Source organism: Flavobacterium sp. B167r, from assembly GCF_056824315.1.
In genome coordinates, this window is the sequence record NZ_CP124859.1 from 4,347,122 (window position 1) to 4,462,464 (window position 115,343).

Annotated in this window: 86 protein-coding genes (1 of these 86 cut by a window edge); 39 read left to right on the forward strand and 47 right to left on the reverse strand. The window is 34.8% G+C overall.

Going from position 1 to position 115,343, the window contains the following annotated elements:
- On the reverse strand, positions 1–811 hold the 5' portion of the coding sequence (locus QLQ96_RS19130) for a Gfo/Idh/MocA family protein (protein ID WP_482492555.1). Its footprint begins 254 nt before the window's first position; the window shows 811 of its 1,065 coding nt (coding positions 1–811); its start codon is at positions 809–811; its stop codon lies beyond the left edge, outside the window.
- Positions 812–968: 157 nt separating this feature from the next.
- Complete coding sequence (locus QLQ96_RS19135; RefSeq protein WP_482492557.1) at positions 969–3,488, reverse strand: right-handed parallel beta-helix repeat-containing protein; 2,520 nt, start codon at positions 3,486–3,488, stop codon at positions 969–971.
- A gap of 440 nt (positions 3,489–3,928) precedes the next feature.
- On the opposite strand from QLQ96_RS19135, the gene QLQ96_RS19140 reads away from it, so the two are divergent.
- On the forward strand, positions 3,929–5,599 hold the full coding sequence (locus QLQ96_RS19140; protein WP_482492559.1) for a glycoside hydrolase family 28 protein: 1,671 nt from the start codon (positions 3,929–3,931) through the stop codon (positions 5,597–5,599).
- 166 nt (positions 5,600–5,765) lie between these two features.
- On the opposite strand, the gene QLQ96_RS19145 is transcribed toward QLQ96_RS19140, so the two are convergent.
- The 4 genes from QLQ96_RS19145 to QLQ96_RS19160 form a co-directional block, all read right to left on the reverse strand.
- Positions 5,766–6,596 (reverse strand): amidohydrolase family protein, encoded by an 831-nt coding sequence (locus QLQ96_RS19145; protein WP_482492560.1) that lies wholly within the window; start codon positions 6,594–6,596, stop codon positions 5,766–5,768.
- A gap of 6 nt (positions 6,597–6,602) precedes the next feature.
- Entirely contained in the window at positions 6,603–7,400 is a 798-nt protein-coding gene (locus QLQ96_RS19150; protein ID WP_482492561.1) for an SDR family oxidoreductase, read from the reverse strand.
- A 172-nt stretch (positions 7,401–7,572) separates the two neighbouring features.
- A complete protein-coding gene (locus QLQ96_RS19155; protein ID WP_482492562.1) occupies positions 7,573–8,586 on the reverse strand; it encodes a zinc-binding alcohol dehydrogenase family protein in 1,014 nt (337 codons plus the stop codon).
- Between the two features lie 18 nt (positions 8,587–8,604).
- The gene (locus QLQ96_RS19160; protein ID WP_482492564.1) at positions 8,605–9,459 is read right to left on the reverse strand and encodes a fumarylacetoacetate hydrolase family protein; all 855 of its coding nucleotides are present in this window, start codon (positions 9,457–9,459) and stop codon (positions 8,605–8,607) included.
- Positions 9,460–9,857: 398 nt separating this feature from the next.
- Here QLQ96_RS19160 and QLQ96_RS19165 point away from each other — a divergent pair, with 398 nt between their 5' ends.
- The 7 genes from QLQ96_RS19165 (at position 9,858) to fucP (ending at position 17,901) form a co-directional block, all read left to right on the forward strand.
- Positions 9,858–11,006 (forward strand): ABC transporter substrate-binding protein, encoded by a 1,149-nt coding sequence (locus QLQ96_RS19165; protein ID WP_482492565.1) that lies wholly within the window; start codon positions 9,858–9,860, stop codon positions 11,004–11,006.
- On the forward strand, positions 11,003–12,145 hold the full coding sequence (locus tag QLQ96_RS19170) for a CaiB/BaiF CoA transferase family protein (RefSeq protein ID WP_482492566.1): 1,143 nt from the start codon (positions 11,003–11,005) through the stop codon (positions 12,143–12,145). The genes QLQ96_RS19165 and QLQ96_RS19170 overlap by 4 nt, the downstream gene beginning before the upstream one ends.
- A 201-nt stretch (positions 12,146–12,346) precedes the next feature.
- Complete coding sequence (locus QLQ96_RS19175; protein ID WP_482492568.1) at positions 12,347–13,486, forward strand: CaiB/BaiF CoA transferase family protein; 1,140 nt, start codon at positions 12,347–12,349, stop codon at positions 13,484–13,486.
- Positions 13,487–13,488: 2 nt separating this feature from the next.
- On the forward strand, positions 13,489–14,712 hold the full coding sequence (locus QLQ96_RS19180) for an extracellular solute-binding protein (RefSeq protein WP_482492569.1): 1,224 nt from the start codon (positions 13,489–13,491) through the stop codon (positions 14,710–14,712).
- Positions 14,713–14,714: 2 nt separating this feature from the next.
- The gene (locus QLQ96_RS19185) at positions 14,715–15,788 is read left to right on the forward strand and encodes a Gfo/Idh/MocA family oxidoreductase (RefSeq protein ID WP_482492570.1); all 1,074 of its coding nucleotides are present in this window, start codon (positions 14,715–14,717) and stop codon (positions 15,786–15,788) included.
- Between the two features lie 110 nt (positions 15,789–15,898).
- Positions 15,899–16,339: a MaoC/PaaZ C-terminal domain-containing protein gene (locus tag QLQ96_RS19190; RefSeq protein ID WP_482492572.1), complete on the forward strand. Its 441-nt coding sequence runs from the start codon at positions 15,899–15,901 to the stop codon at positions 16,337–16,339.
- Between the two features lie 257 nt (positions 16,340–16,596).
- Entirely contained in the window at positions 16,597–17,901 is a 1,305-nt protein-coding gene (gene fucP, locus QLQ96_RS19195; RefSeq protein WP_482492574.1) for an L-fucose:H+ symporter permease, read from the forward strand.
- A 333-nt stretch (positions 17,902–18,234) separates the two neighbouring features.
- On the opposite strand, the gene QLQ96_RS19200 is transcribed toward fucP, so the two are convergent.
- The 4 genes from QLQ96_RS19200 to QLQ96_RS19215 form a co-directional block, all read right to left on the reverse strand.
- Complete coding sequence (locus QLQ96_RS19200) at positions 18,235–18,729, reverse strand: hypothetical protein (protein WP_482492575.1); 495 nt, start codon at positions 18,727–18,729, stop codon at positions 18,235–18,237.
- 453 nt (positions 18,730–19,182) lie between these two features.
- Positions 19,183–20,589 (reverse strand): efflux transporter outer membrane subunit, encoded by a 1,407-nt coding sequence (locus QLQ96_RS19205; protein WP_482492576.1) that lies wholly within the window; start codon positions 20,587–20,589, stop codon positions 19,183–19,185.
- A gap of 18 nt (positions 20,590–20,607) precedes the next feature.
- Positions 20,608–23,778, reverse strand: a complete 3,171-nt coding sequence (locus QLQ96_RS19210) for an efflux RND transporter permease subunit (protein ID WP_482492578.1) — start codon at positions 23,776–23,778, stop codon at positions 20,608–20,610.
- 5 nt (positions 23,779–23,783) lie between these two features.
- Positions 23,784–24,944: an efflux RND transporter periplasmic adaptor subunit gene (locus QLQ96_RS19215; RefSeq protein WP_482492579.1), complete on the reverse strand. Its 1,161-nt coding sequence runs from the start codon at positions 24,942–24,944 to the stop codon at positions 23,784–23,786.
- 265 nt (positions 24,945–25,209) lie between these two features.
- On the opposite strand from QLQ96_RS19215, the gene QLQ96_RS19220 reads away from it, so the two are divergent.
- The 4 genes from QLQ96_RS19220 to QLQ96_RS19235 all read left to right on the forward strand — a co-directional run bounded on the left by QLQ96_RS19220 (position 25,210) and on the right by QLQ96_RS19235 (position 28,876).
- The gene (locus QLQ96_RS19220; RefSeq protein ID WP_482492580.1) at positions 25,210–26,256 is read left to right on the forward strand and encodes a sensor histidine kinase; all 1,047 of its coding nucleotides are present in this window, start codon (positions 25,210–25,212) and stop codon (positions 26,254–26,256) included.
- Positions 26,253–26,984 carry a LytR/AlgR family response regulator transcription factor gene (locus QLQ96_RS19225; protein WP_482492581.1) on the forward strand — a complete coding sequence of 244 codons (732 nt, stop codon included), beginning with the start codon at positions 26,253–26,255 and terminating at the stop codon, positions 26,982–26,984. Before QLQ96_RS19220 ends, QLQ96_RS19225 begins: the two co-directional genes overlap by 4 nt.
- Before the next feature lie 19 nt (positions 26,985–27,003).
- Complete coding sequence (locus QLQ96_RS19230) at positions 27,004–27,297, forward strand: DUF3861 domain-containing protein (RefSeq protein WP_482492583.1); 294 nt, start codon at positions 27,004–27,006, stop codon at positions 27,295–27,297.
- Positions 27,298–27,646: 349 nt separating this feature from the next.
- A complete protein-coding gene (locus QLQ96_RS19235; protein WP_482492584.1) occupies positions 27,647–28,876 on the forward strand; it encodes a PQQ-dependent sugar dehydrogenase in 1,230 nt (409 codons plus the stop codon).
- Positions 28,877–29,001: 125 nt separating this feature from the next.
- On the opposite strand, the gene QLQ96_RS19240 is transcribed toward QLQ96_RS19235, so the two are convergent.
- The 9 genes from QLQ96_RS19240 to tnpA all read right to left on the reverse strand — a co-directional run bounded on the left by QLQ96_RS19240 (position 29,002) and on the right by tnpA (position 35,450).
- On the reverse strand, positions 29,002–29,616 hold the full coding sequence (locus QLQ96_RS19240; RefSeq protein ID WP_482492585.1) for a thioredoxin family protein: 615 nt from the start codon (positions 29,614–29,616) through the stop codon (positions 29,002–29,004).
- A 6-nt stretch (positions 29,617–29,622) separates the two neighbouring features.
- Positions 29,623–30,102 (reverse strand): TlpA disulfide reductase family protein, encoded by a 480-nt coding sequence (locus QLQ96_RS19245; RefSeq protein WP_482492587.1) that lies wholly within the window; start codon positions 30,100–30,102, stop codon positions 29,623–29,625.
- 186 nt (positions 30,103–30,288) lie between these two features.
- Entirely contained in the window at positions 30,289–30,936 is a 648-nt protein-coding gene (locus tag QLQ96_RS19250) for an Imm19 family immunity protein (RefSeq protein ID WP_482492588.1), read from the reverse strand.
- Between the two features lie 2 nt (positions 30,937–30,938).
- Entirely contained in the window at positions 30,939–31,256 is a 318-nt protein-coding gene (locus tag QLQ96_RS19255) for a hypothetical protein (RefSeq protein ID WP_379700598.1), read from the reverse strand.
- Positions 31,257–31,388: 132 nt separating this feature from the next.
- Positions 31,389–32,138, reverse strand: coding sequence for a DKNYY domain-containing protein (locus QLQ96_RS19260; RefSeq protein ID WP_482492590.1), 750 nt, complete (start codon positions 32,136–32,138; stop codon positions 31,389–31,391).
- A gap of 54 nt (positions 32,139–32,192) precedes the next feature.
- The gene (locus QLQ96_RS19265) at positions 32,193–32,567 is read right to left on the reverse strand and encodes a hypothetical protein (RefSeq protein ID WP_482492591.1); all 375 of its coding nucleotides are present in this window, start codon (positions 32,565–32,567) and stop codon (positions 32,193–32,195) included.
- Between the two features lie 45 nt (positions 32,568–32,612).
- Complete coding sequence (locus QLQ96_RS19270) at positions 32,613–33,983, reverse strand: DUF6138 family protein (RefSeq protein ID WP_482492593.1); 1,371 nt, start codon at positions 33,981–33,983, stop codon at positions 32,613–32,615.
- 28 nt (positions 33,984–34,011) lie between these two features.
- On the reverse strand, positions 34,012–34,710 hold the full coding sequence (locus QLQ96_RS19275) for an SMI1/KNR4 family protein (protein WP_482492595.1): 699 nt from the start codon (positions 34,708–34,710) through the stop codon (positions 34,012–34,014).
- A gap of 278 nt (positions 34,711–34,988) precedes the next feature.
- Positions 34,989–35,450, reverse strand: coding sequence for an IS200/IS605 family transposase (gene tnpA / locus QLQ96_RS19280; protein WP_482492597.1), 462 nt, complete (start codon positions 35,448–35,450; stop codon positions 34,989–34,991).
- Positions 35,451–35,767: 317 nt separating this feature from the next.
- Between tnpA and QLQ96_RS19285 the strand changes: the two genes are divergently transcribed.
- Positions 35,768–36,685 carry a DsbA family protein gene (locus QLQ96_RS19285; protein WP_482492599.1) on the forward strand — a complete coding sequence of 306 codons (918 nt, stop codon included), beginning with the start codon at positions 35,768–35,770 and terminating at the stop codon, positions 36,683–36,685.
- Positions 36,686–36,688: 3 nt separating this feature from the next.
- Here the strand turns inward: QLQ96_RS19285 and QLQ96_RS19290 are convergent, their stop codons facing one another.
- Positions 36,689–37,117 carry an NUDIX domain-containing protein gene (locus QLQ96_RS19290; RefSeq protein ID WP_482492600.1) on the reverse strand — a complete coding sequence of 143 codons (429 nt, stop codon included), beginning with the start codon at positions 37,115–37,117 and terminating at the stop codon, positions 36,689–36,691.
- Between the two features lie 97 nt (positions 37,118–37,214).
- A complete protein-coding gene (locus QLQ96_RS19295; RefSeq protein ID WP_482492602.1) occupies positions 37,215–37,688 on the reverse strand; it encodes a CinA family protein in 474 nt (157 codons plus the stop codon).
- Positions 37,689–38,042: 354 nt separating this feature from the next.
- Here QLQ96_RS19295 and QLQ96_RS19300 point away from each other — a divergent pair, with 354 nt between their 5' ends.
- Genes QLQ96_RS19300 through QLQ96_RS19310 form a run of 3 tightly spaced genes read left to right on the forward strand, consistent with a single transcriptional unit; the run spans position 38,043 to position 39,278 of the window.
- Positions 38,043–38,528, forward strand: coding sequence for a hypothetical protein (locus QLQ96_RS19300; protein ID WP_482492603.1), 486 nt, complete (start codon positions 38,043–38,045; stop codon positions 38,526–38,528).
- A gap of 36 nt (positions 38,529–38,564) precedes the next feature.
- A complete protein-coding gene (locus QLQ96_RS19305; RefSeq protein ID WP_482492604.1) occupies positions 38,565–38,963 on the forward strand; it encodes a hypothetical protein in 399 nt (132 codons plus the stop codon).
- Between the two features lie 42 nt (positions 38,964–39,005).
- Entirely contained in the window at positions 39,006–39,278 is a 273-nt protein-coding gene (locus QLQ96_RS19310; RefSeq protein ID WP_482492606.1) for a PrgI family protein, read from the forward strand.
- A 67-nt stretch (positions 39,279–39,345) separates the two neighbouring features.
- On the opposite strand, the gene QLQ96_RS19315 is transcribed toward QLQ96_RS19310, so the two are convergent.
- The 5 genes from QLQ96_RS19315 to QLQ96_RS19335 form a co-directional block, all read right to left on the reverse strand.
- On the reverse strand, positions 39,346–39,714 hold the full coding sequence (locus QLQ96_RS19315; protein WP_482492608.1) for a SpoIIAA family protein: 369 nt from the start codon (positions 39,712–39,714) through the stop codon (positions 39,346–39,348).
- 473 nt (positions 39,715–40,187) lie between these two features.
- Positions 40,188–41,957 carry a RagB/SusD family nutrient uptake outer membrane protein gene (locus QLQ96_RS19320; RefSeq protein WP_482492609.1) on the reverse strand — a complete coding sequence of 590 codons (1,770 nt, stop codon included), beginning with the start codon at positions 41,955–41,957 and terminating at the stop codon, positions 40,188–40,190.
- Between the two features lie 5 nt (positions 41,958–41,962).
- Positions 41,963–45,247: a SusC/RagA family TonB-linked outer membrane protein gene (locus tag QLQ96_RS19325; RefSeq protein WP_482492611.1), complete on the reverse strand. Its 3,285-nt coding sequence runs from the start codon at positions 45,245–45,247 to the stop codon at positions 41,963–41,965.
- A 70-nt stretch (positions 45,248–45,317) separates the two neighbouring features.
- A complete protein-coding gene (locus QLQ96_RS19330; RefSeq protein WP_482492613.1) occupies positions 45,318–46,241 on the reverse strand; it encodes a FecR family protein in 924 nt (307 codons plus the stop codon).
- Between the two features lie 83 nt (positions 46,242–46,324).
- The gene (locus QLQ96_RS19335) at positions 46,325–46,849 is read right to left on the reverse strand and encodes an RNA polymerase sigma-70 factor (RefSeq protein WP_482492614.1); all 525 of its coding nucleotides are present in this window, start codon (positions 46,847–46,849) and stop codon (positions 46,325–46,327) included.
- A gap of 265 nt (positions 46,850–47,114) precedes the next feature.
- On the opposite strand from QLQ96_RS19335, the gene QLQ96_RS19340 reads away from it, so the two are divergent.
- The 6 genes from QLQ96_RS19340 (at position 47,115) to QLQ96_RS19365 (ending at position 54,523) form a co-directional block, all read left to right on the forward strand.
- Positions 47,115–48,179 (forward strand): phosphatidylinositol-specific phospholipase C1-like protein, encoded by a 1,065-nt coding sequence (locus tag QLQ96_RS19340; protein ID WP_482492615.1) that lies wholly within the window; start codon positions 47,115–47,117, stop codon positions 48,177–48,179.
- 103 nt (positions 48,180–48,282) lie between these two features.
- The gene (locus tag QLQ96_RS19345; protein WP_482492616.1) at positions 48,283–50,211 is read left to right on the forward strand and encodes a metallophosphoesterase family protein; all 1,929 of its coding nucleotides are present in this window, start codon (positions 48,283–48,285) and stop codon (positions 50,209–50,211) included.
- 318 nt (positions 50,212–50,529) lie between these two features.
- Complete coding sequence (locus QLQ96_RS19350) at positions 50,530–52,251, forward strand: type VI secretion system Vgr family protein (protein ID WP_482492617.1); 1,722 nt, start codon at positions 50,530–50,532, stop codon at positions 52,249–52,251.
- 6 nt (positions 52,252–52,257) lie between these two features.
- Positions 52,258–53,313: a peptidoglycan recognition protein family protein gene (locus QLQ96_RS19355; protein WP_482492619.1), complete on the forward strand. Its 1,056-nt coding sequence runs from the start codon at positions 52,258–52,260 to the stop codon at positions 53,311–53,313.
- A gap of 26 nt (positions 53,314–53,339) precedes the next feature.
- On the forward strand, positions 53,340–53,828 hold the full coding sequence (locus tag QLQ96_RS19360) for a hypothetical protein (protein WP_482492621.1): 489 nt from the start codon (positions 53,340–53,342) through the stop codon (positions 53,826–53,828).
- A 176-nt stretch (positions 53,829–54,004) separates the two neighbouring features.
- Entirely contained in the window at positions 54,005–54,523 is a 519-nt protein-coding gene (locus QLQ96_RS19365) for a hypothetical protein (RefSeq protein ID WP_482492623.1), read from the forward strand.
- A gap of 140 nt (positions 54,524–54,663) precedes the next feature.
- Here the strand turns inward: QLQ96_RS19365 and QLQ96_RS19370 are convergent, their stop codons facing one another.
- The 6 genes from QLQ96_RS19370 to QLQ96_RS19395 all read right to left on the reverse strand — a co-directional run bounded on the left by QLQ96_RS19370 (position 54,664) and on the right by QLQ96_RS19395 (position 69,680).
- Positions 54,664–57,534: a carbohydrate-binding protein gene (locus tag QLQ96_RS19370; RefSeq protein WP_482492624.1), complete on the reverse strand. Its 2,871-nt coding sequence runs from the start codon at positions 57,532–57,534 to the stop codon at positions 54,664–54,666.
- 140 nt (positions 57,535–57,674) lie between these two features.
- Positions 57,675–59,300, reverse strand: a complete 1,626-nt coding sequence (locus QLQ96_RS19375; protein WP_482492626.1) for a glycosyl hydrolase family 18 protein — start codon at positions 59,298–59,300, stop codon at positions 57,675–57,677.
- 100 nt (positions 59,301–59,400) lie between these two features.
- The gene (locus tag QLQ96_RS19380; protein ID WP_482492628.1) at positions 59,401–62,049 is read right to left on the reverse strand and encodes a beta-1,3-glucanase family protein; all 2,649 of its coding nucleotides are present in this window, start codon (positions 62,047–62,049) and stop codon (positions 59,401–59,403) included.
- Between the two features lie 127 nt (positions 62,050–62,176).
- On the reverse strand, positions 62,177–65,569 hold the full coding sequence (locus tag QLQ96_RS19385; protein WP_482492630.1) for a family 16 glycosylhydrolase: 3,393 nt from the start codon (positions 65,567–65,569) through the stop codon (positions 62,177–62,179).
- Positions 65,570–65,786: 217 nt separating this feature from the next.
- Positions 65,787–68,714, reverse strand: coding sequence for a triple tyrosine motif-containing protein (locus tag QLQ96_RS19390; protein WP_482492632.1), 2,928 nt, complete (start codon positions 68,712–68,714; stop codon positions 65,787–65,789).
- A gap of 318 nt (positions 68,715–69,032) precedes the next feature.
- Positions 69,033–69,680, reverse strand: a complete 648-nt coding sequence (locus QLQ96_RS19395; protein ID WP_482492634.1) for an HAD family hydrolase — start codon at positions 69,678–69,680, stop codon at positions 69,033–69,035.
- A 210-nt stretch (positions 69,681–69,890) separates the two neighbouring features.
- Here QLQ96_RS19395 and QLQ96_RS19400 point away from each other — a divergent pair, with 210 nt between their 5' ends.
- A complete protein-coding gene (locus QLQ96_RS19400; protein ID WP_482492636.1) occupies positions 69,891–71,054 on the forward strand; it encodes a DUF4861 family protein in 1,164 nt (387 codons plus the stop codon).
- Positions 71,055–71,258: 204 nt separating this feature from the next.
- On the opposite strand, the gene QLQ96_RS19405 is transcribed toward QLQ96_RS19400, so the two are convergent.
- A complete protein-coding gene (locus tag QLQ96_RS19405; RefSeq protein WP_482496984.1) occupies positions 71,259–72,329 on the reverse strand; it encodes a LacI family DNA-binding transcriptional regulator in 1,071 nt (356 codons plus the stop codon).
- Positions 72,330–72,449: 120 nt separating this feature from the next.
- Here QLQ96_RS19405 and QLQ96_RS19410 point away from each other — a divergent pair, with 120 nt between their 5' ends.
- The 12 genes from QLQ96_RS19410 to QLQ96_RS19465 all read left to right on the forward strand — a co-directional run bounded on the left by QLQ96_RS19410 (position 72,450) and on the right by QLQ96_RS19465 (position 93,228).
- Positions 72,450–72,899: a NanQ anomerase/TabA/YiaL family protein gene (locus QLQ96_RS19410; protein ID WP_482492638.1), complete on the forward strand. Its 450-nt coding sequence runs from the start codon at positions 72,450–72,452 to the stop codon at positions 72,897–72,899.
- Between the two features lie 3 nt (positions 72,900–72,902).
- Positions 72,903–73,565 carry a bifunctional 4-hydroxy-2-oxoglutarate aldolase/2-dehydro-3-deoxy-phosphogluconate aldolase gene (locus QLQ96_RS19415; RefSeq protein WP_482492639.1) on the forward strand — a complete coding sequence of 221 codons (663 nt, stop codon included), beginning with the start codon at positions 72,903–72,905 and terminating at the stop codon, positions 73,563–73,565.
- A gap of 21 nt (positions 73,566–73,586) precedes the next feature.
- Positions 73,587–74,399, forward strand: coding sequence for an SDR family oxidoreductase (locus QLQ96_RS19420; RefSeq protein ID WP_482492641.1), 813 nt, complete (start codon positions 73,587–73,589; stop codon positions 74,397–74,399).
- A gap of 117 nt (positions 74,400–74,516) precedes the next feature.
- Positions 74,517–75,701: a mannonate dehydratase gene (gene uxuA / locus QLQ96_RS19425; RefSeq protein ID WP_482492643.1), complete on the forward strand. Its 1,185-nt coding sequence runs from the start codon at positions 74,517–74,519 to the stop codon at positions 75,699–75,701.
- 192 nt (positions 75,702–75,893) lie between these two features.
- Positions 75,894–77,522: a hypothetical protein gene (locus tag QLQ96_RS19430; protein WP_482492644.1), complete on the forward strand. Its 1,629-nt coding sequence runs from the start codon at positions 75,894–75,896 to the stop codon at positions 77,520–77,522.
- Positions 77,523–77,693: 171 nt separating this feature from the next.
- Complete coding sequence (locus tag QLQ96_RS19435; protein ID WP_482492646.1) at positions 77,694–81,782, forward strand: two-component regulator propeller domain-containing protein; 4,089 nt, start codon at positions 77,694–77,696, stop codon at positions 81,780–81,782.
- A gap of 289 nt (positions 81,783–82,071) precedes the next feature.
- Positions 82,072–85,074 (forward strand): SusC/RagA family TonB-linked outer membrane protein, encoded by a 3,003-nt coding sequence (locus QLQ96_RS19440; RefSeq protein ID WP_482492648.1) that lies wholly within the window; start codon positions 82,072–82,074, stop codon positions 85,072–85,074.
- A gap of 12 nt (positions 85,075–85,086) precedes the next feature.
- Entirely contained in the window at positions 85,087–86,607 is a 1,521-nt protein-coding gene (locus QLQ96_RS19445) for a RagB/SusD family nutrient uptake outer membrane protein (RefSeq protein WP_482492650.1), read from the forward strand.
- 266 nt (positions 86,608–86,873) lie between these two features.
- Entirely contained in the window at positions 86,874–88,067 is a 1,194-nt protein-coding gene (locus QLQ96_RS19450; protein WP_482492651.1) for a glycoside hydrolase family 88 protein, read from the forward strand.
- A gap of 72 nt (positions 88,068–88,139) precedes the next feature.
- Positions 88,140–90,542: a glycoside hydrolase family 2 protein gene (locus QLQ96_RS19455; RefSeq protein WP_482492652.1), complete on the forward strand. Its 2,403-nt coding sequence runs from the start codon at positions 88,140–88,142 to the stop codon at positions 90,540–90,542.
- Between the two features lie 228 nt (positions 90,543–90,770).
- Positions 90,771–92,567, forward strand: a complete 1,797-nt coding sequence (locus tag QLQ96_RS19460; protein ID WP_482492654.1) for a glycoside hydrolase family 2 protein — start codon at positions 90,771–90,773, stop codon at positions 92,565–92,567.
- A 97-nt stretch (positions 92,568–92,664) separates the two neighbouring features.
- Complete coding sequence (locus QLQ96_RS19465; protein ID WP_482492656.1) at positions 92,665–93,228, forward strand: DUF2911 domain-containing protein; 564 nt, start codon at positions 92,665–92,667, stop codon at positions 93,226–93,228.
- Positions 93,229–93,445: 217 nt separating this feature from the next.
- Here the strand turns inward: QLQ96_RS19465 and QLQ96_RS19470 are convergent, their stop codons facing one another.
- The 3 genes from QLQ96_RS19470 to QLQ96_RS19480 are packed head-to-tail and all read right to left on the reverse strand — an operon-like array spanning position 93,446 to position 97,273.
- Positions 93,446–95,650: a xanthine dehydrogenase family protein molybdopterin-binding subunit gene (locus QLQ96_RS19470; RefSeq protein ID WP_482492657.1), complete on the reverse strand. Its 2,205-nt coding sequence runs from the start codon at positions 95,648–95,650 to the stop codon at positions 93,446–93,448.
- Between the two features lie 7 nt (positions 95,651–95,657).
- A complete protein-coding gene (locus QLQ96_RS19475; RefSeq protein ID WP_482492659.1) occupies positions 95,658–96,638 on the reverse strand; it encodes an FAD binding domain-containing protein in 981 nt (326 codons plus the stop codon).
- Positions 96,635–97,273 carry a (2Fe-2S)-binding protein gene (locus tag QLQ96_RS19480; RefSeq protein WP_482492661.1) on the reverse strand — a complete coding sequence of 213 codons (639 nt, stop codon included), beginning with the start codon at positions 97,271–97,273 and terminating at the stop codon, positions 96,635–96,637. Before QLQ96_RS19480 ends, QLQ96_RS19475 begins: the two co-directional genes overlap by 4 nt.
- Positions 97,274–97,574: 301 nt before the next feature.
- On the opposite strand from QLQ96_RS19480, the gene QLQ96_RS19485 reads away from it, so the two are divergent.
- Positions 97,575–98,711, forward strand: a complete 1,137-nt coding sequence (locus QLQ96_RS19485; RefSeq protein ID WP_482492663.1) for a cysteine desulfurase family protein — start codon at positions 97,575–97,577, stop codon at positions 98,709–98,711.
- A 267-nt stretch (positions 98,712–98,978) separates the two neighbouring features.
- Here the strand turns inward: QLQ96_RS19485 and QLQ96_RS19490 are convergent, their stop codons facing one another.
- Genes QLQ96_RS19490 through QLQ96_RS19500 form a run of 3 tightly spaced genes read right to left on the reverse strand, consistent with a single transcriptional unit; the run spans position 98,979 to position 101,510 of the window.
- Positions 98,979–99,584 (reverse strand): nucleotidyltransferase family protein, encoded by a 606-nt coding sequence (locus QLQ96_RS19490; RefSeq protein ID WP_482492665.1) that lies wholly within the window; start codon positions 99,582–99,584, stop codon positions 98,979–98,981.
- Complete coding sequence (locus QLQ96_RS19495; protein ID WP_482492667.1) at positions 99,574–100,698, reverse strand: XdhC family protein; 1,125 nt, start codon at positions 100,696–100,698, stop codon at positions 99,574–99,576. The genes QLQ96_RS19490 and QLQ96_RS19495 overlap by 11 nt, the downstream gene beginning before the upstream one ends.
- A 35-nt stretch (positions 100,699–100,733) precedes the next feature.
- On the reverse strand, positions 100,734–101,510 hold the full coding sequence (locus QLQ96_RS19500) for a response regulator transcription factor (protein ID WP_482492669.1): 777 nt from the start codon (positions 101,508–101,510) through the stop codon (positions 100,734–100,736).
- A 101-nt stretch (positions 101,511–101,611) separates the two neighbouring features.
- Here QLQ96_RS19500 and QLQ96_RS19505 point away from each other — a divergent pair, with 101 nt between their 5' ends.
- Both QLQ96_RS19505 and QLQ96_RS19510 read left to right on the forward strand, forming a co-directional pair.
- A complete protein-coding gene (locus QLQ96_RS19505; RefSeq protein WP_482492671.1) occupies positions 101,612–102,361 on the forward strand; it encodes a DUF1349 domain-containing protein in 750 nt (249 codons plus the stop codon).
- 113 nt (positions 102,362–102,474) lie between these two features.
- Complete coding sequence (locus QLQ96_RS19510) at positions 102,475–102,807, forward strand: YegP family protein (RefSeq protein ID WP_482492673.1); 333 nt, start codon at positions 102,475–102,477, stop codon at positions 102,805–102,807.
- 60 nt (positions 102,808–102,867) lie between these two features.
- On the opposite strand, the gene QLQ96_RS19515 is transcribed toward QLQ96_RS19510, so the two are convergent.
- From QLQ96_RS19515 to rhaT, 8 genes are all read right to left on the reverse strand, one after another.
- A complete protein-coding gene (locus QLQ96_RS19515; protein ID WP_482492674.1) occupies positions 102,868–104,238 on the reverse strand; it encodes a glycoside hydrolase family 27 protein in 1,371 nt (456 codons plus the stop codon).
- Positions 104,239–104,402: 164 nt separating this feature from the next.
- A complete protein-coding gene (locus QLQ96_RS19520; protein ID WP_482492675.1) occupies positions 104,403–104,990 on the reverse strand; it encodes a LutC/YkgG family protein in 588 nt (195 codons plus the stop codon).
- On the reverse strand, positions 104,983–106,383 hold the full coding sequence (locus tag QLQ96_RS19525; protein ID WP_482492676.1) for a lactate utilization protein B: 1,401 nt from the start codon (positions 106,381–106,383) through the stop codon (positions 104,983–104,985). The genes QLQ96_RS19520 and QLQ96_RS19525 overlap by 8 nt, the downstream gene beginning before the upstream one ends.
- 163 nt (positions 106,384–106,546) lie before the next feature.
- Positions 106,547–107,287, reverse strand: coding sequence for a (Fe-S)-binding protein (locus QLQ96_RS19530; protein WP_482492678.1), 741 nt, complete (start codon positions 107,285–107,287; stop codon positions 106,547–106,549).
- A gap of 94 nt (positions 107,288–107,381) precedes the next feature.
- Complete coding sequence (locus QLQ96_RS19535) at positions 107,382–108,743, reverse strand: FGGY-family carbohydrate kinase (protein WP_482492679.1); 1,362 nt, start codon at positions 108,741–108,743, stop codon at positions 107,382–107,384.
- Positions 108,744–108,826: 83 nt separating this feature from the next.
- Positions 108,827–110,101, reverse strand: coding sequence for a sugar isomerase (locus QLQ96_RS19540; protein WP_482492680.1), 1,275 nt, complete (start codon positions 110,099–110,101; stop codon positions 108,827–108,829).
- A 511-nt stretch (positions 110,102–110,612) separates the two neighbouring features.
- Positions 110,613–112,757, reverse strand: a complete 2,145-nt coding sequence (locus tag QLQ96_RS19545) for a bifunctional aldolase/short-chain dehydrogenase (RefSeq protein WP_482492681.1) — start codon at positions 112,755–112,757, stop codon at positions 110,613–110,615.
- 28 nt (positions 112,758–112,785) lie between these two features.
- Entirely contained in the window at positions 112,786–113,835 is a 1,050-nt protein-coding gene (gene rhaT, locus QLQ96_RS19550) for an L-rhamnose/proton symporter RhaT (protein WP_482492682.1), read from the reverse strand.
- 387 nt (positions 113,836–114,222) lie between these two features.
- Between rhaT and QLQ96_RS19555 the strand changes: the two genes are divergently transcribed.
- On the forward strand, positions 114,223–115,263 hold the full coding sequence (locus QLQ96_RS19555; RefSeq protein ID WP_482496985.1) for a GntR family transcriptional regulator: 1,041 nt from the start codon (positions 114,223–114,225) through the stop codon (positions 115,261–115,263).
- Positions 115,264–115,343: the final 80 nt, after the last annotated feature.

Genomic DNA, 115,343 nt, shown 5'->3' on the forward strand with positions numbered 1-115,343 from the left:
CTGTTTTATCCGTAACTGCATAACGCAATTCGTGATAATCGGCTTGGCTTGCGCCTTCTGTTGCTCTCAAAATGGTACTCATTCCGCTGTCACGTTGCGCAGGCTGAGTTGGTGACGTATAAACACCGCTTACACGTGCAATTCTGCCGTCAGTCGCTTTGAAAATAAAGTGCATCGTATCTTCATTTTTCAATCCTGCCGATTGTCCGTTAGCGCTAATCATTCCGTAGCCCATTACTTCTTGAATGTTTGGCAAATACCATCTGATGAAATCTACAGGATGACTCAAACCTCCATAAAGCCATTTAAACGACTGTAATAAAGACCATTCTTTCTTTAAAAACCATCTATGATCAGCGTGATATTGTGCTTCAATGGTGATTAAATCACCAATTAATCCTGCTTCGTAATCGGCTCTTTGTCTTTTGGCTGGTTCGAAGAAACGCGAACTTTGTCCAATGAAAACCTTTTTTCCTGTTGATTTACTTAATTCTAAAAGTTCTTTTGCATCCGAAAGATCATCGATAAACGGTTTTGTACAAACTACATGTTTTCCACTTAATAACGCTTGTTTTACGTGTTGTGCGTGCAAATGATCGGGCGTATAAATCGCGATAATATCAATCGATTCATCGTTTAACAAATCATCATAATTGGTTGTGTAGGAATGAAAATCAAATTCTTTTGCTCTCAGCTTGCAGATTTCTTCACTTCTGTCACACACTTTTACAAGTTCTAATTTTGAACTTTCTAAAGCCGCCGACATTGTGCTTCGTCCTTCTCCAAGTCCCAGAATGGCTATTTTTAACATTGGTTGTGGTTATTTTAGATTGTTGATTTTAGATTTTAGATTTTTTCGAAATCTTCTTTGAGGTTAGTTTTATTTTTCACGCAGATTAAGCAGATCCAGCAGATTTTCTTTTTTCTTGAATCTCCACTACGATCTTTCTTCTTGCTTCTTTCCTCTTTTATTTCTTCTCCTCTACATTCACTTTATTCAAGAAAATCCAAGTTTCGTCTGGTTTTGTGCCATCGATTCCGCTTTGGTATTTTTTCATTAAAGTATTCCAATCGTCTACGCGAGGATTATTTTGTGTTGTTTTCGGATTTAATTTATCCAAATTTTCACCTTTCGGAATACTGATTACCAAGATTAATTGTCTGTCTTTTTTGAAAACCTGTAATTGCTGGAAATCGGCATTACAGAAACCTTTTGCTACTTCTGGCCATTTCTCGAATTGCGTTTTATGATACTCTACATATTCTTTCTGTAGTTTTTCATCGGCAGGAAGATTGGCTGTTAAAACTACATTTTCCCAATCTGATGCTGGTTTTGAATCTTTACATCTTTCGAAGTTTTGGAAATCGTAAACCAAATCTTCATAGATTTTAATTTCTAAAGAAGGAAAAGCTCCCGCTAGTTTTCGTTTTGTTCTTTCTGGCTGATTCATTTTTCCGTAAATCACCAAATGATTTTTCCATTGGTACAATTCCTGACCCACAATTCTAAAACCTGTCAAAGTCGATTTGATTTTTTCGATATCAAAATCAGAACCAATCAATTCGATTGCGTATGGTTTTGGCATTTCCTGCAATCCCCATTTTTCGTCGATTACGACTTCTTTTTCTAAATCTTTGTAAGGCGCTCTAATTCCCGCAGCATCTTTAATTTTTGTGCTTACATACGGATCATTATGTTCCCAAATATTTCCTTTTGGACCGTTATGATTTTTTAAGATTTTCTTTTCGGCAATCCAGTTGTTTTTAATTGTAAAACCTTCAGAACCTTCATCCGTATACAAATACAACCACAAAAACGGATCGTGAGCATACGGACTGTTGTAAACTTTGTCAATATAATTTTCTTCAATTCGACTTCCTGGCTGTGCAGAAAGCGTGTAGATTCCCGCTACATCATGTAAATGTTTGGCGTAATGATGAATTTTATTTCCTAAAATTTTGTTGTTCTGCATCACGTTTGGTGTGTGTGTCCAACCCCAACCCATTGCCATTCCAGAGTACGATACATCTGAAATTTCGTTGTGTTCAATCGTAATATTTCTAACGAAACCTGCACTGATTCCTAAAGTTCCCCAATCTTCATTGGTTACGTTTGTAATTAAGTTATCGGCAATAACTTCATCAGAGCACATTTCTCTTTCATCTTTTATGATTAAAGGCAAATGGGCTTCAAAAGCTTCCTCCGAGAAAATCCCAACATTGATCGCACTTCCGCCAATATCTTTAAATAAATTTCCTTTTACCGTATTGTGATTCGTTCCTTTATTTAAATCCAAACCAGTCGAAGCCAAATGCTCAAAACGGCAAGATTCAAACTGAATATTATTCGAATAATTGACTTCAACCGCTGCGCGAGGTCTTCCAACCCAAGCCTGATTTTCTAAATTCGCCTGATTTGGAGTTCCAGGCTGTTTCAATTTGTAAGCGTCTAACAAATACAACCCTGACTGTAACGGAACGTGACCTTGCTGCGAAGGACGAAGCCAGTTGCTGTATTGAAATGAAATTCCTTTAAATCTAAAATGATGCACAGGAGAATCGATTGTTCCTTTTACTTCAACCAAATTTTCTAAAACTGGCGCTGTAACTGTAACCGAATTAATTTCTTCTCCAGTTCTTGGAATATAATAGATTTTAGCATTTTTCTTATCTAAATACCATTCTCCAGGTTCGTTTAAAAGTGAAAAAGCATTGTTTAAGAAGTAAGCCGAATTTCCGTTGTTTTTAGAAATCCACGGTGCTGGCCACGGGTGCTCGCTTTGAATACGACTTTCTGGTTCTTCAAACGAAAGTTTTGCACTGTCTTTTTGCACTTCAATGTTTTTTATACGCAAGTTGGCATTCGACCACCATTGCACAATAAACATTTCCATTCCAGGTTCGTATTTAACTGACTTATCTTTAAACGGAATCCAACAAGTTTGTTCTTCGTGATTCCATGATAGAATACGCTCCATTGTTGTTCCCGCAGTATTTTTCGCTCTTACAGCTTTTTTACCATTTACCCATAATTGTCTGTAATCGATAAGAGTTCCCGCTTTTTTTGGAGCATCAGCCACCCAAACAGCACCTTTTTTAAGTCCGTTGATAACTGTTGTCGATTTTGTCCAGTTTTTGATTTCGATTCCACCGCTAATTATTGGTTTTGAATTTGCATCCGCTTCAATTGTTGTCGGACTTTCAGCGGTTCCAGAATCTTCAGGTCTTACGAATAAAGGTTCATTTAAATAATATGTTCCATTCATGACAATGATACGAATACCGTCTTTTACAGAGGAATCTTTTAAACGACGAAGCTCTCTGGCTTTTCGCATTGCCATGTGAACAGTTGCCAACGGACTTTCTTTTGTCCCTGAATTTTTGTCGCTCCCTTTCGGGGAAACCCAAATTTCAGCCGCGCTCATAGAAAACGAAATGCAGAGGATTAAAAAGAAGCTCAGGATTTTAGTAAATGAATTTAAACGCATTATTTAATATTTTGATTTTTTTTCTGGGTAAAAATTATAAGGCAGTCAATTTTAAGCATATATAATTTACAAATAAATGTATTTTTAACACTTTTACCAAATAATTCGTCCAATTTACTTGAACATAAAGTTATATGTATCCTGTACCCTCCTGCTGTTGTCTTTTTTGAACCATATAAGTAATATAAGTTAATTTGAAGTTTTGCTTTTTAATAATCTCGCGAAGTTGCAAAGACGTAAAAGTTTTCTTAGCGACTTTGCGAGCAACACCACCAACTAAAATGAACTTATATTACTTATATGGTTCAAAACTTTCTCCACAATTCTGTTTTTTAAACTTTTTTTAATAGATTTGTGTAATCGATTACATTTAAATATTATTATTTATGTGAGAAGTAATTTTTCACATCTATAAAAATAACACCAAAAAATTACTAACAATGAAAACCAACCGATTAAATCTTTTTTCTCTCGCAATGGCAATAATGCTTTGTTTGGGATCTAAAAATGCAAATGCTCAAAGCACATCTTACGATACTTATGCCAATGTCGAATTCAAAATGCCAAAAGTTAATGAGCCTGTAATTCCAGCTAATTCAGTAAATCTAAAAGATTTCGGGGCTGTAAATGGCGGTTACGTTTTAAACACAAAAGCTTTTGCAGATGCTATTGAGGCGCTTTCTAAAAAAGGAGGAGGAAAACTAATTATTCCACCAGGAATTTGGCTTACGGGTCCGGTCATTTTGAAAAGCAATATCGAACTTCACGCAGAAACAGGTGCTTTAATCAAATTTTCTACAGACAAAACTTTATATCCAATTATCGAAACTAGTTTTGAAGGTTTAAATACTTGGCGTTGCATCTCTCCTATTTATGGTAAAAACCTTGAAAACGTAGCTTTTACTGGAAACGGCGTTTGGGATGGTTCTGGCGAAGCTTGGAGACAAGTTAAAAAGAGCAAATTGACAGACGAGCAATGGAAGAAATTTGTAGCTTCTGGCGGAGTTTTAAACGAAAAGAAAGACAGCTGGTATCCTTCTGAACAATATTTGAAAGGTGCAAAAGGCGCGGATCAAAACGTTCGTCCTGACTTGAAAACTAAAGAAGATTTTGAAGCGATTCACGATTTTCTTCGTCCGGTTTTAGTGAGCATTCAAAACAGTAAAAGAGTTATGTTTGACGGACCAGTTTTTCAAAATTCTCCAGCTTGGAATATTCATCCTTTATTAATTGAAGATTTAATTGTGAGAAATGTAACAGTTAGAAATCCATGGTTTTCTCAAAACGGTGATGGATTGGATGTTGAATCTTGTAAAAACGTAATCATTGAAAATTCAAGTTTTGATGTCGGCGACGATGCAATTTGTATTAAATCTGGAAAAGACAAAGACGGACGCGACAGAGGTGTTCCTTGCGAAAATATCATCGTAAAAAACAATATTGTTTATCACGGTCACGGAGGTGTTACAGTTGGAAGCGAAATGTCTGGAGGTGTAAAAAATCTGCACGTTTCAAACTGTACTTTTATGGGAACAGATGTCGGACTGCGTTTCAAAAGCACACGCGGACGCGGCGGTGTTGTAGAAAACATCTTTATTTCTGATGTTTTTATGACTGATATTCCGTCTCAAGCGATTTCTTTTGATTTGTATTATGGAGGAAAATCAATTGCTGAAACCTTAGCTGAAGGAGGAAATACGGTAACTACAAAATTGGTTCCTGTAAACGAAGAAACACCTCAATTTAAAAACATTTCAATCAAAAACATTACGATTAGAGGCGCTCAACAAGCAGTGTTTTTACAAGGTCTTCCTGAAATGAATTTGGAAAATATTGAGATTTCAAACTTGATCGCAAAAGCACAAAAAGGCTTTTCTATAATTGATGCAAACGGAATTAAAATCAACAATATAAAATTAGATATCGAATCTAAAAATGCCTTTGAGGTGTACAATGTTCAAAACCTTTCTTTGAAGAATGTAGAATTTAATACTAGTTCATCAAACACTATTACTATTGATGGTCAAGCAACTAAAAATATCGATTTGAGTGGTTTATCGAAAACTACTACAATCGGAAAAGATGTTCCTAAGAAAGCAGTTAAGTTTTAATTTTTGAACGATATAAGTGATATAAGTTCATTTAAAATTAAATGCAAAAAATCTCGCAAAGACGCCAAGTCGCTTAGAAAATAAAACTTTGCAACTTGGCGTCTTTACGAGAAATAATTAAGAACCAGCTAAATTGAACTTATATCACTTATATGGTTCAAAAAAATTATATTTTATAAAATGTTTCAGCATTCTCAAACCAAATCTTATTCTGATCTTCAATTGAAAATTTAGCAATATAATCTTCTAAAGTTTTTACCACTTCATTATAATCAGAAGCAACGTTTAAAACAGGCCAATCCGATCCGTACATTAATTTATCGATAGAGAAGTTTTCAAAGATTACATCTAAATATGGTTTTAAATCTTCTGATTTCCAATTTTTCCAGTCGGCTTCTGTAACCATTCCTGAGATTTTGCAGTAAACGTTGTCGTATTTAGCGATTTCTTCGATACCCTTTTTCCAAGAATCAATGCTTCCTGATTTGATATCTGGTTTTGCGATATGATCAATTACAAATCGCTGATTTGAAAAGTCTTTTACCAAACTGATTGCAGCTGGCAATTGACGTTCGAAAATTAAAATATCATACGTATAATCGAATGATTTTAATGCTTGGATTCCGTTTCTGAATTCCGCTCCAAACATAAAATCATCTGGTTCGCCTTGAACAACATGTCTAAAACCTTTCAGTTTTTCTTCGTTCGAAAAGAATTGTAAACGTTCTTCGATATTTTCATTTCTCAAATCTATCCAGCCGACAACACCTTTTATGAAATCATTTTTTGAAGCTAAATCCAATAAAAAATGAGTTTCTTCTTCAGTCTGGCTTGCTTGAACTGCAACACAACCTTCAAACTGATTTTCTTTTAATATTGGCTGTAAATCTTCAGGAAGAAAATCTCTCTGAATATTTTTCATCGTTTCATCAATCCAACTGTCTCTAACGGGATCAAACTTCCAAAAATGCTGATGGGAATCAATTCTTTTACTCATAATTTCTTAGTTAACATCGCTGATTAATGCGCGGTCTAAATGTACGTAACCTCCATCCACAAAAACAAATTGTCCTGTAGTATGCGATGATTTTTCTGAAATGATGAAAAGCGCTGTATCTGCAATTTCTTCTGTTTTCGTCATTCTGCTTTCTAGCGGAATACTTTTGTTGATTTTATTCAAAACCGTTTCGCCATCTGGCAATGTTTTAATCCAATCTTCGTAAGCTGGCGTATAACTTTCTGCAATGATAATCGCGTTAGAACGAATTCCAAACTGAATCAAATCGACTGCCCATTCTCTTGTCAAGCCCAAAACTCCACCTTTCGCAGCAGCGTAACCCGAAGTTCCACCTTGTCCAGTTAAAGCGACTTTTGAACCAATATTTAAAATATTCCCTTTTGATTCTTTTAAATATGGAAGTGAATATTTAGCCAAAAGAAAATAACTTGCCACATTCAATTTCAATGAATTCATAAAATCTTCGTAGCTAGAATCTAATCCTGCTCCGTCATTCACACCTACATTATTGATTATCGCGTCGATTCTGCCGTATTTTGCTCCGATTACTTTTACAGCATTTTCTATGGCAACAGGATCAGTCACATCGGCTTGCACAAATAAAGAATTCACCCCTCTTGTTTGAAGTCTTTCTACGTATTCGAAACCTCTTGCGTTTCTGTCAATCAAAACCGGAATCGCGCCTTCATCAGCCAATCTGTTAATGATTGTTTCTCCTATACTGCCTTCTTTTCCAGCCGAACCAGAAACGACAACAATTTTATTTTTTAAGTTTAAATCCATTCTTTTTTTATTAAAGTTTGAAATAATTTAAACACATAGAAACATAGTTTATAGGAATCTAAAAAGGCGTTTCACTAATTTCCATTCACATATAACTATGTGTTAGAAACTAGTTTCTTTCCATTCTCTTTCGCAAAACAAAAAATTCTATGCTTCTATGTGTTAAAAAAAATTATTCTATTTCAATCAACGCCTTGATCACATTATTTTTAGGATCAATTAGATTTTTGAAATCATTAATCATTTCAGAGAAACTCGTTCTATGCGTAATGTATTTTTTCGGATCGATTTTTCCTTCTTTCAAACATTTCATTACGTATTCGAAATCTTCGATAGTTGCATTTCTACTGCTCATTAAAGTTGACTCTCTTTTGTGGAAATCAGGATGACTAAAACTTAGTTCCCCTTTTTGAAGTCCGACCAAAACGAATCTTCCGCCATGCGAAATATAATTGAAAGCGCTGTTCATTACTTTCTGATTTCCAGTTGCATCAATTACCACATTTGCCATATCACCGTTTGTCAATTCAGCCAATTTTGCAGCGACGTCATCATTTAAAGGATTAATCGTTTCGTCTGCTTGCAATTGCTCTTTACAGAAATTCAATCTGTAATCGTTGATATCCATTACAATAACTTTTGCACCAGCGATTTTAGCAAACTGAATCAAACCAATTCCGATTGGTCCTGCACCCATTACCAAAACCGTATCTGTAGCTTTTACAGACGCTCTTCTAACGCCGTGCGCTGCAATTGCCAAAGGTTCAACCAAAGCCAATTCATCATAATCTAAACCTTGACCGTGAAGCAAATATTGTTCTGGAATTGAAACATATTCAGCCATTCCACCATCAATATGAACGCCGAAAACTTTAATATTTACACAACAGTTTGTCAAACCATTTCTACACGCAACACATTTTCCGCAATTGAAATACGGAATAAAAGTTACTTTATCTCCAGGTTTAAAACCTTCAGCATTTCCTTTTACATATTCGGCAGCCAATTCGTGACCTAAAATTCTAGGATATTCAAAATAAGGCTGAGTTCCGCCAAAAGCATGAATATCAGTTCCGCAGATCCCGATTCTTTTAATTTTCAATAAAACTTCACCTTCTTTTGGTTCTGGAATATTCGTTTCTTTTAATAGAAATTCCTGCGGTTTTTCGCAAACAATATATTTCATTTTATACTTTCTTAATTTTTATTTTTGATACGCTACAGCTTTCTGTTTGCTTGTTCCCAAACCTTCAATTCCTAATTCTACCACATCTCCCGCTTTAATGTAAATCGGATCTGGTTTAATTCCTAAACCAACTCCTGGAGGTGTTCCTGTGCTGATAATATCGCCAGGAAGCAAAGTCATAAACTGACTTAAATAATGCACCAAATATGGAATTTTGAAAACTAAATTTAGCGTGTTACTGTCCTGGTATTTTTTACCGTTTACAGTCAGCCACATTTTTAAATTGTCAACATCTGCGATTTCATCTTTAGTCGCCAAAAATGGTCCAAGAGGCGCAAAAGTATCGCTTCCTTTTCCTTTTGCCCATTGTCCGCCACGCTCCAACTGAAAAGCTCTTTCGCTATAATCATTCAATAAAGCATATCCTGCGACATAGTCTAAAGCTTCAGCTTCTTCCACATAACTCGCTTTTTTTCCTACGATGAAAGCCAATTCAACTTCCCAATCTGTTTTTTCACTGTTTTTTGGAATAATCAAATCGTCGTCTGGACCGCACAATGAGGTTGTAGATTTAAAAAAGATAATAGGTTCTGTCGGAATCGGAGCGTTTGTTTCTTTACAATGATCAACATAATTTAAACCAATGCAGATAATTTTTGAAGGTCTTGCCACAGGCGAACCCAAACGTACCGAAGCATCAACTTCTGGTAAAGTCGGATTGCTCTCTAATGCTTTTTGTAATTTTTCTAATCCATTTTCTTCGAAGAAATTCTCATTGAAATCAGTTACAATTGAAGAAACATCATATCTTTTTTCTCCAATTATAACACCTGGTTTTTCTTTTCCGATTTCTCCAAAACGTATTAATTTCATAATCGTATATTTTTATTATTAGTTTATTTTTTTCTGATGAATGAACTTCATCAACATTGGTTGCTTCTACAATATTCCAGCATTTATAAATTCATAATTTCTCAAAAAAGTAAATCAAAAATAATAAATGTAAAAAATACAATTACAAAAATACTTTTTAAAAATTAATATCCGAGATATATTTTATTTTCCTCATCTAAAAGTGGTCAAACTTTAAATTTTTATAACATTTTTTAGATGGTTTGTAAAAATAATATCATTAAATGCCAATTTATGCAAAAAGATTCTTGAATAAAGTTTGTATTTCTTGCGCATTTGAATCTTATTCCTACTTTTGTAATTGTATTTTTTACATTTATTATTTCAATCGATTTCACTACCCAAAATTACTATATAAAATGATAAAATTAAAAGGCATAACTTGGAACCACACAAGAGGTTTGCTTCCAATGGTTGCTACATCTCAGCGTTTTACAGAACTACATCCAGAAGTTGAAATTTCTTGGGAAAAGAGAAGTTTACAAGAATTTGCCGATGCTTCGATTGAAGACTTAGCCAAAAGATTTGATTTATTGGTAATCGATCATCCTTGGACTGGTTTTGGAGCGCAGACAAAAGCAATTCTTCCTTTATCTGATTATTTATCAAAAGAATATATTAAAGATCAAGAAATTAATACCGTTGGAAAATCATACGGAAGTTATGTTTTTCACAACAAATTATGGGCGCTTCCTATCGATGCGGCAACTCCGGTTGCTTCTGCCCGCTTGGATGTTTTAGAAAAAAATAACTTAGAAATTCCTAAAACCTACGATGATTTATTAGCCTTAGCGAAAAAAGGTTTGGTGGCTTTCGCCGGAATTCCAGTAGATGTTTTAATGAGTTTTTATATGTTTTGCTGCAGTTTAGGAGAAGCTCCTTTTCTTTCTGAAGAAAAAGTAATTTCTGAAAGTACAGGAAAAAAAGCGCTTCAGATGTTTAGAGAATTGGCGCAATTAATTGATCCAGAAAACTTTAATAGAAACCCAATTCAGGTTTATGAAGCAATGGTAAATTCTGACAAAATTGCCTACTGCCCTTTTGCTTACGGATATTCTAATTATTCTAGAAGTGGTTACAGCAATAAACTTTTACATTTTTATGATTTAGTGCGTTTGAACGACAACCCAATGATTTCTTCTTTGGGCGGAACAGGATTGGCTGTTTCTTCCTTCAGTGAACATATTGAAACGGCAATAAAATATGCTGAGTTTACGTGTTCATCACAAGTACAGCAAAATATTTATACCGATAATGGCGGTCAGCCAGGACATTTGCAAGCTTGGAAAAGCGAGAGAATTAATGGTGTAACGCATGATTATTTCAAAAATACATTACCTGCTTTAGAGCGCGCTTTCCTTCGTCCGAGATATTATGGTCACATGTATTTCCAAGATCATGCGGGAGATGTGGTTCGCAATTATTTGATGAATGGCGGAGACGAATTGAAAGTATTAGAAGAAATGAATGGGCTTTACGCAGAATCTCTAAAAATTCAGTCGATATGAGACCTTTAGAAGGATTAGTTGTTCTGGAATTCTGCCAGTTTTTGGCAGGACCTTCAGCTGGTTTAAAACTAGCCGATTTAGGCGCACGCGTGATTAAAATCGAACGTCCTGTTAAAGGTGAAGCTTGCAGACAATTAAGTATCAAAGATTTATTTGTAGACGACAGCAGTTTGCTTTTTCATACAATTAATAGAAACAAAGAATCTTTTGCGGCTGATTTAAAAAATCCAGATGATTTAGTTTTGATTAAAAAACTAATCGAAAAGGCTGATATTATGACGCATAATTTCAGACCTGGTGTAATGGAGAAAATCGGTTTAGATTTTGAAAATACACTTTCTATAAATCCTCAAATTATTTACGGAACTATTACAGGTTACGGAAATGAAGGTCCATGGGCTAAAAAACCAGGACAAGATTTATTGTTACAATCGCTTTCTGGCTTAAGTTGGTTAAGCGGACGCAAAAGTCAAGGTCCAGTTCCGTTTGGGTTGGCAGTTGCCGATTTAATGTGCGGGAATCATTTTGTACAAGGAATTTTAGCCGCACTTTTAAAAAGAGCCAAAACTAAAAAAGGAGTTTTGGTTGAAGTGAGTTTGTTAGAATCGATTTTGGATGTTCAATTTGAAGCGATTACTTCTTTCTTAAACGATGGCGGTCAATTGCCTGAACGTGGTGATATTAAAGGAAGTGCGCATGCTTTTTTAAGCGCTCCTTACGGAGTTTACCAAACGCAAGACGGTTATTTATCTCTTGCCATGGGGGATTTGATTTTCATCGGAAAAGCATTAGGATTGGATTTAAACGCTTTCGCGGATAAACATTTGTGGTTCGAAAAACGAGACGAAATCAGAACGATTTTGAGCGAAAGAATTAAAACCCAAAAATCTGATTATTGGATTGAAATCTTGCAGAAAGAAGGCATTTGGTGCGGAAAAGTTTTCAATTATGAAGAGTTGGACAATCAGCCTTTTGTAAACGAATTACAGTTGAAACAAACTGTAAAAAATTTCGAAGGAGAAACTTTGGTTACCACTAGAAGTCCGATTCAGTTAGATGGCGAAATTTTGCTTAGTGAAAAAGCAGCGCCAAAAGTAGGTCAGGATAATTTAGCGATACATAAAGAGTTTATTCAGTAATAAGTTAAAATTTATTATTCATCAGCTTAGATTTAAATCTGTCTAATCTGCTTTAATCTGTGTAAATCTGCGTGAAAAAAATCTATTCGCAAAAAAGTATTTCACGCAGATTTAAAAAGATCTGAGCAGATCAAAATAGATTTTTATTGCTGAATGAAAACGATTCAATAAATAAACCATAAAAACGGTTAAACAGAAAAAATGAAACCATTAGAAGATTATTTAATTGTAGATTTCAGTCAGTTTCTTTCGGGACCTTCAGCCAGTTTACGATTGGCCGATTTGGGTGCGCGCGTGATAAAAATTGAAAAACCGGGAACGGGAGATATCTGCCGAACCTTATATACTTCTGATTTGATTATGAACGGCGAATCGTCTGTTTTTCATACCATCAACAGAAACAAAGAATCTTTTGCGATTGATTTTAAACAGCCAGAAGAGCTTCAAAAACTAAAAAAATTATTAGCAAAAGCTGATGTTGTCATGCATAATTTCAGACCTGGAGTTATGGAGCGCATTGGTTTAAGTTATGAAGATGTCAAAAACATCAATCCGAATGTGATTTACGGATCGATTTCAGGTTTTGGAGAACATCCAGATTTGAAAGATTTACCAGGCCAGGATCTGCTTTTGCAATCTTTAACGGCTTTAACTTGGCTAAGCGGAAATCAGGAAGACGGTCCAGTTCCGATGGGATTGTCAATTGTAGACATGCTTGCTGGAGCACATTTAGCACAAGGAATTTTAACCGCTTTATACAGAAAAGCAACTCATAATATTGGAGCACAAATTCAGGTCAGCATGCTGGAATCGGCATTTGATTTTCAGTTTGAAACCATTACTACATTTTTCAATGATGGTGGCGAATTGCCTGTTCGAACGAAAACTAACAACGCACACGCTTATTTGGGTGCGCCATATGGAATTTACAAAACCCAAAATGGCTATTTAGCTTTAGCTATGGGATCAATTCCCGTTTTGGCTTCTTTGCTGAAATGTGATGCTTTATTGCAGTTTCCTGAGAATAAATTTACGCTTAGAGACGAGATTAAAAACATCTTGGCAGATCATTTGCAAACGCAGGAAACCCAATTCTGGTTGGATATTTTAGAACCCGCAGATATTTGGTGTGCAGGAGTTTTAAACTATCAGCAGCTTTTTGCAGAAGATGGATTTAAAGTTTTGAATTTCACCCAACAAGTAGAAATGCTTGATGGCTACAGTTATAAAACAACGCGCTGCCCGATAAAAATTGACGGCGAATATTTGACCTCTGGAAAAGGTTCACCAAAATTAGGTCAGGATAATGAACGTATTATTAAAGAATTTATAGACTGCTAAATATGGACAAAATTAGAATCGCTGTTCGAAAATTCGATCCTTTCGAAAGTACATTGCAAAAGCTGTGGGATGCTTTCTGTATTGAAAATAATATTCAAGTTGAAGCCGAAATGATTCCGATGGAACTTCATGAATTATACGAAACTACGATTTCTAAAAAAGGCTTAAAAGAAGGAAAATGGGATATTGCACACATCAACACCGATTGGATTTTTGATGCTGTACACGAAAAAGCGGTTCAAGATTTATATCCTTTTATAGCAGAAAATCCGCCAGAAAATTATCCGTATGGATGGCATAAATCGCTTTTGCATTTGCAAAAACTGGATAATGGAACGTACGGACTTCCTTTTCACGACGGGCCTGAATGTCTGATTTACAGAAAAGATTTATTCGAAAACGAAATCGAAAAAGAAAATTTCAAAAAACAATTTGGTTACGAACTTTCTACGCCAAAAACTTGGCAAGAATTCACTGAAATCGCCACTTTTTTCAATCGACCAGAGGAAAATCTATACGGAACTATTTTTGCGAATTACCCAGACGGACACAATATGGTTTTTGACTTCTGTCTCCAATTGTGGACACGCGGAGGTTCTTTAATCAATAATAAAAATCAAATTTCTATTTATAGTGAAGCTGGAATTCAAGCTTTAGATTTTTATAGAAAAATAGTGAATGATAAAAACGCTGTTCATCCAAAATCTAGAGAATTTGGTTCGGTTGAAGCTGGTTTGGCTTTCGCCGAAGGGCAAGCGGCAATGGCGATCAATTGGTTCGGTTTTGCTTCAATGGCTGAAGTGATTGAAGAATCGAAAGTAAAAGGCAAAATCGACATTACTTCCCTCCCATCCGATCCAGATCATAAAACGGCTTCTTTGAATGTGTATTGGTTGTATACAATTGGTTCGGGAAGTAAACATAAAAAACTAGCTTACGATTTTCTACGTTTTGCAACAAGTGCTGAAAGCGACAAATTGTTGACGAAAGAAGGCGGAATTGGCTGCAGAAAATCAACTTGGAAAGATGAAGAAATCAATACTTTGATTCCGTTTTATCATAAATTGGAAATGCTGCACGAAAATGCTTTGACATTGCCACAAACTCCAATTTGGCCAAAAGTTTGCGAATTTATAGATCATATGGTTTTAAAAGCGATCAATAGCGATATTCCTTCGGCACAATTATTAGAAGAAACACAAATTAATATTCAAAAAATAGAATAGATATGAATATTCCATATAAACCTTTACTACCCGAAACAGAACAGCCTATCATCATCATCGGCGCAAGCGGAATCGTAAAAGATGCGCATCTTCCTGCTTATGAAATGGCTGGTTTTAAAGTTTTTGGTATTACGAATAGAACGATTTCAAAAGCATACGATTTACAAAAAGAATTCAAAATCGATCATGTTTTTGAAAGTGTTGCCGATGCTGTTAAAAATGCGCCTTCAAATGCCGTTTATGATATTACGGTTTTACCTGATCAATACATCGAAATTTTAGAGCAATTGCCTGACGGAGCTGCCGTTTTGATTCAGAAACCAATGGGGAATGATTTATCTCAGGCACGTGAAATTGTAGCGGTTTGCGAAAGAAAAAATCTAGTTGCAGCGATTAACTTTCAATTGCGATTTGCTTCGTTTGTAAGTGCCGCACGTTATTTAATCAACGAAGGAATTTTGGGTCAGTTATATGATTTTGAATTTAAAGTGACAGTCAATACGCCTTGGGAATTATTTCCTTTAATTAAAGAACATCCAAGATTGGAGATTCTTTTTCATAGCGTTCATTACATTGATTGCATTCGTTCTTTCCTAGGAAATCCAAAAAGTGTAATGGCGAAAACAGCAAAACATCCGCTTAAAAAATTGTCTTCTTGCCGATCTACGATTATTTTAGATTATGGCGAAGATATGCATGTGGTGATCAACACCAATCACGATCATCATTTTGGTCCAAAACACGAAGAAAGTTACATCAAATGGGAAGGAACAAAAGGCGCCATTAAAGCAAAAATGGGCTTATTAATGAACTATCCTGACGGTCTTCCTGACGTTTTTGAATATGCTTTGCCTAAAAAAGAAGGTGAAACGGAGTATGAATGGACAGAAGTTAAACTTGAAGGTTCGTGGTTTCCAGAAGCTTTTATTGGTGCAATGTCTAATCTGATGCGTTTTAAAGAAGGTTCTGACTCGATATTATCTGCAAGCGTTCAAGATGTTCTTGGCACAATGAAAGTTGTGGAGGCTTGCTACATCAGCAGTAAAAATGGCGGAATTTCTTTTGATGAAGTGTAATTAAAACACTATATTTCAAAACCAAAAAAAAACAAAAATTTAGTCCTCTTCAAAACAAACGTATTTTTACATTTATTTGAGAGAGCTGACGAATAAAAAGTAATTCAATTATGTATTTTAAATCGACTTTTTTCGAAGATTACACCATCTACGATAAACGAGTAACTGTCGGAAGAACAATCACAGAAACTGATTTTGTAGTTCATGCCGGACATACGGGAGATTTCTTTCCGCACCACATGGACGAAGAATGGTGTAAAACTCAACCTTTCGGACAAAGAATCGCACACGGAACCATGGTTTTCAGCATCGGAATCGGTTTAACGGCATCAGAAATAAATCCAGAAGCTTTTTCAAGAGGTTACGACAGAATGCGTTTTGTAAAACCTGTTCACATTGGCGATACCATTCACTCTGAAATTACGATTTCTGAAAAAGGCGAAGCTAAAAACCCAGAATTAGGTGCTGTCACAGAACATGTGGAAATCATTAACCAACGCGGAGAAGTTGTTTTGGTTTGTGATCATTTGCTTTTTGTCAAGAAAAAGTAAACTTTTTCTTTGAGGGACAAAGGTGCAAAGTTACAGAGGGACAAAGGTTTCTCTACTTTGAACATATTCTTTTTGTCGCTTAAACTTGAAAAAATAAAACTAAAATAAACACAAAGCGATACAGGTTTCTACACTTTGAACCTTTGTTACTTTGAACCTAAAAAAACAAAAAAATTAAGCAACAAAGAAATATGGTTTTTTACACTTTGAACCTTTGTTACTTTGTCACTTTGAACCTAAAAAAAACTATCAACACAATGCAAATTACAAACCAAGCTGGCGATCAACACGAAGTCCCGACAGAAGGCGGAAATCAGAAACAATATCTGTTGCCTTTTATTTTAATTACATGCCTATTTTTTCTATGGGGAATGGCCCATAACCTTGATTCTGTTTTGATTCCTCACTTGAAAAAAGCGTGCGAATTAAACAATCGACAATCTACTCTTATCGATACATCTGTATTTTTTGCTTATTTTATTATGGCAATTCCGGCTGGAATGCTGATTAAAAAATTTGGATATAAAAACAGTATTATCACAGGTTTATTAGTTTTCGCTATTGGAGCATTTTTATTTGTTCCTGCGGCTAATACTAGAACTTATGAGTTATTCTTATTCGCCTTATTTGTAATTGGTTGCGGATTAACTATCTTAGAAACTAGTGCCAATCCGTATGCAGCGATTTTAGGGCCAGCTGAATCTTCTTCAAAAAGATTAAATTTAGCTGCTTCTTTCAACGGATTAGCAGCAATGGTAGCTCCAATTGTCGGTTCGTTATTTATCCTTTCCGGAACAAACCATACGCCAGAACAAATGGCAGCAATGCCTGAAGCAGAAAAAGCGGCTTATTTATTAGGCGAAGCAGCTTCTGTAAAAATGCCTTATATTGTATTAGGAAGTATTTTGATTTTAGTTGCGATTGTTTTTTACTTTGTACAATTGCCTTCAATGAAAGCTACTCATACGGAAGCAGAAATTAAACCGGGATTTTTCTCTGTTTTAAAATTCAGACATTTAAGCTGGGGAGTTGTAGCGCAGTTTTTCTATGTTGGTGCACAGGTTTGCATTACAAGTTTCTTTATTAGAATTGCTCAGCAAGGCGCTGGATTAGACGAAAAAACAGCAGGATATTATTTAGGAATTTATGGTTTCTTGTTTATGGCAGGACGTTTTATTGGTACTTTCTTTTTACGTTTTGTAAAGGATTATGTATTGCTTTCAATCTATTGCGTAATGAGTGTTTTATTATGTCTAGTAGCTATATACGGTTCTGGAATCGTAGTAATTTATGCACTTGGAGGAATCGGATTTTTTATGTCTATTATGTTCCCAACTATTTTCTCTTTAGGAATTAAAGGCTTAAAATCGAATACAGAAACTGGTTCTTCTTGGCTGGTAATGTCAATTGTTGGTGGAGCTATTATTCCGTATGGAATGGGAACTTTAATAGACATGAATCATGATGATATTCAATCAGGTTATATAATCCCTTTGGTTTGTTTCTTAATTATTCTTTCTTTTGGAGCGATTGGGCACAAAGTGAAAACAGTTTCCGAATAGTTTTATAGCCCCGAATTACACGAATTAGCACAAATTTATTTTTAATAAATATCTAAATATCAATTGCCTCCAGCTTTAGCTGGAGGTTTTTTGTTTATAGTCAACAAGGGCTTTAGCCAAACTTTGCGATTAGTTTGACTAAAGCCTAATAAATGCAAGGTCTTTTGACCTCCAGCTAAAGCTGGAGGCAATTCATTTACTATTTTTAGCCACAACCCGAATTACATTAATTTTATAAAAAATTAGCTTAATTCGGGTAATTCGTGGCTAAAAAACTACCACATAAAAAACGCCTCCAATTGGAGGCGTTTTTCTTTTAGTCCTGTTTAAGAATTAATGGTGTTTTGCATTGTCGTGATCGTGCTTTTTGTCTTTGTTTCCTTTACCATTTCCTCCTTTATCACCTTTGTCACCTTTGTTATTTCCGTTATGATTTCCATTGTTCCCTTTTGGTTTTTCTCCTCTATTTTTTTGAGGTTTTCCTTTATAACCTTTTGGATAATTTGATCTGTGTTTTTCATGATATTTATAAGGAGTATCTCCTCTATAATCCGTCAAAACCACTTTATATCCAGAATACAAATCGTATTGTCTGTATTTAGACGGAAGTCTTTTTTCACGCATCCATTTTCCGCTATTATCATAAAGGAATACGCTTTCATTTACATCATAATATACGTCGATGTCTGGTAAATAATAGTACCTGCTGTTATCATAACCTTGTGGTCCCCAATTTGGAGGAGTACCAATATTTACATTAACCGATACTTGAGCCTGAGCAAAAAATACACTCATAAAAAGCACTGAGGCGAATACTAACTTTTTCATGTCTTTAGAATTTAAATGTTAATTTTAGTAGATATTAATCGAAAGTAATGCCAAAATTATATGGTTTAAGCATTGATTATACAAAATCACCAAACTAATCGACGAATAGTATTTTTCAAACGATGTATCTCCTTTTCAAGTTTCTTACTGAATGTCAATTAAAATGAGGAAAATAGCACAATTAAATCTTGAACAGATTATCCAAAGCAGGAAAGTTTTTTGCTGGAAAATAAATTTAAAATAAAAACGCCTCATTTCTGAGGCGTTTATTGTCATGTTTTATAAGCTGATTATACTTCGGATAATATAATCTATGTGGAACGGTACTAACTCACAAATTTGTTTTATTCTTTTGAATAGATCAAATGTAAATACCTTTATCCAATTTTAGATATATTTTAGACCAAAAGCACGTTTGTAGCGACAAACGTACATTTTTAGCAAGTCAGAAGATTATTTCCAACCTCCACCCAACGCTCTGTACAAATTAATAACAGCTTGCATTTTCTGCAAATTATCTGCCACTCCGCTTAACTGTGCCGCTAAAAGGTTTTGCTGAGATGTTAATACATCAGTATAATTAGTCGCTGAACTATATTCTAAAAGTTCTTGAGTAAAGTCTACTGCTTTTTCTAAAGCAGCAATTTGTTTTGCTCTCGAATCTTCTTTTTCAACAGCCATTTGGTACGAATACAAAGCGTTTGAAACTTCCTGACCTGCCACTAAAAGGCTTTGCTGGAAACTATTATATGCTTGCAATTGTTGTGATTGCGCTGTTGTCAATCTCATTTTATTTAAACCATTATTGAATAAAGGCTGAGTCAATCCTCCAATAATCGAATAAAAAATCGAATGACTGAAGAAATCGTTTAATTCTAAATTTGAAAATCCTGTGCTTGCTGTAAGCGTCAAACTTGGATAGAAATAGGTCTTAGCCAAATTTGTAGATTCAAAAGCCACTCTGAAGTTAAATTCCGCTTGACGGACATCTGGACGGTTATTCAGCAATTGAGCTGGCATACCGATTGCGATTTTTTCAGGAATAATCTGCGTTCCTAAAACACCTCTTTCAATTGGTCCAGGACCTTGTCCTAACAAAATATTTAAAGCGTTTTCTGTCTCGCGAATGTTTTGCTTCAAATCTGGAATCAAAACTTCTGCCGCATGCTGATTGGCTTCACTTTGCACCACTGCTGCACCAGTAACAATTGCACCTTCTTTTAACTCTTTAATAGTTGCAACATTTTCTATACGAGTTTTTAAAGTCTGTTCTGTAATTTCTAACTGTTTGTCATAAGCCAAAAGCAAGAAATAATTATTTGCAATATCTGCAATTAGTTGAGTTTGGACTGCCTGTTTTGCTGCATCGGAAGCTAGATAGGTTGCCAAAGCCACTCTTTTAGAACTGCTTAATTTACCCCAAACATCAATTTCCCAAGAAGTGCTAACACCTAACTTATAAGTCGTAGTTAAAGTATTAATGTTGATTCCTGCTGGAAAGTTTAATCCTGCTTGAGATTGCTTGTTATGCGTCACATTAGCATCTAATTGCAATGATGGGTAATAAGCCAATTTGCTCTGACGAAGAGAAGCTCTTGCTTGCACAATATTCTCAATCGCATTTTTCAGGTTCAGGTTCTGATCTAATCCTTTTTGAATTAAAGCATTTAGTTTTTCATCTTTAAAAACAGTATTCCAAGGCATATCTGCAATTGTAGTCGAATCTGCAGAAGACTCGTCACGATACAATTGATCGGTTTTTAAAGTAGTAGGACGTTCGTATTTCTTGGTAACAGAGCACGCACTAATCAGTGCGGCTGTCATTACCAGTAGAATATATTTATTTGAACTATTCGTCATCTTTGTTGTAATTAAATTTTACTCTTTGTGAGCTTCTATTAAATGAATTTCGTCTTCATCGTCATCGTCATCATCATAACCATCTTTCGCAGGACCGCTTATTTTTTCTTGTAAAGTCTGGAAAATAACAAACAATACTGGAATTACGAAAACCCCTAAGATTGTTCCGATTAACATTCCTCCAACTGCACCTGTACCAATCGATCTGTTACCGACTGCTCCTGCTCCTGTCGCAAACATCAATGGCACCAATCCTAAAATAAAGGCAAATGAAGTCATCAAAATCGGACGTAAACGAGCAACGGCTCCTTCAATTGCAGATTGTACAATTGGCAGACCTTTTCTTCTTCTGTCTAAGGCAAATTCGACAATCAAAATACCGTTCTTCGCAAGAAGTCCGATCAACATGATTAAGGAAATCTGCAAGTAAATATTACTGTTCAATTTGAAAATAATCGAGAATAAATACGCTCCCGCCAATCCAAACGGAATTGAAAATAATACTGCGAATGGCAAAATGTAACTTTCGTACTGCGCACTTAACAAGAAATAAACGAATACCAAACACAAGATAAAAATGAAAATCGTCTCACTTCCTGATGCCAATTCCTCACGCGTTAAACCTGAGAATTCGTAACCGTAACCTGCAGGAAGATTTTCTGCGGCAACTTCCTGAATGGCTTTAATTGCATCTCCAGAACTGAAACCTGGTTTTGGCGCTCCTGTAATCGAAATAGAAGTAAATAAGTTAAATCTCGAAATAGATTCTGGACCGAAAACTCTTGTCATTTTTACAAACTCTGTAATTGGCGCCATGTTTCCAGCGCTATTACGAACAAAGATTTTATTTAATCCTTGTGTGTTCGTTCTAAACTCTGGAGAAGCCTGAATCATTACACGATATTGTTTACCGAATTTGTTGAAGTTCGAAGCATATAATCCACCATAATATCCTTGCATTGTTGATAAAATCGTGTTTACCGAAACTCCTGCATCTTTCGCTTTCGCTAAATTAATATCCATCATATACTGCGGGAAACCAGGATTAAATGGCGTTGTTGCGTATTGAATTTCTGGACGTTCAGCTAATTTGGCTAAGAATTCATTATTTACTTTATAAAATTCAGCCGTTGTGTGGCCTCCTTTATCCTGTAATTGGAATTCGAATCCACCACTTTGTCCAAAACCTTGAATGGTTGGAGGCGAAATAAAGAAAATACTAGCCTCACGAATTCCGCTTGTTTTAGCGAAAAGCTGTCCGATTACATCATCAACACTCAGATCACGTTCGTCCCAAGGTTTCAATTTCACAATAACCATACTGTAAGCACTACCCGCACCCGCTGTAAAGTTTTGTCCAACAATACGAAGTGTATTTTTAACTCCAGGAATTGTTTTTGCAATACTATCTACTCTTTTGGCAATAACATCAGAACGTTCCATAGAAGCTGATGGTGGCAAACTGATATTAGCGAAAACTGTTCCTTGATCTTCAGAAGGTACGAAAGCTGAAGGTGTAGTTTTCATCATATAAACTAATGCAATACCAGCAATTACAATTGAAGCTACTGCTATCCATTTTTTTGCAGAAAGGAAACTTACCGAACGTTTGTATCTTGCCGTAACATTATCGAATGCAACGTTAAATGAAGTATAAAAACGCTGTAAATAGCTTTTATGTTTATGATCGTCTGCATGCGGTTTCAATAAAAGTGCACACAACGCTGGACTCAAAGTCAAGGCATTTACTGCTGAAAGAATAATCGCAACCGCCAATGTAATACCAAACTGTTTATAGAAAACCCCTGTAGATCCTCCAATAAAAGTTACTGGAATAAATACCGCAGCCATTACTAAAGTAATCGAGATAATCGCTCCAGAGATTTCGTCCATGGCATGAATTGTCGCTTTTTTAGCCGATTTATAACCGTGATCGAGTTTGGCGTGAACGGCTTCCACAACCACAATCGCATCATCGACCACAATACCAATGGCGAGAACCATCGCGAAAAGCGTCAATAAGTTAATCGTAAATCCGAATAAATTCAGGAAGAAAAATGTACCCACAATCGCAACCGGAACCGCAATTGCCGGAATCAATGTCGATCTAAAATCTTGAAGGAATATAAATACTACAATGAAAACCAAAATAAAAGCTTCCACCAAAGTATGGATTACTTTTTCAATCGAAGCATCCAAATTTTCATTAACGTCAACAAGGGTTGTATATTTAACCCCTTTTGGGAAATTCTTCGCTGCTTCTTCAATCAGTTTTTTAGAATTGTTGATTACGTCACGCGCATTCGAACCCGGAGTCTGGCTAATTGCCATCGCAGCCGATTCTACACCGTTTGTTTTAATAGTCGAAGCATAACTTAAAGATCCTAATTCTACTTTAGCAACGTCTTTAAGTCGAAGCATTTGTCCGTTTCCAACAGATTTGATTACAATTTCCTCAAATTCCTGAGCGCTTGTTAAACGTCCTTTGTATTTAATTACATATTGAAAAGCTTGATCTCCGTTTTCACCAAATTTACCTGGCGCAGCTTCAATATTTTGTTCTGCTAAAGCAGCCGAAATATCACTCGGAATCAATTTGTATTGTTGCATTACGTCTGGTTTCAGCCAGATTCTCATTGAGTAATCTTTTGCACCAAAAACGTTAACATCTCCCACCCCTACTACACGCTGGATTTGCGGTACAAGGTTGATCTTCGCATAATTCTGAAGAAACGTTTGATCGTAAGCTTTATCCTCACTGTATAAAGAGAAAATCAGCAAGTTACTACTCTGACTTTTGGTAACGGTAACCCCCGCTTGAGTAACCTCTACAGGCAATAAACTTGTTGCTCTAGAAACCCTGTTTTGAACGTTTACCGCTGCTAAGTCTGGGTTTGTTCCTACTTTAAAGAAAATTTTAATAGAGGCATTTCCATCATTGGTTGCTGTAGAAGTCATGTAAGTCATGTTTTCTACACCATTAATTTGCTCTTCCAACGGAATTACGATACTTTTCAGTACCACGTCGGCATTGGCACCAGTATAACTTGCCGCAACATTTACTGTTGGAGGCGCAATATCTGGGTATTGCGATATCGGTAACTCAATTAGGCCTAAAACACCTAAAATAACGATAATAACAGATATTACCGTTGAGAGTACGGGTCTTTGTATAAATTTTTTAAACATTTTTTTTATTTTAAATCGGCGTATACTGTTTCTGCGCTTTGATTACTAGCTTTAATTTCAGTTCCTTCTTTTAAAGAAGCTACTCCTTCTAAGACAATTTGATCTCCAGGATTTAAACCGCTTGTAACTACATAATAATTACCTGCAGAATTGTCAAGAACTGTAATGTTTGCATTTTTAGTTTTTCCGTCTTTGCCAACAACGACTGCGAAAATTTTATCTTGAAGTTCGAATGTTGCACTTTGAGGAACTATAATTGAATTTTTAACTTCATTCGGAATTCTAACCGTTGTGCTGCTTCCGCTTCTGATAACTCCTTTTGGGTTAGGAAAACGTGCTCTTACATTTACAGTACCCGTTTCTGTATTAATTAATCCATTTACGGTTTCAATATTTCCTTTTTGATCGTAAGTTGAACCATCAGAAAGCAGCAAAGAAACTGCTGGCATGTTTTTGATTTTCTGTACTAATGAAGCGCCTGTTGTATTGCTTTGCGTAAAGTTCAAAAGCATTTTTTCATTCATTGCAAAATAAGCATACACGTTTCCAATGCTAGAAACTGTTGTTAACGGATCAGCATTATTTGAACTTACTAAACTTCCTAAACGAAACGGAATTGAACCAACAACTCCATTTACTGGACTTGTAACTGTAGTATATCCTAAATTAGTTTTAGCATTTACTAAAGCTGCGTTTGCTTGCGCTAAAGAAGCCATTGCTGATTCATATGTAAATTGTGCTGATTCCAAATCGTATTTACTGATAATTCCTTTTTCAACCAACGGTTTTACCTTATTTACAGCCAATTTTGCAGAGCTTACTTCTGCTTGAGCACTTTTAATGCTTGCTGTTGCAGTACGAACTTGCTGCTCATATTCTGGAGCGCTAATTTTAAATAATGGCTGCCCAGCCCTTACGACTGCTCCTTCGTCAACAAAAATCTTGTCAATGTAACCTTCAACTCTTGGACGAATTTCTATATTTTGCTGTCCTTGTATACTAGCAGGAAAATCGCTGTATAATGTAGCTGATTCAGGCTGTAATGTAACAGTCTTATATTCTTTAATCTGCGGAGCTGCTCCGGCCTGTGCCGATTTATCATTTTTACCGCAAGAAGCGATAATAATTGATGCTGCGAGAATGCTTAAAAATGATTGCTTATTCATCTTGAAAAATGTGTAATTATCTATTATATGACAACAAAAGAAATAAAATATAACACACGAAAAATTTCAAATAGACGAAGAGTAAAAGACAATCGATAAAATCAAGATGACAGCCGACGGAATTTTTCTAAATATTAAACAAGTGTTTAATTTTTGTCCCGTCGGCTCTAAAATGCTTTTTAGAGACTCTAAATCGGGGTTTAGCGATTGCTTAAATTTCATATATAAATAAACTGTAATATTGCTACATAAATCACAGATTATAATGACAATAAACTTTTCAAGACCTTATTTATTTACTGGACTACACATTCTGGGCTGGTCTTTATTAGGGTATCTTATGTTGTTTTACATTCCGCTGACATGGAACGTCGTGCTTCCGCAGGCATTCTGGCTTTGGCAGAGCATTATATTGTTTTTATTGATGATTTTGTTTTATTCTACAGCAAAAATCATTGTTCCAAAAACGATTATTAAAGACAATACTTCTCCTTTTTTGCTTTGGGCATTTCTTGCCATTATTGCGATGCAGTTAATAGCCTACTTTTATACTTCGCAAACTGATCTTCATAATCAGATTATGAAAGCTATTGGATTTAAAAAATATAAAAATCCGTTTTTTGACAATTACGTTTTTACCTTGACATTGTTGGTTTTAGGAATAAGCACCAGTTGGGCAATGCTAACACATTGGCAAAAAGCAGCACAGCACAAACAAAAACTGGAGCAAGACAAAACAATGGCAGAACTGGCGATGCTGAAAGCACAAATTAATCCGCATTTTTTCTTTAATTCTTTGAATAGCATTTATTCTTTAACTTATACAGACATTGAAGATTCTAGAAATGCATTGCATACTTTAAGTCGAATGATGCGCTATTTGCTTTACAGCACAGAAGAAAAAACAACGTTGTTGAAAGAAGCCGAATTTATGCGAGATTTTATTGCTTTAATGAAACTTCGTGCCAACAGCAAGCTAACCATTACAACTGATATTCCTGAAAAAATACACGATTATCCTATTGTTCCGATGTTATTACTACCTTTAGTAGAAAATGCTTTTAAACATGGCGTGCATGCCACCGATAAAAGTGAGATTCACATTAAGCTTACACAAAATGAAAGCAATTTGGAATTTGAAGTAGAAAATACTTATTTCGAAAAAACATCAGTTTCAAATGAAGGCGGAATCGGTTTAACGAACACCAAACGAAGACTGCAATTGATTTATCCTAATCAGCATTATATTTCTTTTGGCGTTACCGATCACGGAACATATAAAATTAAATTGAAAATAAATCTTGAGCAATGACGGTATTAAAATGCATAGCAGTAGATGATGAACCATTGGCTTTAAAACTGGTAGAAACGTTTATACACCAGACTCCTTTTTTAGAATTAATAACAACTTGCGACAATGCTGTAGACGCAATGGGCATCATTCGAGAAACAAAACCAGATCTGGTTTTCTTAGACATCAATATGCCTAATTTGAGCGGAATGGAATTGGCAAGACTTCTTCAAGATCAAGCTGGACCGTTGCCAAAAATTGTCTTTACAACTGCTTACAATCATTATGCAATTGAAGGTTATCGCGTAAATGCTGTCGATTATCTTTTAAAACCTTTCAGCTACGAAGAATTCCTGCGTGCTTCAAGCAAAGTTTTGCAATTAAACGAAGAAGCCAACAATACCTTTACCACTATAGCCGCAGACGACGAATTTATCTTTCTAAAAGTCGAATATCAATGGGTTAGAATTTCATTAAAAGACATCAGTTATATCGAAAGTTTAAAAGATTATGTAAAAGTACATCTCGAAGATTCTCAAAAAGGTTTGATGTCTCTTATTTCGCTTAAAGCCTTAGAAGAAAAATTGCCTTCGTCAAAATTTATGCGCGTTCATCGTTCGTTTATTGTTTCGCTAGACAAAATAAGTGCCATCAGTAAAAACTCAATTTTTATCGATAAAATAGAAATCACAGTCGGCGAACAATACAAAGAAGCTTTCAAATTATTGGTCGATAAGTGGCTGAAATAAAAACAGAATTACAAAAATCATGGAAAAAAGATCAAACAAATATTACCTTACTTTAAGCCTTAAGGAATATGCAAATGGGGAAACCAAACCTGCAAAAGAACTTGGAATCGAATTTGACAATCACGACGAAATCTTCGGAATTATTGAAAGAATAAAATCTAAAAACATTTTTGCAAACGAGTCTGAAGCCACTCAATTTGCTTTAGGATTGAAATTATTCAGCGAAATCAAATTAAAAAACCATAAAAATCCACTTTTTGAAGAATTAAATGAAGTTTTTCCAGTCTTCATGAAAAAATTAAAAAGTCTTTAAAATTCTCTTTAAAATAAGACCTCAGCCCTATTTTTATCGATTTTATGAATGTTAAATTCTGCTAAGAAAAAAACAATACAATTCTTACTGGCAATATTTTGTCACAATTTTCCGTTCCAATTAGGCATGTCCCACTAAATGCTTTTTCAAAAAAAGTTTAATTTCTGTTAATGAAATTCATATGCTTTCTTTAAAATATTACAAGCATTTAGGCATTCTTAATTGAAAATAAAACCGAGAATTTCGTTCGAAACTGACCATTTCAAACTAACGAATCTCTACAATAATCTTCTTTTTCGAAATGTTCGATAATGCAAAAATTATTTTTTAACCATTAAAATGAAGCATTATGATAATTCAAAAAAGTATTTTTCTTCTAGCCGGAATTCTTGTTTTCGGCAGCTGTTCAAGTAATGACAATACTGACGGGGGCGTTGATCCAGGACCAACAGGTCCGCCTGTAGAAACTGGCACAGCCAATACAACTTACCAGCCAGCATTTGCTGGACAAACACGAGCAGGAAGCATTCAAACTACCACAGAATATGACGCTAAAGTAATCACCAGCGGTTTAAGCGCTCCTTGGGGAGTTGCGTCTCTTCCTGACGGACGTCTTTTGGTAACCGAAAAAGCAGGAAGAATAAGAATTGTAACTCAGGCTGGAGTTATTAGCGAACCTTTAACTGGGGTTCCAACTGTAAATCCTGCTGATCAAGGCGGATTATTGGGTATTTGCATAGATCCTGCATACGCTACTAACAGAATGATTTATTGGGTATTTTCTGAAATCGTTGCTGGCGGAAATATTACCGCTGTAGCGAAAGGAAGAATATCTGACAACGAAACTGCCATTGAAAATCCAACCGTAATTTACCGTTCAAACACGCCAAATGCAAGCACGCTTCATTATGGAGGCCGCGTTTTATTTGACAAAACCGGGAATTTATTTGTGAGCATTGGCGAAAGATCTGTTTTAGAAACACGTCCGTTGTCGCAATCAGTAACTAGCAGTTTGGGTAAAATTGTACACATTACTACAAATGGACAAGCAGCACCAGGAAACCCTACTTTTTCACAAACAGGGGCTTTACCAGAACTTTACACTATTGGACATAGAAATCCGCAAGGATTGGCGATGCATCCAACAACGGGTGAATTATGGCAAAGCGAGCACGGTCCAAGGGGTGGTGATGAAATTAATAGAATTAAAGCTGGAGCAAATTATGGCTGGCCAACAATTACTTACGGAATTGAATACAGTGGTACGAAAATTGGAGAAGGTATTACACAGCAAACTGGAATGGAACAGCCAGTCTATTATTGGGATCCTGTAGTTTCGCCAAGCGGTATGACTTTCTACACTGGAAACCGTATTCCAGAATGGCAAAATAATCTTTTTATTGGTTCGCTTAGTGGCATGCACATTGTACGTTTAGCTATTAAAGACAATAAAGTAGCTGGAGAAGAAAGAATATTAGCAGGACAAGGACAAAGATTTAGAGATATTACTCAAGGAAAAGATGAAGCATTATACGCCGTTACCGATCAAGGAAGACTTTATCGAATAGATAAAAAATAAACAACTTGTTCACTATACATGCCAAAAACGCCCCAAATATGGGGCGTTTCGTGTTTTATGATTTTTTTTGTTTCAAGTTTCAGGTTTCAAGCGTCAAGGTGGAACTTGAAACTAGAAACAAAAAATTAAGCTTTCGCTTTTCTTTTTACAGTGCAGCCAATTTCTTTAGTTTGTGTAATTGCTGGTTTTTGACCACTTTTTAATGACGCAATTACATCTTCTGCATATTTTATTTTTTGAGGATTGTTTCCTTCTGGATCATTATCAATTGCTCCTACATATTCTACAACATTTCCTTTTGCAGTTTTAGAAACGATAAAGATATGAGGCGTACGTTTTGCTCCATATTCGTCCGTAATTTTTTGTCCTGGATCAAATAAATACGGGAAAGAATATTTTTTCTCTTTTGCCAAATCCTGCATTTTTGCAAATGTATCTGCCGTAGAAGCTTCTGGATCGTTCGGATTAATAGCAATTACTGGGTATCCTTGTGATTTGAATTTTTTATCTAAATCGATAATTCTTTGCTCGTATCCAATTGCGTAAGGGCAAGTGTTACAGGTAAAAACAACAATATATCCTTTTGCATCTTTAAAAGTTCCGAAAGAAACTTCTTTGTTATCAATATTTTTCAGCTTGAAATCTGGAGCTGCGTCGCCCGCTTTAAGCGTCACTGCGTTTTGTGCATGAGATAGAAAAGCAGAAAATGCTAATGCTAGTAATAAGATTATTTTCTTCATAATGGTTTACAGTTTTTTATATTCAGTTAATAATTGTTCGTAGGTAAATTCGCTTTCCACAAATTTTCTTTTGTCATTTTTAATGAAAAGCGTCGCCGGAATACTTCCTGACCAGTTTGGATCTATTCGATCAATAAATTCCTGTGGACTGCTTTCGTTTAAAAGAAAAACTTCATTTTTTAAATTTTTCCTTTTCACAAACGGAACCACATTTGATTCCAGTTTCGATTTAAAATCTAAACTCACCAATAAAACAGCCAGTTTTTCTGATTTATATTCTGCCCTCAGTTTTTCAAAATGCGGTAATTCTTTTATGCAAGGCGCACACCATGTCGCCCAAAAATTGACTACATAAGTGCTATCTTTTCCGTTTTTAATTCTTTCGTTGAGCTCATTTATAGTTAAAAGCTTAACATTCTGATTGTATCCTCTTACGGAAAAAAGTAAAAATAGCAGAAAGGAAATTTTTAAAATTGTATTTTTCATAGATCTTTTGACCTTAAAATTAATTTGTTTCCTACAAATATAAACTAATGTCAAATTAGTTTTTGTTAATGAAAGTTTAATAGTCTTTTGAGGTTCTAAGGTTCTAAGATGCTGAGACACTGAGACACTAAGATTCTAAGTTTTTAGGTTCGTTGCTTTGGAACTCAACTCTTTCACTATTGCTAATTATTGCTGTTTTAGAATCTTGTTCAGTTCTATAACCTCTTCTTGATAACGCGGATATGCCGTTACATTTCTTACACTGTGATTTTCATTGTTTGTTAGACCAACTCCTTCTATTTGTTCAAATGGAGATTGCATAATTAATCCGTTTAGGAGGCAATTTGCAATATATTCTGAATGTGTTTCAAACTTCGGAATTGTGTTTAAATGCTTTATAATAATTGGTTTTAAAATAGCTTTTTGATCTTCAGAAATTCCAGTCATTGGCAAAAAAAGAAGAAACAGATTTGGATATTTTTCGAAAGACAATAATTCTTCTAACGTAAAAAACCAAGCTTCAAAATGTCCGCCTAAGTTTCCTATGTAAATATCATTCAGAAAAAAATTGATTTCATATTCGGCAAACTCAATTACAACATTTAAATTATCATTTATTTTACTCGAAATATATCTTGGATTTTCTTCTATATCATCATAATTGAAAAAAATCCTTTCCCATTCGTAAGCTTCTGTTTCGTTAATTTCTACAACCTCAACAACTTCATCGATATTAATTTCTTCTTTTTCATCATAACCTCGCGACCAGCAGAAATAATATTTCCAAAAAAAGGTATTATTGCTGAGTTCTTCTATTTGTATTGCTGGATTCATAATTACAAATTATCTTGAGGTGTCCACATTCTAAAAAATTTAAACATTTTAGAGTATTCATCCCGTGGTACAAATGCCATACAAACTTCTCGGTTATCTAATGCTGACTCAGTTAAAATAATATGGTCAGGTTCTTTTCCTGCATTTATAAATTCTCTTTCAGAAACCACGCAGACCACTTTTTTAAATATTCCGTTTATCCATTTCTGCATATTTTCGTTTTGCTCAAATTTCCTAAAACAGGCCAAAGATGCGTGGGCAGTTATTACCGGAACCAATTTGTCTGGAACGTCCTGTTTTACTAAAATGTACATTTTCATAATAATCTTATTTCTTTTTTGTAAAATCTTTCAAATACGGAATCGTATATAAATAAATCCTGCCGTTTACAACCGTAAGACAATAACCATCGCGTTTGTGCTGAAGTTCGTTTTCTATTGCCATTTACTTCTTTATAATTTAGTTCGTTTCCCCATATAATAACTGTATTCTTTGTCAAAAGCATAACCTCTTTCGTCGATTACTTTAAAATGAAAATCATTCAGACTCTTCGTTTTAATTATTTTTACCTCATTGCTTATAGTTCTCACAAAATAAGCTTGTTTATCATCTTTGGCATAAAAAGCATTATCGCATTCTAGATAATAAGTTCCGTCTAAACAGGTTTCTAGAATTTTAAAAGTCTTCGGATTGGCATCTTGAATTATTTTTCCTTTAAAAAACACATGGTTTTTATCCATTCCAAGGTTGCCAATTAGTTCTGAATGAGGAATTGTGAAAGATGCTATATCAACATTTTCTACCAAAACCGTGTCTCCAAAATACAGTTTTTCATCTGCAACAGCATAATAATCATTGAGATAATTTGTTTTGCTGAAATCAAAAGGCATTTTATCGCTGTGACGATAATAATTTCCGTTTGAAAAAGCATATCCTTTCCGAACGTCAATCACTTTAAAATCTTGCGGAACAGCATCTTCTAAAATACAAAAACTGCAGAATGCGCTTTGCAGATAAACCTGATTTTTGTCTGCAAAATAGATTGTTGAAGCATAATCATCTTCTGTTTCCGCATTTGTTGCTATAATTTGAAAAGTTTGAAAATCTATTGTTTTATAAAATTTCTTAAATACTTCACTTTCATAAAAAAGAATAAATTCGTTGTCGATGATTTTGTAACCGTAACCTAAATCTTTTTTCATGTTAAATGGATTTTTGTTTCTATTTCATTATTCGTATGATTCTATGTTTAAATCTTACTTAAGTTCATAAACAAAGGGTGGATATCCACCTTCATTGTGCTTCAATTGCGAAGGCTTTCTGAATCTCATGCTTGTCTTTAATTCAAAAATTATGTTTTCCTCTGTACTTTCAATTAAAATCACTTTTACCCATAATGGATATCTATAATTCGACAAAGACAAAAGATCTATAACCTCATCTAGATTAAATTGCTTATTTAGATTTTTCTCTGTTAAAATCCATAATCGAGCAATATCATCCGTTGAATTATACTTTACATTCTCTTCTTTAATTGGAGTTACCGTAAACCGAAGGGCTTTATTTTCTAATTCACTCACCGTTTTTTTCACTGTGAATAATAAATTACTTTTAAACTGTTCTTTATCCATAAAACGCAATTATAATTTAAACGCTTCCAAAAACATTTTACTGTATTATTCTTGCTGCAAAAGTTTGTCAAAAAATTCTCTTTCTGCATCTGTAAGCTGTTTACTAATTTTAGCAAAACCTTCACTTTGTCCGAAAGTGGTGTACATAATACTTTCCCAACAATAATCCGCCATTTCCTGCGGACTATCTCCACTATTTGAATATTCTTTTAAATATTCTTTTAAATCTTCTTCTGTAAAATAATACGAAACGAAATTTTCTTTGCTGTCCAACAATAATTTCAAGCTGTCTTCATTTGTAAAATAAGAAATGAAGGCCTTATGGTGGGGATGTTCCTGCATAGACAAAACGGCATTGATATAGACTTTTATCGATTTTTTGTTTATGCCGAATTTCTCTAAAAATACAGGTGTAAACTTCGCATGAACAGACTGATGTTCTTCGTCAACAGTTTTGTAATAATCTATCAAAGTATCGAAGTGCTTTTCGTCTTGTAATCCTAAAGCAAAAACGGCAAAAGTAGATGGCATTGCACAATTCTCGTCTTCAAGATTGTTGTACCATTCGTATTCTTTTTTTGCCAAATTAATATATTCTAAAATGTCTTTGTGAAGATTTGGATACTTCGAAGCTCCAGCAAAAAGATAATTTTGTCCGCATTTTGGAAGTCCTTTTATTGGGAGCAATTCTTTATTTTTTGAAGAAAAAGCTATTTCAAAACTTTTTGGGAAATCCGTTTTCAAAAGAGTATTGACGAAGTTTAGCGCTTTTCTATAACTTTCTTCTGTTTCTCTAATCAGTTTTATATTGATTGTCGCAAAAACATCATTCGCTTTAGCGGTTAAATCACTGTCTTTGTATGCAATTAATTCTTTTGGAAGATTTCCTGTTCCGTTTTTCTTTAATTCAGCAACTTCATTCGAACCTAATTGAGTTACAATATCAAAATATTCATTTGCAGTAACCGTCGCATAACTTGGTCCGTATTTTATATGAGAAACCGCCAAATAACATAAAAAACTTAAAAGTTCTTTTTCATCCTCATTCAAAACAGGTTTGGATAATTCTATTTCGTTTTTTGGAATAAAAATTCTGTGTGTACTTTTCTGTACGCCATCAAATTTGTTAAAAACCAATTCACGGATTTCTTTTCCTAACGTATAATCATAACTTTTAAATCCGCTAAGGTTTCTCAATTTTTCAACAAATGCTACATATACATCTTTTGAAAACGGTCTCGTTTGGAAAAAATATTGAATTATAGACGACAGCAAAAATTTTTCGCCAGAATTTAACAAATACGGATTTGGATAATCTTTATCCAGCTTCACAGTTCCGTTATTTATAGCTACAATAAATCGTTCTAATAATGCTTCGTTTCCTTCTATTTTTACTAAATAATTTAATTCTCTCATTCTTTATTATTGTCACTTTTTTTATTGATTATGCTTCCTCATCTTCATCCCCTTCCTCATCATCATAAGAAAGATAAGACCAATCAATATCTATACTATCCAAAATCTTGTCAAAACGCTCTTGGTCGCTTGAGCCAATAAAAGCTGCTAGACATTTGTTATTTTGATCGAAAGAAAAACTTACTATATCATAAAACTCATCACTGTAAACCTTCTGATTTTCTCTACTTATTTCTGGAACAAATTTCCAATTGTCCTCAACAAATTTTACAATTTCGGGTTCAATTTCTCCCATATAATTTCCATTATACTGAAGTCCGCCCAAAGTGCCGTTAAAAACTGCCATAAAAAGAAAGAAGTTTTCTGTTGTTTGAGTTTCGATTTCCCAATCCGATTTTTCAATTGTATCGTAATTGCCGTAAACTGGCGGATTGTCTTCTTTTAAATCCTCTTTTTTGATTCCCCAAAAAGCAACATTCTGATTTTCTTCATAAAAAACCAAATAGTCATCCTCAGAAAATCCGATTTCACTATCAGGTTGCAAAAGCCTGTTAAAACTGTAATTAAGGTTTTCTTCTTTCCCTAATTCGAAATAATATTCTTTAAATTTTGAAGGGAGTTTAGTTTCCAATGTTTTCTCAAGTTCGAGAATTTCACTTTCTGAAAATCCGTAGTTTTCATTTTCAGACAGATTGTAAAGGCGTTTAATCTTTTGGATATAATTCATTTTGGGCTTTTAGTTTTACAACTGTGAAAATAGCTAAATAATTATAAGATTGCTACTACTTTTAAAGTTCTTTGTTTTTAAAAATTATTTATATCCAAAATCAAATGTTTTATAAATAGTTGTATTAAATAAGATATTTCATTGGAACATTTTAATTTTATTTTTTGTTACTGATGAAATGTTCCGATTAAAATAGAAATTCATTCTGTTCCAGCGGAACATCTCGTTGGTAACATTTCCTTCCTCCTTGCCAAAACGTCCCAGAGGGACGACTGAAATTATACAATTGGTTCTATAAAAATATACTGCTTATCATAATCCACTTCAAAAGCCTCTAACATTTTATGGTATTCTTCTAAAAAAGTCTTTTTCTCATGATGTTTTTCCTGATTTTGTATATACCTAATTACATTAGAAACATGACTTCTAGAATAGGAAAAAGCACCATAACCTTCCTGCCATGCAAAATGTGAGTTCAATTTTTGTTCCTTTATCCATTTGCTGGTTTCTGTTTTTATATTTTGAATAAGTGCAGCAATTGATTGTGTTGGACGCATTCCAATAAAAATATGGATATGATCGGGCATACTATTTATACAAAGCATTTTATGATTGTTAGATTGAACTATGCCTGTTATATATTTATGTAGCCTGTCTTTCCATTGTTCATTAATTAATCCTTTTCTGTATTTGACTGCGAAAACGAATTGAACATGTATTTGTGTGTATGTATTTGCCATTAAATGAGATGTTCCTACAGAACATTATTCTGTAATAATTATTTTTTCTACCAATAAAATGTTCCTAACGGAACAAATTCAATCTTCTAACTTCTATCTACAAAAATACAAAAAGTAAGATTAAAACTACTTTTAAAGTGTTTTTGTTATTTATTTAATAGTCATGTTTTTTTGACTAATTGACTAGCATCTTAATTCCATTGAACTTTGCAGGAAATTAAAATAACTCGAGAGTACATTTAAGAATTATGAAAATACTGTCGCTACTATTAATCTTGATTTGCAGTATGAGCTGCCAATCGCAAACGAATTCAAAAATGAGTGAAGACAAAACAAATCCGCTACTATGCGATTCTGTGAGCGGAATGTGTGAAATGCCTGTCGGCGAAAAATCGAATGAAAAAACCGCAATTCCAACAGAAAATAAACCTGTAAAAATTATTTATTACACCGATCCAATTTGCTCTTCTTGTTGGGGAATCGAACCTCAGCTTAGAAAATTAAAACTGGAATATGGCGATTATTTTGAAATTGATTACCGAATGGGCGGTTTATTGCCCGATTGGAATTACAACAGCGGCGGAATAAGCAAACCTTCTGATGTAGCGCACCATTGGGATGAAGCGAGTTTGCATTATGAAATGCCAATTGACGGCAATGTTTGGATTGAAGATCCTTTAGATTCTTCTTATCCTTCTTGCATTGCTATGAAAGCGGCTCAAATGCAGAATAAAACAAAAGCGGTTTCTTTTATGCGTATTCTTCGCGAAAAGCTTTATCTCGATAAAAAGAATATTGCAAAATGGGAAAACTTAGCAGAAGCTGCAAAAATCGCTGGTTTGGATGTTCAGAAGTTAAAAGCAGATTATGATGGTGATGCCAAAAAGCTTTTTCAAGAAGATTTAAACTTAGCCAAAACACTTGGTGTAAGAGGCTTCCCTACTTTATTTTTGGCTGATGCCGATAACAACCAATTGACAGTTTATGGTTCTAAACCTTATGCTTCTTATGAAAATGCTTTATTAGCTTTATTTCCTGAAGCCAAAAAGAAAAGCATTAAAAACGAAAATCCGTTAGATTTGTTTGAGATTTTTCCAACATTGTCTCCAAAAGAATATGCTGTGATTTTAGACAAATCGACTTCTGAAGCTACTTCTATTTTAGAAAAATTACATCAGCAAGGTTTATTAGATAAAAAAACAATCAAAAATGGTTCGCTTTACGTTAAAAAATAAATCTTATTGATTGAGAATTTTAAGTCTTTCTCTGTATTTAGCTAGAGCGATTTTATCAATTGGCAAAACAAACGGATTTTCATTAACATCAATCCATTCAAATCTGTTAATATCTGGAGTGCTGATTTTCATCTCTTCAAGATTAGTGATTTTTACGATGTAATAAACCAAGAGAATTTGTCTTCCGTCATCGATAATAGATTCAACAAAATGTTCTTGCGTGTACAAGTGATTTACGATTTCGATTTTTACATTGAGTTCTTCTAAAAATTCTCTGTGAAGACAATCCAGAATGCCTTCGCCAAATTCGACACCTCCTCCTGGAAGTTTACAGAATATTTTGCCTTTGTGGTATTCGTAAAGTGCTAAAATCTTATTATCGTTTTCGCAGATCGCATAGGCTCTTACGTTAAAACTGGAGAGAGGTTTCATAAACAGGAAATCAAAAATTTTAGATGCAAAGCTAAAAATTAAAAAGCCGTAAAGTTTAATTTCTTTACGGCTTTTACTATTTCGTTCTATTTAAAATTTAAATTTCTTTCAAAATCAAATCGGCAACAACATCTATTGCTTGATTGATAATGCTTTCTGGCGTTCCTTTAAATTCATAACGTTTGCCAATTTGTTTCTCTCCCAAAATTATGTGTATAAAAATGGTTCCAACAGGTTTTGATTCACTTTCGCTTCCGCCTGGCGTTGTCAAGCCTGTTAATCCGACACAAATATCAGAATTGATGTAACGGTAAAAGTGTTGCGCCATTAATTTGGTAACTTCTGCAGACTCGGCACTATACGCTTCAATTGTTCCCCACGGAATCTGTAATAAATCTTCTTTCATCGAAGAATGATAACACACAATTCCTCCTATGAGAATTCTTCCAGAATTAAAAACTGTCGAAAACTCATAACACATTTTTCCCGCTGAAGCGCTTTCTGCAAATGCTATTGTTAAGTTCTTTTCTATTAAAGCCTGACAGCATGCCGTTACCTTATCTGATGCCATATTGATTTAAATTTAATTGCACATAATTTCATTTCAAATGTAGATTGTTTCATAATCCTAACTTTATATAATTTCTTACAATATTTACATTATAAGTAACTGTTAATTATGCAACTATAAGGCTTTTTCTTATAAGGTTTCTGATTTATTTGTGTAGTAAATTTGTAAATACAGCTTTTCTTAAGTAACCTATTAATTACAAGCCAAAAAAAAGTAGAAGCCGAAAAAAATGTTACTTAAATGAAAAGTTTTTAGAACACGATTACAGTAAAAATGTAAAGATTATCAAGGTCTTCTTTTGAAGATTCATTATTAGAAATTATTTAGAAAATAACAAATCAAAAAAACACTATTATGGAAAAGCAACATAACCATGATTATGGTCAATTTGATCCTGATTATATCGAACAAAATACACTTGTTGATGGTACTTATTCTAACGAGGATGAGTTTAAACAAGTTTTGAAAAATGATAACCGAGAATTCGGCGAAAGCGATCCTGATCACTACGAGCAAAATACACTAATTGACAATGACAATTATGCACGAGATGAAGATCCGTATCAATATCAGGAAGAATTTATTGAAGATCCTTCTCATCCAAAAGGAGATTTTGAGCCTAATGCCAATATTAAAGCAGAGAATATTCCGAATGAGGAAAGAATCATCAATGAAGATGACGCCATAACAAATGACGATACCGAGGATGATTTAAACGACGAATATGATCCTGATTTAGAGTATGAAAACGAACAGGAAAAAGACGAAGATCTTGACAAAGATGAAGAATTGGATGATTTTGATGCAGAACATTATCCAGAAAATCACCCAAGAGAATAGCGAAAATTATTGTAAATTGTAATGAATTAATCAATTATGACTTTAGTTGTTCAAATTGTTTGGCTTTTTATACTCGCAATTCCAATTGCCTGTATTAGTTGGACTGTTACACATGAAGAAATTTTTAGAGAGCCTCATGAATGGTGTGTCAAACATTCTAAAAATGACAGATACATTTTATCTAGAAAGTTCTTTTACCTTCTTACGTGCGAGTATTGCTTTAGTCATTACGTTACAATTGCCTTTCTGATTATCTGCGATTATAAACTTTTGTTAAATGATTGGAGAGGATATATTTTGGCAGGGTTTTCTCTAGTTTTTATGGCAAATGTTTATATGAGCCTTTTTGCATTATTGCGCCAAGCGATTAAAAAAGAAAAGGTAGAAATTGAAAAAATTGAAAGCGAAACTGACAGCGACAACAGTAAAAATTAAAATAACAATAAAGTAAGTATAATTAAAAAATAAGTTGATATCATGGAGAATTTAAATTTTATAGACCCATTATTACACGGAATCAAACCTGAAAGTAAACAATTAAATCTGTCAGTAAAACAAATGGTATGCGCTGGTGTTGGTGCTCTTGTAGCGTCAGCAGTTTTGAAGAAAACGGGACATCCAAAAGCAAGTGCCCTTGTAGGAAGTATTGCATTACCAATTTTAGCATCGGCTTGCTATAAAAAATACAGTCAAGTTAGCAAAGATAAAATTGATGCTAAATCAAGCATCGGTATCGAATACAACCACTAATCGTTTATAAACTAACATAGAAAGAGCGCTTATTCTAAATAAGCGCTCTTTTTTTATTTTTGAAGCATCAATTTATATTACCTTCAACCCAATTTAATGCTTTATTAAATTCTATTTTTTTATAACCACGGAACTCCCCTGGAACAATATAACTAAATCCGTTTGTAAAAGATATAATTTCTTCTGTATCCGTAACGATTGCAGCTCTGTTCCATTTTCCTAAATGTTTGAGCCCTAAAAGCCCGTCTTCTAACCACGCTCCTGCTGTAAAATTTCTAATATCAGTATCTAAAACCAATAAAAAATTAATTTCATTGATCTGTTTAACTAAATGTTCAACTGCTGGAGTTACTGTAGTCAAAAAATCTTCTTTTGTTACTTCTGCCAATGCTCTAAAGGCAACAATATTATCTGTGGTGTCAATTTGATGTATCATGATTTTATTCTTTGGGTTAATTAAGAGTTTTATTTTAAATTTCTTTTAAAGTATTCAATGCTAACCAAATATACTTATTATAAATCAGATAACACTTACATTTAACTATTCGTTTATTATATTTTTTTAAGATACTTATTAAAGATGCTAAGGTTCTGAGACGCTAAGATTCTAAGTTTTTTTATATCGTACAGATGCACTGCTGTGCATCTAACACAAAGAATTTCCGCAATCAAAGAAACCTTTGTCGCTTTGCGCCTCTGAGCCTTTGTTCCTCAAAAAAAAGTTAGACGCACAGCAGTGCGTCTCTACGGATACTCTTTGCGTGTAAAATTTTTACATTGGTAAAAAATGCACAAAGAGAAAAAAAACTTAGTATCTTAGTATCTCAGAACCTTAGCATCTTAAAAAAAAAGCCCATTTCTACTCGAAACAGGCTTTTTGAAAAAAAAATAAAAAATAAACACACAAGCTTAATTGTAACCTTGATTTTGTTCAAATTCTTTAGTCACGTCGATTGTTGACTGCGGAATTGGGAATACTCTTCTGTATGGTTCTGAAGCTGGCTTTGCTGTTCCTGGAAGATCAAATTTCCCAAAACGGATCATTTGTGGTCTTCTGTACAATTCCCAGTATAATTCGAAACCAATTTCATTATATAAAATCGTTTGATCGATTGAAGTCAAAGCTTTACCTGCAACACTTCCGTATAAAGATTCTCTATTTCTGCTTGTACGCAATTTGTTCAAATCTTCCATTGCTTGACCTGTATTTCCTTTTCTGAAATAAGCCTCAGCTCTCATCGTGTACATTCCTCCTAAACGGAATAATGGAATATCAACATTACTATTTCCGTTTCCTCCTTCTGGATCAAATTCATATTTAAAAATACGCGCTCCTTGATTGATTTCGTTCTGAGCAAAAACAGCCTGAGCAGGATTTTTGAACGTTAAAGAAGGCGTGAAATCCATTCTTGTTGTAGTGCTTTTTTCCATTACTAATGGCGAAACTTTGATACGTCCGTTTACCATTTCTAACGAACCCGATGATAATAAAATTGGTCCGTATTGTGGTCCATACTGAATTCCTCTATTAAAGTGGAACCAAGGTAAATTTGCACTTTTTGGTACGATGTCTGTTGCTGGAACACTAACATCTGTTCCATCATTTTTAAACCAAGTTCCGTCTGCATATTGATATTTCTGCTGAAATCTTGGATCATCGTGATTTCCGTCCCAAGTTGCAAAAAACTCAGGAGTTGTACACGCCGCATTTGTTCCTCTATTTGCTGCAGAAGTTCTTTGGTTACGCTCCATACATACATAAGCGAAGCTGTTTGAACCATTTCTAATGTAATCGATCTTTTGAGAAATAGCAAAAATCAATTCTTTTCCTTTCTCATTATCTCTTGCAAAGTTTTTGAAATAATCGCTTTCTAAAGAATATTTTCCAGAATTAATCAGCAATGAAGTATAATAAATTACACGATCCATGTCTGTTCCTGTTCCAGTTGCAGCCGCTTCATTAAAATTAAAGCTTGAAGCCGTATTAAAACGGTCTTTAAAAACAGCACGGTTTAAATACATCGTTGCTAAGAATCCGTAAGCGGCTTCTTTTGTAAATCTTCCGTGGTGTGTTTGCTGAGTTCCCATTTCTGCTAAATCTGGAATTAAAGCTTCTACATCGGCAATTAATTTATCGATTTGCGTATCTGCTTTTAAAATCTGCAAAGGCGCATTCGGATTCATCGGATCTCTGTATGGAGCTTGTCCGTACAAATCTAAAGTTGTGTATAAATAATACGCTAAAAGTCCTTTCGCTTCCGCTAAAAATAATTTCTTTTCTGGAATTGAACTTTCTTCAACTGACTGAATTGCCGTTAACGAACGCGTAATTCCGTTTGTCAATTTATTCCAGTTATCCACCACAATAGCGTTATCCGATTTCCATGTAAACTCGTGCATATCTCTCCATTTTCCACCGTCTCCCCAGTCACTTCCGCGAGTTGGCAAGATTGCTTCATCTGTAGTATATTCTTGTAAAGAGAAAACACCTCCGTGATCTACAAAAGTTCCGTCTCCCAAACGGTCATAAGCTGCTGCAAGAGCTCCAGCTGGATTTGAAGCATCTTCTCCTAAAACCTCATCCAAAACAACTTCGTCAAGGTTTGTACAGCTTGCAAAAAGCCATATAAAAGAAAATATCGCTAATGTTTTTATATTAAAAATTGTATTTGTCTTCATAATAATTATAGTTTTAAAGTTGCTCCAAAACTGAATGTTCTAGAAGTTGGATAACTTGCATAATCGATTCCGATAGATTGATTTCCTCCGTTTGATTTCGGACTGTTGATTAACGGATCGTAACCTGTGTAATTTGTAATCGTAATTAAGTTCTGACCTGTAACATAAAGCGTTAATCCGTTGATCCAGTTTAATCCTTTTAAGTCAAAGTTGTAACCAATACGAGCTGTATTTAATCTAATGAAATCTGATTTTTCTAAGAATAAGGTAGACAAGATTGGCGAGTTTGCTGCATTTGCTCCAGACTCATAATAACCTGTTGCCACGTTACGATCTGATGCCAAGTTGTTTATGTTTAATGCATTTAAACCTGTATTATTCAACAAATAACCACCAGTTTGTCCGATTATAGAGAACGAGAACGAAAAGTTTTTGTATCTCATATCACTGTTAAATCCGTAGTAGAAAGTTGGAAGCGCGCCTTCGATAATAATTCTGTCGCTATTGTCAATTTTACCATCTCCGTTTTGGTCTTTAAAGACATTTGCTCCGTTTGCATCAAAACCTGTGTGTTCCAATAAATAGAATGATCCAGCTGCATAACCGCTTTTGTAAATATTAGCATTTACACCAGATTGTCCAGGTCCTGAAATTGTTCCTGTTAAGATTTCTGAAACTGGAAGATCTTCAATTTTATTGTTTAAAGTCGCACCGTTCATATCAATATTCCAAGAGAAATTTTTAGTGTCAACTATTTTTGAACCAATCATGAACTCAATACCTTTATTGATGATTTTACCGTCAATATTCGTCCAGATTGTAGTTGTCGGACTCAAAGCTTGAGAGGGAACATTCAAAATAGCATCTGTAGTTGTTTTATTGAAATAATCTAATGTTCCATACAATTTGTCGTTCCATAAATTGAAATCCAAACCTACGTTAAACTGCGTTACAACTTCCCATTTCAAATCTGGATTTGGCGTTCTGTTTACAGAAACTCCATTTACTAGATTCAAATCATCGTATAAATAATACCCATCAGCTCCAGACAATGAATAACTTGCCTGTGTGATTTTATTTTCAACTTCCTGGTTTCCTGTTTGTCCCCAGCTCGCTCTCAATTTTAAATTGTTTAAAGTAGAAGACTCTTTGAAGAAACTTTCATTAGCAATATTCCATCCTAAAGCAAATGATGGAAAATAACCGTATTTATTATTTTTACCAAAACGAGTCGATCCGTCACCTCTCATAGAAGCCGTTAAAAGATACCTGTTATCAAAACCGTAATTTAACCTTCCAAAATAAGACTGCAGCTCATTTTCTTGCGCATAACCCGTTGTACCAGATTGTGTTCCTTTAAAACCAGGATTGATAGATGGAGGAACTCCCTCACCTTGATTAGCGATTCCGTCGATACTGAAGGCCGTTCCCGATCTTTCAAATTTTTGATAAGAGAAACCACCCAAAGCCTCAATTTTATGCTTGTCTAAATTCAAGTTGTAAGTCAAATAATGCTCAACCAAAGAGTTTTTAGAATCCAAATTATTCTGAACATATTTCCCTTTCGGATTCAAATCTGTTAAGTTTGGAAAAATAGTAGTATTTCTTTCAGACATCGATCTGTCGATACCAAGATTCAATTTATACTCTAATCCATTAACAATTCTTAAAGAAGCTTCAAAATTTCCTAAAACTCTCAAAGTACGCGTCTGATCTTCGTAAATACTTAATAAATAAGCTGGATTGTAATGCGCATTCATATTAAAATTGGTATAATTTCCATTCGCATCAAAAACCGAACGCGTTGGATTTGCCATTAAAGTGTGCACCAATAATTGTCCGTTCGAACCTCCGTCATCACTTGTAGGAACTCCGTCATCTTTAGTCTCACTTGCAGTAAGATTAAATTTCAATTTCAAACGCTTATTATCTAAAAATGATTCAGCAGCATTAATTCTTCCTGTCAAACGTTTAAAATTGCTATTTCTAATAATACCTTCCTGATCTAATTGAGATACAGATGCATAATAGTTTCCAGTTTCTGTTTGTTTAGAAAACGCCAGCGAATTACTTTTTGTAATTGCTTCTCTAAAGATCACATCCTGCCAATCTGTATTTCCACCGTGATCAAAAGCTTTATCTGTAATTGCATTTCTATATTGGCCTGCACTTAAGACATCTAATTTATTTGCAACAGTAGAAATTCCTAAAGACGAATCAAAAGTCAACGTTCCATCTCCTTTTGCACCTTTTTTAGTTGTTACTAAAACAACTCCATTCGATCCTCTTGCTCCATAAATAGCAGATGCAGATGCATCTTTTAAAACCGTAATAGATTCTATATCGCTATTATTCAAAAAGTTTAACGGATTTTTTGCTGCAGAACTACCAAAACCAACATTTGTTCCTGACGGACTCACATCGTCATTCGACAACGGTATTCCATCTACAACAAACAAAGGCGTACTTCCGCTTCTGATAGATCCAACTCCACGAATTGTTACGTTTACTCCCGCTCCCGGCTCACCGCTTGTACTAACCACACGCACACCAGCAACTTTTCCTTGAATTAAATTATCTGGCGAAATGCTTACTCCTTGCTTAAAGTTTGCAGCTTCTAATTGTGTAACAGCACCAGTAACATCTTTTTTAGACTGTTTTCCGTAACCTACAATTAAAACCTCATTTAATTCTGAAGTAGTTGGTTCCAATTGAATCGTCATAAAACCAGTCTGAGCAGAAATTGTTTTGCTTTTGTATCCTACGTACGAAATGCTAATTGTTTTTCCTTCTCCAACAGTAAGTTCGAAAACCCCATCAAAATCGGTAACAGTTGAGTTAGAAGTGCTCGTTTCCATTACAGAAGCACCAGGAATTGGCAGATTATTTTCGTCGACGATTTTTCCTTTTACTTTAATTCTGTCTACTGCTTTTGCATTTACCGCTTTTGGTTCGGCAGTTTTCTGAATTAAAACTAATTTTCCGTTAATGTTATAATTGAAATTGGCTTTTTTAGAAAGATCATTCAAAATTTCTGCAACCGATTCTCCATTATAATTTACTGTATAAGTTGTATTATCAGCAATTATAGCTTGACCGTAACTGAATTTATAATCCGTTTGTTGTGTTAATTTTGAAAAAATAGAAACCAAAGTCGCTTTTTCTATTTTATTTGCTACTTTTGACTCTTTTAGCACATTAGTTTTACTGTAGCCGCTCTGAAAGGCAAGTAAAGCCAGAAATAAAAAGACAAAACTTTTTAAATTTAAATAAGAAGGTTTAAAATACATGATTTAAGTAATTGTTTTTACGATGCTTAATTATTAATGGCAGTTGTTCCCGCAACTGCTTTTTTTGTTTTTAATCCACTTTTACTATTTCGCCATAAACTTTGAATTTTAGGTTTGTGATATAATTTATTTGTTCCAAAACATTTTCTAATGTCGCGTCCTTCTTAATGAATACCGTTAACGGCGTTGCTAATACGAGTTCGTTGTTATACTCAAATGAAACTCCATATTTATATTGTAAAATGGCAATAACCTGTTTTAAAGTAGTTTGGTCTAGCGTTACATCTTGATTGTACCAATTCACCAAAAATGCTTTATTAGCCATTTGTTTAGTTAGCTTTTGAGCTTCGAATAAAGCTTCTTGATTAGGCATTAAATCTACGCTCTGCCCTTTTCCAGAAACATTTACTTTCCCGGTTACCACAATTACCTTACAGTGTGATTTTGATAATTGAATGTGAAATGAAGTTCCAACAACTCTGGTTTGGATTTCGCCAGAATGAATAATAAACGGATGCTTTTTGTCTTTGGCAACTTCAAAAAACGCATTTCCTTTTAATAAAGAAACCGTTCTTTTATCGCCTTCAAATTTTTCAGGATACTGAAATGATGAGTTTGCTGCCAGATAAATTTTCGAACCGTCACTTAATTGGATGGATTTGGGAATCGATGACGTTTTAAATGTGATTTGTTTTTGGTTCAAAACATTTGGTTTCAAGAAAAATCCTAAACCAAGTAGAAAAAGAATGCTGGCAGCAGCTATATATTTTAAATAAGGATTGATAGATTTCTTCTTTCCAATTCTTAGTTGAATTTCGTCGTAAATATTTTGAGATTCGATTTCTGGATTTCCCATAAAATCGCTGTTCCATTTTGAATTTTGATATTCGCCAAAAGCAAAATCATGCAATAAATTTTCTTCAGCCGATGAAGTTTTTCCTCGAGAACTTTTATCCAGCAAATATTCTAAACTATGTTTTAATCTTTTTATCATAATACTCATTGTTATGAATAAGTACTAGAAATTCAAAATCGTACTATCGCCGAATATTATGAAAACATCAAGCAAAAGTTATCTTAAAATTTATGATTAAAAAGAACGAATGGAGCCAGCCAAGCCAAGTCTTTTAAGCCTTCGCGAAGTTGTTTTACGGCTGATGAAATCTGATTTTTTACGGTTTGTTTTGAAATTCCAAGTTCGTCTGCAATCTGATCGATCGTCATATCTTGAAATTTATACATTAATAAAACCTCTTTTCTTTTCTCTGGAAGTTTGTCTAATGCAGCATAAAGCAAATCCATAACTTCTGGATCGATAGTCGAAAAATTGTCTATAATGTAGTCTTCGAATTTTTCTTCTAAAATAGTCTTATCAAAACGATTATTCTGATAATGTTTGAAAACCTGATTTTTAACCGCACGAAACAAAAATGGTTCGATTGCATTAATATTCAGTTCTTCTTTTCTTTCCCATAAATCCACAAAAACATCCTGAACAATGTTCTGTGCCAAGTCTTTGTCCTGAGTCATTGTATAAGAAAACGCATTAAGCTTCTTCCAATATTGGTTATACGTTTTCTCAAAAATTTCAGGATTATTCATATGGCAATTACAGGCTTTTTAATACCGTAAAATAATAAAATGAAAAGCCAATGTTTTTTGCCTCAAGGTTATCTTTAAATTAATAAATAAATACTTTTGCTGTAGAAATACTACTTTTTTAAAGCAGAAGCACTAATGACTTTGCGATTTCTTTTTTTTTATCTAACACAAAAATCGACTTCACATTTTAATTTAGTCACTTTCAAAAAATGCAATTTTCTTTTGATGCGTCCCCACTCAACAGTATCAATTACATTTTAGAATTATGAAACAACTTTTATTCACTTTATTATTCGCTGGCGCTTTAAATCTAAGTGCTCAAACGCCGAACAACAATCTGAAAATTAACCAGCTTCAGGTTATCGGATCGCACAACAGTTATCGTCATGCGATCGAAACTGATTTATACAATCTTATTCAAGCCAGAGACACCACTCGTTCTCTTAAAGGCTTGCAATACACTCATATTAGCATTACAGAACAATTAAACAAAGGTTTACGCAATCTGGAAATTGATATTTTTGCTGACGCGAAAGGCGGAAAATATGCGCATCCGAAAGGTTTGGACATCGCTAAATCTGAAGAAGTCTACGACCCAAACGGATTGATGAAAAAACCTGGTTTTAAAGTTTTTCATATGCCAGATATTGATTTTAGAACTTCTGCTTATACATTCAAAATCTGTCTTCAGGAATTAAAAAAATGGTCTGATGCCAATCCTGGACACGTTCCTGTTTTCATCACTTTGGAGCCAAAAGACGGAGATGCGAATTTCTTCGGAACAAAACCAGAAGATTTCACAGCATCAGTTTTTGACGAAATGGACAAAGTGATTCGTAAAGAATTAGGAAAAGACAAACTGATAACGCCAGATATGGTTCGCGGAAAATATAAAACACTAGAAGAAGCTGTTTTAAACAATAATTGGCCAACTTTAAAAGAAGCCAAAGGACGATTTTTATTTTTACTAGATAACAACGGCGCAAAAAGAGATTTGTACGCATTGAATCATCCGTCCCTTAAGGGACGCGCCGTTTTTATTAACGCAGAACCAGGAAAACCAGAAGCCGCGACTTTATTCAGAAACAATGCTGAAGATCCGCAAATAGAAGATTTAGTGAAAAAAGGATATTTAATAAGAACCAGAGCCGATTCTGACACCAAAGAAGCTCGCGCCAACGATTACACACATTTTGAATTGGCTAAAAAATCAGGAGCGCAAATCATCACAACCGATTATTATTTGCCAAGCACTTTCTTCAATTCTCCGTACCAAATTAAGTATGATGATGGAAGTTATGTTAGAAATAATCCTGTGACTGCGCCTTAGATTTTTTATCGTATTTTTTACCGCTAAGAGCGCTAAGGTTTTTTAAGCATAGCTTTGCGAACTTTGCGTTTAAAGAAAACATTTTCAAAAGTTAGAAACACTTATGAACTCGAAATTTACAATATTACGCATACTATTCTTTATTGCTTTCATCAATACTGCATCAGGACAAAAAGTAAAAAACCTCAACGGAACGCAAATCGCTTTTCTATCTGATGTGCATTTACAAGACTTATTTGGAAGCTTTTCAGATTCAGATTATAAAGGCGTTTTAAATCCGAAAACAGGAGAATACGTTTTGGTGCGAACTATGTCGTCGCAACTTCATTCTACTCGAATTTTCAATGAAAATTATTTTGCGTTTATAGCCGCTTTGGAAGATATCGCAAAGCGAAAAATCAAATACGTAGCACTTCCAGGAGATTATACAGATGACGGCCAGCCAATTCACGTTCGCGGATTAGCCAAAATATTAGATCAATACAGTAAAAAATACGGAATAGAATTCTTCATCACCACAGGAAATCACGATCCCGTTGGGCCTTTCGCTCAAGAATCTGGAAAAGAAGATTTCTTAGGAAAAGAAGGTAAAAGTCAACCCATTTTTAGCAAAGAAGGCCTTTATAAGCCCAATTTAAACATCGAACAGCCCGTAGTTGTTACCGCCGATATTGCTAAAATGGGTTATTTAGGAATCACCGATCAGCTTCAGAATTTTGGTTTTCATCCAAACAAAAAATACAAATTCTGGGCGACTCCGTTCTCTCCTTATACGGGAGAAAATTATACATTCGAAAAAGCTTTAGAAAGCGCTAAATTAGAAAATCGCGTGTATGAAGTCGCACCAGGTTATGAAGTTCCAGACGCGAGTTATGTCGTAGAACCAATCGACGGAATTTGGTTAATGGCCATTGACGGAAATGTTTATATCCCGAAGAAAAATGCTTCTACTGAGAAAGACTCTAAAAATTACAGCGAAGCAAGTACAGGTTATAATAATGTGCTTTCGAACAAAAAACATTTAATTAAATGGGTTGAAGATATTTCGGCTCAAGCCAAAAAACAAGGAAAAACTTTAATCGCTTTCAGTCATTTTCCAATGATTGATTTTAATGATGACGCTTCCGCGGAAATAAAAGAACTTCTTGGTCCGAACAAATGGCAATTGAACCGTGTTCCCGTTGAAGAAGTGGCGCAAGTTTTTGCAGATGCCGGATTGAAGATTCATTTTGGAGGTCACATGCACATTAACGATACAGGCGTGAGAACTTCTCCAAAAGGAAATACTTTGGTTAATATCCAAACACCATCTTTGGCTGCTTATATTCCTGCTTATAAATTATTGACTTTCAAGAAAGATAATCTTGTAGATATTCAAACGATTACTATTGATGATGTTCCGAGATACAACGAACTTTTCGATTTATATAAAATGGAATATCAGTTTTTGGAAAGTCAGAAAACGCAAGACATTTGGAATATTGATATTTTAAAAACAAAAAACTATCACGATTTTACCGATTTCCATTTGAAAGAATTAGTTCGTCTTCGTTTCTTAAAGGACGATTGGCCTTCAGCTTTCAAAGATTTTATATTGAATGTTTCTGCGAAAGATTTACTGGTTTTGGCTAATCTAAAATCAGATAAAGATTTTGATTTTATTCTAAAAAACAAAGAACAATTTAAAAAAGAATGGAACGATGCTGAAGCAAAATCTGAGAAAGTTCTAGCTCAAAATAATCTCAAAAAAGATAATTTTAATTGGACAGGTTATGATCTTCTAGTAGATTTTTATCGATTCAGAAGCGCCGATGAATTAGCCTTGGCCGATGTCGGAACTCAAAGAGCAAAAGAATATAAAGTTTTATCTAATTTATTTTTAGAAGGTTCTAAAGCCGATCTTTTAAAAGACAATCCGATGCAAAAACAGATAAAATTATTCCTTATTATTTTTAACAAATTCATGCACGAAGTCCCAGCAGATCATTTTTCAGTTGATTTGAAAAATGGTGATGTTAAAAGCTTGAAATAAATTTTTTACTCGTTTTTTTATACCACAAAGTTCGCAAAGCTTATTCAGAAAGCTTTGCGAACTTTTCTATTTTATAAAATTTAGCTTAAAAAGAACTTTCCTATCTCTTCATTCCCGATAGCTATCGTTTTCTTTAATGTCCTATTTTGATATAAAAATAACTTTTTGGATCTAGTTTTTATTTTTTGTAGATATATTTTTACAAATAAAACTAACTAAACGCCTATAAAAATGTCAAAATTCACAGAACAGGTTCATATCTCCATAGAAGGTTTTACCCAAAATGTCATTTATTACAACTTCGAGTTGTCCCAAAAAATGGCAGACCACCATTATTTCTCTTTCTTCTGGCAATACACTGGAAAACCAATCATTGCGCCTCAAGATCAGGAAAAAGCATTCAGTAGCTATATTGGAAGCGAGGTGATTTTCACTTTTAAGGTAAAAGGCATCCGCCTTATGTCTAAAGGAAGAATTACAAAATTGGGCTCAGTCGATCTGAACGGAAGTCCCGCCGGACTGCACGTAACAGGAACAAGCCATACCATTGCAATTGCTGATATGCCAAAATCCAGAATCTTTCATGAAAAGAACCTCCAACAGATCGGACTCGAAATTCTTGCGGAAGAAAATTCAGGAGAATTTTATCAGAGGGAAGCCATTACCCCTACTTATACGAAGGAATTCAAATACAAGACACAGTATAATGAGACAAGCTTCGATTTCCTTAAACGACTTTCTGCCCGTTATGCCCAATGGTTTTATTTTGATGGAATGCGCATGCAGTTTGGCAAGATTAAAAACACAGAAATAAAGCTAATAAACGAATCGTCGCTGCATCACTTCAGCATCGAAGCCAAGCTGGTTTCGCATAAAACCTCGTTCAGCGGCTATGATTATAATAATGCGTCTGCCATAAAAAACGGTGCCGAAAAAACCTCAGAAGGAAGCCAAGACCGATTTGCATCCCTTGCCGTTTTTAAACAGCCTTACATTGTAAGGCCTGGACTAGAAAACGCCGAATACACTAGCAATGCAAAAAATAAGGAGGAAATTGATGAAATGGTAAAAATGCAGACCGCTGGACGCGATGCCAACAGCATATTCTACAGTGGAACCTCTTACCTGCCCTTAGGTTTGGGACAGACCTTTTATATTCAAAATAAAAATGTAGAACATCATCTGCTGGCTATTGAAATTGTCCACCACTCTGAAGTGAATGGAAATTACACCTGTGTGTTCAAAGCCATTCCTGCCGACGTTGCGGCGCCGCACTACACAGACGTAAACGCATTTGCTCCCGCAGAAAGCCAGCCTGCAAAAGTAATTGACAATAACGATCCCGAAAAAATGGGGCGTATTAAAGTGGAGTTCTTCTGGAGCGGCTGGTCATGCAAAAGCGGCTGGATGCGTGTGGTTCAGCATTATGCAGGCTCAGGAAAAGGCCTTTATTTCAGGCCAGAAATCGGCGAAGAAGTGCAGATAAGCTTTGAAGGAGGCAATTCCGACTGCCCTTATGTGTCCGGCACCTATTACAACGGAAAAGAAATGCCTGAGTTTTTTGATGAGAAGAACAGCATCAAAGGGTGGAAACTCCGTTTTGGTCAACTCTTCAAATTTGCGGAAAAAATTGGCATCTGGCTTTCTGATCCTAGTGGGAATGAATTGCATATGAACGAACAGACTAGAAGCACTACTCTGACTGTGCCAGAAACTTTTACAATCAACTGCAAGAATTTTGTAATAAATGTCGAAGAAAATATGACAACTAATGTTATCGTAAGTAAAAATGATACGGTTGGTTTAAATCACACTGAAAAAATAGGAGGAATTAAAGAGCTTGGCGTTACAGGTGATTTTAATGCTGTCATTGAAGGAAAATATTTTGAACACATTAAAGGAGACTTAGAGTCGACAACTGAAAAGGAAAGGCATGAAAGCGGGAAAGAGGGATTTACTAATAATAGCGAAAAAAGCATAAACAAAAATGCCCAAAATGGAATACAAAACAATAGTAGCGAAAAAACTAGGCAAAACTAAAAAGATATGAGTAGAATAAGAATTGTTGAGGGAACAATAACCAAAAATACAGGTGGTGACCATTATATCTATTCCGAAGGAAATATTGTTTTTAACGCTGGTCAATATATTAATGAAAACGCTCCAGATTATACTTATGGCGACCCAATAAAGCCTACTTTTATGAATGAAAAAGAAAACGATAAAAATTTAGTTTTAGAAATAAAAAGATTAACAAATTATGAAATTGATTTATTTGAAACAGCTATAGTTGAAGTAATAAAATTTAAAAAATCACCAACTTCCAAAGATAAAAACGCGGTTAATTGGTTAATAGATTATGGAAGTAGTCAACAAGAGATCAAAACTAAAAAAGAAAAATTAAATTTATACATTGGAGATAAAAATTGTTATAACTCTGAATTTAAGATTTTTGCTTATATTCAAAAATTAAATAATGAATTATTTGTTAAAGTAAAAGTTAGAGAGATAGAGGTTGTTTCCAGAAAAGATTGGAATGCCAGACAAGAACAAACAGGGGCAAATTATTCTTATGAAAGAATTACTACTCCTTTAGTTGAATATTATGATACAATAGTAATACATCACTCAGGAAATGCAAAACATTTTCCATCTGTTAAAGATATTCAAAATGAACACATGGATGATATGGAAAAAGCTGATATTGGTTACCACTTTGCCATTGATAATGCAGGTAAAATCTATGAAGGCCGACCAATAAATATAAAAGGTGCTCATGTTGACAAAGCTAATACAGGAAAAATTGGAATAGTGCTGTTAGGTGATTTAAGTACTGATAACAAGGGAATAAATAAAGGTATATTTGGTAGAATAAAACTCAATATAGAAATTGAAGATGGAGATGATTATATAACCGATAAAATGGAGAAGTCATTATTGAGACTTTGCATTCATTTAGATCAATTATATAAAATTGATTTCGTTGGTGGTCACATGGAAATTGCATCAAGTTCTAATACTGACGAAAGGTATTGTCCCGGAAATTTAACAATGGCAAAAATAGACAATTGGAGAAAAATTTTAGATAAGAAGAAACCATGATAAAATTTAAAATAAGCTTATCAATTATGATTGGACTATTAGCATGGTTATTTATCGGAATTATAAACAAAAGTCAAGAATATTATGAGCCTGAACTTTGTTTAAAATATCCCACATTTCAAATAAAATTTAACAAACCATATTTACCGGAAAATTCAGGAATAAATAAAACGGATACGAAAACTAAAAGCGAATATACTTCCTATACAAAAAATTATGACCTTAGTGAGAAATTAGGGTACATAGGTGCAATTCTTCCTTTTATAATCTTGCAATTTTTTTTAAGTTTCCTTTTAACTAAGTTCATTCCAAAATATTCTTTTAGTTTATTTCTTATTGATCTTCTTCTATTCATAATTTCATTTTCATTTTTATGTTTCTTTTTAACACTAGGCTTTTTCTACTATAAGAACATTGTTTTATATGTTTTAGGAATATTGATTTTTAATTTAGCTTTTAATTTTTTTTTGAGAAATTTTATTCTAAAAAACTTTAAAAAACGACTTTTAAAATAACCCGATAGCGCGGATTTGCAATCCGTGCCCCGCCGCTAGCGCAAGCGTCCCGCTCGTGATATTTGGATTGTCTAAATTGAGTGCACGAGCAGGATGCTCGCGCTAGCGGGGGGATTTCGGTACTACAATTTATAAATCAACAACTTTTAGTTTTAAAAATAGTTCACAGGTAATTTATGAAAAATAATCTCATTATATGTTTTTGCTTTTTTATCAACTTCATTTGTGCCCAGAATATCATAATCGAAAAAAAAATAGAACCTTGCAGAATTTCAATTAATGATTCTATAAGTATTTTCAAAATACATGAAAATATAAAAAACATAGATATTGATATTCTTATTCAAACCGAAGATGTAATTACTCAAAAATGTTTAAATCAAAAAATCGAAGAGGAAATTAAAAAAGAAATATCTATAAATCAGAATTCTTTGATTAAAGTCAATTATAAAATAATTAAGAATCTTAATATTTCAGATTTCAAGAATTTAATTCCAAACAAAATTAGCGTTATAGAAAAAAGAAAATATAAGGTTCTAATTTTTGAGGCATTTAACTTTTCGTATTCAACTATTGGAAATGGGTACGTGAATTTATGTTTTAAAATTGATAAAAAAGGGTCAATTCAAGCGACAAAAATCATTGATTCTAAATTGGCAATGAAAAAAAGAAATTATTATACCTTATTCAAATAATTTAAGAAGGTAAGTAATGTTCCAAGCATGACAAACTTTTTAGATAAGAAAACAAAAGAAGGCTGTCTAAAAAAGACAGCCTTCTTATTACATTAAAAAACCTAAAATTTAATGTATCTAAAACCATTATGGCAAATGGGTTATTTTTTAATAAAACGTCTAATGGTTTGTTTGCCGTTTTTCTCAAAAACAATGAAATAAACTCCTTGTCTTAAATTCGAAACATTCAAACTATTGTCGTTTATTTTCTGTGATGCAACTGTAGATCCAGTTTGAGAATCGACAATTTTTAAACTACCTCCAGAAACATCATTCGTAAAAAACAATGTTTCTGAAACTGGGTTTGGATATACATTTAGAACCGCATCATTTCCTATTTCTTCTTCAATTGCTGTAGAAGCAACTGGTGATCCCGCTCCTACTTTTGTAATTCGAATCCAGTTGATGTTCATTCCAGTATTCTGAATGTAAATTCCGAAATTGTACGTTCCTGCATTTACGTTTACCGTTTGTGTAACAGTCTGCCAATTCTGCCATCCTCCTGTATTCGGAATATCAACGTTACCTAGAATGATCGTTCCTCCGTTTAAATCAGATGACAATCTTCCGCCAGTAACGCCACTTGCAACACGATATTCGATTAAATACGAACCTGTTGTAGGGAAATTAATATTGTTGTAAGCCAGCCAGTCACCAGTTTCGGTATAACCAACATTAGAACCTCCGCCAGTGTCTGTAGTTGGCTCAACTTGTATTCCGCTCATTGCTGAGTAATCTTCAGCCTGAATTAAAGTCGATGTTTGCGATGTTGTCGTAGCAATCAGTTTCCATTGTCCGCAAGTCTGATTGTTGTTGTCCCATTGCTGTACAATAGCTCCAGAAGTGGTGCTTGCTCCTGCAACCTCAACAATTCTTCCGCTATGACGGGCAACAATTTTATAGAATCCGTCTCTAGTTGAAACTAAGATAAATTGCTGATTTGTTGTTCCGTTATACGGATATTGTTCAACTCGCGTACCGTTTGCTTTATTAAAACCATTCACATCCATTGACTGTCCGCTATGATTGGCAATAATCTTATACATTCCGTCTCCTAAATGTGTAAACGTAAATTTTTGATTGTTTCCAGAAGTAAGACCACCCTGATTTATTCCTGAACCATTTGTCATGCTCGCATTCCAAACATCCATATACAAACCGCTATTTCTATTTTGAAGAAAGAAAGTCTGGTTTCCTAGAGTTGCAGTTCCATTGGCAATAACTCGAATTGAACTTACTTTATCATTCCAAGTGGTATTCAAACAAGTATTATCAGAATTGATAACAGTTGAAGCTCCTGTAAAATTATCATCTTGGTATAAAATTGCCTGATAACCTTGAGTAATTCTTAGTGAAGAAATATCATCATTTAAAACTCCTAAAGAATTTAAACGAGCTAGATTGTAATCTCCAATTGTTAATCCGCCTGAGAATCCTGTGTAATTACAATCCTTGTAAACGGTAATCACATCTGTCGACGGACTGACATTTCCTGCTGGCGGAATTGTTCCTGTAATCGAATAACTTCCGATAGAACCATAAGCCGAATAACCTCCGCTTCCAGCATTTCCTGCTCCCGTTCCATCAACTCCGATGAAATATTTTCCGGCAGGAAGATTCACATTCATAGAAGCATTCAAAGCAAACGGATCAGAATTCCAATATGTTCCCATTTCTACACCAGACGAATTAAATAATCTAATTAATAAATGCAGATTTCCGTCTCTTGAAACTGTATTTGCATTGATTGAAACGTTACCTCCTCCGGTTGTAAATGTGAAGAAATCATAATCTGCTTCGCTAGAGATAATTCCGTTTTTCTGATTGATTTGTCCGCTTGCATTATAATCTAAAGTTGCGGCAGAAGCTGTGTTGTTTCCGTAATCATCACCGCGATATCCAACTCCAAATTTAGCACTTGCAATAATTGCTACATCATCTTGTTTGTTGTTAGCATTATTGTATTCGCCTTTACTCCATTGCACAACAGGTCTGTAATATCCAGCACCCATAATTGGCGCCCAAGAAGTTCCGTCTAAACCTAAGAAATAATCTTCGGCTGGACTTGTGCGTCCATCGTGACCAAGATCAAAAGTATGCCCGACTTCGTGTGAAGAAGCATCTCCCCCCGATTTTCCAGAAGTGATAAATACCCAACACGGAACATCATTATCCCAGTTAAATGAGCCAATATACGCCACCCCACCTGCGCCCGGAGCAGCAGTATTTGTTGGTGTAACTACAACGCGCATTCTTCTATTTTTTGGATACGAATTAAAAACCGCTTCGTTCGTAGTGACATTCACATTAAATGGACGATAATCTTCTGAAACTACTTCCCAGTGCTGTTGTACCGCAGCATCATTCATTCCTGAAGATGCTGCATTAATTGCGTTTCCGTTGTTCCAAAGATTTCCTGCTGGCATATAGTAGCCGTCAAAATCCAACATTACACAACCAGCAGCTCCTGGTAAACTTTGTAAATCTAATAATGCTGGTGCAACTTCTGCTGCTGCAGTTGTTTTAGAAGTTGTATTCTCTTTTGTTGGGACATTTTTGTAATCAATACAAACTAAAGTGTTGATATCTACTTTTTCTACAAAAGCATTTCCTTGAGCATCCGAAAAATATTTGTAAGCTTCTCTAGTTTTCTTCAACAAAATATGACCCTCCAAAGACTTTTCTTTCACTTTAATATAAAAAGATGATTCTTCGATATTTTTAATTTCTCCGATTAAAAATTCGCTTGTAGCGTTCGATTCTTTGTAATTTATTTTTCCGTTGAAATTTGAATTTTCTGCCTGAAGTAAAATTGTTTTTTCGATACTTTTTGAAGTGGCTGAAGAAGTCAATTCTTTCTTTAAAGTATTCATAAAAGACTTGCTCGATCCTAGTGAAGTTTGTGCAAATGCAAAGCTTCCAAAAATTAAAAATACGAGCAGACTTAAATTAAACCTGTAATTGTTTTTCATATGATTTGGGGTGAAAGGGTTACGAAACTATTTATTGTATGATTAACCGCAAAGCACGCAAAGACAATCGCAAGGCACGCAAAGTATTAAATAAGCTTTGCGAACCTTGCGCAAAACTTTGCGCCTTTGCGGTTAAGTAACTATTTCTTAATAAAACGTCTCACCGTTTTGATTCCATTTTTTTCAACTGAAATCAAGTAAATTCCAGTTTTTAAAGTCGAAACATCTACGCTGTTATTATTCACAGTTTGAGAAGAAACAGTTGCACCTCCTTCAGTATTGATGATATTTACATTTCCGCCAGAAACTTCTGCAGTAAAAAAGATTTCGCTTTCTGTTGGGTTTGGATAAATTTCTAAACTTGCAATAGATTGGTCAGTAGCTGGCGCAGCTGATTTTGCCGTTGAACCCGATTTTGTAATTCTAAACCAGTTGATATTAAAACCTGTATTTTGAACATAGATTCCGAAGTTATACGTTCCTGCATTTACGTTTACGGTTTGCGTAATTGTTTGCCAGTTTTGCCATCCTCCCGTATTTGGAACATTTATAGCGCCAAGCTGAATCGTTCCTGCACTTAAATCAGATGATAATCTTCCGCCTGTAACAGCACTTGCAACACGATATTCGATTTGGTAAGAACCAGAAGTTGGGAAATTAATGTTATAATATGCCATCCAATCGCCTGTGTCACAATAGCCAACATTTAATCCGCCTCCTGTATCGGTTGTTGCTTCGGTTTGAACACCGCTCATGGCGTTATAATTTTCTGCTTGAATTAAAGTTCCCGTTGCTGGCGGATTACTTCCTGTAATAACTTGATTTACGGCATTTAATAATGATTTTGTGCCTGTTGCATCTTGAGACAATTCCCAAATCATAACTCCCGCTGCATTCTGGATTGCAAAAGTTGTTTTTTGTTTGATAGTCGGAATTCCGTTGTAATAAATCGTGTTTCCAACTTGATCTAAATTTTCAGCTCCTGGATATTGCGCTACGATATTCGCATAAGAAATTCCCTGATTAGCAGAAGCTCCAAAACCGTATCCGTAAAACGGAAGTCCAATTACGGCTTTACTTGCAGGCAATCCTCTTCCTGTCCAGTAATTAAACTGATTTACGGCCATACTGTAAGGAGAATGCTGTCCAGGATTTCCAGGTGCCCAAGGCCCTGTTGCATCATAAGCCATAATATTAATCCAGTCGTAAGCTGCAAAAGTAGATGAAGGCACATTTGCACCACCATATCCTTCTGAAAGTGCTGCTGAAATCAATTTTCCATTGGCATGTAATTTATTCGCTAAAGCAATCACAAATCCTCCATAATCTCCATTAATCGCTGGGCCTTCTAAATCGACATCGACTCCGTCAAAATTATGAGCGATAACATAATCGTAAATTTTCTGAATGAAAGCCGTTCTGTTTGCTGGCGTTATCAGATTAAAATAATTGTCACGAATTGCTCCTCCTTCAGAAACTGAACCTCCTCCAAGAGAAACAAAAACTTTTACATTTTGTGCATGCGCCGCATTTATAATCGTATTGCTTCCTGAATTAAAACTCAAATATCCGTTTGCATCAGGATTTTCGAAAGCAATATTAATATGCGTTAATTTATTGTACTGAACAGTGCTTGAAAAAGCATTTAAATCAATCCAATTTGGGATATAAGCGATTACCTTTTTTTGGGCAATACTCAAATTGAAAACTCCTAATACCAAAATGATCGTCCATTTTAGTGGCATTCTTTTGTAATTGTTTTTCATAATATTCAATTTTCAATAGTTAATAGTAGGGGTTAATTATTGCGTTAAAGTAGCCTTGAACAATTCTCATGAAATGTTCAAGGCTGTACTTCTTTTGAAATTATTTTTTAATAAAACGTTTCACTGTTTTTCCTCCATCTTTATGGAAAACAACAAAATAGATTCCAGTTCTAAGACGTGAAACATCAATACTGTTGTTATTGATTTTTTGCTCAGAAACCAATGCTCCAGTCTGATCTATAATGCTTACTTTTTCTCCGCTTACCGATTTTGTAACGAAAAGAGTGCTTTCTGCCGGACTTGGATAAACATTTAATTCTGTTGCAGTTGTTTCTTCCTCAACTGTTTCAACAGCAGCCATTTTAGCTGTTCCTGCAACTTTTGTAATTTTAATCCAGTTGATATTCATTCCAGTATTCTGAATGTAGATTCCGAAATTATACGTTCCTGCATTTACGTTTACAGTCTGAGAAACCGTTTGCCAGTTTTGCCATCCTCCTGTGTTTGGAATATCAACATTTCCTAAAGGAATCGCTCCTGCATTTAAATCAGAAGATAATTTTCCTCCGGTAACACCGCTTGCTACTCGATATTCGATCAAATAAGAACCCGTTGTTGGGAAATTAATATTGTTATATGCCAACCAATCACCAGTTTCTGTGTAACCTACGTTTGAACCTCCACCAGTATCTGTAGTTGCTTCAACTTGAATGCCGCTCATTGAAGAGTAATCTTCTGCTTGAATTAAAACGGAACTTTGAGAAGTTGTAGTTGGAACTAATTTCCATTGTCCGCAAGTTTGGTTGTTGTTATCCCATTGCTGTACAATTGCTCCAGAAGCTGTGCTTGCTCCCGCAACTTCAACGATTCTTCCGCTGTGACGGGCAACAATTTTATAATAACCATCTCCAGTTGAAACCAAAATGAACTGCTGATTTGTAGTTGCATTGTAAGGATATTGCTCTACTCGCGCACCATTAGCTTTATTGAAGTTATTAACGTCCATTGACATGCCGCTGTGGTTGGCAATGATTTTATACATTCCGTCTCCTAAATGTGTAAACGTAAATTTCTGGTTGTTTGCTGAATTGAGAGCGCCTTGATTAATTCCTGCTCCGTTTGCTGTACTTGCATTCCAAACATCCATATACAAACCGCTATTTCTATTTTGAAGGAAGAAAGTCTGATTGCCTAAAGTGGTTGTTCCGTTTGCAATAATTCTAATCGAACTTACTTTATCGTTCCAAGTGGTATTCAAGCAAGTATTATCAGAGTTGATTACGGTTGAAGCTCCTGTAAAATTATCATCTTGATATAAAATCGCTTGATAACCCTGAGTGATTTTTAGTGAAGAAATATCATCATTTAAAACGCCTAAAGAATTCAAACGAGCTAAATTGTAATCTCCAATTGTCAATCCGCCAGAGAAACCTGTGTAGTTGCAATCTTTGTAAACAGTAATTACATCTGTTGAAGCTGGGACTGAAGGCGTTAATCCTGCATAACCTCCAAATGTTGCGATAACTTTTGTTGGCTGTGGCGAATGAAGAGATGGCGACTGATCAGCAACATCATCATAAGCAAATCCGTAAGCTAAATTATCAAAATTGATTCCTGGTAAATGCCAAAATTTAGAATAATGATTCGTTGGATTTACTTGATAAAACTTAGAAGCATCGTACCAATTTTGCTCACCTGGATTTGCAGTTGTAGTATTCACAACGTGACGGTTAATTGCAGCCGTTAATTGCGCTTGAATCACAAGATCTAAATCTCCATCAACCAGTCTTCTGTCCAAAACACCTTTTCCTTCAAGCGCTTCTTGAGTTGTTGGTCGGTTTTGAACACGTCCTGTTCTTCCAACAAAACCACCAGATTGTCCAACCATTTCTAGTTGTTCTCCAATCACTCTACCTTTAAAAACTCCTGCATCTCCTGCGTAGAAAATCAAATCTTCATTTTTGTATTTATTCCAAATTGCATCGATGTATGATTTCAAATAGTTTGCATATTGCCCTGATCCTTCGGCGTAAGCTGCAGTTTTAGAAGGTGCTGTAATTTCGCCTGTTGCATCGTTTACACAACCTTGAAATTCTGCTGGAACATTTGCTTTAAAAGCGGCCACAATATCAGCGTGTTTTTTCAAATCACCCACTTTCTTTTGGTAACCGTTAGCGCCAAACAACTCCAATCCCATTGGATATTTGTATGAATCGACTCTTGTTGGATTTCCGAAGAAACCATATTGATTATTCGTCAATTCGATCATTTCATACAAAATTCCTTGATTTGGGTCTGTTGCATTCTGCGGATTTGGCGACGCATATCCTGAAGGAGCTCCGTTGGCGCCAAAAAAGTAAAAATACAATTGTGATCCTTTAGAAATAAAAACTCTACATCCAGCAATTAAAGGTAGCGTAAAGGTTTTATTTGGAATTTCACTCAATTTCGTAAAACATGCCGCATACTTAGAATTTTGTCCAGGACCTGTGTTTCCACCGTAAGTTGGCCCAGTAACTGTATTGTAAGAAGCGTTCATTGGCAAAACCTGACTCGTTTTGGCATTTACCCAAACGTGGTTTCCTGTGGTATAATCGATACCGACAATGGCAACATATAATTCGCTGTCTGCAAACGTCGAATTATTACTAATCGTAAAAGGTACAGGCCCTTGAGCATGTATCAGGCTTGAAAACACTAAAAAAAGTGTGGTCAAAAACGAAAATCTTTGAAGTCTAATTTTATTCATATCTAAATAATTTTGGGGTTACGTAAATAAATTTTAAACCAAAGCCATTTTCAAATGAATGACTAAATAAATCCGTCAGATGCAACTGGTATGCCCTCCTTGAATTGCACCCGACAGATTCAAAAAATTATTTCTTAATCAGCTTTTTAGTCCAGCTTTTTTGATCTGACTTGAAGTTCAAAATGTAAATTCCTCTGCGAAGTCTACTTACATCAATGACGCTTTCGTTTCCTTGAGGTTTATTTTGCAAAATCAAAGCTCCAGCGTTATCATAAATCGTAATGACTTTATTATCTAAGTTTTCAGGAGATGAAACTCGAACATAATTCGTTGTCGGATTTGGATATACGGCAAAAAGAACTTCTTCAGCTTGAGGTTCTTCTTCAACATTCAAAGCCATTTTAGCACTTAAAGTCGTTGCCGAACCATAAGCTTCAATTTCAAATAATGAATATCCGTAAGGCGCCAAAGCTTTTGTATTACATAAAATTCGAAGGTATCTTCCTGTTCCGCTTACCGTTAAATCATCTGTTCCTCCGTCTGAGGCCATTTGATTGCTTACGGTTTCATTTTCTGTGAAAGCAGTATCTGTCGAAAGCTGCACTTTGTATTGCGTTGCATAAGCGGCTTCCCATTTTAAAACCACTCTGTTGATGTTGTAATTACTTCCTAAATCAACATAAATCCATTCTGTGGCATTCGCAAAAGAACTCGCCCATCTTGTGCCTGCATTTCCGTCTGTTGCTTGATTTGCAGTAAATGTGGTGTTTTCTAATGTCGAAGCTATCGCTGTTTTATTTAAAGCTAAATTCACAGTCGGATTCGGATTTTCTGTCGAAACTAAATTTAAAGCTCTCAGATTATCAAAATAATAAGTGTTTCCAGAATTTGTTCCAGGTTCAAACAAGAAAACAAAACGGTTTACATCACTATCTGCAGTTGAAGCGTCTGGTGAACTTGCATACGTAAAAGTTACGGTGTGCCAAGCATTCGTTTGTTTTACAACTCCTTGATAAATACTGTGTCTTCCAACAGGATAATTGGACGGAATCGAAGCACTGCTTTCTGCCTGCCAAGAAATTACTGTTCCAACTGGCGCAGAAGTATAAACGTCCATCGCGAACTTTTTAACTCCGCCTTTAAAATCTCCAATATTATTTATTGTTGTATTGAATGAAAAATTATCATACAACTCAGTCGACTTACGAACGTATTTTCCAACGTTTGAAGAAGTATTAATTCCGCTTGCATTTGGATTTGCTGTGTTTGGCGTGTAAGTTCCAATTGCATCTCTAAACGTAATATTGTGAATCGTTTGATAATCTTCATAAATTACACCTTGAGTAAAAGTGTCTGGAAGTTTAGTAGAACCAAATCTAATATTATCAAAATAGTAGGTATCGCTAGTATAAGAACCAGAATTAAACAATAAAACCATTTGATTTACTGCCAAGTTTGAAGTTCCCGCATCTGGACTAGAATTATAGTAAAAAGTCAGCGTTTCCCATTGATTTTGTTTGGTTGTAATCGCTACGTAATTACTATTTCTTCCTGTCGGATAATTAGCTGGAAGCGAAGTTGCACTGTTTTCTAAATTCAAACTTATCACTGTTCCTATTGGCGCAGAAGTATACACGTCAATCATAATTTTATTCGTCTGATTTTTCAATAAACCAGCATCTTCTATTGTGCTTTGCGTGTTGAAGAAAAGTACGTCGTATTGCTCAGATGCATTTCGAACGTATCTCGCCACATTCGCGGAAGCGTTAACCGAATTAGTTCCCGGATTTGCCACAACAGAATAAGTTCCCGTTGTAGTTCCTTTTATAATTTTATTTACGCCATCGTAATTTTGAAGAATGTCAGTCGCAATAATTGGTTTTTCTGGCGTCGCTTTTGTCAACAAATTATCGAAATAATAAGTCGCTCCAGAATTCGAATTCGACTCAAAAAGAAGCACTACATTATTAATTGACAAAGCGCTTGTATTTGGATCGATTACTTTTTCAAATTCAAATTCGATCGTTTCCCACTTGTTTTGAACTGTCGTTGTTGCTTTAAATCCACTATGTCTTCCTGACGGATAATTCGTTGCAGTCGTAACATTACTGTTTTCTAATTGCATCGAAATTTTAGTTCCAACTGGCGCAGAAGTATAGATGTCAAACGAAAGTCTTTTTCTTCCGTAAACATAATCGTTCGCATTTGTAATGGTTACGTTTCTAATGTTTAAAACATCATACAATTCACTTGAATTTCGAACGTATTTCCCAACCAAAGCGGAAGTGTTAATTCCCGTAGCAGAAGGATTCGCGACAGCTTCTGTCAAAACTCCCGTTTTTACTGGGTACAATACATTTCGATTACTTTGAAAATCCTCATGTATTTTTTCAACTGGCAATGCTGGTTCGGTCGTAACTGCCAATTTGTAGTTCCCAACATTACAACCTGAAACTGTTGCAGCTACAGAAACATCTCCTCCAGAAGTTCCCCAATTTACCGTTATCGAATTTGTTCCCTGCCCTGATGCAATTGTTGCTCCCGCTGGAACAGTCCAGTTGTAGGTAGCCCCCGAAATTGCATTTAAAGAATAGGTTTTACTAGTTTCATTTTGGTACACTTTGCTATCGCCTGTTACCGCATATTTAAAACTCCCATCGTAAACACGAACATAATCGACTTGTAATTTTGCTGGAAAATCAGCAGGAACTGGCTCTACTCCTACACCATTTACTCGCGTGTAAGGCGTTCCATAGCTTCCAACTGCGAGATTCAAAATAATATAAAAATTGCTGTCATTAAAAGGCCATCCGCTGTTTACCGTCATGTTTGGCGTTGCGGTGTGAAACAAAACATCGTCAACAAACCATTTGATAATATTTGGTCCCCATTCTACAGCATAAACATGAAAATCTGATGATAAATCAATTGAAGAACTGTAACTTCTTCCTGTAAATTGATAACCTCCGCCATCATAATGAATCGTTCCATCTATAGATTTCGGATTTCTATGTTTGGCTTCCATAATATCAATTTCTCCTGTAAAAGGCCAATTTCCGTTAACTGGAAGCATCCAGAAAGCTGGCCACGCGCCTTGAGCGTTAGAAAGTTTCATACGAGCTTCTACTCTTCCGTATTTTAAAGAATACTTTCCTTCTGTAGTCAGTTTTGACGAAGCGTAAGGCTGATCTGGAAACTGTGCATTTGGCGCATATTTCGCCTCAATATTTAAGTAACTATTCGTTCCTTCCTTTACAATTGTCGCTTGATTTGGGTCGTAGCGCTGTGCTTCAGCATTTCCAAATCCGCAGAGCGACGGACAGCCGTTTCCTGAGATACTTTGCCATTTGTTTAAATCTACCGTTGTGCCATTAAATTCATCAGACCAAATAAGTGTATTACATTGGGCTTGAGTTTTAAGAAATGGCAACAGTAAAAATAAAACTGCAACACATAATCGTTTAAAAAAATAAGAATTGCTTTTCGGTGGTCGGCCGAAAAAAAAGTCATTTTGCTTCATTTTAAATAAGTTTTTTAGTTAGTAATTGCTATTTCTTCAAAAATCTATTTTCTAAAAACAGATTGTATTTTCCGACAATAACAACGCAATATTAACTAAAAAATCAGGCAAGACTTACATTTTGGAGTACGGTTTGACTACGGTACTATTAAAAAATTGTAATAAATAGCCCATAAAAAACGTAAAACTACTTAGGATTTCATTTACAAGATAAAAATTAGAAATTGAGAATAAATTCGGTAATGTTGGTATCAGAAGGAAGCTGCAGTTTTTTGCGAATACGGTATCGCGTGTCTTCAACACCTCGAACAGAAATTCCTAAAAGCGGTGCAATTTCTTTTGTATTGAAGTTCATTCGAAGATACGCACACAATCGCATATCGCGTGGAGTCAGTTCTGGATAACTCGATTTTAATCGCTGCATAAAATTATCATGCAATTGATTGAAGATTTCCTCAAATTCGTTCCAATGCTTGTCTCCTTGTAATTCATGATCGATTAATTTATTGATTTTAGTCAGAAGACTGAAGTTCACATTCGGATCATTTTTCCTATCAATCTGACCGATTAATTCTTTTATTGAAAGCAAAATTTCATTTAAATGAATAAGATTCACAGTATTCGAAGCCACTTTAGCATTCTTAAGATTGATTGTGGTTTGAAGATTTTCACGCACAATCGCCATATTTTCTTGTTCTAATGCTAATTTCTGTTCGTTTAATTCTGCTCGATTTCGAAGCAATTCTTTCTCTTGATTGAGAATTAACTGTTCGCGATCGCTTTCTGCAACACCTTTTTGATATTTGATAATCGTATAAATTAAAACTCCGAAAAGCACTAAATACAAAATGTAAGCCCACGTAGTTCGATACCAAGGCGCTAGAACTTCAAATCGAAAAACCGCTTCTTCACTTACCACATCGTACATATTTTTTGCTCTTACATGAAAAACATACTCATTTTCAGGCAAATTGGTATATTCTTTCTCCGTCTGAAGGCTATAATCTGACCAAGTCGGTTCAAAACCTTCCAGCCAATATTCATATTTTGTAGCATCGGCATCATCAAAACAAAGCGATGCAAAAGAAAAATGAAGCGCATTATTTGAATAAGATAAAATAGTTGAAAACTTGTCCTTTACAGATCCCGCTTTATTCGGCAGCACATTATAACGACTAGAAAAAAGCAAACTATCTTTTGGGAAAATACATTTTACTTCCGAAATAACGGCTTTGTATTTCGCTTGATATTTCTTGTTTTTAATGGCGCTGTAATGAATCAACCCATCCTGAGTTCCGAAAAAAACATCGCCGCTTTGTGTTGTTTGAATGTTTTCAAAACCAGGAACATATAAATAGCGAAGTTTTCGAAAAGAAAGTTCCTCAATTTTATAACTTCTATTTTTCTGCTTGCTCATTTTTCCCGTATTTTCGCCAGAAACGTACCAAATATTATCCTGATTATCTGGTTTTAATAATCGAATATGATTTTCCAATCCAAGATATTTCTTGAAAACAGGATCTGGAATCATTTTTTTTGATGAAATATCTTGTCTGTAAACGCCTCTTGTTGTTCCAAATAAAATCTGATTATCAATTTTAAAAGCATTCAAAAACAAACTCGACGGAAAACCATTTTTATCATTATAAAACTGAAGGTCAATAACCGAATCAAATGTTGCGTTGAATTTAAGTTTGTAAATTCCTTTGTACCCGTGCGCAATCCAAATGTTTCCTTGTTTATCGGTTTCCATAATTCTGCTGCTTTCTGCAAAACCTTTTATTCGATGTTGAAAAAACCAAGAACCGTTTGTTTTTTTCAGCAAATACAATCCTGTATAACCACCAACAAGCAATAAATCAGGGTGATTCGGAATTAGAATTCCTTGCCAAGCACCGTCAATTTTAGCCAACGCTTTCGCGGAATTTCCGTTGATTTCGAATATTCCGTTTTTTTCAAAAGCCAATAACGAATTACCGAAGACGCCCACATTCCAAACATTTTCAGACATTCCGGAAACGTGCCGAAAGGTTACGTTTTCTCTTTTTCCGCTTTTATAAGCTTCCCAATTCAACCAAAACACGCCGTTGTCGGTACCTATATATAATTTGTTTTGATAAATCTGACTACAATAAATTTTGGTTTCAGAATTAGTTCCATCTATAATTTTGGATAAAGGAGACGAAATCTGAATCAGAGAAATTCCGCCTTTAAGCGTTACCCACAAATTGCCTTCTTTATCGATTTTAAAATTCGTCACATATTCATTCTGAAGTCCCATTTGTTTGTCAATATGCTGAATCAAATGTCCTTCACTATCTATAACTATCAGCCCTGATTGACGTGTCCCAATTCCAAAATAACCATCAGAAAGTTCAATTCCTGCCGAAATGTGATTTTGTTTCAGCAAAGGATCAACTTCGGTCACAAATGGCTTTAATTGATTTTCATTAAATAAAAAAAGTCCATTCTTTTGAGTTAATAATAAAAATCCGTTTTTGGTTTGAAAAATATTTCTAACCTGCAATCCAACAAACTTCTGGCCGTTTTCGACTGGGATTAATTCATCGCCTTTTAGCTTTAATAATCCTTTTTCATTGTCCGAAACATAGATTTCTTTTCCAACTTCAAATAAATCATCAAAAGTAGTTTTAGCATCTATCACTTTGATTGTATGATTTTTGTAAATAAAAATCCTTTCATAAGAGAAAAAAACTACTTCATTATTTCGAATTACAGTATGAAACACATCTCCAAAATTTCGAGCCGATTTAGGAAGCAGTTTGACTAAAGAAGTATATTGATATTGGCCATTTGGCAACTGAATCACAAATCCAAAATCGCCTTGAGCACCTAGATAAATTTTATCCTTTTCATCAATCGCCATCGAGCGCACCATGCTTCGGTTTTCTGGCTGTGTTACAATAGCCCAGCGAACACCATCAAATTGCATAATTCCAAAATGATTGGCAAAAAACATCATGCCTTTTGAGTCTTGCAAAACATCCCAATTCTCAGATGCCGCTTTATACATTTTTGGACTATAATTGGCTATAAAAGGAACTCCAATCTTTTTGATTTGGGAATTGATAATTGGAGAAAATAAAAGCGATAGAAGTAAAATTCTAATTTTAAATTTCATCATTCAATTTGTGTCTGTAGGTTAGTTTTTGTGATTTTGGGAAATCACAAGCTTATAAAACAACTCTTTGGGAAAAGCTATTTTCTAAGAAAATTCAAGCGTTATCCTAACAAACTATTACAAATTCATCATAAAAAGCTCACTAAAAAAACGAATGTACAAACTCAAATATAAGAAATTTAATTTTAGTGTAACAAATTACATTCAAATTAAAGAATTTGATAATGAGAAAATTGGACAATTAGATAATTAGGAAATCAGATCTTTTGATCATGCAAAGATAAACTTTGACAAAATTCATAGAAACTGTAAAATCCCTTCTTAAAACAAAAACTTAAAACCCAATTTTTCACTTAACTCTTCATAAGAACTAAAAAGCTCCGCGCCTTCTTCTTCGAGATCATCGTCATTGAAACCATTTGCAAAACCGTAAACTTTAAATCCGCCACTTACCCCTGATTTTACTCCCGCTTTACTATCTTCTAAAACAATGCAGTCTTTTACCTCAAAACCCATTTCTTTTGCGGCGTGTAGAAATATTCCAGGTTCTGGTTTCCAACTTCCAATTTGATACGAGCTAAATATTTTGTTTTCGAATTTATCCAATAAACCCGCAACTTCAAGATTGAGACGAATTTTCTCTACAGGACCGCTTGAAGCTACACAATACGGAATCGTCAATTTTTCGATAAAATCAACAACACCTTTCATCGGTTTTACTTGCGTTTTAAAAGCTTCAAAACTCTTTTCACGATATTCAGTTTCAAAATTCTCTGGCAATTTTTGATCGATTGCTTCTTCAATATGACGGAAACAGTCTTTTAAATTTCGACCGTTAAAATGACGATAAGCATCTTCGAGTTCCATTTCAAATCCATGTTTTTGTGCCATTTCAAGCAAGATTCCGTTACCGATTTTTTCTGTGTCGACCAAAACTCCGTCACAATCGAAAATTATACATTTAACCATTTTGTTGATTTTTATTTTAATTATAAAAATTGCTTTAAAAGACAAGCAATGTAAATTACGAAAAATAATTTATCCTAAAATTTAAACTTTACTTTCTGTTTTTCAGAACTCTGTACAGAATTATACCTATTCTGTATTTTCAATTCCGTTTTCATTTGTACTTTTATATTCCTATCAAACCTATTTTTAAATATTAAAACCAAAAGAATTTTGAAAAAACATCTTTTTATCATAACCATTCTGTCAGCTAATTTTGCTGCTTTTTCTCAGAATAAAATTATCACAATCACCAACAATTTGAAGATTGATCGTGAGTTTGAAACCATCGAATTAACCAAAAAATCTCTTGGACTAGCTGCCAAAGCTAAACTCGAAGATTATGCAATTAAAAACGGCAATACATTTTTAGAAACGCAAACTGTAGATAATGATGGCGACGGAAGTGCTGATTTGCTATTATTTCAACCCAAAATAAAAGCTTCCTCTAAACAAGATTTTGAAGTTTTAGTCGGAACAAATCCTTCAGCTTCAAAAGTTGTTAATTGTTATTCCCGATTTGTTCCAGAGCGTACAGACGATTATGCGTGGGAAAACAATAAAGTTGCTTTTAGAACTTATGGACCTGTAGCGCAAAAAATGGTCGAAGATAATATCCCAGGCGGAACTTTAACAAGCGGAATTGATGCTTGGTTAAAAAGAGTCGATTATCCGATCATTAATAAATGGTATGAAAAAGCCACAAATAGAACGGGAACGTATCATAAAGATACAGGCGAAGGTTTAGATAATTTTCACGTTGGTGATAGTCGCGGCGTGGGCGGAATTGCAGTAAACGTTGACGGAAAATATTATTTTTCGAAGAATTTCATCAGCTGGAAAACGATTACAACTGGTCCCATTAGAACAAGTTTTATTTTGACTTATGCCGATTGGGATGCGAAAGGAAACAAAATAACCGAATCGAAATTAATCAGTTTAGATTATGGAAGTCAGCTTTCTCGTTTTGAAATTAATATTTCTGGAACAAAAACTATTTCAGCAGGATTAACGCTTCATGAGAAAAAAGGAACAATTGGAACGAATTTAAAAGAAGGCTGGTTAAGTTATTGGGAACCAATTGACGATTCTGAAATCGGAACAGGATTGGTTGCTCCAAAAGGAACTTTAATCAGCTTTGACCATCATGTTACGGGTGAAAAAGATCTCAGCAATTTGTATGGAAATATTTCGGTTAAAAACAATAAAGCCGTTTATTATGTTGGTTTTGGATGGAAAAAAGGAAGTCCGTTTCAAACTAAACAAGAATGGGAAAAGTATTTGAGTTCTTTTGCAGAGAAAATTAATAATCCTTTGATTGTGAAGGTTAAGAAATAGCTTTTTGCCACTAAGGCGCTAAGGCACGAAAATTTCATTACTCTGTAACGACACCTGTCAGGTGCAATTGCGTAAAAAACATAGCAAATAGTTTCAACCATTGGAACGCAACGTAAATCACAATACGTTTCCCAAGGTTGAAACCTTGGGCTATGTTCGTAATTCATGTCTTAAAAAAACTTTGCGTCTTAGCGACAAAAAAAACTATCGCTTAGCAGGAAAATAATTCTCCTTCAAAATAATCTCCAACGGAATATAATTAGTCTTTTCCGTTTCTTCTTGAAGAACCAGTTTTTTATACAAATAATTAATCCCCATATAACCCTGATCTTCGGGTCTTTGGTTGATTAAAAAATCAATTACGCCTTTATTTAAGTATTCGATGTTTTCTTTCAATAAATCAAAACCAATAATTCGAACGCCTTTTATATTGTTTTTTTCTAAAAATTCAGCTACAATATAAGCTCTAGAATTCGGTACAAACACACTGTTTACACCTGAAAACATTTCCAAATTGAGTTGATCGATTCCCGAATCTTTTAAGGTAAATTCAGAAAACTTGAAATTGGTCAACTCATTATGATCTTCAAAATACGAATAAAAACCTTTTATACGCTGTTGATACACAGAAGTGCTTTCGATTTCTCGCGTAATTTTAAAAATCAAAACTTGACGTTCATTTTTAACAGCAAAACTAATTAATCTTCCTGCTAAATATCCGCTCTGAAAAGCATCTTGTCCAACATAAGCATGTTCGTTTTCTTCAGAAATATTCGAATCGATCATCACAATCGGAATGTTCTTCTTTTCATATTCCTTTAAAAACTGAACAGAATCTTCATAGAAAATTGGCGCAAATAAAAGTCCATCGCAATCAAATTCTAACACCTTTTGCGCAGATTCTTTAAATGAAGCCAGATTATAATCATAGAAAAAATAATCCAAAACAATTCCGAATTTACTGAATTCCAAAGCCGCTTTTTCTATTCCATCTGCTTGACTTTTCCAATATTCCAAAGTTTCCGATTTTGGGAGGAAAATAGCGAAGTGAAATTTTTTGTTTAAAGCCAGATTACTTGCCAATATGTTTCGTTTATAACCAAACTCTTCAATTATCGCATTGACTTTGTCAACCGTTTCCTGTGCGACTTGTCCACGTTTGTGTATAATTCGATCCACAGTTCCTGGCGAAATATTAGCTAATTCAGCAATTTTTTTAATTGTTATGATATTGATTCTTTTTAAGTTAAAAAAATAAAAGCAGTTGGGTAAAATTAATTTATTTTATCAAAAATAAGTTGTTTTACATCACATTTTGCATACATTTGTAAAATACCGTGTACGCACACGCAAATATACACATAACATCAAAAAACAAAAATAAAACAGACTAAAATGATACTAGATTCATTACATAATGCAGCAAAATACTACGGTTTGCATCCAAATTTCAAGAAAGCTTTTGATTATGTAAACCAAAATGACATCGCAAATCTAGAAGAAGGTGCTTATGAAATTGGTGAAGGCTTAAAGTTAATTGTAATTGTCGGACAAGGAAATACAAAAGAAGAAGCTGTAAAAGGTTTTGAATGCCATGATAAAAATATTGACATTCAGATTTCAATTAAAGGCCCTGAGACTTTTGCATGGAAACCGAGAGAAAAATGTGTAAATCCGAATGGCGAATATAGTGATGAAAGAGACGTTCGATTTTTCCATGATGCGCCAGATACGTTTTATGAAATGCAAGAAAAACAGTTTGCAATCTTGTTTCCAGAAGATGTTCATACCGCTATGATTGGCGAAGGAACATTGAAAAAAATTGTTATAAAAGTAAAAATATAACTCATGAGCACGATTCAGAATTCCATTGATGTTATTATAAAACAAGGAATGCTTCCGTTGTATTTCAATGCCGACGAAAGTAAAAGCATTGCTCTTTTAAAAACCTTATATAATGTCGGAATTAGAGCTGTTGAATATACAAGCCGTGGCCCAGAAGCGCTTTCTAATTTCAAAAAAATGATTGAAGTAAGAAATGCTGAAATGCCAGGAATGCTTTTAGGAATTGGAACCATCAAAAATTTAACGCAGGCAGAAACTTATTTTTTGGCTGGAGCTGACTTCTTTATTAGTCCGGGTTTTGTTCCTGAAGTCGCTTCATTTTTAATTTCTAAAGAAGTGCTATACGCTCCGGGTTGTATGACTCCGACTGAAATTATTGCAGCTGAAAATGCTGGAGTAAAATTCATCAAACTTTTCCCTGGAAATATCTTAGGTTCAGATTTTATGAGCGGAATAAAAGATGTTTTTCCAAACTTAATTTTTATGCCGACAGGCGGAGTCGATACTACTAAACAAAGTATCGAAACGTGGTTTAAGGCTGGTGTTTCTGCTGTGGGAATGGGAAGCAAATTAATTAGCAAAGAAGTTATGGAATATGGCGCTTACGATACAATCGAAAAAGAAACCAAAAGGGTTTTGGATTTGATTGAAGCGATTAGAGGTTAAAAATTTAAAATTAAAAAAATAATGGATTCAATATTCAATCTAAAAGGAAAAATTGCTCTGATTACTGGAGGTGCCGGAGTTTTAGGAAGCAATTTTGCAAATGTATTAGCAAAACAAGGCGTTATTGTCGGAATTGTTTCTCAGTCGCTTGAAAAAGCAGAAAGCACTGTAAAAACTATTGAAGCAAACGGCGGAAAAGGCTTTGCTGTTCAAGCGAATGTTTTAAATAAGGAAGAATTAGAAAAAATTAGAGATTTTATCGTTGAAAAATACGGTCGTCTTGATATTTTGATTAATGGTGCAGGCGGAAATATGCCAGGCGCAACGATTCAGCCAGATCAGGCAATTTATGACATGAAAAGCGATGATCTGCAAAAAGTGATTGACTTGAATATTATCGGGACTATGCTTCCATCGCAGGTTTTTGCTGAACTTTTTGCAAAGCAGAAATCAGGAAATATCATCAACATTTCTTCGGCATCGGCACAAAGGCCTTTAACGAGAGTGGTTGGCTATTCGGCTTCAAAAGCGGCAATTGACAATTTCACACAATGGATGGCGGTTGAATTGGCTCAAAAATACGGCGAAGGAATTCGTGTAAACGCTATTTCTCCAGGATTTTTCATTGGAGAACAAAACCGTGCTTTATTGCTGACTCCAGAAGGAAAATTAACGCCAAGAGGAGAAAAAATCATCGATCACACGCCAATGGGAAGATTTGGAACTCCAGAAGATATTGACGGCGCGCTTTTATTTTTATGCAGCGACATGTCGAAATTCGTAACAGGAATCACATTAAAAGTAGACGGTGGTTTCGCTGCTACAAGTATTTAATATTTCCTGTTCCTGCAAGGTTTTAAAACCTTGTAGGTATAAATTTTAAAATTAGAATAACATATTAATCAGACCTAAAAGGTTTTTAAAACCTTGCAGGAAATAAAAAATATAAAAATGGAACAAACATTAAGATGGTTCGGACCAAATGATCCTGTTTCTTTACAAGATATTAAACAAACCGGAGCAACCGGAATTGTAACTGCTTTACACCATATTCCAAACGGAGAAGTTTGGAGCATTGATGAAATCATAAAAAGAAAAGTTGAAATCGAACACGAAAACGGAGATCCTAAAAAAGGTGCTTCTGGTTTGACTTGGTCGGTTGTAGAAAGTATTCCGGTTCACGAAGACATTAAAAAACAGACTGGAAAATATCTTCAATACATTGAAAACTATAAAGAAAGCATTAGAAATTTAGCTTTATGCGGCATCAAATGTGTTTGTTATAATTTCATGCCTGTTTTAGATTGGTCAAGAACCGATTTATCTTATACTGTTGAAGACGGTTCAAAAGCACTACGTTTTGACATTAATGCTTTTGCTGCTTTTGAATTGCATATTCTAAAAAGGCTAGGTGCCGAAAACGAGTATTCTGAAGAACAGAAACAAAAAGCAAAAAGCTATTTTGAAGCAATGTCTGCAGAAGATAAAGTAAAATTACAGCAGAATATTTTGGCTGGACTTCCTGGTGCGGAAGAAGCGTATTCAGTTGAAGATTTCTTAGTGACTTTAAGCGCTTACAATCATATTGACAGACAAGCTTTAAAGAATAATCTTTTTCATTTTTTAAAAGAAATTATTCCAGTTGCTGAAAGTAAAGGGGTTTTGATGGCGATTCATCCTGACGATCCTCCTTACCCTATTTTAGGTTTGCCAAGAGTAGTAAGTACAGAAGAAGATTTGATCGAGTTAATGAACGCTGCTCCTTCTCCATCAAACGGATTTACTATGTGTACAGGCTCTTACGGTGTTCGTGCCGATAATGATTTACCTGGAATTGTAAGACGTCATGGCGATAAAATGAATTTTATTCATTTAAGAAGTACGCAACGCGACGAAGAAGGAAGTTTTTATGAAGCCAATCATCTTGAAGGAGACGTTGACATGTACGAAGTTGTAAAAGCAATTTTAGAAGTAGAAAAAAGGAATAACAGCAAATTGCCAATGCGTCCTGACCATGGACACCAAATGCTAGACGATTTGAAGAAAAAAACAAATCCTGGTTATTCTGCTATCGGCCGTTTAAGAGGTCTTGCAGAATTGCGTGGACTTGAATTAGGGATTAAGCGATCTTTATAGAGGTTTTACCACGAAGGCACTAAGACACAAAGTTTTTTGTTTCACGCAGATCTGGCAGATTTAGTAAGATTTAAATTTAATGAATCTGCAAAATCTGCTTAAATCATTTAAATCTGCGTGAAATAAAATAAAAAATCTTAGCGCCTTCGTGGCAAACTCTCAAAAACTAACTAACCACCAAAACCACAAACCATGATTCGCCAAACCATTCTTATATCCTGCGGTCTTTTCATGAACACTTTACTGGCGCAGGAATTACCTAAAATTATTACTTCAAAAACCAATTATCTTCCCGATTTTAGCTACGCTGGATATCATTTCGGCGAAAGCCCAATTCCTGAAATTAAAGGAAAAGTAATTAATGCCACTGATTTTGGAGTAAAAGCCAATGATGAATTAGACGATTCAAAAGCTCTTTTAAACGCCTTAAAAGCTGCCAATGCCGTTGAAGAAAATGTAATTCTGCAATTGCCAGCAGGACGAATTATTCTGAGTGATATTTTGTATATCGAAAGAAGCAATTTTGTACTTCGAGGTGCCGGTTCTGCTGAAAATGGAACGGAAATCTATTGCCCAAGACCGATGATGTATCTTAAAGATTCTGAAGTTTTGGCCGAGCTTCGAGAATATTTGACCACTTTCGACAAAAGACAACGAGAAAAAGAAAACAACATAGATCTTCCTTTTTCGCAATATGCGTGGTCCGGTGGATTTATCTGGACGCAAGTTCCAGGCGAACGTGTAAAATCGTATTTAGATAAATATGAACCAGAATTTAATCCGTTGGCGAAAGTCAGTTCGGGGAAAATGGGAGAACATATTGTTACGGTTTCAGATGTAAAAAATTTGAAAGTCGGTGATGTTGTCGAATTGCAATTGTTTAATAAAGATGGTGAAAACGGCGAAATCATTAAAGATTTGTATCAAGGCGCTAAAGTAAAACCGGGTTCGCATCATTGGAAATTTCCAAAACTTCCGATTGTGAGACAGCAGGTTGAAATCACTAAAATTTCTGGTTCAAAAATTACTTTAAAAACACCTTTAACTATTTCGATAAAACCAAGTTATCAAGCGCAATTAGTTGAGTGGAAGCACTTAAATGAAGTCGGAATTGAACATCTTCGTTTTACTTTTCCTGATATTCCAAAAGTGGCACATCATGTGGAACCTGGAAATAATGGGATTTTCTTAACTCGTCTTTTTAATAGTTGGGTTAAAGATGTAAAAATCACCAACGCAGATAGCGGAATTTTAGCTGAAGAAGTTTCAAACGTTACGATTCAAAACATTACAACTGATGGTCCGCACTTAGCGCATTACACCGTAACTTTAGGTGGCGTGCATAATATTTTGGTTCAGAATCTGAAAATCTATAATTCGGCAGTTCATCCTTTAAGTTTCAACACTTTTGCGACAAAAAACGTGTATCAAAACTGCGAAATTTTTACAGATCCACTTTTAGATCAACATTCGGGAGCGAATCACCAAAATTTGTTTGATAATATTACTGTTCATTCAAAAGCAGATAAAAATAATAGTTACGCCTTATTTGGCGGCGGTGGAGCCGATTATTGGAAACCATCTCACGGACCTTACAGTACTTTTTGGAATCTAAATGTTCAAGTCGAAAATCCAGATGCATCAAAACCAGTTTTATTGTATGGAATGAAAGACGGCGCTTTAGCTAGAATTATTGGTGTTCACGGAAATACAAAATTTGAAATCAAATATGACATTGATCCATATATTGAATTTTTGAACACGCCTGTTGAAAAAATTCCGTCTCTTTACGATTATCAATTAAAAAAACGATTAAAATAGCCAAAAATATTAGCCACAGATTTTACTGATTATAAGGATTTTTCCGCCACGAATTCACGAATTATTTTTAATATCAATTAGAATAATTCGTGAATTCGTGGCTAATTTTCAATACAAAAAAAATAATCATTTTAATCTGTGTAATCTGTGGCAAAACCTAAAATAAATGCTATGAAATATAAAATAGCTTTTCTCGCAATTATATTTGTTTTCGGAAATCTATTTTCCCAAAATAAATACCGCCTTAAAAATTTCTCCACTACAGACGGACTTTCGCAGAGTTCTGTCATTGCGATTCATCAGGATAAATTTGGACAAATGTGGTTTGGAACCCGCGATGGCTTAAATAAATATGATGGAAGCCGATTTACTATTTTCAGAAATGATGCAGCTGATAAATACTCCATCAGTAACAATGATATTTTAGCTATTGAAGAAGACGGTTCAGGAAAAATCTGGGTTGGAACTTACAATGGATTAAACTGTTATGATCCTGTTTCTAATCGTTTTACACGATATCTTCATACCAAAGCCAATCATACTATCAGCAATAATGCCGTTTGGAGCATGAGAGAAATTGGTGGCGAAATGTGGTTTGGAACTTCAAAAGGATTAACGATTTATAATAAAAAATCGAGGTTATTTACTTCTGTTTTCCATTCTGATGAGGATGCTTCTACTCTTCCAAGCAATAATATTTTGAGCATTTTAAAAACTAAAAAAGGTGAAATCTGGATTGGAACTACAAAAGGTTTATGTCAATTGACAAGTCGAAAAAATGGCAAATTAACTTTCAAAAATTATCCTTTAAATACAACCGATTTATTAAATGTACAATCAGTAATTGAAGATAATAATGGTAATTTATGGGTCGGAACAAAGAATAAAGGACTTTTAAAATTCGATCAGAAAGAAAAAACTTTTGTTTCGTTTTTACCACCAGAAGAATATAGAGAGATTAATACTGATATCCGTTCTTTACTAATTGACAATCAAGGTTCTTTATGGATTGGCGCTTACGATGGAATTTATATTTTAGGACAAGATAAAAGTCTGCAGAAAATCAATAATACCAATAACAACAACGGAATCGACAAAGTTAAATCGGTTTTCATGGATCAAAAAGGTTCGATTTGGATTGGCTGTTATTACAAAGGCGTGAATCTTTGGGACGTTTCGAATGTGAATTTCTCTAATTACAATCAGAATTCGAAAAAGATTCCGATGAGTTTTGATGTCGTGAGTTCTATTATTTCAGATAAAAATGAGAACATTTATTTTGGAACTGAAGGCGGCGGAATTACGATTTACAATAAAAATACCGATGCCGTAAATTACATCAACAGCAAAACTGGACAATCGAATAAAAATGACATCAAAGCGATGTGCCTCGCAGATGATCATATTTTATGGATTGGAACTTTTTCTAAAGGATTATCGGCTTACAACACTGTTTCTAAACGAATTGAAGACAACAGAATTGCACCAGATTTAACCGAATTATTAAAAGAAAGTGGTGTTTATTCGCTTAAAGCGGAAAATAAAATCTTATGGATTGGAACTTTTGGTAAAGGTTTAATTCATTACAATACTTCAGATAAATCTTTTCAAATTATTGGAAATGATATTTCTAAATCTGCTTTTCTAACCAATAATATGGTTCGAAGTATTTTGATTGACAAACAGAATTCAATTTGGTTGGGAACACAAAATGGTTTGAATCGTATTTCTCTTCGAAATTTTGATTCAAAGAACTTTCAAATACAACATTTCTTTTACGATCATTCTGCTTTGTCAGGCGATGATATTTTGACTTTATTTGAAGATTCTCAAAATAAAATCTGGGTTGGCACAAAAGCGAAAGGACTTTATGTTTTTGATGGGAAAAAATTCTCTAAAATCAATCTTAGAATTGGAAATACGGTTATTACTTCTATTCATTCCATTTTAGAAGATGATGATAAAAACTTATGGATCAGTACTAATCAAGGAATTATCAAATACAATCAGACTAAAAAAACGGTTGTAATTTACGATCAAAAAGACGGATTAGCGAGTAATGAATTCAATGATAATTCGGCTTTAAAATTAGATTCAAATCAATTTTATTTTGGAAGTCCGTCAGGTGCAACATTTTTTGATGCGACAAAAATCTCTTTAAATAATTATGCTCCACAGGTTTTAATTACCGATTTAAAAATTAAAAACGAAACGGTAAATGCGCATGACAAAGATGGAATTTTAGAACAAAGTATCGGTTTTACCAAAACGATTACTTTAGATTACGATAAAGCAAATTTTTCAATCAGTTTTGCGATTCCGAATTACATTCGATCTAAAAATAATCATTACAGTTATCGTTTGGTTGGTTTGGAAAACAACTGGACAACGACTAAAAATAGTGAAGCCAATTTTGCGATTCAAAATGCAGGAACCTATACATTTGAAGTACGCGGAGCGAATAATGACGGCGTTTGGAATCAGACTCCGACAACTTTAACCGTTATTGTTAATCCAGCTCCGTGGCGCAGTATTTGGGCGTTTATGTTGTACGGAATTATTATTGGTTTAGGTTTATATGGTTTGATTTGGATTATGAAATCGAAAGCCAGATTGAAACAAAAACTCGAACTGGAATATCTGGAAACACAGCGAATTGAAGAAAACAACAAACTGAAATTAGATTTCTTTACCAATATTTCTCACGAATTCAGAACGCCTTTAACTTTGATTTTAGGTCCGTTACAACAAATCCTAGCCGATTATAACGGAACCAATGAAATGTACAAAAAGCTTCTGGTTATTGAAGGAAGCGCAAATCATTTGTTGAGTTTGATTAATCGTTTAATGGATTTTAGAAAACTGGAAAATCATCAAGTTTCATTAGAATCTGCAAACGGAAACATTGTTAAATTCACCAAAGAAATCTTTTTATCGTTTATTGAATATGCTAAAGACGGCGGTTACGATTATTCGTTTGAAACAGAAAACGAAGAAATTCTAGTCTATTTTGACCGATATAAATTGGAGCGCGTATTTTATAATTTGATTTCAAATGCGTTTAGATATACTCCAAAAGGCGGTTCAATTAAAGTTAAAATCAATCACGATCAACAGAATCTTTTTATTACTGTTGAAGATTCTGGAGTTGGCATTTCTGAAGAACATATCGATAAAATTTTTGATTTGTTTTTTGAAATTCCGATGCACAATCAGGTTCAGAAAAATTATAATAAAGGAACAGGAATCGGACTTTCAATCGTAAAAAATATTGTCGAATTGCATAAAGGAAAAATTGATGTTACCAACAAAACTACTGGTGGCGTTATTTTTAAAGTGACTTTACCGCTTGGGCGCGAACATCTTTTGGATAACGAAATTATTTCAGACTTTAAAATCAGTGACGATATTGAACAATATTCGGCTCAATTAGAACCATCGGAAATAATTGAAAATGAAGACATCGAAGATTTACTCATAAATGAAGAAAAACAGACAATTCTAATTGTTGAAGATCATAAAGTTTTGAGAAAGTTCATGAAAAACCTTCTCAAAAAAGACTACAACATTATTGAAGCCGAAAATGGAAAAATTGCTTTAGAAAAAGCCTTAAAATTTGTTCCGAATTTGATTATCAGCGATGTTATTATGCCTGAAATGGTTGGAACTGAGCTTTGTTCGAAAATCAAAGAAAACATCAAAACCAGTCATATTCCGGTTATTTTACTGACTTCTAGATCTTCATTGGTTTACAAATTCGAAGGATTAGAAAGCGGTGCTGACGATTATATCAGCAAACCATTTAATTTAATGGAATTCAGGCTTCGTGTAAAAAACCTTTTGAACACGACTGAACGTTTGAGAATCAAGTTTTCAAGCGAAGACAGTTTTATTCCGTCTGAAATCACAGTTTCTTCTTTGGATGAAGAACTATTGAAAAAAGCATTTAAAATTGTAGAAGAAAACATTTCAAACGAACAATTTGATATTCCGTTTTTCTGCTCCGAATTGGGCGTAAGCCGAACGATGTTATTTTTAAAAATCAAAGCTTGGACGAATTGCACGCCAAATGAATTTATTCATGAAATTAGATTAAAACGTGCGGCTCAATTATTAGAACAAAATAAATTAACCGTTTCAGAAATCAGTTATAAAGTCGGTTTCAACAATCCGAAATACTTTAGTAAATGCTTTCAGAAAAAGTACGGTGAAACTCCATCACAATACGCCGACAAATTTTATAAAAATTGTGAATTGTGAATTGTGAAATGTGAGATGTGACTAACTTCACTTTTTACTTTTTACTTTTTACAACTCACAATTCATAATTCAAAAAATCCTTGTTTATAAAGGCTTTAAAAAGGGTATCTGTATTTTTAGATACCCTTTTTTGTATTTCTATTTCTTTTTTGGCTTCTACATTTGCGATATGAAAATCAAAAAAACAAAATTCTTATTGCTGCAAATTTTCTTTGTCATCATCATAATCGGAATGAGTTTATTGCTTTTCTACTTTATCTAACTTATTAACCCTAAAACCAAAAAATGAATGTTTACAAACCACAAAAACAAATCGTTTAAATGGTGTTTACTGGTATCTTTTTTACTGGTAAATATCGTGATGCACGCACAGGAACGAAAAGTTACGGGAAAAATTACTTCTAGCGAAGATTTGCTCGGACTTCCTGGTGCTAATGTCTATATCAAAAACTCCTCTGTTGGCGCTTCTGCCGATATGGACGGAAATTATACTGTAATTGTAGGAGAAAAGAATGCTGTTTTAGTTTTCAATTTCGTCGGATTCCAATCTGTTGAAATTCCAGTTGGAACCAAAACCGTTATCAATGTCAGTTTAAAACCTGATACAAAAGCACTTGACGAAGTTATCGTAGTCGGTTACGGTACGCGTAAAAAGAGCGATATTACAGGATCTGTATCTTCTGTAACGGCAAAAGAACTGACTGCTTTTCCATTATTAAATGCAGAACAGGCTTTACAAGGTCGTGCAGCGGGTGTTTCGGTAATGACCAATAATGGTGGCGAACCTGGAGCTCCAACAAAAATCAGAGTTCGTGGAGGAACATCGATTAACGCCAGCGGAGATGCTTTGATTGTTGTCGATGGTTTTGCAGGCGTTTCTATGCCAGCACCACAAGACATTGCTTCTATCGAGGTTTTAAAAGATGCTTCTGCAACTGCAATTTACGGTTCTCGTGGATCTAACGGGGTTATCATGGTAACGACTAAAAAAGGAAAACCTGGAAAACCAGTAATTGAATTCAGTAATTCGACTTCGGTACAATCGGTAAATAACACACTTCATTTATTAAACGCAGATCAATTTGCAGCTTACAGACAAAGTTTTACTACGCACACACAAGGTCCGGCAAATTCTGATTGGCAAGATATTATTTATCGCGACGGAATGATTTCGAACACGCAACTGTCTTTTTCTGGCGGATCTGAAAATGTAAGGTATTATGTTTCTGGAACTTATTTTAACCAAAATGGAGTCGTAATTAATTCTGGAATTGATAAATATACTATTGTAGGAAATCTTGAAGCCGACTTATCTCCAAAATTTAAAGTGGGGTTAAATACTTTTACGAGCAAACAAAACAAAGAAGGAATCATCAGCCAAACGGGAGCTGGAGGAACTGGAGCTGCGGGTGTAATTGCTTCAGCGTATCGTTTTATGCCTGATAAAGGAATTTACAACGCAGACGGAACTTATACTACAACTGCTCCAATTGGAGACGATATTGACAATCCGTACGCAACAGCGATGGAAAATATTTTAGAAACTGTTTCTATCGTAAACCGAAACAATTTCTTTGCTCAATACCAAATCACAAAAGATCTTGATTTTAAAACTACTTTAGGTTTAACCGATAATAATTCGCAAACAGGAAGATTTATTCCGTCAACTTTAATTGCAGGAAAAAATATCAAAGGAGAAGCTTCTGTAAACAACACCAGATTTTCTTCTTTCTTGACAGAGAATTATTTGACTTTCAAACGTGAAATCATAGACAAAGGAATGCTGACGGTTCTGGGTGGATATTCATACCAAAAAAACAAAAACGAAAATTCATACGCGGCGTCAAGAGGATTTTTGACGAATACCAATTCATACCGAAATTTAGGAGCTGGAACAGTTTTCTTAAAACCTGATTCTGGTTTGTCTGAAACCGAATTGATTTCTGCTTTCGGAAGGTTAAATTTCGATTATGACGAAAAATATCTGTTCACTTTTACAGCAAGACGAGATGGTTCTTCAAGTTTTAGCAAAAATTACAAATACGGAACTTTTCCTTCTGGAGCAATTGGATGGAATGTTAGTAAAGAAAACTTCTTAAAAGACAACAAAACGATTTCTAACTTAAAATTAAGAGCGAGTTATGGAGCAACAGGAAACCCTTCAATCGGCGCCTACTCTACTCTTTCTAGATTTTCTGAAATTTACTATGTGAGCGGTGACGTAATTACAAATTCGGTTCAGCTGACTTCATTGGATAATCCGAACTTAAAATGGGAAACTTCATATCAACAAGATTACGGAATTGATTTAGGTTTATTTGATAACAGAATCAGCATTACGGCAGACTATTATAAAACAATCACTAAAGATTTATTGTTTAACAGACCGCTTCCAGGAATCTCAGGAATTGCTTCTCAGCTTCAAAACGTGGGAGAATTAGAAAATAAAGGATGGGAATTGGGAATTAATACCCGAAACTTTATTGGTGCTGATTTTACTTGGTCAACCAATTTTAATATTTCTTCTAACAAAAATAAAGTATTGAAATTAGCAGATAACAAAGACCTTTTAATCAATTCTGCTCCAGGACATTTCTTAGCAACTGAATCTCAGATTTTAAGAGTTGGACAGCCTGTTGGATCTTTCTTCGGGTTTATTTATGATGGTGTAATTCAGCAAGGAGAAGCAGTTTTGCCAGGGAATTTTGAAACGACTGCGGGAGGTGAAAAATTCAGAGATTACAATGGCGACGGAAAACTAGATTCTCAGGATAAAACGATTATCGGAAATCCAAATCCAGATTTCATCTTCGGATTCAATAATGATTTTACCTATAAAAATATCGACTTGAATATCTTCTTCCAAGGTTCGCAAGGAGGTCAAATTTTGAATTATACTTTAATGGAATTGGCTTCTGGAAACAACAATGCAACAACTGAAGTTTTAGACGCTTGGACTCCAACAAATACGGATACCAATGTTCCTGCAAATGCTGCGAGAACGAAAAGAATCACATCAAGATTTGTTTATGATGGAAGTTACATTCGTTTGAAAAACATTTCTATAGGATACAGTTTAGATGAAAAAATTGTTTCGAAAATGGGATTAAGCAAAGTTCGTTTTTACATCAGTGCACAAAACCTTTGGACAATAACAGATTATCCGGGTACAGATCCAGAAACCAACTACTTAAACGACACCAATTCTAGAAGTAACACCAATTTAGGATTGGATTACGGAGGATATCCAAACGTAAGAACATTTACTGCAGGATTCAATTTAAAATTTTAATCTAATACAACTATGAAAAAATATATAGCTCTTCTTTGCTTTGGAACACTCGCTTTTTTCAGCTGTTCTGATCTAGAAGAAAAACCAATAGGAATTATTCGTCCAGAAAACTTTTTCAACAATACAGACGATTTACAAGCTGCTGTAAATGGAGCTTTCGCTAATATTGGCCACAATAATTATTGGGGAAGAGAATTTACAATCGCCCTTATGCTTCGCGACGATATGTCTGATATTGGCGACAGAACCACTCAGGCCGCTCGTATCGACGTGAACGATATGTCGATGAACGACACCAATGCACTTGTAGCTAACTTTTGGCCTCAATCGTATGTGATTATCACAGCCGCAAATCAAGCGATTGAAGGCGCTAAAAAAACACCTGGAGATCCAGCAAAAGTCAATGCCATTGTAGCTCAGGCTTATTTTGCTAGAGCATTTGCTTACTACCATTTAGTGCGTCTTTTTGGCGATATTCCGTATGTTGATTTTGTTGTGAATGATGTGAATCAGGTAAATTCTTTGGGCAAAACCAAAGAAGCTGATGTTTATCCAAAAATAATTGCCGATTTAGAATTTGCAAAACAGTGGTTGGATGATAAACCAAAAGTAAAAGCGGTTCCTGGAAAAGGTACTGCGGCAGGATATTTGGCTTCTGTTTATTTAACTTTAGGAAATTTTCAAAAAGCGTATGATGAAGCGAAATTTGTAATTACTAATGAAGCAAAATTTGGTTTAGGTTTAGATGCAGATTTTCAAGATTTATTCAATGCTACGAAAACGGCTTCATTAAAAGAACCTCTTTTTACAATTGACTTTAATAACTTGACTTCAGGAAATTATGGTCAAGATTATACTGCGTTTTTTACAGGATCTTTAAAAGACGACAGTTATAGCTACGGACAAGGTTTCTCGGTTGCTGTTCCTTCTTTGAAAGTATTCAATACTTGGGATCAGAGAGATTACAGAAGAGCAGTAAGTTTTGATACCATCATTAGAAAGAAAACAGGTCCAGGCGGAGCTTTACAGGTTTATCCTTCAAGCGATAACGAAAAAGCGCCACGTCCTCATATTGCAAAATATTTCCGTTTTCCAGGAAAAGCTGGTGCTAACGGAAGAACTTCTCAACACAATTATATCACAATGCGTTTTGCAGAAGTTTTATTGACGGCTGCTGAAGCTTTAAACGAAATCACTCCGGGAACTGCCGAAGCTGATGGTTATGTGAATCGTGTTCGTGCCAGAGCAAGAAATAAAGCTGGAAAACTGGTTTCTTTTCCTGCAAACGTAACGCCAAATCTTTCTCAATCTGATTTTAGAAAAATGGTTATTGACGAAAGAAGATTAGAACTAGCTTTTGAATACATCAGATGGTACGATATCAAAAGGCTTAAAATCGGACCAGAGGTATTTGGACCAAACGGTTTAGAACCGCACGCTAATTTCGATCCAAACAGAGATTATTTATGGCCATTGCCAGGAACAGAATTGGCTATTAACCCGAATTTAAAACCGAATAATCCTGGTTATTAATAGTATTTGAACGCGGATAAAACGGGTTTGTTATCACAAACGTGCGGATTGAAACGGATTTTTTAATCACGTCATCTGTAATTTAGGTTTCACGCAGATTTAAAAGGATTTTGGCAGATGGCGCAGATTTAAAAAAATCAATTTTTAATCAGCTTAAATCCTTTTAAATCTGCGTGAAATAAAAAAAATCCGTGCAAATCAGCGTCTTCGCGATAAGCGAATCTGCACAATCCGCGTCCAAATTTCACAATATTTATTATTTTAATATGAAGAATGTCAGTTTCATTTCTTTAATTCTTGGGTTTGCATCGCTGGTAACAGCATGCAAATCCGGAATTAATTCTCAATCCAAAACTACCTCAGCAGCGACAGAAAAACTGCAAACGCGTTACAAAATGCTACTAGATTATCCAGTAGATTCGATGTCAATGCCGAGAAGTATGAATATCAAAACTCTTGAAATTCGTAAAGTGCCATCGAAAGATTGGACAAGCGGTTTCTTTGCTGGAAATCTTTGGCAACTGTACCGATTAACAGGCGATTCAAAATACAAAGAACAAGCTCAAAAATGGACTCCTTTCAGCAAAAAGGAAAGTGTCAATAGTAATTCGCATGACGTAGGTTTTAAAGTGTTTTGCAGTTTTGGAGAAGCTCTAAAAGTGGAAAACAAGAAAGAATACGAAGCGGTAATTGTTAAAGGCGCAGAAACTTTATGCAAAAGATTTAATCCAAAAGTGGGTTCAATTCGTTCTTGGGATTTCAACAAAGAAATCTGGGATTTCCCTGTAATCATTGACAATATGATGAATTTGGAATTGCTTTTTGAAGCCTCTAAAATATCTGGAAATCCAAAATACCGCAATGTTGCGATCCAGCATGCTAATACGACTTTAAAAAACCAATTTAGAGAAGACAATTCCTGTTATCACGTAATCGATTATAACCCGAGTACTGGCGAAGTTAGAAAGAAAACAACGCTTCAGGGTTATAATGACGATTCGGTTTGGGCGCGCGGTCAAGCTTGGGCAGTTTACGGATTTACGATGTCATATCGTTACACAAAAGATCCCGCTTATTTGAATCAAGCCGAAGCAACAGCACATTATTTTATGACGAATAAAAACCTACCAGAAGATGGAATTCCATATTGGGATTTTAAAGATCCGAGTATTCCAAATGCTCCTCGAGATGTTTCTGCCGCAATGGTTATGGCATCTGGATTATACGAATTGTATACTTATACCCAAAATAAAAATTATTTGGCTTTCGCCGATAAACTAATGGCTTCCGTGCAAACCGATCAATATATTTTGGATACTCAAATTAAAGCACCATTCCTATTCGATCACAGCACTGGAAACTGGCCAAAACATGACGAAATAGACGAACCAATAATCTATGCTGATTATTATTTTTTAGAAGCTTTAATAAAGGGACAAAGGCTCAAAGGTTCAAAGTAACAAAGGTTTTGAATCTTTAAACCTTTGAGTCAGAAAACCTTTGAACCTTTGTAACTATGAACCTTTGTAACTATGAAAAAAACTTTTTCAATTTTTGCGCTTTTTGTTTTGTTTCAAATTTGTCTGAGCAGCAGTTTTGCTCAGACAAAAATGAATATTAATGACAATTGGCTTTATTTAGAAAATCATACATCAAACCTCAACGAAGCACAAAAAGCTTCGAATTGGGTTTCGCTAAATTTACCACACACTTGGAATGCTGAAGATGCAACCGATTTAATGCCTGGTTACCGACGTGATGCAAGTTGGTATCAAAAAAAACTCAATATTCCTAAAATCGATCAAAATCAGGTTTATTCCTTGTATTTTGAAGGTTCAAATGTAACAACTAAAGTGTATGTAAACGGTAAAGATGCGGGTTCGCATATTGGCGGTTACATTGGTTTTTCTATCGATATTACGAAATTAATTAAAGAAGGAAATAACGACATTTTCGTTCGTGTAGACAATAGTTACGATATCGAAATTATTCCATCACAAAAAAGCGATTTCTTTATTTACGGCGGAATCACGCGCGATGTTTGGTTGGTTTCGAAATACAAAAATCATATCGAAAATATCAAAATTACTACGCCTGAAGTTTCAGCTAAAAAAGCTTCTGTACAGATTGTTTCATCCATTGTAAATCCTGATAATTCGAAAGATTTATCATTGACGATAACTTTAAAAAATCCGAAAGGGAAAAAAGTAGCGAGCAAAACGATTTCGGTTTCGGATAAAACTTCTACAATTACTTTCGAAAACATCAAAAACCCAGAACTTTGGGATACCGAAAAACCGAATTTATATAAACTGACGGCTTCTTTATCTGAAAAAAATCAAATAAAAGACAGCATTTCCGAAAAAGTAGGTTTTAGATGGTTTGAGTTTAAAGATCACGGACCTTTTTATCTTAACGGAAAACGTTTGCTGATTCGTGGTACGCATCGTCATGAAGAACAAGCTGGAGTTGGTGCCGCGATGACAAACGAACAGCATTGGGCAGACATGAAATCGATAAAAGAAATGGGCGCAAATTTTGTCCGTTTGGCGCATTATCCGCAAGATCCCGAAGTTTATAAAGCTTGTGACGAATTAGGTTTATTGGTTTGGGATGAACTTCCGTGGTGCCGCGGTGGAATTGGAAACGACGTTTGGAAAACCAATACTAAAAATATGCTGGCGGAAATTATCAATCAAAATTACAATCATCCGAGTATTATTATTTGGTCTTTAGGAAATGAAATGAATTGGCTTCCTGATTTTCCTGACGGAGATAATGCTGAAAAAACAAATGCATTTTTAACCGAATTAAATGATATCGCGCACCAACTAGATCCGACGAGAAAAACGGCTATCAGAAAATATTATGAAGGTTCTCATATTGTCGATGTTTTCTCGCCTTCTATTTGGTCGGGTTGGTATTCTGGAAGCTATAAAAGCTATCAAAAAGCAATTGATGTTTATAAGAAAGAATACAAACATTTTATTCATGCCGAATATGGTGGAGACAGTCATGTTGGTCGTCACAGCGAAAATCCTGTTACTGGAGAAAATGTTATAAAAGCCGAAGGTTGGGAAGAAGCGATTGTTCAGACGAAAGTAGCCAACATTGCCCAAATTGGCGATTGGAGCGAAAATTATATCGTCGATTTATTTGACTGGCATTTGCATATATCCGAGAATGACCCAACGTTTGTGGGAAATATTCAATGGGCATTTAAGGATTTTGCAACACCTTTGCGTCCCGAAGATGATATTCCGTACATGAATCAAAAAGGACTTACCGACAGAAACGGAATTCCCAAAGATGCGTATTATGTTTTTAAAAGTTATTGGGCGACAGCACCTTTCACTTACATCGAATCACATACTTGGATAGAACGTCAAGGTCCTGAAAATACGCCGAGAACAATCAGTGTTTTCAGCAATTGCGATAAAGTGACTTTATCTCATAACGGAAAATCATTGGGAGAAAAACAGCGAAATCTTTCTCTTTATCCTTCAAATGGCTTAACTTGGGATGTCAATTTTACGAAAGGCGAAAATGTTTTAATTGCCATTGGAAAAACAAAAGGCGGCAAAACAGTTTCTGATACGCTGAAAGTGAATTATCGTTTTAATAAAAATGACACGGCGGTTTCGCTGCAATTGTCATCAGAAAAACTAAAAAACGGAAATTACTTGGTTACTGCAATTGCAGTCGACAATAATAATTTACGTTGCTTGGATTATGAAGCGAGCGTTTATTTTCAATGTTTAAAAGGAGGAAAAACACTAAAAAATCAAGGAACTCCAACAGGAAGTGAATCTATTAGAATGGCAAATGGGAAAGCTTCAATTGAAGTAATTCCTGACGGTTCGAACAATACAATCGAAATGACAGCTTTGAACCAGAGTTTTAAAGGGGAATATTTGAGGATTTCTGTTAAGTGAAAAAGATTCTAAGTTGCTAAGATGCTAAGTTTTTTTTCACGCAGATTTAAAAAGATTTAAGCAGATCAAAAATAAATCTGCTCTAATCAGCAAAATCTGCGTGAAACAAAATCATTTTAATCCTTATAATGTTTTGTATTAAATAAAAACTTTACGAGAAATAAAAAATAAAAAACTTCGTGCCTTAGTGCCTTCGTGGCAAAACAAACAAATACAAATTATAAAAAAATGAAAAAACTACTAACCGCATTACTCCTAACCTCTTCCGTTTTGGGATTTGCACAAAATCTGATTTCCAATGTTCACAACCGAAATACCACTTCGCTAAACGGAACATGGAATTACATTATAGATCCGTACCAAACTGGATTTTACAGTTTTCATTTAGATCAATATGACAAACAGGAAAAACCTGCAAAAGGAGCTTTTTTCACTAATTATCATGCTGTAAACAAACAGGAACTGGTAGAATATGATTTTGATAAATCGCCGACAATTACGATTCCGGGCGATTGGAATTCGCAGGTTGCAGAATTGAAATATTACGAAGGGAATGTATGGCTCAAAAAGTCTTTTGATTATAATCTGGCTGCCAAAAAACGTCTATTTTTATATTTGGGAGCAATCAATTACAAAGCGGATGTTTATTTAAATGGAAAAAAACTCGGAACGCACGAAGGTGGTTTTACACCATTTAATTACGAAGTGACTTCTATTATTCAGCCAAAAGATAATTATTTGGTTATAAAAGTCGATAATACAAGGCATAAAGAAGATATTCCAACTGTTAATACCGATTGGTGGAATTACGGTGGCATAACGCGCGATGTAACTTTAATTGAAGAAGAAGCTTCTTTTGTGGAAGATTATACCATTCAGCTGAAAAAAGGAAATGCAAATGTTATTTCTGGTTTTATCAAAATCAATAATTTAGAAGCTTCTCAGAATAATGTTTCAATTTCGATTCCAGAATTAAAAATCAATTTTAAAGGAAAAGCAGATGCACAGGGAATTTTAAACTTCGAAATTTCAACTAAAAAAATCTCGTATTGGTCACCAGAAAATCCCAAATTATATGACGTAACGATTGACTTTAACGGACAAAAATTGAAAGATCAAATTGGTTTTAGAACTATCGAAACCAAAGAAGATAAAATTCTGCTTAACGGAAAACCAATCTTTTTACGCGGAATTTCTATTCATGAAGAAAATGCCAAAGGTGGGCGTGCCAATTCTCCTGAGGATGCTTTGCGTTTACTAAATTGGGCCAAAGAATTAGGTTGCAATTATGTTCGTCTGGCGCATTATCCTCATAACGAAAATATAATTCGCGAAGCCGACAAAATGGGATTGATGGTTTGGGAAGAAATTCCAGTGTATTGGACGGTCGAGTTTACGAATAAAAACACGTATCAAAATGCAGAAGATCAACTAACAGCTTCTATCATTAGAGACAAAAACAGAGCGAGTATTATTATTTGGTCAATGGCAAATGAAACACCAATTTCTGATGCTAGAAATACGTTCATTACAAATTTAGCTTCACACACAAGATCGTTAGATAATACGAGATTAATCAGTGCGGCTCTGTTGACTAAAAAAGAAACGATTGATGATCCAATTGGTGAAGTTTTAGATGTTGTCGCTTTCAATCAATATTTGGGCTGGTACGGCGGAAATCTGGAAGATGCTGAGAATATAACATGGAAATCAAAATACAACAAACCAATTATTGTTTCTGAATTTGGAGGCGATGCTAAAGCAGGTTTTCACGGAGAAAAAAACGAACGCTGGACAGAAGAATATCAAGAATATTTATACATTCAGAATTTAAAAATGATTGAAAAGATTCCACATCTTAGTGGATTAAGTCCGTGGATTTTGGTTGATTTCAGATCTCCGAAAAGATTGTTACCAGGAATTCAAGACGGATATAATCGTAAAGGTTTAATTTCGAATGATGGTGAAAAGAAAAAAGCGTTTTACATTATGCAGAATTGGTATGCTAAAAAGAAAAACGAATAAAACCATTATCAATTCATTAACAAAAAACTGACTGTAAATTATATGATTTTTCTTCATTATTAACTTACTTTGTAGTTATTCTAAAAATTGTAATCCTATGAAAAAAATTTATTTACTGGCAGTTACGTTGTTTGCTGCCTTTACAGTTCAGGCACAAGACGTGGTGAAATTTGCTCCATTAGACAATAGTCCTGTTGATATTTCTTATTTCCCAAACAAAGCGGTTAAGTTCAAAAAAACAGATAATCCAAATCCGGTTATCAAAGTTACTTACGCAAGACCTTCTGCAAAAGGAAGAACTATTTTTGGTGATGTTGTGAAATTTGGAGAAATCTGGAGAGTTGGTGCAAACGAAAATACAGAAATCAAATTCTACAAAGATGTAACAATTGGCGGTAAAAAAGTTGCTGCAGGATATTACAGTTTATTTGCAATTCCAGAAAAAGACAAATGGACTATCATAATCAATAAAGAATTGGATTTATGGGGTGGTTATGCTTATGACGAAAGCAAAGATGTGGTTAGAGTTTCTGTTCCAGTTAAATCTGTAAGCGAAACTATCGAAGCTTTATCTATTGCATTTACAACTCAAGGTAACGTTACCAATTTGGTTATTGGATGGGATAAAACAACTGTTGAATTGCCTATTACAATTAAATAACATTGAATATTTCAATACAAAAAAGAGACATTTTAAAATGTCTCTTTTTTTTTGAACTTATAAATATAGATTTTCAGAACATAGCCCAAGGTTTCAACCTTGGAAGACATGCAGAATCACATGGAAAAATTCTGATTGCGTTCCCAAGGTTGAAACCTTGGGCTATGTTCAAAACTAAATTAAAAAAAGACATTTTTCAATGTCTCTTTTTTTATGCTTAAACCTTAGCGGTTTCTATAATCTTATCCAATGTGATTGGTAAATCTCGAACACGTTTTCCTGTGGCATTGAAGACCGCATTTGCAATTGCAGGTGCCATTCCAACTAAAGCAGTTTCTCCCAAACCTTTTGTTCCCATTGGGTTACTGATTGGGTCTTTTTTGTTTACGAAGAACACTTCCTGTTTTTCAATATCTGCATTTACAGGAACATGATAATCAGCGAAATTATTATTGATCGGACGGCCAAAGCGATGATCGATTTCTAAAGCTTCCATTAATCCCATTCCGATTCCACCGACAGCTCCGCCAAACATTTGTCCCGCAGAAGTTTTCTGACTGATAACGGTTCCAATATCCGCGCAAGAAACCACATGTGCCAATCGTATTTTACCCAAATTCGGATTCACTAATACTTTTACAAAATGAACTGAAAACGAATAAATCGAATATTTCTTTGCTTCTTCAGCTGCTTTAGAAAGATTTTCAACTTCAAAATCTTCTAATTTATTACTGCTTAAAAGTGAGGCTAAAGTAACCGATTTAGATTTGTCTTTTTTAGAAGAAACAGAACCATTTTCAAAAGTTAAATCTGTAATTGCGATTCCTTTTAAAGCAGGATTTTTACTTCCTAATTCAATTATTTTATTCAACAATAAATTGCAGGCATCATGCACCGCAGAACCAACGGATGAAGTCGTTGCCGAACCTCCTTGCGTTGGACCTTTTGGCAGTCCGCTTTTACCCATTTCGATAATAACATTTTCTGAAGGCAAACCAATTACTTCGGCTCCAATTGCCGTCATCATCGTTGCTGTTCCTGGTCCCATATCGTTGACACTGCATTGCAACACCAAATCGCCATTGGCTAAGAATTTTGCTTTTACTGAAGTTGGACTTCTATAACAGCCGAAAGTTCCTGTTCCCATTCCGTAACCTACCAGCCAATTTCCTTCTTTTACAGAACCTGGTTCATTTTTACGGTTTTTCCAGCCAATGCGTTCCATTCCCGCTTCGTAACATTCTAAAAGAAATTTACTGCTCCACGGTTTATTTTGTTCCAGATCTTTTTCAGCGTAATTGCGTTTTCTGAATTCAATCGGATCTAAGTTTAATTTATAAGCCAATTCGTCCATTGCACTTTCTAATGCAAAAGAACCTGTTGCTTCTCCTGGACCGCGCATCCAAATTGGTGTACAAGTATCTAGAGGCACAATTCTGTAACGAGTAGAAACGTTTGGACAATCATAAATAAATCTTGACATATTTACCGTTCCTTCCATGAAATCTTCGTAGCTCGAAGTCATGGCAACAGCTTCATGCGTTAATCCAGTTAGCTTTCCGTCTTTTGTAGCGCCCAATCCCATTTTTTGAATGGTATAAGGTCTGAAACCAACATTGGTAAACATTTGCTCACGATGCAAAACTAATTTTACTGGGCGATTTAATTTTTTCGCACCAATCAAAGCGGCAATTTCATACGGCCAAGTGTGCAATCCCATTCCGAATGCACCTCCAATATATTCTGAATGCACTTCAACATCTTCAACAGGAACATCAAAAACTCCTGCTACGCTTCTGCGGGTTCCTTCAACACCTTGACTTTTAGTGTATAAAATTGGTTTGTTTCCATCCCATTTCGCAATGATATTCGCTAATTCCATTGGATTATGAACTTCGGTTGGAATCGTATATTCTGTTTCTAAAACAACCTCAGCATTTTTATAGCCGTCATGTTCACCACGATGGTAATCGTTTCCTTTATCGGTGTCTATTTTTCGTTCTTTATCAGCCGCTTTATGAAGTTCGGTCGAATGTTCTTCTTTAAGATAATCCGCTTTAATCAAACTTGCGGCATAACGCATACGTTCGAAAGTATCGGCAATCACCAAAGCAATCGGCTGATCGTAATACAAAACCGAATCATCTTTAAAAATTTGAAGCGGCTGGCCAAGATTTTTTTTATCCTTTGCTTTCTGATAACCAGAAGGTTTATCTACATTCAAATGCGTAATCACCGCCAGAACTCCCGGCGCCCATTCTGCTTTTTTAGTATCAATTGTTTTGATTCTTCCTTTAGCAATTGTACTTCCCACAAGGCAGGCATAAACCACACCCTGCGTTTTATATTCGGCTGAATAAGTTGCAGAGCCCGTTACTTTAGCAAATCCGTCAACTCTATTAATATTACTTGTCTTGCTCATAATTTAATTATTTTGATGCTGCTATTGTAAGTGCCTCTGTTACTGCATTTCCTCCAAGCGTAAGTTTAAAATCATTGTCGCCATATCCTCTGGCTCCTTTCATAGACAAATCGCCTGCTTGTTTAAATAGCTCTTCTGAAATTGTTTTTCCTTTCAAGAATTTTTCTGTTTCAGTCAATCTCCAAGGTTTATGTGCCACACCGCCCATTGCCAGTCTGACATCATTTATGGTATTATTTTTAATATCTAAAGCCACCGCAACAGATACCAATGCAAAAGCATAACTCGTTCTGTCACGAACTTTTAGATAATGAACATTTTTAGTGAAATTATTATCTAGAATTTCAACTGAAGTAATCAATTCTCTTTCATCCAGTTTATTGTCTTTTTCGGGTGTGTTTCCTGGAAGACGATGGAAATCAGTAAAATCTATTTCTCGTTTTCCTTTTGGACCTTCTACCAAAACTTTCGCGTCAAGTGCTGCTAAAGCCACACACATATCACTCGGATGAACGGCAATGCAACTATCTGAAGCTCCGAAAACTGCCGACATTCTATTTGAACCTCCAATCGCTCCGCATCCGCTTTTAGGAACACGTTTGTTGCACGGCATATCGGTATTATAAAAATACGAACAACGAGTACGCTGTAACATGTTCCCTCCAACTGTTGCCATGTGACGAATTTGCTGAGAAGCTCCCGCCGCTAAAGCCAATGCCAGCAAAGGATATTTTTCTTTTATGGAAGCATCTTCTGCAACCTCACTATTTTTAGCCAATGCGCCAATAGAAACTTTTCCTTTTAAGAATTCAATTTTCTTTAAATCTAATCCGTTAATATCAACTAGTTTATCTGGTGCTACAATATTCTTTTTCATTAAATCGACCAGATTTGTTCCTCCAGCGATAAACATCGAAGAATTGTCTTTGGCTTTTCCTGTAACTGCCGACGAAGACGACAAGACTTTAATTATCTGAAAGTTTTTCATAGTTCCTTCCCTCCTTCCTTTACTTCAGTTATAGCGTCAACGATATTGTGATAAGCACCGCAACGGCAAATGTTACCGCTCATATATTCGCTGATTTCTTCTCTGCTGTTGGCGTGACCTTCTTTGATACAAGCAATTCCCGACATGATTTGTCCAGGAGTGCAATAGCCACATTGAAAACCATCGTTTTTGATAAAAGCTTCCTGCATTGGATGCAGTTTTTTGCCTTTCGAAAGTCCTTCGATTGTCGTAACCTGTGCATTTTGCTGCATCGTCGCCAAAGAAAGACACGACAAAATTCGGGTTCCGTTTACATGAACCGTACACGCTCCACATTGTCCGTGGTCGCAACCTTTTTTAGTTCCTGTAAGCAGTAATTGTTCGCGAAGCAAATCAAGCAAAGTTGTTCTCGGCTCGATATTCAAATTGTGTTTTGTGCCATTTACTTCAATAGAAAGCGGTACCGTTTCTAAATACTCCGCAATTTTTTCGTCCCATTTCTTTTCTGAAGCCATTACCAACGAAGGCGGCGCCAGAGCAAGAGCGGTAAAAAGTCCTGATTTCTTTATAAAGTCACGACGCGAACTAGCATCTTCGGGCGTTACTTTGTCCTTATTTGTTTTTTTAGAAGCCATTCAGTCTATTTGTTAAATTAGCAAACTCACTTTTGTATTCTAACAAATTTAATCATCTTCTATCACAAAAAGTTATGAAATTCAAACATTACTCTTATTTAGAATAATTACAACTTTGTGTTTTTTACCGCAAAGTCGCAAAATTTGAAACATATAAGTTATATAAGTTATATAAGTTCAGTTAAGAGAAAACTTAAAATTCCTTATATCACTTATATGGTTGTTTTTTTTAATTAAACTTTGCGTCTCTGCGACTTTACGAGATTATAAAATTGTATTTTTACCATATTAAGCCCAAATTATGTCACAGCAAGAAATCATTTATCTTGATAATAATGCCACTACTCGCGTTGATGAACGAGTTTTGAATGCCATGCTTCCATATTTTACTGATTTATATGCGAATTCAACGAGCACACATTTGGCTGGATTAACGATAAAAGAAGCTGTTGAAAATGCCGCTTGGCAAACGGCTGATTTGATAAATGCAAATGCTGATGAAATCATTTTTACTTCGGGGGCTACTGAGGCAATAAATTTGGCAATAAAAGGTTTGACTAAGCAAGATCGAAAGCATATTGTGACAATTCAAACCGAACATAAAGCGGTTCTTGAAACTTGTCTTTTTATGGAAAGTATTGGTTTTCAAATTACTTATCTTCCAACTAATTTCGACGGCCTTTTAGATCTTCAGCTTTTAGAAGAAATAATCACAGATAAAACGCTGATTTTCATCGGAATGTTTTCGAATAATGAAACTGGTGTCATACAAAATATCAGTGCAATTTCTAAGATTCTGAAAACCAAAAATGTGCTTTTTATGTGTGATGCTACACAGACTGTCGGTAAAATTCCAGTTGATGTAAAAAATCTCGGAATTGATCTTTTAACCTTGTCAGCACATAAATTTTACGGTCCGAAAGGAATTGGCGCTTTGTATATTTCGGCGAAAGCCAAAATAAAATTGTCTCCTCAAATTCTTGGAGGCGGGCAACAAAGAAAATTACGAAGCGGAACGCTAAATGTTCCTGGAATTATCGGTTTAGGAAAAGCATCGGAAATCGCTGTAAATGAATTAGAAAAAGATCAAAATAGAATTTCTCTATTGCGAGACAAACTCGAAAAAGGTTTATTGCAATTTGAAGGTTCTTTCGTTAACGGAAATACGGAAAACCGAATTTATAATACTTCTAATATTTGTTTTCCAAATATAAATTCTGAACAACTGATTTTGGCTTTGGGAAATATTTCAGTTTCGAATGGTGCTTCGTGTTCGGCTGTGACTTCTGAGCCTTCGCATGTTTTAAAAGCAATGGGTTTGTCTGATGAAGAAGCTTTGAGTTCGATTCGTTTTAGTTTAGGAAGATTTACTACTTCTGAAGAAGTTGATATTGCTGTTGAGCGTGTTTTGGAATTGGCCGAGAAGTTGCGTGTTTGAGTTTTTTTTCACCGCAAAGGCGCAAGGTTCGCAAAGTTTTTTCTTTTTTAATCTCGCAAAGTCGCGAAGACGCAAAGTTTTTTTATAATATTTGAATTGCGTCCAGCTTTAGCTGGATGAAAAAAGATAATTCAGACAAAAAGGCTTTAGCCAAACTTGCCGTTTGGCTAAAGCCCTTCATTTTGTTACATATTTATACCTCCAGTTAAAACTGGAGGCAACTGATAAAAAATCTTTGCGAACCTTGCGCCGTTGCGGTTAAATAAATTACTCGGAAAGCAATGTCTTGTAATCTTCCTCCGTATCAATATCAATATTCCCTTTTTCGAAAAGAACTGAAACTACATCGTGAGTATATTTTTTAATGAGTTTTTTGGCTCCTTCCTGCCCTTTTAATTCTAGCAATTCTTGAAAATATTTTTTGTGAAATAAAACTGGAGTTCCTAAAGTTTCTGAATATGCAGAGGCTGCGATTCGTTTCTGGTTTTTATTCGATTCCAAAATTAAATTTTCAAAAACAGAACTTGTTACAAAAGGCTGATCGCAAACTGCTAAAATACATTTTTCGCAATCTGGATTTTGAAGTAACAATTCGTTTAATCCTTTTGCAATTGATGATGACATTCCGTTTTCCCAATTGGAATTAAAAGAAAATATTATTTCAGGTGAATTAAGCTCTTTTTCGATTAAATCATGATTCGAACCTGTTACGACTATTACAAAGGAGTTTTCAACCTTTAAAGCTTCTGAAATCGTATTTTTCAGCAGAGTCGATTCTTTATACTTCAACAACTGTTTGGGGCTGCCTAATCTGGAAGAATTTCCTGCAGCGAGAATAATAATAGCCGTTTTATGATAAAATTTATTCTCCATAATGAATTGCATTATGTATTTTACCCGATTTATATTTTAAAGATGTTCCTATTCTTGCAGATGCAACTGCTTTAATTTCGGAAACAATCGATAAAGCAATTTCTTCTGAAGTTTCGGCACCAATATCTAAACCAACAGGACTGTGAATTCGACTTAATTGCTCTTCATTTACGGTAATTCCTTCTATTAAAAGATCGTCCAGCATTCGGTTGAATTTTGATTTTGGACCTAGAATTCCAATATAATGGCAATTGGTCTGCAATAAGGATTTCAAAACTGCCAGATCGTATTTGTAATTGTGGGTCATTAAAAGAAAATACGTCTGATCGTCTATGCTAATATTATCTAGAAAATGTTCTGGTTTGACCACCGAAATCTGGCTCGCTTTTGGAAAACGTTTTGCTGTCGCATGCGTCGCGCGACCTTCGCCAATAATAATTCTCCATCCTAAAACAGAAGCCATTTTTACCAGTGGCTGAATATCATTTCCTGCTCCAGCAATTACAATTGAAATGGAAGGTTTTATGTATTCGATCAAAGCTTCATCGTCGTTTTCTTCTTGAAGTTTTTTTACTACCGAAGTTTTGTTTTTTAATGCTTCTTTTACATCAGAAATTAAATTTAAAACTTCATTATTATGATTTAAAATAGGATTGTCTTTTCTAAAAAACAAAGTGGTTCCAATCTGAAAGGCATTTCTTTTTAAAGAAAAAACAGTAACAATTACGGCTTCTTTTCTTTCTAATTCCAATTGCTTTAAAAGCTGAATTGGGTTATTTTCTGCCTCTTCATTTATATATTCAAAAAGTATATGAACTATCCCGTTGCAACCAAGTTGCAAACCTACTTCGGCATCGTCTTCGTTACTGGTGTTATACGTTACAAGTTTATTTTGCTTTTGATTGATTGAAAGAAGGGCTTTTCGCAAGGCATCGCCTTCAAGGCATCCTCCGCTTATTGCGCCAGTCAGCAAACCATCTTCTGTCACGAGCATTCTGGCTCCCGGCTGTCTGTACGACGAACCTTCAACTTTGACAACGGTTGCCAAAGCTGTTTTTTTTCCTGCCAATTTTGCTTCGGAATACGCTTTAAGAATTACGCTAATTTCTTTCATATTAATTATCTTCCAAACAAAAATAAGGAAATCTTTTAAAGAGAAATAATTCCCATCACAAAAGCCGTTTGGACGGCTTCGGCGGTATTGGTCACTTTTAGTTTTTCTATAATATTTTGTCTGTGGCGTCTTACGGTATAAACCGAAATATGCATTTCCGCAGCAATTTGTTCGCTTTTGTTTCCTTTTGCAACACTGGTTAAAACTTCTATTTCTCTTTTCGAAAGTATATTTTCAGTATTGTTTTTATATTTTTCAGCTTCGATGACTTCGCCTGTTCGAATATTAAAAATCTTACCTTCAATTCCCGATCGGGGCTGTAAATCGGTTGAAGGCAAATACAGACATAAAGCGAGTGAAATACTTCCGTTTTTAAACGTATTCAAATAAATAGTTCGGTGATTTATATAGGCAATTTTATCGTTAGAATCTTTCATTCTAAGACGGCTCAAAGTACTGTAATTGCTGTATTCTTCTTTTGGAATTCCTTTTAAAAATTCATAAAAATTAAGTTCTAAAACATGTCTTTCAACCAAATCTTCCGAATTGATTTTAGTGAAAATACATTCTTCAAAAGCAGAATCGATTACGGAGTTTTCATTTGGAAGTCCGAAAATTGAGCCAAAACTTCCCGCATAAATATAACTTTTGTCGGATTGATAATCGGATAAAACGGCCACACATTGTTCAATTTTAACGTAATTGATAACGAATTGCTTGTACATTTCAATATCATTTGATTCTCCAATCTCAAATTTTTGTTCTAAAAATGTGGTCATTAACTGGTTTTCGATTGAAGAATTCTGTGGCATTAGAAAATATAATTGGTTAATTTTACGTATTGCCTCTTTCTCGAAGCAATTCTATTTTTGGAAAATTAAAAATATCACTTTCTATCCCAAAAAAATAATCTATGAAAACATTTTTTTACAACGCCATTATTATCCTTAGTCTTTCTGCTTTAACGAGCTGCAATAATAAAAATGAAACTGCTAAAACTGCCATGAAAGAAGAAACAAAAACAGATTCTGCATTTGTAAATGGTTCGCCTTGTGACATTAAATTATCTTCTATACATTTTACAAAAGCGGTTAACGGTGCCGACTCACTGATTAAAACGGAAGCTAACGAAAAGGTTATTTTCAAAGCTGGAGAAAAATCAGATTACTTTTCTGATCCAGACGGAAAATTATCGAATACTACAGCTCCAATGCTTTTATCTAAAGTAGACAATACAAAACCTTTTACGCTTACCGCGAAAGTTACGCCTGAGTTTACAGAAAAAGGATTGTACAACGCTGGTGTTTTATACATTTATGTGAATGACAGTTTCTACCAAAAATTCTGTTTTGAGCAAGACGAAAGAGGCAATCACAGAATTGTAACGGTTCGTACCATGGGAACTTCTGATGATAATAATCACGATGTGGTGAAAGAGCCTTCTGTTTACATGAAAATTACTTCTGATACTAAAACAGTTGCAAGTTATTATTCGTTAGATAAAAAGAATTGGCAGATGGTTCGTTTGTACAAAAACAATTATCCAAAAGAAATCTGGATGGGAATTAGCACGCAATGTCCAATGGAAAAAGGTACTCAAAGTATTTTTGAAGAAATCAATCTGGAAGAAAAAAGCGTTTCTGATTTCCGTTTAGGAATATAATTTTGTTTGCATTAAGATAATCATTTTTTTAAACAGGTGTATGATTTATATTACTAAGTTTTGTATTTTTATCAATAGCAAAATATATATTACCTAACTTAAAAATAAACTGCATGGGAAAATTTGTAATCACTACTAGAGCCAACGGAGAGTTTCAATTCAATTTAAAAGCTGGTAATGGCCAGACTATTTTAGCAAGCGAAGGATACACTACAAAAGCGGCATGTAATAACGGAATTGAATCTGTTAAAAAAAATGCACCAGACGATGATCGTTATGATAGATTAGAGTCAAAAAACGGAAAACCATATTTCAATTTAAAAGCTGGAAATGGTCAAATTATTGGTTCAAGCGAAATGTACGAAAGCGTAGCTGCGAGAGAAAACGGAATTGAATCTGTAAAGAAAAATGCTCCTGAGGCTACTATTGATGATCAAACGGCTTAATAGCTTATTTATAATTATAAAAAAGCGGTTTCTATGAATTTAGAAACCGCTTTTTTTCTTCTATTTTTTACTTTTTAATCGATATAAAACCGAGCTGTGAGGTTTTAATTCTGCTCCAATTTCTTTTGAAGTTATTTTTGATTTTTCGCCCGTCCACATATTTAAAACTTCGGCTAAAGTGGAGATTCCTAAATCAGAAAGACTTACAGAAACTTTTTGTGCGGCATTATCTGAAACATTGAATAAAGCCAAATAAACGCTGCCATCTTTTGCATTTTTTGATGTCACGGCAATTTTACCATCTTTCTGAAAAAGCTGTTTTACATCGCTGCTTTCGTTATGCATTTTTACGACCTCTTTATTCGTCAGTAATGATAAAGTGAAAGCATCGTTACTTGGCAAATCTCCACCAAAAAATAAAGGCGATTTAAAGATATTGAAAAATGTAATCAAAGTATATTGTTCGTCTCTAGTCAAACGCGTCATTCGGTCTTCGCCTCTTTCTCCTCTTATCGAAATACGTCCTAATGGAATCATATCGCAATCTGGCCAAGTTCCTGGCGCGATGTAAGGATACCATTTTTGCGCTACCTCCATCAAATGTGTAATATGAGGCCACGTATCCCAAACATCGTCTACCATACGCCACATATTGGCATGAGACGTAACGTGTGAAGCTGCCGAAATTGGTGTTTCTCCTGGCGAAGTACTTAATACAATTTTTCGTCCGCATTTGTCAATAGCATTTCTAATTAAGTTGATTTCACCTTCGTGGTAAGGTCTTGACAAATCATCAATTTTAATAAAATCTACTCCCCATTGCGCGTACAATTCAAAAATCGAATCGTAATATTCCTGCGCTCCGGGTTTCTCGGCCACAACGGTATAATTATCTCTTAGCCATTCGCATTGCAAAGCAGTTGAATAAACTTGATCTGCTGTAATTCCGTTTGCTCCTTTTATAGGCAATTTATCTTCAACCGCCTTTTTAGGAATTCCGCGCATAATATGGATTCCGAATTTTAATCCTTTTTTGTGAATGTAATCGGCTAAAGGCTTGAAACCTTGTCCGTCTTTTGCTGAAGGAAAACGGTTTACAGCAGGCAGATATCTTCCGTACTGATCGATTACGTAACGCGGATCGGTTTGGTTATAGCCTCCAGCTTTGTCATTTTCAACAAACCATCGAATATCAACCACGATATATTCCCAGCCAAATTTCTTCAGCTCCTTTGCCATATAATCGGCATTGGCTTTTACTTCGTGTTCTTCAACCGTTGGTCCGTAACAATCCCAGCTGTTCCAACCCATTGGCGGAGTTTGAGCCCATTGTTTGAATTCTTCTTTTTGAAATGCTTTAGTTTGAGCATTTCCTAATGTCGACAGAAAAAATACTCCGATCAACATTGTAAATAAGTTTGTAATTTTCATTGCGAGTGTGGTTAAGTGTAAGTTATACACTTTAAAAATAATAAAAAAAACGTACCGTGGTGATTTTTTTTATTTTCACATATAATTAATCACTTATAAATGAAACAAAAAAATGCAGAAAAGTTGCCCTTTCTGCATTCTAATTATTATATTTTTTCTTTGCTTTAATCCAATAAAAAGACAATCAATCCTCTTGCTCCATGAGCTCCAAGAACTAAAGATTGTTCAATGTCAGCCGTTTTTGACGGACCCGCAATAAAAGTTCCGAAACCGTATTCCATGTTTCCGATTCTCTGATACGCTTGTTGCATTGTTCGCACAAGATCTTTTTTATGAACGATAATCGCTAAATATTGTGCAATAAAAGGAGCAACACGTTGTCCTAAAATATCATCGGTTACCCAGAGTCCGCTGTTTTCTGCAACTCCAAAATGAGCTTTTACAACCGTTAATTCAACATCTTGAAGCGAATGCGGATCAACTGATTTCCAGTCTAAAGAAGCAATTTCAGAAAGTTCTGGAAGCGTTGTAATTAATCTCTTTTCTAAATTATAATTCGATTTAATATAATTGATGATTTCATTATAATCAGCAACTTCAACAGGATCGCCACCTATACCTTTTAAAACCGTTTTATAGGTTTCTAAAACATCAAATTGTTCTGAACCTAAAAGATTTAGATCCGGCAATTCAGAAACCAAATTCGGCTGATTCCCTTTTATTCTTTTTAAAATTTCGCCTTTACTACTCATTCTTTTTATCTTTAGATTCTCTCGAATTTTTCTTGTACCATTCTCTAAAAGATTCCTCAGGAACGTCTGGCATTTCGCGCTGATCGTACCATTTGTTCATCTTATTATTGACCATTCCTGGAATATTCTTCATTACAAATCTTCCCGATTTTCCTGCAATATTAAAAACTGTCGGATTTGCCAGAACTGTTGCCATTGTTTTCATAGCAACCGTCTTAGCTGTTGGCGTATGACCTTCTTTTACCAAAACCTGGCGCCATTTGTACAATTGATCGTGAATATCAATTTTTACAGGACAAACGTTGGTACATGAACCGCAAAGCGTACTTGCAAAAGGCAAATCGGCATTTTTGCTCATATCTAAATTTGGTGCCAAAATAGAACCAATTGGTCCCGCAACCGCATTATGATAACTGTGTCCGCCGCTTCGTCTGTAAACTGGGCAAGTGTTCATACACGCACCGCAACGAATACATTTTAGCGAATTTCTAAAATCTTCTCTTCCTAATTGTGTACTTCTTCCGTTGTCTACAATTACGATGTGCATTTCTTTTCCCTCTCTTGGCTTTTTAAAATGGCTTGAGAAAGTTGTAATAGGCTGTCCTGTTGCGCTTCTTGCCAATAATCTCAAGAAAACACCTAAATGTTCTCTCTTCGGAATCAATTTCTCAAATCCCATGCAGGCAATATGAACATCAGCTAAATGTGCACCCATATCGGCATTTCCTTCATTGGTGCAAACCACAAATTCTCCTGTTTCTGCAACAGCAAAATTAACTCCTGTTAAAGCTACTTTTCTAGTTAAAAAAGTATTTCTCAAACTATGACGAGCCGATTCTGTCAAATATTGCGGATTGATATTTCCTTTTTCTGTACCTAAATGTTCATGGAAAGTTTCACTTACATCTTCTTTCTTTAAGTGAATTGCAGGAAGTACAATATGGCTTGGCGGTTCTTTTCGAAGCTGAACTATATATTCTCCCAAATCAGAATCGATTACTTCTATCCCTTTTTCAGCTAAATAATCATTTAAATGGCATTCTTCTGTAAGCATCGATTTGGATTTCACCATTTGCTTTACATCATGTTTTGCCATGATAGAATGCACGATTTCGTTGTGTTCTTTGGCATCGGCTGCCCAATGTACGATTATTCCGTTTCGTTGCGCATTGGCTTCAAATTCAACTAAATAATCGTGAATATTAGAAAGCACATTTAATTTGATTTGAGAAGCTGTCTCGCGAAGCAGTTCCCAATCTTCAATCTGATGTGCTGATTTATCTCTTTTTGCACGCACAAACCAAAGTGTTTCGTCATGCCAATTGACACGCTCTACGTCTTTGTTAAACTTTGTAGCGGCTTCGCTATGCGGTATTACTTTTTCTGATGACATTTTTTATTCTTTAAAAGTCAATTTTGAAATCTTTATCATGGTATTTACTTAACCGCCAAGATCGCAAGGTTTAACGCAAGGTTCGCAAAGTTAATTTTAATCTTTGTGTGCTTTGCGTTTTTTCTTTGCGTGCTTTGCGGTTAAATTTCACTAAATAAATATTCTAATTTTCTAGTGAATTTAATATTTCAGCAATGTGAATGGTTTTGATCCTGCTTTTTTGTCTTTTTAGAATTCCATCCAAATGCATCAAACAAGACATATCTCCACCTGTAATATAATCCACATCATGACTTTCGTGATCTTTAATACGATCTTGACCCATTTTTACAGAAACCGCTTCTTCGGTAACGCAAAACGTGCCTCCAAAACCACAGCATTCATCTTTTCTAGTTAAAGCAACCAAATCAAGATCTTTTATGCCATGCAGTAATTGTTCTGGTTTAGAAAAAAATGGTGCATTAAGCTCAGACATTTGCGAAAGCTTTAATCCGCGTTGGCCGTGACAGCTTACATGCATTCCGACTTTAAACGGAAATCTTCCGTCGATATGGTCAATTTTTAAAACATCTGTTATGAACTCTGTAAGTTCGTAAACCGTATTTCGAATTGCTGTTGCCTTCTCTTCTTGTTTTTCGTCATGCAAATGGTCTTTTACATGCAAAACACAACTTCCAGAAGGACAGACGATGTAATCAAATCCAGAAAAATTAGTAATAAAATTGGCATCACATCCTTTTGTTAAATGTGCGTAACCGCTATTTGCCATTGGCTGTCCGCAGCAGGTTTGTCCCATCGGGAATTCAACCTCGCAGCCTAATTTTTGAAGTAATTCGTAGGTTGCGATTCCTACTTTTGGATAAAATTGGTCGACATAACAAGGTATAAAAAGTCCAATTTTCATGTTGTAGTATTTAGTGTGTTGTTCATTAGGCGTGTACTGTAAAATGTAAAAAATACGTTTCTCAGCAAATTTACAACATACAGACCGTTTTTACCTAATGTTTATAGAATTTCAAGTCAATTAAATCGTTCTGAATTGGTTTTGGATTCCAATTATTGTGAATTGCCAATGCTGCTCCCAATGCGCTCGCCTGCGCCATCGAAGCCGCATACACTTCTATGTCTGGAAAAGCTTCTGCCAATAAATTCATATAAATCGAATTTTTACTGAAACCTCCATCCACAAAAATCTTTTTTACCGGACTGTTATGAATGACCAAATTAGTAGAAAAAACCTGCTGTTCTACCAAATCCAGCATTAATTGATGATAAGCTGTTTCGTAATTTTTATAATGTGAAAGATCTCTTTTTTGAAAAGGGCATTCTTTCAAAATATCAAAATTATATTTTTTCGGATAGATAATTTGAAAATTAAGCGCTCGCAAATTGGCTACGATTTTTTTATCAAAATATACTTCTTTGTACGTATCAAGTGGAACATTAAAATGCTGCGCCAAACGTTTGGTTTGCACTTCGTGTTCGTTTCCTGCAAATAGACGCGCTGCTTTAACTGGTTTTTCGGTGTATTGCATGTAGCAAAGACAATCGTTTTGCAATTCCTCAAAAGTCAAAGGTTTGTTATTGAAAGGATTTAAAGAAATGCTCCAAGTTCCTGTAGACAACAAAACAAAAGGCTCAGTAAAGTTAATTGTATAAGGTATGATCGCCGATGAGCTATCATGTAAACCAACTCCAACCGCAAGGTCTTCACGTGTCATAATGATATCTTTACCGAAATGTATTGGCGGTATTTTTTTTGAAATTCCTTCTTCTTTGAGCCATTTATGGTATTTCATTTTTTTGAAATTCCACAAATTCGTATGACAGCCAATGCTTGTAATATCAGCGTAGGCTTCATTCGTTAAAAGAAAACTCAAAAACTGCGGCAAGTGCAGACAGTATTTTACATTTTCAAATAGTTCGGGTTTTTCTTCTTTTAGACGATAAATCTGCATTCCAGAATTTAAACTGCCGAGAACCGGAGAAGCCGTTTTTACAGCAAACTTCTTTTCTCCTTTGTATTTTTCATAGAAATTAGATTTTAAATCCTCTGGATAATCTTTTAAATAATTATACAGAGGAGTTAAAACTTTTCCGTTTTCGTCAATATAAACAAAACTGGCTCCGTAAGTGCTGAAATTGATTGCTTTTAAAACATAATCTTTCAATTCTTTTATTTCAGATAATCGATCTAAAATCCAATTTTTCAGTACTTCGATATCTTCACACGGAAATCCGTCTTCGTCTGTGGTTTCCTCAAGATTTACTGATTTCTCCCAGACAATTTTATAATTTTCATTAAATAAAAAAACCTTTTTGTTTGTTTTACCAATATCAAAAATCGCAACTACATTCATTTTTATTAATTATGAGTTATGAATTATGAGTTATAAGTTGTGAATTACTTAACTCATAATTCATAACTTATAACTCATAATTATTACAATCCTGTGGCCATTGTTTTTAAACCTCTTTCGCCAACTAGGTTTTCTCTAACCTGAAGTGAACGATATAATGCTACCGGATTTAATGCCGCTCCAGAACGAAGACGAGCTTCTGCTACTAATGCGCGAACATCTGTACGGAATGCATTTTGAAGAATTTCTTGTGCTTTTACCACATCATTTTCTTCTTGTGCTTCTACTAATGCTTTTCTATCAACAGAAAGTGCCTGAGCGTAAGCAATCATAATCGCTTCTACAGATTGCAATAAATCTTCTAACGGATCTTTGATGTTGTGAGAAGCGTCGATCATCCAACCTAAATCTTTGGCGTGATTCATTCCTCTTGCATCCATTCCTTCAACCAATTCACTGAAAATCAAGAATAATTGATATGGTTTTAATGCTCCAGCTGTTAAATCGTCATCCCCGTATTTTGAATCATTAAAGTGGAAACCTCCTAATTTGTTTTCCATCAATAATAAAGAAACGATTTGCTCGATATTGGCATTTGGAAGGTGGTGACCTAAATCTACTAATGTCTGCGCTTTGTCGCCTAACTTTTTAACATACGAATAAGACTGCCCCCAATCTGCTACAGTCGTAGAATAAAAGTTAGGCTCAGCACATTTATATTCCAAAAACAATTTCCAGTTTGAAGGTAATGCATCGTAGATTTCCTCTAAACTTTCTAAAGTATTTTGATACGCTTTTCTGAAGTTTAACTGTCCTGGGAAATTAGAACCGTCAGCTAACCAAATTGTTAAAGACTCAGAACCTAATTCGATTCCGTGTTTAATAACTTCAATATTGTGAGCAATTGCTTGTTTGCGAACTGCTTTATTTACGTTTTGTAAAGAACCGTATTTGTAAGTGTGCTCAGCGCTTGCTTGATCTTGAAACGTGTTCGAGTTCATTGCGTCGAATTTTAATCCGTGCTGTGCCGCTAATGTTTTAATTTCGTGATAATTTGTTGGAATATCCCACGGAATGTGAAGTGAAATCGCTCCAGAAGCATTGTTTAATTTATGAAGCAAACCAACATCTTCTATTTTTTCTTCTAAAGAACGAGGTTCTCCTCCTCCAGCGAAACGTCCGAATCTTGTTCCTCCTGTTCCTAAAGCCCAAGATGGAATTGCAATTTGAAAGTCGATTAATTTTTGAATAATCGCCTCTGTATCATTAATTTCTGATGCTGTAAAAACTAATTTGTTTTGGTGTTTTTTTAATAAATCCTCGTTATGAGATTCGATGTGGTTTGATCCGATTAACATAGTTATTGATATTTTAATAGAGTTTACAATATATAAATTTTATATTTCTAGTATATTTTTTTAACACATAGCGTTGCGTTTTTGGACGCAGATTTTACGGATTCGCTATCGCGAAGACGCGGATTTTATTTTCTGATTTCACGCAGATTTTAAAAGGATTTGAGCAGAAAAATGCAGATTTTTTTTTCTATTAGAAATAAATTTAAAAATCTATTAGATCAGCTTAAATCTGTCTAAATCTGCGTGAAACAAAAATCCGTTTTTTTTCGCGTCTTCGCGATAGCGAATCTGCATCATCTGCGTTCTATTCTTTATGCATTTAAATATATTTTGAACTTATAAAACCTACATTAACTATACTCTGGTTTTACTTCACTTTTTTGTTAAGTTTTCTTTGTTTAAAGCGAATTGTTATAGGCTAAAAAAATCTAACGTTCGAAAGAATTCGAACGCTAGACCACAAAAAACCACTTTTGCTTAAACAAACTTATATAAAAAACTTAAACAATCTTTATCTATAAAAGCCCATGCCTACGCCGCCGTCTACGTTTAATGCGTTCCCTGTAGATTTACCTAGTAAACCTCCAACAAAAGCATAACAAGCGTTGGCAATATCATCTGGCAATATGATTTCATTTAATAACGTACGTTTTGCATAGTAAGCCGGAAGTTCTTCAACTGTAACTCCGTATGCTTTTGCACGACCTTCTGCCCATCCTCCAGACCAAATGTTTGAATCTGAAATTACGGCATCAGGATTTACTGTATTTACACGAATTTTGTCTGCTCCAAGTTCAGCAGCCATTAAACGTGTTAAGTGCGCTTGAGCCGCTTTTGCCGAACCATAACCAGGATTGTTCGGACCTGCAACAACTGCGTTTTTAGAAACGATATTTACGATATCTCCTCCAAAACCTTGTTTGCGCATTACTTCGATTCCGGCTTTAGAAACAATAAATTGTCCTTTTACTAAGATATCGTATAATCTATCCCACTCTTCTAAAGTGTGTTCTGCAATAGATTTAGAAATACTGATTCCAGCATTATTCACAATAATATCAACACCTCCAAAAGCCAAACAAGCTTCGTCTAATGCTTTTCCTGTGTTAACTTCGTCAGTAACATTTAATAATGTGCTAGAAACGGCATCTTTACCAAATGCTTTCACAAATTCTGCCGTTGCTCCTTCTAAACGCTCTTCGTTGATATCATTAATAACTACACAAGCACCTTCTTGAGCGAATTTTTTAGCGATGGCTTTACCAATTCCACCTGCAGAACCAGTGATCAAAGCCACTCTTCCAGATAATGCTTTTGGTTTTGGCATACGCTGTAATTTTGCTTCTTCCAACAACCAATATTCAATATCAAATGCTTCTTGGTGCGGCAAAGAAGTATATTCCGAAACTGCTTCTGCACCTTTCATTACGTTTACAGCATTGATGTAATATTCAGATGCTAAACGTGCCATTGTTTTATCTTTAGCAAATGTGAACATACCAACTCCAGGATATAAAATAACAACTGGATTTGGGTCACGCATTGCTGGTGAATTTGATTTTTTACATACATTGTAATAGTCTTTGTACATTGCACGGTAAGCTTCAAAAGCTGGAGCTAATTTTGCTTTTACAGCCGCAACATCAGATAAATCTTCGTTTGGATCTAATTCTAAAACCAATGGACTGATTTTAGTTCTTAAAAAGTGATCTGGACAAGATGTTCCTAATGGAGCTAATTTTGAAAGATCATTAGAATTAATGAATTCTAAAACTCTTGCATCGTCTGTATAATGTCCAATCATTTGACGCTCTGAAGAACAGAAACCTCTTAAAATTGGAGCTACTTTTGCCGCTTTTAATTTACGGTCTGCTTCTGGAAGACTGTCAATTTTCTTTCCTCCAAAAACTGGACGTTTTTTTCCGTAATTATCTTCTAAATAAGAAGCGCATTTCTCGATTACTTCCAGCGTATTAATATAACTATCAAACGCAGTGTCTCCCCAAGTAAATAAACCGTGAGAACCTAACATGATTCCGCGTAGTTTTTTACCGTTTTTTTCTGCTTCTTCTAAACACGCTCTCAACTGAAGACCAAGATCAAATCCTGGACGTTGCCATCCTACCCAACCGATTTCTCCGTTAAATAATTCTTCTGTGATTTTCTTTCCATCTTTCGCTGCAGCGATAGCAATTGACGCATCTGGATGTAAGTGATCAATATGTTTGAATGGAAGAAATCCGTGTAAAGGCGTATCGATAGAAGGCGCTTTTGACGCTAAATCGAAAATACAGTGGTTGAATAATTCTACCATTTCGTCTTCAAACTCAATACCTTTGTAAACATTTTCAAGATTACGAAGTCTGTCCAAATACAAAGCTGCACAACCTGATTTTGTCAACGTTCCGATATCACCGCCAGAACCTTTAATCCACATTACTTCAGAAGATGCTCCAGTAAGAGGATCTTTGTCTGTAATTTTCACAGAAGTATTTCCGCCTCCGTAGTTGGTCAATCTTAAATCAGCCCCTAACAAGTTAGAACGATAAATAAAAAGCGCTACTTCATCACCTGCTAATTCTGCTGCCTTAGCTTCATCCCAAAGGTAGCTTACATGCTTAAAATTCATATTATTAATTGTGTTTGTATTTGACATATACTATTTTAAATTATTCTTGTATTATTTATAATGAGTTACCAATTCCTACCAAAACGATTGCAAGCATAATAAGCCCAATTCCCCAAATGAAAGTTCTTAATGTTTTCTTAGAAACTCCCGACCATTCTTTCAAGTAAAATCCCCAAAAGTTTGCTGTTAAAATAATTGTTGCCATGTGCAAAATCCATGAGCTGGCACCATTTCCTAATTTGCTCTCTCCCATTCCGTAAAAGAAAAACTGTAAAAACCACATGGTTCCGGCAAGAGCAGAAAACATAACGTTTTTAGTTATTGGAGTAGATTTATCCGTATAATTTTTAATTGATTTGTTTTTGAAATTCAAGTAAAGACACCAGATAAAATTGGTGGTTAAACCTCCCCATAATAAAACAACATACGTTACATTATTTTGAAACAACGGATTTGCACCATTTACTACAGCTTGTTCTGCCATTGATTTTCCAGCTTCGATTCCGTAATTGAAAAATGAACTTAAAATCCCTGAAATCACCGCTACAATCAATCCTTTTACTAGATTAAAATCTTTGTCTTTACCTTCATGACCTGTTTCAAAATCTTTCTCTTTTAGCATTCCTGCTTTTCCAGAAATTGCAATCCCAACAAGATAAACAACAACTCCAAATAAAACCAGCTGTCCGCCAGGATTAGAAATCATGTGAGAGAATGAAATTTTTCCTTCAGTCGGAACAAAATCATAATATATTGATGGAACTAAAGCTCCAAATGCAGAGCAAAAACCGAGCGTGATTGAGTTCCCTAAAGACATTCCGAGGTAACGAACTCCAAGACCATAAGTAAGTCCGCCGATTCCCCAAACCAATCCCATCGAAAATGTAAATGCTTTTATTGATGGAGATGCCGCTGCTATAATTTCAGTAAAATTTGGAATCGTTAAATAAGCTGCAATTGGCGGAACGATCAGCCAAGAGAAAAATCCCCCCACGAGCCAATAGCTTTCCCAAGCCCAGTCTTTTACTTTTTTAAAAGGCATATAAAAACTACCTGAAGAAAATCCTCCGATAGAATGAAAAATGATTCCTAATAATGATTCCATTTATTAAATTTTGGTTTTAGTTTGTTAGATAGTGGTTTGGTTTTGTAAAATAAGAGAATGTCAAAAACAAAACTGTCCTGTACTATCCTTTACGGATTTTATATTTTTTGTTAAAACTAAAGATTATTACAAATAACGAACTGTAATTATTGGGTAAATAAATTTAAAATGGCTATTTTAGCAATCGATTTCGTAATTATTGATTCCGCATTTGGGTCAAAATTTAGAAATTATAAAAAAAAGATTACAAGCCTTGTTAAATTCTCTTTTTTATTACAAAAATGATTCTGCACAAACGGATTTTTTTGAAAGAAGAGATTTTTTAAAATTATTTAGAATTAAAAATGAGTTTCGTTGAAATACGAGATAAATTTCCTCAACATGAACATGATCAAACTTATTAAAATAGACGAAGATTCTCGAGTTCCCAAATACAAACAAATTGTCGACTCTATTCTTCAAAACATCGCCAACGGAAATTTAAAAATCAATCAAAAAATTCCTTCTATAAATAGTTTCAGCGAAGAATTCTATATGTCTCGCGATACTGTCGAGAAAGCCTATAATATTTTAAAAGAACGAAAAATCATTTCTTCCATTAGAGGAAAAGGCTATTATATTACCCGAACAAAACTGGAATCTAAGGTTAATATCTTGTTTTTGACCAATAAATTGAGTTCGTATAAAATGAAAACTTACAGCTCATTTATTGATACTCTTGGCGCAAATGCTCATGTAGATCTTCAAATTTACCATTGCGACGAGACTTTGTTTCTGAATATCTTAGACAAATTTGAAGGCGCTTACGATTATTATGTCATTACAACTCATTTTAAAACAGACGAGTTAAAACATTTAAGTTTTACTGATGAAGTTGTAAATGCGATTAAAAATATTCCGCAAGAAAAACTGGTTATTTTAGACAATATTAAATTAGGAGCCGGAGAAGAAGTCATTAAAATTTATCAGGATTTTGAAAATGATATTTACAATGCCTTAAAAGAAGGTCTTTCTAAAATTTCAAAATACAAACGTTTAATTTTGGTTTACCCAGACAAAGCGGTTTACCCTTATCCAAGACGAATTTTACACGGATTTAGAAAATTCTGTGTGGAACACGAAATCAATTTTGAGATTCTAAGTGAAGTTTATGACGATATGATTCTTAAAAAAGGAGATTTGTTTATCACAATTGAAGAATCCGATTTGGTAAATTTGGTGAAACAGATTCGTGATGAAGAATTTGTTTTAGGAAAAGATATAGGTGTTATCTCCTACAACGATACGCCTTTAAAAGATTTACTTGGCATCACCGTAATGTCAACCGATTTTAATATTATGGGAGAAACAGCTGCCAGAATGATTTTGAATAAAGAAAAAGGTCAGGTAAAAGTTCCTTTTAATTTTATTGATAGAAATTCTATTTAAGATGCTGAGATACTGAGTTTCTAAGCTACTAAGAAAAAAAACTTAGAAACTTAGAAACTCAGTATCTTAGAATCTTAAAA

Bases quoted from the DNA above. Each gene is read 5' to 3' on its own strand.
- QLQ96_RS19390 (WP_482492632.1), bottom strand. From the start codon at position 68,714: ATGATGAAATTTAAAATTAGAATTTTACTTCTATCGCTTTTATTTTCT.
- QLQ96_RS19445 (WP_482492650.1), top strand. From the start codon at position 85,087: ATGAAAAAATATATAGCTCTTCTTTGCTTTGGAACACTCGCTTTTTTC.
- rhaT (WP_482492682.1), bottom strand. From the start codon at position 113,835: ATGGAATCATTATTAGGAATCATTTTTCATTCTATCGGAGGATTTTCT.
- QLQ96_RS19160 (WP_482492564.1), bottom strand. From the start codon at position 9,459: ATGAAATTAATACGTTTTGGAGAAATCGGAAAAGAAAAACCAGGTGTT.
- QLQ96_RS19495 (WP_482492667.1), bottom strand. From the start codon at position 100,698: ATGAAAGAAATTAGCGTAATTCTTAAAGCGTATTCCGAAGCAAAATTG.
- fucP (WP_482492574.1), top strand. From the start codon at position 16,597: ATGCAAATTACAAACCAAGCTGGCGATCAACACGAAGTCCCGACAGAA.
- QLQ96_RS19180 (WP_482492569.1), top strand. From the start codon at position 13,489: ATGGACAAAATTAGAATCGCTGTTCGAAAATTCGATCCTTTCGAAAGT.
- QLQ96_RS19355 (WP_482492619.1), top strand. From the start codon at position 52,258: ATGAGTAGAATAAGAATTGTTGAGGGAACAATAACCAAAAATACAGGT.
- QLQ96_RS19260 (WP_482492590.1), bottom strand. From the start codon at position 32,138: ATGAAAAAAGATTTAGGTTACGGTTACAAAATCATCGACAACGAATTT.
- QLQ96_RS19385 (WP_482492630.1), bottom strand. From the start codon at position 65,569: ATGAAGCAAAATGACTTTTTTTTCGGCCGACCACCGAAAAGCAATTCT.
- QLQ96_RS19415 (WP_482492639.1), top strand. From the start codon at position 72,903: ATGAGCACGATTCAGAATTCCATTGATGTTATTATAAAACAAGGAATG.
- QLQ96_RS19545 (WP_482492681.1), bottom strand. From the start codon at position 112,757: ATGTCAAATACAAACACAATTAATAATATGAATTTTAAGCATGTAAGC.
- QLQ96_RS19410 (WP_482492638.1), top strand. From the start codon at position 72,450: ATGATACTAGATTCATTACATAATGCAGCAAAATACTACGGTTTGCAT.
- QLQ96_RS19420 (WP_482492641.1), top strand. From the start codon at position 73,587: ATGGATTCAATATTCAATCTAAAAGGAAAAATTGCTCTGATTACTGGA.
- QLQ96_RS19275 (WP_482492595.1), bottom strand. From the start codon at position 34,710: ATGAATTATATCCAAAAGATTAAACGCCTTTACAATCTGTCTGAAAAT.
- QLQ96_RS19310 (WP_482492606.1), top strand. From the start codon at position 39,006: ATGGAGAATTTAAATTTTATAGACCCATTATTACACGGAATCAAACCT.
- QLQ96_RS19490 (WP_482492665.1), bottom strand. From the start codon at position 99,584: ATGGAGAATAAATTTTATCATAAAACGGCTATTATTATTCTCGCTGCA.
- QLQ96_RS19465 (WP_482492656.1), top strand. From the start codon at position 92,665: ATGAAAAAAATTTATTTACTGGCAGTTACGTTGTTTGCTGCCTTTACA.
- QLQ96_RS19220 (WP_482492580.1), top strand. From the start codon at position 25,210: ATGACAATAAACTTTTCAAGACCTTATTTATTTACTGGACTACACATT.
- QLQ96_RS19450 (WP_482492651.1), top strand. From the start codon at position 86,874: ATGAAGAATGTCAGTTTCATTTCTTTAATTCTTGGGTTTGCATCGCTG.
- QLQ96_RS19270 (WP_482492593.1), bottom strand. From the start codon at position 33,983: ATGAGAGAATTAAATTATTTAGTAAAAATAGAAGGAAACGAAGCATTA.
- QLQ96_RS19440 (WP_482492648.1), top strand. From the start codon at position 82,072: ATGTTTACAAACCACAAAAACAAATCGTTTAAATGGTGTTTACTGGTA.
- QLQ96_RS19200 (WP_482492575.1), bottom strand. From the start codon at position 18,729: ATGAAAAAGTTAGTATTCGCCTCAGTGCTTTTTATGAGTGTATTTTTT.
- QLQ96_RS19175 (WP_482492568.1), top strand. From the start codon at position 12,347: ATGAAACCATTAGAAGATTATTTAATTGTAGATTTCAGTCAGTTTCTT.
- QLQ96_RS19155 (WP_482492562.1), bottom strand. From the start codon at position 8,586: ATGAAATATATTGTTTGCGAAAAACCGCAGGAATTTCTATTAAAAGAA.
- uxuA (WP_482492643.1), top strand. From the start codon at position 74,517: ATGGAACAAACATTAAGATGGTTCGGACCAAATGATCCTGTTTCTTTA.
- QLQ96_RS19240 (WP_482492585.1), bottom strand. From the start codon at position 29,616: ATGAAGAAAATAATCTTATTACTAGCATTAGCATTTTCTGCTTTTCTA.
- QLQ96_RS19480 (WP_482492661.1), bottom strand. From the start codon at position 97,273: ATGGCTTCTAAAAAAACAAATAAGGACAAAGTAACGCCCGAAGATGCT.
- tnpA (WP_482492597.1), bottom strand. From the start codon at position 35,450: ATGGCAAATACATACACACAAATACATGTTCAATTCGTTTTCGCAGTC.
- QLQ96_RS19235 (WP_482492584.1), top strand. From the start codon at position 27,647: ATGATAATTCAAAAAAGTATTTTTCTTCTAGCCGGAATTCTTGTTTTC.
- QLQ96_RS19320 (WP_482492609.1), bottom strand. From the start codon at position 41,957: ATGAAGACAAATACAATTTTTAATATAAAAACATTAGCGATATTTTCT.
- QLQ96_RS19520 (WP_482492675.1), bottom strand. From the start codon at position 104,990: ATGAGTAGTAAAGGCGAAATTTTAAAAAGAATAAAAGGGAATCAGCCG.
- QLQ96_RS19290 (WP_482492600.1), bottom strand. From the start codon at position 37,117: ATGAAACCTCTCTCCAGTTTTAACGTAAGAGCCTATGCGATCTGCGAA.
- QLQ96_RS19230 (WP_482492583.1), top strand. From the start codon at position 27,004: ATGGAAAAAAGATCAAACAAATATTACCTTACTTTAAGCCTTAAGGAA.
- QLQ96_RS19475 (WP_482492659.1), bottom strand. From the start codon at position 96,638: ATGAAAAACTTTCAGATAATTAAAGTCTTGTCGTCTTCGTCGGCAGTT.
- QLQ96_RS19210 (WP_482492578.1), bottom strand. From the start codon at position 23,778: ATGTTTAAAAAATTTATACAAAGACCCGTACTCTCAACGGTAATATCT.
- QLQ96_RS19225 (WP_482492581.1), top strand. From the start codon at position 26,253: ATGACGGTATTAAAATGCATAGCAGTAGATGATGAACCATTGGCTTTA.
- QLQ96_RS19540 (WP_482492680.1), bottom strand. From the start codon at position 110,101: ATGTTAATCGGATCAAACCACATCGAATCTCATAACGAGGATTTATTA.
- QLQ96_RS19205 (WP_482492576.1), bottom strand. From the start codon at position 20,589: ATGACGAATAGTTCAAATAAATATATTCTACTGGTAATGACAGCCGCA.
- QLQ96_RS19255 (WP_379700598.1), bottom strand. From the start codon at position 31,256: ATGAAAATGTACATTTTAGTAAAACAGGACGTTCCAGACAAATTGGTT.
- QLQ96_RS19395 (WP_482492634.1), bottom strand. From the start codon at position 69,680: ATGGTTAAATGTATAATTTTCGATTGTGACGGAGTTTTGGTCGACACA.
- QLQ96_RS19555 (WP_482496985.1), top strand. From the start codon at position 114,223: ATGATCAAACTTATTAAAATAGACGAAGATTCTCGAGTTCCCAAATAC.
- QLQ96_RS19300 (WP_482492603.1), top strand. From the start codon at position 38,043: ATGGAAAAGCAACATAACCATGATTATGGTCAATTTGATCCTGATTAT.
- QLQ96_RS19325 (WP_482492611.1), bottom strand. From the start codon at position 45,247: ATGTATTTTAAACCTTCTTATTTAAATTTAAAAAGTTTTGTCTTTTTA.
- QLQ96_RS19265 (WP_482492591.1), bottom strand. From the start codon at position 32,567: ATGGATAAAGAACAGTTTAAAAGTAATTTATTATTCACAGTGAAAAAA.
- QLQ96_RS19215 (WP_482492579.1), bottom strand. From the start codon at position 24,944: ATGAATAAGCAATCATTTTTAAGCATTCTCGCAGCATCAATTATTATC.
- QLQ96_RS19295 (WP_482492602.1), bottom strand. From the start codon at position 37,688: ATGGCATCAGATAAGGTAACGGCATGCTGTCAGGCTTTAATAGAAAAG.
- QLQ96_RS19285 (WP_482492599.1), top strand. From the start codon at position 35,768: ATGAGTGAAGACAAAACAAATCCGCTACTATGCGATTCTGTGAGCGGA.
- QLQ96_RS19360 (WP_482492621.1), top strand. From the start codon at position 53,340: ATGATTGGACTATTAGCATGGTTATTTATCGGAATTATAAACAAAAGT.
- QLQ96_RS19510 (WP_482492673.1), top strand. From the start codon at position 102,475: ATGGGAAAATTTGTAATCACTACTAGAGCCAACGGAGAGTTTCAATTC.
- QLQ96_RS19185 (WP_482492570.1), top strand. From the start codon at position 14,715: ATGAATATTCCATATAAACCTTTACTACCCGAAACAGAACAGCCTATC.
- QLQ96_RS19375 (WP_482492626.1), bottom strand. From the start codon at position 59,300: ATGAAAAACAATTACAAAAGAATGCCACTAAAATGGACGATCATTTTG.
- QLQ96_RS19135 (WP_482492557.1), bottom strand. From the start codon at position 3,488: ATGCGTTTAAATTCATTTACTAAAATCCTGAGCTTCTTTTTAATCCTC.
- QLQ96_RS19305 (WP_482492604.1), top strand. From the start codon at position 38,565: ATGACTTTAGTTGTTCAAATTGTTTGGCTTTTTATACTCGCAATTCCA.
- QLQ96_RS19435 (WP_482492646.1), top strand. From the start codon at position 77,694: ATGAAATATAAAATAGCTTTTCTCGCAATTATATTTGTTTTCGGAAAT.
- QLQ96_RS19250 (WP_482492588.1), bottom strand. From the start codon at position 30,936: ATGAATCCAGCAATACAAATAGAAGAACTCAGCAATAATACCTTTTTT.
- QLQ96_RS19335 (WP_482492614.1), bottom strand. From the start codon at position 46,849: ATGAATAATCCTGAAATTTTTGAGAAAACGTATAACCAATATTGGAAG.
- QLQ96_RS19535 (WP_482492679.1), bottom strand. From the start codon at position 108,743: ATGAATGTAGTTGCGATTTTTGATATTGGTAAAACAAACAAAAAGGTT.
- QLQ96_RS19430 (WP_482492644.1), top strand. From the start codon at position 75,894: ATGATTCGCCAAACCATTCTTATATCCTGCGGTCTTTTCATGAACACT.
- QLQ96_RS19315 (WP_482492608.1), bottom strand. From the start codon at position 39,714: ATGATACATCAAATTGACACCACAGATAATATTGTTGCCTTTAGAGCA.
- QLQ96_RS19460 (WP_482492654.1), top strand. From the start codon at position 90,771: ATGAAAAAACTACTAACCGCATTACTCCTAACCTCTTCCGTTTTGGGA.
- QLQ96_RS19370 (WP_482492624.1), bottom strand. From the start codon at position 57,534: ATGAAAAACAATTACAGGTTTAATTTAAGTCTGCTCGTATTTTTAATT.
- QLQ96_RS19365 (WP_482492623.1), top strand. From the start codon at position 54,005: ATGAAAAATAATCTCATTATATGTTTTTGCTTTTTTATCAACTTCATT.
- QLQ96_RS19525 (WP_482492676.1), bottom strand. From the start codon at position 106,383: ATGTCATCAGAAAAAGTAATACCGCATAGCGAAGCCGCTACAAAGTTT.
- QLQ96_RS19500 (WP_482492669.1), bottom strand. From the start codon at position 101,510: ATGCCACAGAATTCTTCAATCGAAAACCAGTTAATGACCACATTTTTA.
- QLQ96_RS19190 (WP_482492572.1), top strand. From the start codon at position 15,899: ATGTATTTTAAATCGACTTTTTTCGAAGATTACACCATCTACGATAAA.
- QLQ96_RS19340 (WP_482492615.1), top strand. From the start codon at position 47,115: ATGAAACAACTTTTATTCACTTTATTATTCGCTGGCGCTTTAAATCTA.
- QLQ96_RS19150 (WP_482492561.1), bottom strand. From the start codon at position 7,400: ATGGATTTAAACTTAAAAAATAAAATTGTTGTCGTTTCTGGTTCGGCT.
- QLQ96_RS19165 (WP_482492565.1), top strand. From the start codon at position 9,858: ATGATAAAATTAAAAGGCATAACTTGGAACCACACAAGAGGTTTGCTT.
- QLQ96_RS19530 (WP_482492678.1), bottom strand. From the start codon at position 107,287: ATGAAAATTGGACTTTTTATACCTTGTTATGTCGACCAATTTTATCCA.
- QLQ96_RS19505 (WP_482492671.1), top strand. From the start codon at position 101,612: ATGAAAACATTTTTTTACAACGCCATTATTATCCTTAGTCTTTCTGCT.
- QLQ96_RS19145 (WP_482492560.1), bottom strand. From the start codon at position 6,596: ATGAGTAAAAGAATTGATTCCCATCAGCATTTTTGGAAGTTTGATCCC.
- QLQ96_RS19170 (WP_482492566.1), top strand. From the start codon at position 11,003: ATGAGACCTTTAGAAGGATTAGTTGTTCTGGAATTCTGCCAGTTTTTG.
- QLQ96_RS19485 (WP_482492663.1), top strand. From the start codon at position 97,575: ATGTCACAGCAAGAAATCATTTATCTTGATAATAATGCCACTACTCGC.
- QLQ96_RS19345 (WP_482492616.1), top strand. From the start codon at position 48,283: ATGAACTCGAAATTTACAATATTACGCATACTATTCTTTATTGCTTTC.
- QLQ96_RS19470 (WP_482492657.1), bottom strand. From the start codon at position 95,650: ATGAGCAAGACAAGTAATATTAATAGAGTTGACGGATTTGCTAAAGTA.
- QLQ96_RS19245 (WP_482492587.1), bottom strand. From the start codon at position 30,102: ATGAAAAATACAATTTTAAAAATTTCCTTTCTGCTATTTTTACTTTTT.
- QLQ96_RS19455 (WP_482492652.1), top strand. From the start codon at position 88,140: ATGAAAAAAACTTTTTCAATTTTTGCGCTTTTTGTTTTGTTTCAAATT.
- QLQ96_RS19140 (WP_482492559.1), top strand. From the start codon at position 3,929: ATGAAAACCAACCGATTAAATCTTTTTTCTCTCGCAATGGCAATAATG.
- QLQ96_RS19380 (WP_482492628.1), bottom strand. From the start codon at position 62,049: ATGAATAAAATTAGACTTCAAAGATTTTCGTTTTTGACCACACTTTTT.
- QLQ96_RS19350 (WP_482492617.1), top strand. From the start codon at position 50,530: ATGGCAGACCACCATTATTTCTCTTTCTTCTGGCAATACACTGGAAAA.
- QLQ96_RS19330 (WP_482492613.1), bottom strand. From the start codon at position 46,241: ATGATAAAAAGATTAAAACATAGTTTAGAATATTTGCTGGATAAAAGT.
- QLQ96_RS19515 (WP_482492674.1), bottom strand. From the start codon at position 104,238: ATGAAAATTACAAACTTATTTACAATGTTGATCGGAGTATTTTTTCTG.